90 protein-coding genes, 1 tRNA gene and 1 pseudogene (2 of these 92 running past the window's edge) are annotated in these 115,343 nt (G+C 59.6%); 27 read left to right on the top strand and 65 right to left on the bottom strand.

The features are described from left to right. The 3 genes from DTQ13_RS07240 to DTQ13_RS07230 form a co-directional block, all read right to left on the bottom strand. Positions 1-885 carry the 5' portion of an SPOR domain-containing protein gene (locus tag DTQ13_RS07240; protein WP_052349121.1) on the bottom strand. The gene continues 294 nt to the left of window position 1, outside the view, so 885 of the gene's 1,179 nt are visible here — the first part of the coding sequence; its start codon is at positions 883-885; its stop codon lies off the left edge, out of view. 3 nt (positions 886-888) lie between these two features. Then, a complete protein-coding gene (gene argS, locus DTQ13_RS07235) occupies positions 889-2,700 on the bottom strand; it encodes an arginine--tRNA ligase (RefSeq protein WP_408902115.1) in 1,812 nt (603 codons plus the stop codon). 180 nt (positions 2,701-2,880) lie between these two features. After that, on the bottom strand, positions 2,881-4,056 hold the full coding sequence (locus DTQ13_RS07230) for a deoxyguanosinetriphosphate triphosphohydrolase (RefSeq protein WP_192848015.1): 1,176 nt from the start codon (positions 4,054-4,056) through the stop codon (positions 2,881-2,883). A 145-nt stretch (positions 4,057-4,201) separates the two neighbouring features. Between DTQ13_RS07230 and DTQ13_RS07225 the strand changes: the two genes are divergently transcribed. Together DTQ13_RS07225 and xth are read left to right on the top strand one after the other, a co-directional pair. Next, a complete protein-coding gene (locus DTQ13_RS07225; RefSeq protein WP_086431131.1) occupies positions 4,202-4,537 on the top strand; it encodes an iron-sulfur cluster assembly accessory protein in 336 nt (111 codons plus the stop codon). A gap of 27 nt (positions 4,538-4,564) precedes the next feature. After that, positions 4,565-5,335, top strand: a complete 771-nt coding sequence (gene xth, locus DTQ13_RS07220; RefSeq protein WP_248460438.1) for an exodeoxyribonuclease III — start codon at positions 4,565-4,567, stop codon at positions 5,333-5,335. Here xth and DTQ13_RS07215 read toward each other — a convergent pair. From DTQ13_RS07215 to DTQ13_RS07195, 5 genes are all read right to left on the bottom strand, one after another. Continuing rightward, positions 5,332-6,147 (bottom strand): nucleotidyltransferase domain-containing protein, encoded by an 816-nt coding sequence (locus DTQ13_RS07215; RefSeq protein WP_248460436.1) that lies wholly within the window; start codon positions 6,145-6,147, stop codon positions 5,332-5,334. The two genes, xth and DTQ13_RS07215, sit on opposite strands and share 4 nt — an antisense overlap. Positions 6,148-6,282: 135 nt before the next feature. Then, complete coding sequence (gene aspS / locus DTQ13_RS07210) at positions 6,283-8,103, bottom strand: aspartate--tRNA ligase (RefSeq protein ID WP_043560765.1); 1,821 nt, start codon at positions 8,101-8,103, stop codon at positions 6,283-6,285. Between the two features lie 192 nt (positions 8,104-8,295). Further along, complete coding sequence (locus DTQ13_RS07205) at positions 8,296-9,246, bottom strand: GNAT family N-acetyltransferase (protein WP_248460435.1); 951 nt, start codon at positions 9,244-9,246, stop codon at positions 8,296-8,298. Between the two features lie 332 nt (positions 9,247-9,578). Next, the gene (locus DTQ13_RS07200; RefSeq protein WP_248460434.1) at positions 9,579-11,195 is read right to left on the bottom strand and encodes an FAD-dependent oxidoreductase; all 1,617 of its coding nucleotides are present in this window, start codon (positions 11,193-11,195) and stop codon (positions 9,579-9,581) included. 150 nt (positions 11,196-11,345) lie between these two features. Further along, positions 11,346-12,131 (bottom strand): DUF2076 domain-containing protein, encoded by a 786-nt coding sequence (locus DTQ13_RS07195; RefSeq protein ID WP_192848012.1) that lies wholly within the window; start codon positions 12,129-12,131, stop codon positions 11,346-11,348. A gap of 278 nt (positions 12,132-12,409) precedes the next feature. Here DTQ13_RS07195 and DTQ13_RS07190 point away from each other — a divergent pair, with 278 nt between their 5' ends. Both DTQ13_RS07190 and glyS read left to right on the top strand, forming a co-directional pair. Beyond that, a complete protein-coding gene (locus DTQ13_RS07190) occupies positions 12,410-13,306 on the top strand; it encodes a glycine--tRNA ligase subunit alpha (RefSeq protein ID WP_248460433.1) in 897 nt (298 codons plus the stop codon). Next, entirely contained in the window at positions 13,299-15,404 is a 2,106-nt protein-coding gene (glyS, locus tag DTQ13_RS07185) for a glycine--tRNA ligase subunit beta (protein WP_248460432.1), read from the top strand. The genes DTQ13_RS07190 and glyS overlap by 8 nt, the downstream gene beginning before the upstream one ends. Positions 15,405-15,481: 77 nt before the next feature. Here glyS and DTQ13_RS07180 read toward each other — a convergent pair whose 3' ends face one another. From DTQ13_RS07180 to DTQ13_RS07145, 8 genes and pseudogenes are all read right to left on the bottom strand, one after another. Then, positions 15,482-16,138, bottom strand: a complete 657-nt coding sequence (locus DTQ13_RS07180) for a LysE family translocator (RefSeq protein ID WP_081563446.1) — start codon at positions 16,136-16,138, stop codon at positions 15,482-15,484. Positions 16,139-16,226: 88 nt separating this feature from the next. Continuing rightward, entirely contained in the window at positions 16,227-17,381 is a 1,155-nt protein-coding gene (gene rodA / locus DTQ13_RS07175; RefSeq protein ID WP_052349127.1) for a rod shape-determining protein RodA, read from the bottom strand. A 16-nt stretch (positions 17,382-17,397) separates the two neighbouring features. Then, positions 17,398-19,232, bottom strand: a pseudogene (gene mrdA / locus DTQ13_RS07170) (penicillin-binding protein 2). A 172-nt stretch (positions 19,233-19,404) separates the two neighbouring features. Further along, positions 19,405-19,971 (bottom strand): hypothetical protein, encoded by a 567-nt coding sequence (locus DTQ13_RS07165; protein WP_043560774.1) that lies wholly within the window; start codon positions 19,969-19,971, stop codon positions 19,405-19,407. Between the two features lie 230 nt (positions 19,972-20,201). Then, a complete protein-coding gene (mreC, locus tag DTQ13_RS07160) occupies positions 20,202-21,134 on the bottom strand; it encodes a rod shape-determining protein MreC (protein ID WP_248460431.1) in 933 nt (310 codons plus the stop codon). Between the two features lie 67 nt (positions 21,135-21,201). Beyond that, positions 21,202-22,248, bottom strand: a complete 1,047-nt coding sequence (locus DTQ13_RS07155) for a rod shape-determining protein (protein ID WP_043560776.1) — start codon at positions 22,246-22,248, stop codon at positions 21,202-21,204. Between the two features lie 255 nt (positions 22,249-22,503). After that, positions 22,504-24,075, bottom strand: coding sequence for a 2-isopropylmalate synthase (locus DTQ13_RS07150; RefSeq protein ID WP_103765374.1), 1,572 nt, complete (start codon positions 24,073-24,075; stop codon positions 22,504-22,506). A 193-nt stretch (positions 24,076-24,268) separates the two neighbouring features. Beyond that, positions 24,269-25,093, bottom strand: coding sequence for an N-acetylmuramoyl-L-alanine amidase (locus tag DTQ13_RS07145; RefSeq protein ID WP_043561514.1), 825 nt, complete (start codon positions 25,091-25,093; stop codon positions 24,269-24,271). 597 nt (positions 25,094-25,690) lie between these two features. Here DTQ13_RS07145 and DTQ13_RS07140 point away from each other — a divergent pair. Next, positions 25,691-28,489 (top strand): ribonuclease E/G, encoded by a 2,799-nt coding sequence (locus tag DTQ13_RS07140; RefSeq protein ID WP_248460430.1) that lies wholly within the window; start codon positions 25,691-25,693, stop codon positions 28,487-28,489. 85 nt (positions 28,490-28,574) lie between these two features. Here the strand turns inward: DTQ13_RS07140 and DTQ13_RS07135 are convergent, their stop codons facing one another. Together DTQ13_RS07135 and xseA are read right to left on the bottom strand one after the other, a co-directional pair. Beyond that, complete coding sequence (locus tag DTQ13_RS07135; RefSeq protein ID WP_052349135.1) at positions 28,575-28,976, bottom strand: hypothetical protein; 402 nt, start codon at positions 28,974-28,976, stop codon at positions 28,575-28,577. Positions 28,977-29,061: 85 nt separating this feature from the next. Continuing rightward, positions 29,062-30,513 (bottom strand): exodeoxyribonuclease VII large subunit, encoded by a 1,452-nt coding sequence (gene xseA, locus DTQ13_RS07130; protein WP_043560782.1) that lies wholly within the window; start codon positions 30,511-30,513, stop codon positions 29,062-29,064. Between the two features lie 75 nt (positions 30,514-30,588). Here xseA and purD point away from each other — a divergent pair, with 75 nt between their 5' ends. Continuing rightward, positions 30,589-31,827, top strand: a complete 1,239-nt coding sequence (gene purD, locus DTQ13_RS07125; RefSeq protein ID WP_086431138.1) for a phosphoribosylamine--glycine ligase — start codon at positions 30,589-30,591, stop codon at positions 31,825-31,827. 81 nt (positions 31,828-31,908) lie between these two features. Here purD and DTQ13_RS07120 read toward each other — a convergent pair whose 3' ends face one another. Genes DTQ13_RS07120 through polA form a run of 3 tightly spaced genes read right to left on the bottom strand, consistent with a single transcriptional unit; the run spans position 31,909 to position 36,083 of the window. Further along, complete coding sequence (locus DTQ13_RS07120) at positions 31,909-32,586, bottom strand: HAD family hydrolase (protein ID WP_103765371.1); 678 nt, start codon at positions 32,584-32,586, stop codon at positions 31,909-31,911. An 18-nt stretch (positions 32,587-32,604) separates the two neighbouring features. Then, positions 32,605-33,267 (bottom strand): SCO family protein, encoded by a 663-nt coding sequence (locus tag DTQ13_RS07115; RefSeq protein ID WP_043561521.1) that lies wholly within the window; start codon positions 33,265-33,267, stop codon positions 32,605-32,607. A gap of 35 nt (positions 33,268-33,302) precedes the next feature. Next, entirely contained in the window at positions 33,303-36,083 is a 2,781-nt protein-coding gene (polA, locus tag DTQ13_RS07110; protein ID WP_248460428.1) for a DNA polymerase I, read from the bottom strand. A 97-nt stretch (positions 36,084-36,180) separates the two neighbouring features. On the opposite strand from polA, the gene DTQ13_RS07105 reads away from it, so the two are divergent. After that, positions 36,181-37,161 (top strand): alpha/beta fold hydrolase, encoded by a 981-nt coding sequence (locus DTQ13_RS07105; protein WP_248460427.1) that lies wholly within the window; start codon positions 36,181-36,183, stop codon positions 37,159-37,161. A gap of 70 nt (positions 37,162-37,231) precedes the next feature. Then, positions 37,232-37,308 (top strand) — tRNA-Arg (locus DTQ13_RS07100). A 367-nt stretch (positions 37,309-37,675) separates the two neighbouring features. Here the strand turns inward: DTQ13_RS07100 and DTQ13_RS07095 are convergent. The 4 genes from DTQ13_RS07095 to DTQ13_RS07080 all read right to left on the bottom strand — a co-directional run bounded on the left by DTQ13_RS07095 (position 37,676) and on the right by DTQ13_RS07080 (position 45,723). Beyond that, on the bottom strand, positions 37,676-41,413 hold the full coding sequence (locus DTQ13_RS07095) for a hypothetical protein (RefSeq protein ID WP_248460425.1): 3,738 nt from the start codon (positions 41,411-41,413) through the stop codon (positions 37,676-37,678). A 525-nt stretch (positions 41,414-41,938) separates the two neighbouring features. Further along, complete coding sequence (locus DTQ13_RS07090; protein ID WP_248460424.1) at positions 41,939-43,135, bottom strand: Dyp-type peroxidase; 1,197 nt, start codon at positions 43,133-43,135, stop codon at positions 41,939-41,941. A gap of 10 nt (positions 43,136-43,145) precedes the next feature. Beyond that, entirely contained in the window at positions 43,146-44,312 is a 1,167-nt protein-coding gene (locus tag DTQ13_RS07085; RefSeq protein WP_043560787.1) for a hypothetical protein, read from the bottom strand. Positions 44,313-44,322: 10 nt separating this feature from the next. Next, on the bottom strand, positions 44,323-45,723 hold the full coding sequence (locus tag DTQ13_RS07080) for a carbohydrate porin (RefSeq protein ID WP_248460423.1): 1,401 nt from the start codon (positions 45,721-45,723) through the stop codon (positions 44,323-44,325). Positions 45,724-46,062: 339 nt separating this feature from the next. Between DTQ13_RS07080 and DTQ13_RS07075 the strand changes: the two genes are divergently transcribed. Then, positions 46,063-46,491 carry an EamA family transporter gene (locus DTQ13_RS07075; RefSeq protein WP_043561539.1) on the top strand — a complete coding sequence of 143 codons (429 nt, stop codon included), beginning with the start codon at positions 46,063-46,065 and terminating at the stop codon, positions 46,489-46,491. A 120-nt stretch (positions 46,492-46,611) separates the two neighbouring features. On the opposite strand, the gene DTQ13_RS07070 is transcribed toward DTQ13_RS07075, so the two are convergent. The 6 genes from DTQ13_RS07070 to DTQ13_RS07045 all read right to left on the bottom strand — a co-directional run bounded on the left by DTQ13_RS07070 (position 46,612) and on the right by DTQ13_RS07045 (position 53,981). Then, positions 46,612-48,027, bottom strand: a complete 1,416-nt coding sequence (locus DTQ13_RS07070; RefSeq protein WP_052349139.1) for an amino acid permease — start codon at positions 48,025-48,027, stop codon at positions 46,612-46,614. Between the two features lie 134 nt (positions 48,028-48,161). Then, complete coding sequence (locus DTQ13_RS07065) at positions 48,162-49,691, bottom strand: hypothetical protein (protein WP_192848005.1); 1,530 nt, start codon at positions 49,689-49,691, stop codon at positions 48,162-48,164. Between the two features lie 248 nt (positions 49,692-49,939). Next, the gene (locus tag DTQ13_RS07060; RefSeq protein ID WP_227449654.1) at positions 49,940-51,388 is read right to left on the bottom strand and encodes an alginate export family protein; all 1,449 of its coding nucleotides are present in this window, start codon (positions 51,386-51,388) and stop codon (positions 49,940-49,942) included. A gap of 247 nt (positions 51,389-51,635) precedes the next feature. Continuing rightward, the gene (locus DTQ13_RS07055) at positions 51,636-51,983 is read right to left on the bottom strand and encodes a hypothetical protein (RefSeq protein ID WP_197981594.1); all 348 of its coding nucleotides are present in this window, start codon (positions 51,981-51,983) and stop codon (positions 51,636-51,638) included. 90 nt (positions 51,984-52,073) lie between these two features. Continuing rightward, a complete protein-coding gene (locus DTQ13_RS07050) occupies positions 52,074-52,475 on the bottom strand; it encodes a hypothetical protein (RefSeq protein WP_248460422.1) in 402 nt (133 codons plus the stop codon). 237 nt (positions 52,476-52,712) lie between these two features. Continuing rightward, positions 52,713-53,981 carry a glutamate-5-semialdehyde dehydrogenase gene (locus tag DTQ13_RS07045; protein ID WP_248461240.1) on the bottom strand — a complete coding sequence of 423 codons (1,269 nt, stop codon included), beginning with the start codon at positions 53,979-53,981 and terminating at the stop codon, positions 52,713-52,715. Between the two features lie 181 nt (positions 53,982-54,162). Here DTQ13_RS07045 and DTQ13_RS07040 point away from each other — a divergent pair, with 181 nt between their 5' ends. Continuing rightward, on the top strand, positions 54,163-55,368 hold the full coding sequence (locus DTQ13_RS07040; protein ID WP_086431146.1) for a multidrug effflux MFS transporter: 1,206 nt from the start codon (positions 54,163-54,165) through the stop codon (positions 55,366-55,368). Positions 55,369-55,383: 15 nt separating this feature from the next. On the opposite strand, the gene DTQ13_RS07035 is transcribed toward DTQ13_RS07040, so the two are convergent. From DTQ13_RS07035 to DTQ13_RS09215, 4 genes are all read right to left on the bottom strand, one after another. Beyond that, positions 55,384-56,040, bottom strand: a complete 657-nt coding sequence (locus DTQ13_RS07035) for an invasion associated locus B family protein (protein WP_192848003.1) — start codon at positions 56,038-56,040, stop codon at positions 55,384-55,386. A gap of 81 nt (positions 56,041-56,121) precedes the next feature. Continuing rightward, entirely contained in the window at positions 56,122-58,809 is a 2,688-nt protein-coding gene (gene acnA, locus DTQ13_RS07030; RefSeq protein ID WP_248461239.1) for an aconitate hydratase AcnA, read from the bottom strand. A gap of 52 nt (positions 58,810-58,861) precedes the next feature. Next, positions 58,862-60,172 (bottom strand): citrate synthase, encoded by a 1,311-nt coding sequence (locus DTQ13_RS07025; RefSeq protein ID WP_052349211.1) that lies wholly within the window; start codon positions 60,170-60,172, stop codon positions 58,862-58,864. A 151-nt stretch (positions 60,173-60,323) separates the two neighbouring features. After that, positions 60,324-60,452: a hypothetical protein gene (locus DTQ13_RS09215; protein WP_256462227.1), complete on the bottom strand. Its 129-nt coding sequence runs from the start codon at positions 60,450-60,452 to the stop codon at positions 60,324-60,326. On the opposite strand from DTQ13_RS09215, the gene DTQ13_RS07020 reads away from it, so the two are divergent. After that, positions 60,451-61,509, top strand: coding sequence for an isocitrate/isopropylmalate dehydrogenase family protein (locus tag DTQ13_RS07020; RefSeq protein ID WP_248460421.1), 1,059 nt, complete (start codon positions 60,451-60,453; stop codon positions 61,507-61,509). The two genes, DTQ13_RS09215 and DTQ13_RS07020, sit on opposite strands and share 2 nt — an antisense overlap. Positions 61,510-61,577: 68 nt before the next feature. Here DTQ13_RS07020 and DTQ13_RS07015 read toward each other — a convergent pair whose 3' ends face one another. Next, on the bottom strand, positions 61,578-62,117 hold the full coding sequence (locus DTQ13_RS07015) for an HdeD family acid-resistance protein (RefSeq protein WP_043560797.1): 540 nt from the start codon (positions 62,115-62,117) through the stop codon (positions 61,578-61,580). A gap of 182 nt (positions 62,118-62,299) precedes the next feature. Here DTQ13_RS07015 and gpmA point away from each other — a divergent pair, with 182 nt between their 5' ends. Next, the gene (gene gpmA, locus DTQ13_RS07010) at positions 62,300-63,007 is read left to right on the top strand and encodes a 2,3-diphosphoglycerate-dependent phosphoglycerate mutase (protein ID WP_248460420.1); all 708 of its coding nucleotides are present in this window, start codon (positions 62,300-62,302) and stop codon (positions 63,005-63,007) included. Positions 63,008-63,110: 103 nt separating this feature from the next. Here gpmA and DTQ13_RS07005 read toward each other — a convergent pair whose 3' ends face one another. From DTQ13_RS07005 to DTQ13_RS06985, 5 genes are all read right to left on the bottom strand, one after another. Then, positions 63,111-64,340, bottom strand: coding sequence for an SMP-30/gluconolactonase/LRE family protein (locus tag DTQ13_RS07005; protein WP_248460419.1), 1,230 nt, complete (start codon positions 64,338-64,340; stop codon positions 63,111-63,113). A gap of 74 nt (positions 64,341-64,414) precedes the next feature. Continuing rightward, complete coding sequence (locus DTQ13_RS07000) at positions 64,415-65,551, bottom strand: asparaginase (protein WP_081562954.1); 1,137 nt, start codon at positions 65,549-65,551, stop codon at positions 64,415-64,417. A gap of 16 nt (positions 65,552-65,567) precedes the next feature. Next, positions 65,568-66,791: a hypothetical protein gene (locus tag DTQ13_RS06995; RefSeq protein ID WP_248460418.1), complete on the bottom strand. Its 1,224-nt coding sequence runs from the start codon at positions 66,789-66,791 to the stop codon at positions 65,568-65,570. 127 nt (positions 66,792-66,918) lie between these two features. Beyond that, a complete protein-coding gene (locus DTQ13_RS06990; protein ID WP_081562953.1) occupies positions 66,919-68,124 on the bottom strand; it encodes a hypothetical protein in 1,206 nt (401 codons plus the stop codon). A gap of 79 nt (positions 68,125-68,203) precedes the next feature. Continuing rightward, positions 68,204-68,719 (bottom strand): hypothetical protein, encoded by a 516-nt coding sequence (locus DTQ13_RS06985; protein ID WP_143539797.1) that lies wholly within the window; start codon positions 68,717-68,719, stop codon positions 68,204-68,206. A gap of 459 nt (positions 68,720-69,178) precedes the next feature. On the opposite strand from DTQ13_RS06985, the gene DTQ13_RS06980 reads away from it, so the two are divergent. After that, positions 69,179-70,690 carry a globin-coupled sensor protein gene (locus DTQ13_RS06980; protein ID WP_086431150.1) on the top strand — a complete coding sequence of 504 codons (1,512 nt, stop codon included), beginning with the start codon at positions 69,179-69,181 and terminating at the stop codon, positions 70,688-70,690. Between the two features lie 257 nt (positions 70,691-70,947). On the opposite strand, the gene DTQ13_RS06975 is transcribed toward DTQ13_RS06980, so the two are convergent. Both DTQ13_RS06975 and panC read right to left on the bottom strand, forming a co-directional pair. Next, positions 70,948-72,066, bottom strand: a complete 1,119-nt coding sequence (locus tag DTQ13_RS06975) for a glycerol dehydrogenase (RefSeq protein WP_081562951.1) — start codon at positions 72,064-72,066, stop codon at positions 70,948-70,950. A 284-nt stretch (positions 72,067-72,350) separates the two neighbouring features. After that, the gene (panC, locus tag DTQ13_RS06970; RefSeq protein WP_043560810.1) at positions 72,351-73,181 is read right to left on the bottom strand and encodes a pantoate--beta-alanine ligase; all 831 of its coding nucleotides are present in this window, start codon (positions 73,179-73,181) and stop codon (positions 72,351-72,353) included. Between the two features lie 138 nt (positions 73,182-73,319). On the opposite strand from panC, the gene DTQ13_RS06965 reads away from it, so the two are divergent. After that, entirely contained in the window at positions 73,320-74,561 is a 1,242-nt protein-coding gene (locus DTQ13_RS06965) for a TIGR03862 family flavoprotein (RefSeq protein ID WP_081562950.1), read from the top strand. Then, positions 74,558-76,036 carry an ATP-binding protein gene (locus tag DTQ13_RS06960; protein ID WP_248460416.1) on the top strand — a complete coding sequence of 493 codons (1,479 nt, stop codon included), beginning with the start codon at positions 74,558-74,560 and terminating at the stop codon, positions 76,034-76,036. The genes DTQ13_RS06965 and DTQ13_RS06960 overlap by 4 nt, the downstream gene beginning before the upstream one ends. A 133-nt stretch (positions 76,037-76,169) precedes the next feature. Here the strand turns inward: DTQ13_RS06960 and DTQ13_RS06955 are convergent, their stop codons facing one another. The 7 genes from DTQ13_RS06955 to tkt all read right to left on the bottom strand — a co-directional run bounded on the left by DTQ13_RS06955 (position 76,170) and on the right by tkt (position 85,011). Next, positions 76,170-76,730 carry a gluconokinase gene (locus tag DTQ13_RS06955; protein ID WP_043561569.1) on the bottom strand — a complete coding sequence of 187 codons (561 nt, stop codon included), beginning with the start codon at positions 76,728-76,730 and terminating at the stop codon, positions 76,170-76,172. After that, entirely contained in the window at positions 76,727-77,416 is a 690-nt protein-coding gene (rpiA, locus tag DTQ13_RS06950) for a ribose-5-phosphate isomerase RpiA (protein ID WP_248460415.1), read from the bottom strand. Before rpiA ends, DTQ13_RS06955 begins: the two co-directional genes overlap by 4 nt. Then, entirely contained in the window at positions 77,413-78,153 is a 741-nt protein-coding gene (gene pgl, locus DTQ13_RS06945; protein ID WP_043560822.1) for a 6-phosphogluconolactonase, read from the bottom strand. The genes rpiA and pgl overlap by 4 nt, the downstream gene beginning before the upstream one ends. A 21-nt stretch (positions 78,154-78,174) precedes the next feature. Continuing rightward, positions 78,175-79,011 (bottom strand): HAD family hydrolase, encoded by an 837-nt coding sequence (locus DTQ13_RS06940; protein WP_248460414.1) that lies wholly within the window; start codon positions 79,009-79,011, stop codon positions 78,175-78,177. A 71-nt stretch (positions 79,012-79,082) separates the two neighbouring features. Next, on the bottom strand, positions 79,083-80,087 hold the full coding sequence (gene gnd / locus DTQ13_RS06935; RefSeq protein WP_043560825.1) for a phosphogluconate dehydrogenase (NAD(+)-dependent, decarboxylating): 1,005 nt from the start codon (positions 80,085-80,087) through the stop codon (positions 79,083-79,085). A 2-nt stretch (positions 80,088-80,089) separates the two neighbouring features. Further along, positions 80,090-82,939 (bottom strand): bifunctional transaldolase/phosoglucose isomerase, encoded by a 2,850-nt coding sequence (locus tag DTQ13_RS06930; protein ID WP_248461238.1) that lies wholly within the window; start codon positions 82,937-82,939, stop codon positions 80,090-80,092. A gap of 20 nt (positions 82,940-82,959) precedes the next feature. Continuing rightward, positions 82,960-85,011: a transketolase gene (gene tkt / locus DTQ13_RS06925; protein WP_248460413.1), complete on the bottom strand. Its 2,052-nt coding sequence runs from the start codon at positions 85,009-85,011 to the stop codon at positions 82,960-82,962. A 371-nt stretch (positions 85,012-85,382) separates the two neighbouring features. On the opposite strand from tkt, the gene DTQ13_RS06920 reads away from it, so the two are divergent. The 5 genes from DTQ13_RS06920 to DTQ13_RS06900 all read left to right on the top strand — a co-directional run bounded on the left by DTQ13_RS06920 (position 85,383) and on the right by DTQ13_RS06900 (position 89,932). After that, positions 85,383-85,886, top strand: a complete 504-nt coding sequence (locus DTQ13_RS06920; protein ID WP_043560832.1) for an ankyrin repeat domain-containing protein — start codon at positions 85,383-85,385, stop codon at positions 85,884-85,886. Beyond that, positions 85,883-86,947: a histidinol-phosphate transaminase gene (gene hisC, locus DTQ13_RS06915; RefSeq protein WP_086431155.1), complete on the top strand. Its 1,065-nt coding sequence runs from the start codon at positions 85,883-85,885 to the stop codon at positions 86,945-86,947. Before DTQ13_RS06920 ends, hisC begins: the two co-directional genes overlap by 4 nt. 44 nt (positions 86,948-86,991) lie before the next feature. Beyond that, positions 86,992-88,230 (top strand): aminopeptidase, encoded by a 1,239-nt coding sequence (locus tag DTQ13_RS06910; protein ID WP_043561572.1) that lies wholly within the window; start codon positions 86,992-86,994, stop codon positions 88,228-88,230. Between the two features lie 22 nt (positions 88,231-88,252). Beyond that, positions 88,253-88,705, top strand: a complete 453-nt coding sequence (locus DTQ13_RS06905) for a hypothetical protein (RefSeq protein WP_081563440.1) — start codon at positions 88,253-88,255, stop codon at positions 88,703-88,705. Between the two features lie 483 nt (positions 88,706-89,188). Next, the gene (locus tag DTQ13_RS06900) at positions 89,189-89,932 is read left to right on the top strand and encodes a response regulator transcription factor (protein ID WP_043560843.1); all 744 of its coding nucleotides are present in this window, start codon (positions 89,189-89,191) and stop codon (positions 89,930-89,932) included. A gap of 101 nt (positions 89,933-90,033) precedes the next feature. Here DTQ13_RS06900 and glmM read toward each other — a convergent pair whose 3' ends face one another. The 15 genes from glmM to secA form a co-directional block, all read right to left on the bottom strand. Then, on the bottom strand, positions 90,034-91,398 hold the full coding sequence (glmM, locus tag DTQ13_RS06895) for a phosphoglucosamine mutase (protein ID WP_043561575.1): 1,365 nt from the start codon (positions 91,396-91,398) through the stop codon (positions 90,034-90,036). Positions 91,399-91,595: 197 nt separating this feature from the next. Further along, entirely contained in the window at positions 91,596-93,482 is a 1,887-nt protein-coding gene (gene ftsH / locus DTQ13_RS06890) for an ATP-dependent zinc metalloprotease FtsH (protein ID WP_043560846.1), read from the bottom strand. Between the two features lie 149 nt (positions 93,483-93,631). Then, entirely contained in the window at positions 93,632-94,921 is a 1,290-nt protein-coding gene (gene tilS / locus DTQ13_RS06885) for a tRNA lysidine(34) synthetase TilS (protein ID WP_248460411.1), read from the bottom strand. Positions 94,922-94,926: 5 nt separating this feature from the next. Next, entirely contained in the window at positions 94,927-95,964 is a 1,038-nt protein-coding gene (locus DTQ13_RS06880) for a tol-pal system YbgF family protein (RefSeq protein ID WP_248460410.1), read from the bottom strand. 38 nt (positions 95,965-96,002) lie between these two features. After that, positions 96,003-96,485: a peptidoglycan-associated lipoprotein Pal gene (pal, locus tag DTQ13_RS06875; RefSeq protein WP_043560851.1), complete on the bottom strand. Its 483-nt coding sequence runs from the start codon at positions 96,483-96,485 to the stop codon at positions 96,003-96,005. A 151-nt stretch (positions 96,486-96,636) separates the two neighbouring features. Continuing rightward, positions 96,637-98,004 carry a Tol-Pal system beta propeller repeat protein TolB gene (tolB, locus tag DTQ13_RS06870; RefSeq protein ID WP_043560854.1) on the bottom strand — a complete coding sequence of 456 codons (1,368 nt, stop codon included), beginning with the start codon at positions 98,002-98,004 and terminating at the stop codon, positions 96,637-96,639. Between the two features lie 25 nt (positions 98,005-98,029). Then, positions 98,030-99,055, bottom strand: coding sequence for a hypothetical protein (locus DTQ13_RS06865; RefSeq protein ID WP_052349152.1), 1,026 nt, complete (start codon positions 99,053-99,055; stop codon positions 98,030-98,032). 11 nt (positions 99,056-99,066) lie between these two features. Further along, entirely contained in the window at positions 99,067-99,501 is a 435-nt protein-coding gene (gene tolR / locus DTQ13_RS06860; protein ID WP_248460409.1) for a protein TolR, read from the bottom strand. A 5-nt stretch (positions 99,502-99,506) separates the two neighbouring features. Beyond that, positions 99,507-100,238: a protein TolQ gene (tolQ, locus tag DTQ13_RS06855; protein WP_043560857.1), complete on the bottom strand. Its 732-nt coding sequence runs from the start codon at positions 100,236-100,238 to the stop codon at positions 99,507-99,509. Positions 100,239-100,365: 127 nt separating this feature from the next. After that, positions 100,366-100,800, bottom strand: coding sequence for a YbgC/FadM family acyl-CoA thioesterase (locus DTQ13_RS06850; protein WP_248460408.1), 435 nt, complete (start codon positions 100,798-100,800; stop codon positions 100,366-100,368). A gap of 24 nt (positions 100,801-100,824) precedes the next feature. Continuing rightward, positions 100,825-101,874, bottom strand: coding sequence for a Holliday junction branch migration DNA helicase RuvB (ruvB, locus tag DTQ13_RS06845; protein WP_373364562.1), 1,050 nt, complete (start codon positions 101,872-101,874; stop codon positions 100,825-100,827). Positions 101,875-101,903: 29 nt separating this feature from the next. Next, a complete protein-coding gene (gene ruvA, locus DTQ13_RS06840; RefSeq protein WP_043560863.1) occupies positions 101,904-102,542 on the bottom strand; it encodes a Holliday junction branch migration protein RuvA in 639 nt (212 codons plus the stop codon). Continuing rightward, positions 102,539-103,045 (bottom strand): crossover junction endodeoxyribonuclease RuvC, encoded by a 507-nt coding sequence (ruvC, locus tag DTQ13_RS06835; RefSeq protein WP_043560866.1) that lies wholly within the window; start codon positions 103,043-103,045, stop codon positions 102,539-102,541. The genes ruvA and ruvC overlap by 4 nt, the downstream gene beginning before the upstream one ends. Further along, complete coding sequence (locus DTQ13_RS06830) at positions 103,042-103,791, bottom strand: YebC/PmpR family DNA-binding transcriptional regulator (protein ID WP_043560868.1); 750 nt, start codon at positions 103,789-103,791, stop codon at positions 103,042-103,044. The genes ruvC and DTQ13_RS06830 overlap by 4 nt, the downstream gene beginning before the upstream one ends. 101 nt (positions 103,792-103,892) lie before the next feature. Then, entirely contained in the window at positions 103,893-106,550 is a 2,658-nt protein-coding gene (gene secA, locus DTQ13_RS06825; RefSeq protein WP_043560873.1) for a preprotein translocase subunit SecA, read from the bottom strand. A 343-nt stretch (positions 106,551-106,893) separates the two neighbouring features. On the opposite strand from secA, the gene DTQ13_RS06820 reads away from it, so the two are divergent. The 7 genes from DTQ13_RS06820 to DTQ13_RS06790 form a co-directional block, all read left to right on the top strand. Further along, positions 106,894-107,832 carry a peptidylprolyl isomerase gene (locus tag DTQ13_RS06820; RefSeq protein WP_043560875.1) on the top strand — a complete coding sequence of 313 codons (939 nt, stop codon included), beginning with the start codon at positions 106,894-106,896 and terminating at the stop codon, positions 107,830-107,832. A gap of 3 nt (positions 107,833-107,835) precedes the next feature. Next, positions 107,836-109,071 (top strand): bifunctional glutamate N-acetyltransferase/amino-acid acetyltransferase ArgJ, encoded by a 1,236-nt coding sequence (gene argJ, locus DTQ13_RS06815; RefSeq protein WP_043560878.1) that lies wholly within the window; start codon positions 107,836-107,838, stop codon positions 109,069-109,071. A gap of 234 nt (positions 109,072-109,305) precedes the next feature. Continuing rightward, on the top strand, positions 109,306-110,568 hold the full coding sequence (locus tag DTQ13_RS06810; RefSeq protein WP_081562941.1) for an NAD(P)/FAD-dependent oxidoreductase: 1,263 nt from the start codon (positions 109,306-109,308) through the stop codon (positions 110,566-110,568). 236 nt (positions 110,569-110,804) lie between these two features. Then, positions 110,805-111,542, top strand: a complete 738-nt coding sequence (locus tag DTQ13_RS06805; RefSeq protein ID WP_248460407.1) for a 2OG-Fe dioxygenase family protein — start codon at positions 110,805-110,807, stop codon at positions 111,540-111,542. 78 nt (positions 111,543-111,620) lie between these two features. Continuing rightward, complete coding sequence (locus tag DTQ13_RS06800) at positions 111,621-112,169, top strand: hypothetical protein (RefSeq protein WP_248460406.1); 549 nt, start codon at positions 111,621-111,623, stop codon at positions 112,167-112,169. A gap of 335 nt (positions 112,170-112,504) precedes the next feature. Next, on the top strand, positions 112,505-113,485 hold the full coding sequence (locus tag DTQ13_RS06795; protein WP_248460405.1) for a homocysteine S-methyltransferase family protein: 981 nt from the start codon (positions 112,505-112,507) through the stop codon (positions 113,483-113,485). A 42-nt stretch (positions 113,486-113,527) separates the two neighbouring features. Beyond that, positions 113,528-115,343 carry the 5' portion of a TonB-dependent siderophore receptor gene (locus DTQ13_RS06790; protein WP_248460404.1) on the top strand. It continues 695 nt past the right edge of the window, so the window shows 1,816 of its 2,511 coding nt (coding positions 1-1,816); the start codon lies at positions 113,528-113,530; its stop codon lies off the right edge, out of view.

Here is a 115,343-nt window from a genome sequence, read left to right as displayed (position 1 = left end):
CATCGGGGTGGCAGGCTTTGCCCGGGCGGGTACAGGCGGCGGCAACGCCTCATCAGACACATCATCCCCAGCAGCCTTGCGGGCCGGCGGTGTCTTCCGCTTTGGCGTCTCCACCCTGCTGCTGGCCTCATCCGGGCTGTTGTCCGCCTCATCGGCCTCATCCCCAGCATCGGATGATGGCTCACGCTTCTTCGGTGCGGACACTGTGGCTGAGGACGCCCCCTTATCCGCCACATCTCCCTTTGCCGTCTGATCCGCCGTATCATCTGGCGGCAGGGACGTGCTCTGGATGTCCCCGCCCTGGGTCACGCCACCTTTTCCAGCATCCGCGTCCCCTCCGGGGGCAGCCACCTGTTTCCCGGGCGACACTGCATCCCCTGCCGGCCCGCTATTGGCAGACGCTACCTTCTGGGCCGCTTCTCCTGCCCCGGGCCCGGAGGCGGACGGTGCCAGACGACCGGCCAGCAGGCTGGCATCCGGCTGTTCAGGCGGGGGAGCCAGATGCACGGCTCCACGACCGGTCACATCGCTCTTCGTGGTGTCATCACCCATGACCATCATGCCACCCGGATCAGCCGGACGATCCTTCACAGGGTAAGGTGGCGGACCGATGACCGGAACACCAGACGGATGATGGCTGGCCATCCAGCTCCAGACCCCACCAATCCCCAGCAGCAGCGCAGCCCCGATCACGCCAAGCAGCATCAATCCCCGTGTGCCGGACTGCCCCCCCATGAGCGACGCCAGCAGGCCTGACCGTACCTCGGCCCGTTCTCCCCGAGATTCATCAGGGCGGCTGCGGGGCGGCCTGCGGCTTCCTCCCCCCAGGCGGTCATCAGCCTGAGGGGGCGCTATGTCGTTATGGTGATCGTCCGGCATGGACATGGTTCAGCGCAGCTCCTCTACGGCTTCGACACCAAGGATGCCAAGGCCGATCCGCAATGTTGAGGCAATGGCGGCCACAAGGGCCAGCCGGGCCTTGCTGGCCTCCGGTGCATCATCCTGGATAAAACGCAGGCTGGTTTCCTCACGTCCCCGGTTCCAGAGCGCATGGAAGTCCGATGCCAGATCGATGCAGTATGTGGCGATGCGGTGCGGCTCCCGGGCAAGAGCGGCAGCCTCGACCTGCCGTGGCAGGCTGGCAATGCGGCGCAGGACGGCCAGCTCTTCATCCGCCGTCAGGATGGACAGGTCCTGCCCGGCGAGCGCCTCGTCCGTCACGGCGGCGGCACCATAGGTTTCTTCTCCCAACCGCAGGACGGACCGGCAGCGTGCATGGGCATAGTTGACGTAGAAGACCGGGTTGTCCCGGGTCTGCGCCACGACGGCGTTCAGGTCGAACTCCATCTGCGCATCGGCCTTGCGGGTCAGCATGGTGAAGCGCACGGCATCCCGGCCCACCTCATCAATCAGATCCCGCAGCGTGACGAAGGTCCCGGCCCGCTTGGACATGCGCACCGGCTCACCGTCCTTCACCACACGGACGATCTGGCACATGACGACCTCAAAATCCGTCTTCCCTTCCGTCAGGGCGGCGACGGCAGCCCTCATGCGGGAGACATACCCGCCATGGTCAGCTCCCAGAACATCGATCAGCAGATCGGAGCGGGACGCCTTGCGGGCGTGATAGCCGACATCATTGGCGAAGTAGGTGTTGGAGCCGTCAGACTTCCGCAGGGCACGGTCCTGATCGTCACCGAATTCGGTGGAACGGAACAGCGTCTGCGGGCGGGCTTCCCAGTCTTCCAGCTTCTTGCCCTTGGGGGGCTCCAGCACGCCTTCGTAAAGCAGGCCACGCGCCTCAAGGCTGGCAATGGCGGCATCAACCTCGCCGCTCTTCAGCACTTCGGCCTCGCTGCTGAAAATCTCGTGATGGATACCCAGAGCGGCAAGGTCATCCCGGATCATGCCCATCATGTGCTCAAGGGCTTCCGCACGGACGGTCTCGAACCATGTCTCGACCGGGGCCACGCCACCATCGGCGGATGCGAGGGAGCGGCCATGCTTTTCGGCCAGCGCCTGCCCGACGGCAATGAGATACTCACCCTGATATTGCAGTCCGCTGGGTGCCAGCTCTCCGAATTCCTCGGCAGGAATATCCGTACCGATGGCCTGAAGGTAGCGCCAGTAGGCGGCCCATGTCAGGGCGATGACCTGTGCCCCGGCATCATTGACATAATACTCCCGTGTGACCCTGAAACCTGCCGCCTCCAGCAGGTTGGCCAGCGCATCCCCTACAACAGCACCACGGCAATGACCGACATGCATCGGGCCTGTCGGGTTGGCGGACACATATTCCACATTGGCACGGCGCCCCGCCCCGAGGGTGGACCGCCCATAGGCGGCCCCACGCTTCAGCACGGCCCGGGCGACATCGTGAAACAGCTCCGGCTTCAGCGTCATGTTCACGAAGCCCGGACCGGCCATCTCCACATGGGCGATCTCCGGCAGGGCGGCCAGCTCGGCCACCAGCTCCCTGGCGATTTCGAACGGCTTGCGCCTTGCGGGCTTGGCGGCCAGCAGGGCGGCATTGGTGGCCATGTCCCCATGGGCGGCATCACGGGGAGGCGTGACCTCCACCCGGGCTGCGACATCGTCCGGCAGGTCTGGCAGAACGGCCTTGAGAGCTGTTACGACCTTCTCCCGCATGATGGCGAAAAGACAATCCGGGGATGATGCTGTCGGGGCAATGCCGGCCATATTCTGCAACTTTCTCTATCCAACCTGTCAAAATCCCCTGAAAGGGGGTCATGATCCACTACATGACAGGCCACCAGAACTGCCTGCCATCCTTGCTCCGTGCCACTATAAAAGCCACCGCCTCTTTTTGGAACAGCCCAGCAGGCACTCGCTGCCAGAACAGGCGATTCTTGCAACCTCTTACCCCAGAACGGACAGGTCCATCAGGCGGCGATGTTCCTCCATGGCGAAACGGTCTGTCATCCCGGCAATATAATCAGCCACGACACGACGTGCAGCAGCCTCGTTGCCTGCACGTCGCCGCTCCAGGGCCAGCTCCTGCCAGGGCGTGGGCAGAAGTTCCGGCTCATCCCCCAGAATGGCACATATGTCGGCCAGAGCGATGCGGGCCTTGCGGGTCATCCGCCGGACACGCCAGTGGCGATACATCCGGGCGTGAAGGAATGTGCGGATTTCCTTGTTCCGGTCTGCCATTTCCGGAGAGAATTCGACGATGGCACGACCCGCATGGCGTACGTCATCGGCACTCTGCGGCTTCAGCTCATCCAGAGCTTTCCGGCTCTGTTCAATCAGGTCGCTGACGAGCCGATTGATGACACGCCGGACCGTTTCATGACGGATACGCTGGTCACGGTCGAACGCTCCATGCCCTGACCAGTTCAGAGACCGGGCCTCCTCGAGGCAGGTTTTCAGCAGGGGAACCGCCTCGATGTCCTCAAAACTCAGAAGACCGGCACGGAGACCATCATCAAGGTCATGCCCGTGATAGGCCACGTCGTCACAGATGGCGGCGATCTGCGCTTCCACGGAGGCATGGCTGGAGAGTTCCAGCGGGTAGCGCCCATCAAAACTGGCCAGCCACGGTGCAGGACGGCGGACAGGCCCGTGATGTTTCGCCAGCCCCTCCAGCGTTTCCCATGTCAGGTTGAGGCCGTCGAAACCATGATAGCGGGCCTCGATCTCGGTGACCTGCCGGAGGGACTGGATATTGTGGTCGAACCCGCCCCAGTCCTTCATGGCGGCCTGCAACGCATCCTCACCGGCATGACCGAAAGGCGTATGGCCAAGGTCATGCGCCAGGGCGATCACCTCCGCAAGGTCCTCGTTGACACCGAGTGTCCGGGCAATGGAACGGGAAATCTGGGCAACTTCCAGCGAATGGGTCAGGCGGGTACGGAAGAAATCCCCCTCGTGATTGAGGAAGACCTGCGTCTTGTACTGCAGCTGGCGGAAACCGGATGAATGAAGCACCCTGTCCCTGTCACGCTGCCACGGCGTGCGGGTCTGGCTCTCCTCCTCCGTGAACTGACGCCCACGGGCACCCTGCCGCTGCACTGCGTATCTGGCCATTTCCATCTGCCATCCCCATATCCGAGCGGGCCGCACGAAGCATACAGCCTTTCCGGTTTCGATTCTTGGCGGCCGGCCTTATAGTGTCAACATCTCTCCGCCATGTATGCTGCAATGGCGTGAAATTTTGTGATGATTATGGAGATTGTCCGTGGCCGATTTTAGCATTTCAGGGGCGGCAGCTGCCCGCATTGCAGAGATCATCAGCCAGCAGTCCGAACCGGACGGCATGGCCCTGCGTGTGTCCGTTCTCGCCGGAGGATGCAATGGCTTCCAGTACCAGTTCAAACTGGTGCGGGAGAAAGAGGCTGGTGACCATCTGATCGAAAAGGACGGGGCCCGCGTGTTCATCGACCCCGTCAGCTTCGACCTTCTGGAAGGGGCCGAGCTGGACTTCATCGACAAGCTGATGGGTGCCCATTTCACCGTCAACAACCCCAACGCCGCCTCATCCTGCGGGTGTGGCAGCAGCTTCTCCCTCGCCTGACTTTTCACTCTGGAGGCCCTCCACCCCATGTCCCTGACCTTTGCCAGCTGGAACATCAACTCCATCCGCACCCGTGCCCATCTGGTGAAGGACTGGCTGGACCGTAACCCGGACTGCACCCTGCTGTGCCTTCAGGAGATCAAGTGCGAGGCGCACCAGTTTCCGAAACTCTTTGAGGAAGCCGGATTTCACGTCGCCGTGGCGGGGCAAAAGGCCTATAATGGAGTGGCCCTCATCAGCCGTGTCCCCCTGACCGTCACGACCGATCATCTGCCCGGCTTCGAGAGTGACGAGGCCCGCTACATCGAGACGGAGATTGAAGGGGTCACCATCGGCAATCTCTACCTGCCCAATGGCAATTCAGGCGGGGATGCCGGTTTCACCAAGAAACTGAACTTTCTTGATGCCCTGCACCAGCGGTCCCTGACCCTGCAGAAAGAGGAACGATCCTTTGCCTTCATCGGGGATTACAATGTCTGCCCGACAGAAGAGGATTACGCCCCCAAGGCCCTGTCCCCGGACGATGCCCTGCTCCGCCCGGAAAGCCGTGCGGGCTTCCGCCGCCTTCTCTGGTCCGGCCTGACGGACGCCTTGCGCTGCCTGCACCCTGCTGGGCGGCATTACACGTTCTGGGACTATCAGGCGGGAGCCTACCAGCGCAATTCCGGCCTGCGGATCGACCATGCCCTGCTCTCCCCCCGCCTTGCCGACCGCCTGACCGGCTTCACCATCGACAAGGACGAACGGGGACGGGAAAAGCCATCCGACCATGTGCCGGTAGTGGTCAGCCTTTCCTAGAACTCGGCTTTCACCAGCTTCCGAAACAAGGCTTCGGCCTGCTCGTGAACGTCCATGCCCGGCCTTGGCAGGGTCATGGCCTCGGCGTAAGCGAATTCGGCTTCGATCAGCTCATTCACGGCAGGGATGGAAGGGCCGCTCTGCTGCTCCCGGCTTCTGGACTTGAGGTGCAGCAGCTCCCGGATGGGCCTGAGCACGGCGGCCGGAAGGTCGCAGCCCTGACAGAGAGCCTGAAAGTTCATCGGAGGCTGGCCATGCTCATGCAGGCGCATCCAGCGTAAGGCCATGGCTGGACGAAGCGCATAGAAAAGCCGCTTGTAATGCGTGCTGCCATCCTCCCGGATCGCCCGTCTCCAGCTGTTGCGGCCCAGATTCAGGTAGTGAAGCTGGCAGCTCAGTCCAGCTTCGACCTGTCTGGCAAAAGCAGCCAGCTCATCCGCTTCCTCCCGCCACAGATAACGCACCGGGCTGACCAGCCATTCCATCAGGGTTGGATTGGGTTTCGTCAGCAGGTTCAGGGCCTTGCGCAGGTCCCAGCCATTCACGTCCAGATCATCGGAAATGGGCAGCTCGATCACGTCCCGGCCCGGCTTCAGGGACAGGTACCAGTCCAGCCTGTGACGGTAGATGAAGCGGACATCGTAGTCACTGTCCGGTGAGGGAAAGCCCCAGGCCCGGCTACCACTTTCCACAGCGAACAGGATGTCAACATCATGGTCCCGCTCGATCTGACGCAGGATGGTCATGACCTCCTCCCGTATGTCCGGTGCAATTTCCGGCACATAATCCGGCATGATCTCATCAAAATTCATGACAGGTCTCCTTCCCTTTCTTTCCCAGAATGGGACAGAGCGGCGCAGGAAGAAACACCTGACACGAAAAAGGCCGGAGCGGATCGCGCCGCCCCGGCCTTGCCCGGATCAGATCAACAGATCAGAGAACCAGAATCAGCCCTGCTTTTCCTGAGCTTTGCTGCCACCAGCAGAGGGCTTCGGCTTGGGCAGGTCCAGCTTGAGGGAAAGTTCCTTCAGGCGGGCAGGCTCGACCGGAGCCGGAGCTTCCATCATCAGGTCCTCACCGCTCTGGTTCAGCGGGAAGAGAATGACCTCACGGATGTTCGGCTCATCGGCCAGCAGCATGACGATACGGTCCACACCCGGCGCAGCGCCACCATGCGGCGGGGCACCATAACGGAACGCATTGAGCATCCCGCCAAAGCGGGCCTCCACCACATCCGGGCCATAACCGGCGATCTCGAAGGCCCGCAGCATCACGTCCGGCAGGTGGTTACGCACGGCACCGGAGGACAGCTCCACACCGTTACAGACGATATCGTACTGATAGGCCTTGATGGTCAGCGGGTCCTGCGTGTTCAGGGCTTCCAGACCGCCCTGCGGCATGGAGAACGGATTGTGGGAGAAGTCGATCTCGCCCGTTTCCTCGTTGCGCTCATACATCGGGAAGTCCACGACCCAGCAGAAGCGGAAGGCATTCTTCTCGATGAGATCCAGATCGGTCGCCACCTTCGTCCGCACCACGCCGGAGAACTTGACGACCTCATCCCCCTTGCCCGCTGCAAAGAAGACCGCATCACCGGCCTTCAGGCCGCAGATTTCACGGATTTTCTCGACACGGTCAGCTTCCAGGTTCTTGGCGATCGGCCCCTTGCCACCTTCCTCATCAAAAATGATGTAACCGAGGCCCCCGGCCCCCTGATCCCGTGCCCAGTTATTGAGCTTGTCGAAGAACGCCCGGGGGCGGCTGCCCGCACCCGGTGCGGGGATGGCACGCACACGGCCACCAGAGGCTGCAATGCGGGCGAACAGACCGAAACCGGAGTCAGCGAACTGTTCCGTCACGTCCCTGATGATGAGCGGGTTGCGGAGGTCCGGCTTGTCGGACCCGTAATCCCGCATCGCATCGGCATACGGGATGCGGGGGAAGGCCCCGTCCGTGATCTTCCAGCCTTCCGGTGTGAATTCGTTGAACACGCCAGCCAGAACCGGCTCCAGCACGCTGAAGATGTCTTCCTGCGTGACGAAGGACATCTCGAAATCGAGCTGATAGAACTCGCCAGGGCTGCGGTCCGCACGGGAGGCCTCATCACGGAAGCAGGGGGCGATCTGGAAATAACGGTCGAACCCGGCCACCATCGCCAGCTGCTTGAACTGCTGCGGAGCCTGCGGCAGGGCGTAGAACTTGCCGGGATGCAGACGGGCCGGAACGAGGAAGTCCCGTGCGCCTTCCGGGGAGGAGGCCGTCAGGATGGGAGTCTGGAATTCCGTGAAGCCCTGCTCGACCATGCGGCGGCGCAGGCTGGTGATGACCTGGCTGCGCAGCATGATGTTGCGGTGCATCTTCTCCCGGCGCAGGTCGATGTAACGGTATTTCAGGCGCAGGTCCTCGGGATAGTTCTCCTGCCCGGCCACCTGGAAGGGCAGAACCTCCGCCCGGGACTGCACGTCAATCCCGCTGGCCCGGACCTCCACATCACCCGTTGGCAGGGAAGGGTTGCGCTGCCCCTCCTCACGCACCACGACCTCACCCGTCACGGTGATGACGCTCTCCACCCGCAGACGCTCGGCCTGTTCCAGCAGCGCCCCTTCGGACGGAACGACGATCTGCGTCACGCCATAATTGTCCCGCAGGTCGATGAAGAGCAGCCCGCCATGGTCACGCTTGCTGTGAATCCAGCCCGACAGCCGTACGGTCCTGCCTGCATCATCAGCACGCAGGGCGTTGCAGAAATGGGTACGGTACTGATGCATGAATTCAAACCTCGTCAATCTGTCTGTGACCCGGCTCCGCACAGGCTGTGCCCAATGCTCCGGCTCGCTACATGGAATGGCGGCCACGCCCTGAACGCAGCTCTCCCCGTAAGGGATTTCCTACCCCAATCGTGGTGGAAAAGCCAATCCTAATCAGCGCCACCACCCCGGAACCAGGGCCAGATGATGGCCTCAGAAAAGATCGTAACCCCGGTACTTCCTGAGCACATGCCGCCGGACAACATTGATGAGACGGCACTTCATGGCGTAAAGGGGCGTCTCGAAGCGGATTTCCGGCCTTATGACCGGCTTCTGCCCGAAACTGGCCAGCATCTTGGCCGTTCTGACAGACCCGAAACCATCGAAATCAAAAATCAGGTTGCGCCTCTTGGCTTCCTCGATCGCCTTCCAGATCAGCAGCATGTTCATGCCCGGCACTCTGGAGCGGCGGACACGGACGGCCTGCCAGTAATACAGCACCCTGTCATCCCAGACGAGCAGGGCTGCCGAGACGGGCACGCCCCCATCATGAGCATAGAGCGCCATGGCCTGGTCCCGATTACGGGCCTCCGTAAACAGGTCTTCCAGCAGGGCATAGTCATGATGGTTCTGTGGCAGTTCCTGCCTGACCAGGTCGATGAACGGAGCCACATCCCCAGACTGCTGGACAGTAAGTTTTTTATCCGCCGTGCGGATGAGATTGCGGGTCTTCTGGTCACAATCCTGCCAGGCCATGTCCAGAGTTTTTTCAGGCATGATGCGGAAGGTGAAATCCTGGTACACCCTGAACCCAGCCAGCCTGAACGCAAAGGAGGACGCATTGTCGGGGTCCAGATAGAAATGGACACCATGATATTTGGGCAGGCTGGCAACGGTCCTGTCCACGACATGCCTGATATTTTGCTCCTGGCGAAATGTTTTTGATGGTGGCAGAGCAAAATCCGGCCCCAGCGTGCGGGTATATTTGGGCATCCTGATGACAGGAGAGCCAAGCCTCTTTTTCATTACGAAAGGAAAACGGGAAACAACCCTGCCCCCCATTTCCACATCAATGAAGGACACTGCCTGCCGACTGGCCGTAGCAAGCCACCATTCCTGATGAAAAATGGAAGTATTCGGACGAGACGGTGCAGTATCTGGCATAATATCTCAATACATGTTGTAACAAAATAATGGATGGCGCCTCATAGCACTTGCATAATCATATAAAAATTAATTATTTTTTTAATTTGCAAATCCAGACCACATGAAACATTCATAATTTATCATTAATATTTCTTTTTGGTAAAAAAAGAACTTACAATTATTGCAGAACAGATACGAAGACTCTCACTTGTACCCACGGCATGAGCATGAGCTGACAGTCATGCCATCCCATGTCCCCCTCTCCCGACAAAACAGCTGCGGAAACAGAAAACGGCTGCCCTGCAGAAGGCAGCCGTTAACCATGTGGAACAAACAGGATGCAAGCCCTATCACACGATGCTTGTCCGCACCTCTTTTGCAACGAACCCATCAAAATCGACCGCAGCACGAGCCATGGCGGAAGACCGGCCAGCCGAAACCAGCGCCACCACCTTCTGCCCCCTCATGTAAGCCGCCATGAAGTCGAACCCGCTCAAGTCCCCTTCTATCAGGACCCGGTCGAACGGCTCTCCCCACCCCATATATTCCAGCTTTTTGCCGAACTGCTGGGTCCAGTACCAGGGAATGGGCATGGGCTGCCGGGACAGACCAAGAATGGTCCGGGCAGCGGCCCGCCCCTCTATCTGCGCCTGACGCCAGTGTTCAATGCGACAAAGCGTTCCTTCATGCTGGAAGGCGGCCACATCCCCCGCCGCATAAATGCCGGGCAGAACCCGCATGTCCTCATCCACAACAATGCCAGACACCCCACCATCAGCGTCCGTCCCAACATCATCAGGCAGGAAACTGCGGCATGGCTCATTGCCGACAGCCACCAGAACATGGGTGCAGGGCAGCTTCATGCCATCATCAAGCTCGATGCCCTCCACATGGTCCTTTCCGTATATGTTCACCACTTCACTATCCGTGATGAAAGCTACACCATTGTCAGCATGCAGGCGCAGCAGGATGCGCCCGACCTCCCGCCCCCACTGGGCCTCCATGGGAATGACCTGCTCCGGGGCAATCACCGTCACACCAGCCCCTTTCTGCCGCAGGGCAGAAGCCAGCTCCAACGTGGTCAGCCCGCCACCTATCAGCACGACAGCCTGCTCCCCCGTGATCTCCTCTGCAATCTGACGGGCATCTTGCACGCCATGCATGGTCATCACCCCGGTCAGCTCGATGCCGGGAAGATCCGGCTTCGCAGGCCGCCCCCCTGTCGTGATCAGCACATGGTCCGCACTGTAATCCCGCCCATCAGCCAGTTCGACACGCTTTGCCGTGCAGTCCAGACTGGTGATTGTCCCCTGCACACGGGTGATCTCATGATGGGCAAAAAAAGCATCATTCAGCAGCAGCGGAGGCTGAACCTTGTCCGGCCCCCCAAGAAAAATGCCCTTGCTGAGCGATGGACGGTCATAAGGAGGCAGGCTCTCATCTCCGATGAGGATGATGCTACCGGCAAAACCCTCCTCACGCAGGGTATAGATGGCACTGGCTGCCGCCGCACCACCACCCAGCACCAGCACGGAACTGTCCTCCATGCAGGGCTCAGGAACTCTGGCAGGCAAAGGACTGACCCCGACCAGCACCCGCCCCTCCACGAGGCGGACAGGATAGACGGGCAGGCCAGAAAAGGCGACCGGCTCCTTCACCCGGCCATCCCGTACGCCAAACACCGCCTTGTGCCACGGGCAGACAATCACATCACCGTGAGCCTTGCTGTAACAGTGCAGACGCCCCCGCAGCGGCGCCCCCTTGTGCGGGCAACGCCCCCCCAGCGCATGAACCTCCCCCCCGACACGCACGAGAGCAATGGACTGCTCCTTGATGATGACAGAAAAAACCTCTCCTTCCCTGACATCCTCAACAGCAGCCACATCATACAGGGTCCGGTCCGGCTGCTGGTCCGATGTCTCAGCGCTGGCATCAGGCCCGAGAACGGGCTGGGGGGCTTTTTCCATAACTCTCTGTCCTGTCCCTTTCTGTCAGCCCCCGGCGGTCACATAGCCTGTTCCGAACATGGGGCCATCACGGCCGGAATATGTACTCCATGATGACAAGACGGGGCCCCTGAAGGCCCCGCCTGCATCATGCTCCGTTCGGAGCCGATCTCAGAAAAAATCGTCCCTGTCGATGTCATCACCACCGAAGCCACCGCCATTATCAACCGGCGCATCCTGCGGGCCAAAATCCTGCGGAGAGAACCCTGCGGCATCTGTCCCGCTTCCGGCAAACGGATCAGAATAATTGTCCCCATAATTGTTGATGATGGTCGTTTCACTGCCAAAACCATCGCCAGCACCACCGACACCTTCATGGCCATGCTCCCCGGAGAACAGACCCTCCAGCGCATGGGCCGCCATCATCCCGCCTGCGACACCGGCCGCCGTGGACAGGGCAGACCCCAGAAAGCCGGAACCGGACCGCCCGAACATACCCGGCTGATAACCCGGTGGCGGGGCATAACTCCGCCCCATCTCCGGCGCAGCAGCACCAGAGGCAGGCCCCCAGCCCGGTGGCAGGGCGGCCCCGCGGGGCGGTGGAGCGGACGCAGAAGCCCCCCGACCGAACAGCCCGGAGAAGAACCCACCTGACTGCTGCCCCGGCTGACTGGCCTGCTGCTGGAGCTGGGCGATCTGCCCCCTCGCCTGCTGGAGCTGGAACTCCAGATCACGGATGCGGGCCTGCGCCTGGGAGAGAGCCGCCTCCTGCACGACAGCCAGCTGCGTGATACGGTAGCGGGCCTCCGGGAAACGCTGGAAATTCTCGGCGATGAAACGGTCTGCCTCCGGGTCGATCGGCGGCAGGGACGCCGGGCTCTGGCCATTCGGCAGCCCCACGCCTCCCCCAACACGGGCAACAAAGCGACTTATGAGATCACGTTCTTCCGAGTTCATGGGCGTGCTGTCCTTCACAACTGCTCCGCAGCCCCTGCCCGCCCGGGCGGGGCGCAACATGGGCGCTGTCTCTTCATGCCACATGATATGATACAGCTCTCCATCCCCCGCAAGGGTCTTGGCTCCCTCTCCTCCCGGCAGAGGCCCACAGAATGCACCTGCCGTAAAGACCATCTTAAGAAACCGCCCTGCACGGCGGCAACTTCTTTACCCTCTCCCCCCCCTACCCGCTGGTGATCCGGCCTCTCATCCTGTAATATGCAGACATCTTTACGTTAATGGAGCCTAGTGAATTGTCCACATCCCGGCCCCCCTGCTTTCAGGATCTGATCCTGCGCCTTCATCAGTTCTGGTCACAGAAGGGCTGTGCCATTCTCCAGCCTTACGATACTGAACTGGGTGCGGGTACACTGTCCCCTCACACGACCCTGCGGGCACTGGGCCGCAAGCCGTGGGCTGCCGCCTATGTGCAGCCCTGCCGCCGCCCGTCCGACGGCCGTTATGGCGAGAACCCGAACCGCCTCCAGCATTATTACCAGTATCAGGTGCTGCTCAAACCCACCCCGCAGGAAAGCCAGGACCTGCTGCTGGAAAGCTACCGGGCCATCGGGATCGACCCCGAGAAGCACGACATCCGCTTCGTGGAAGATGACTGGGAGAACCCCACCATCGGGGCCTGGGGGCTGGGCTGGGAAGTCTGGTGCGACGGCATGGAGGTCACGCAGTTCACCTACTTCCAGCAGGTTGGTGGCATCCCGACCGTCGTTCCCTCCACCGAGCTGACCTACGGGCTGGAACGTCTGGCCATGTATGTGCAGGGTGTCGAGAATGTCTATGACCTCGACTTCAATGGCCGGGGCCTGACCTATGGGGATGTCTTCCTCCGGGCGGAGCGGGACTATTCACGACACAATTTCGAGCTGGCCGATACGGACATGCTCCTTGCCCAGTTCCGGGCGGCCGAGGCTGAATCCATCCGCCTCTCCGAGGCTGGCGTGGCCCAGCCCGCCTATGACCAGTGCCTGAAAGCCTCCCATCTGTTCAACCTGCTGGATGCCCGGGGGGTCATTTCCGTTTCGGAACGTGCCTCCTATATCGGGCGCGTGCGTACACTGGCCAGGGCAGCCTGCGAAGCATGGCTTGCTGGAGACGAGGAGGAAACCACTCATGGCTGAACTGCTTCTTGACCTCTTCTGCGAGGAAATCCCCTCCGGGATGCAGGCCCGTGCTGCCGAGGACCTCGCCCGCCTGCTGGAACAGGCCCTCGCCGATCTGAACCCCCGCAACATCCGCAGCTTTCATGGTGCCCGCCACATTGCGGCCAGCCTCGAGGTGGATGAGAGCATCCCCACCCGCACCATTTCCGAGCGTGGCCCCCGGGAAAATGCCCCGGAAAAGGCCCTTGCCGGGTTCTCCCGCAAGCATGGCGTCAGCCCCGATGAGCTGACGAAGGAAAACGGTTTCTGGGTTCTCAACCGTACCCTGCCGCCAGTCAGGGCGGCGGAGCTGGTTGCCGAACAGCTGCCGGACCTCCTCTGGAAGTTCCCGTGGCCCAAGGCCATGCGCTGGGGCAATGGCTCCCTCTTCACCTGGGTACGCCCGCTCCATCACATTGTCTGCCTGCTGGATGGCCAGACAGTTCCCTTCACCCTGGCCCGTCAGGATGACGACGCCCACGGGCTGAAGAGCAGCAACGTGACCGAAGGCCACCGCATCCTCTCCCCCGGCACGTTCACCGTCATTGGCACGGAACAGTGGCTGAAGGAACTGGAAGCCCGCCACGTCGTCATCAACGAGGAGAAACGGGCCGATCTCATCCGTCAGGGTGTCCATGCGCTCGCTGATGAGAAGGGGCTGGCGCTTGTCGAGGATGAAGGGCTGGTCCGTGAGGTCAGCGGGCTGGTGGAATATCCCGTGCCCCTGCTGGGCCGCATCGATAATGCCTTCATGGACCTTCCACCGGAAGTCATGCAGGTCTCCATGCGGGTCAACCAGCGGTACTTTGCCCTGCGCACGAAAGACGGCAAGGCCGCTCCCTATTTCGCCTTCGTGGCCAACCAGACCTTCAGCGACGGCGGTACGCTCTGCATCGCCGGGAATGAACGTGTCCTGCGGGCCCGCTTCGCCGATGCCCGCCATTTCTGGGACCTCGACCGCAAGACGAAACTGGCCGGCCGTGTCGAGGCCCTGAAGCCCGTCACCTTCCATGCGAAACTGGGCACTCAGGAAGAGCGGGCACGGCGCATCAGCACTCTGGCAGGCATCATCGCCACGGCCATGCAGCTGAGTGACGTACAGATGAAACACGCCGAACGGGCCGGTCTGCTCGCCAAGGCCGACCTGACGACCGGCATGGTCGGTGAGTTCCCCGAGCTTCAAGGCGTGATGGGCGGCTATTACGCCGCCCATGATGGTGAAGCCCCGGAAGTGGCCCAGGCCGTTGCCGAGCATTACATGCCCCGTGGGTTGCAGGATGGCACGGCCAGTGCTCCCGTCTCCGTGGCCGTCGCTCTGGCGGACCGGCTGGACATGCTGGCGGGGTTCTTCGCCATCGGGGAAACCCCCACCGGCTCTGGTGATCCTTATGGTCTGCGCCGTGCCGCCCTTGGGGTGATCCGCACCATCCGGGACAATGGCCTGCGCATCGACCTCGGCAGCCTGCTTTCCAGAGCAGCTGAGGCCTATGCCGGGAAAGAGGGCAAGGATTCCGCTCTGGGTGAGCTGGAACCCTTCTTCACCGACAGGCTCCGGGTCCAGCTCCGCAATGAAGGACGCCGTCACGACGTGCTGGATGCCACGCTGGCCGTCACACAGGTGCAGGAAGACAAGAGCCTCTTCACCGATCATCTGGATGGCGACCTGGTCCGCCTGCTCAGCCGTGTGGAGGCCCTGTCCGACATGATGGGCACGGAAGACGGGCAGAACCTTCTGGCAGCCTACCGCCGGGCCACGAACATCCTGCGCATCGAGGAGAAAAAGGACGGCCCGCACCATCAGGCCCCTGAAGCGGCACTCTATGTACAGGATGAGGAACGTGACCTGGATGCGGCCCTGAATGAGGCCGGGCCGAAGATCACGGCCAGTCTGGCCGATGATGACTTCACCAGTGCCATGCAGCATCTCGCCGCCCTGCGTCCGATCATGGACCGCTTCTTCGAGGCCGTGACCGTCAATGCGGAAGATGCTGGCCAGCGTCTCAACCGTCTGCGCCTGCTGTCGGCCTTCAGCCGCAGTGGCCAGCTGATTGCTGATTTTGGCCGGATCGAAGGCTGAGCTTCAGTCTCACAAACAGGCTACGATAAAAAGGCCGGTGGGAGCGTTCTCTCACCGGCCTTTTTTATGTGTCCCTCTCAGTGCGAGGGACTGTCTGTCAGGAATATCTTGGCTCCGAAACCGATGAAGACCAGCCCGGTCAGCCGGTCCAGACGGCGCACCACGACGGGCCGGTTGAAGAACTGTGCCAGCGGGACCGTCAGGGCCACCAGCAGCCCCAGCCATATGAAGGTCAGCACGACCTGGATCACCACCTGCACGAGCGTAAACGCCACCACATCCGTGGCGGGCGGGATGAACTGAGGGAAAAAGGTGATCACGAAAATACCCGCCTTGGGGTTGAGCAGGTCCGTCAGCATCCCACGGCGGAATCCCGGCCAGAAGGCGTTGCGATGTTCCACCCGCCGGGCCTGCTCCGGCCCGGCCTCCGTCGTCAGTGCCATACGGGGGCGCAGAAGCTGGCTGACGCCCATCCAGACCAGATAAACCGCACCAACACATTTGACGACGAAGAACGCCGTGGAAGACGCCGCCAGAAGGGCCGTCAGCCCGAAGGCCGCTGCCAGCCCCCAGAGGCTCAGCCCCACGGCAATGCCAAAAATGGCCCCGACCCCAGCACGGCGCCCATCGGAGGCAGCCGTCCGCAGGACCATGACGGAGTCCAGCCCCGGCGTGATGGTGAAAATTGCCGCTGCGGTCGTAAAAGCCAGCAGGGGAAGAAGCCACTGATGCATAAAAAACAGACACCTGAAAAAAACCGGCCACGATACTCCGCAACCCGACCTCCTCCAGATGGGGTCTCGGCCCTACGGTTCCAATAGATCAGTCAGGGTCATCCCGATGCACCCAGCTGGAAAGCAGCAGACCGAAACCGAACATCATGGTCAGCATGGCTGACCCTCCATAGGAGATCAGCGGTAGCGGCACGCCTCCCACCGGGATGACCCCCATGACCATGGAGAGATTGACCACGCAGTACAAGAAGAAATCCATGGCGATGCCCAACCCGACCAGCCGGCCAAAGCGGTTCCGACAACGCAGGGCAATCAGCATGCTGCTCAGCAGGATCAGGAACAGTAGCCCGATGACGGCCACACCCCCGACATACCCCCATTCCTCCCCGATCATGGTGAAGATGAAGTCTGTCTGTTTCTCCGGCAGGAAGCTCAGCTGCCCCTGCGTGCCATGCAGGTAGCCTTGCCCCCAGCGCCCACCCGCCCCCAGAGCAATACGGGACTGGAGAATGTTGTACCCTGCCCCCAGCGGATCATGCTCAGGATGCAGAAAGGTATCAATCCGAGCCTTCTGATAATCATGGAGATGATTATAGATGAAGGGCCCCAGAAACGGCAGGGGCGCAACAAGGATGATGATCTGCCACCACCGCATCCCCGCCGCAAAGAACAGTGAAGCCCCGATCACACCAACAATGGTTGCTGTCCCCAGATTGGGCTCCTTCAACACCAGCACGACCGGCAGAAGTGTCAGAAGCGCCGGGATGATGAGCCGCAGCGGATTGCCCATACGGTCCCGCCCGATCCGGTAAAACCATGTTGAAAGCATGAGGACCAGGGCAATCTTGGCAAATTCGGAGGGCTGGAACTGGAAGCCGCCCAGATTGATCCAGCGTTCCGCCCCCTTGCCCACATGCCCCATCTTCAGCACCAGTACCAGGAGCAGGATGGACAGCCCATAAATGGGCACGGAGAGCATCCTCAAGACCCGTGGGCTGGCCAGCGCCACGCCCAGCATCATCAGAAGCCCGAAACAGAAACGGATGAGCTGGGGCTGGGCAAAAGCCTCCGCACGCCCGCCACCGGCTGAATACAGGGCAACATACCCCACACCGGCCAGACAGCAGACCAGCAGAACAAAGAACCAGTTGATCTGCCAGAGCCGGGAGAACATGCGCAGGTTCGGCTCTGCCCGCAGCAGGCGGCGGGCCGTACGGGGAACGGTGAAGTCCTTCAGCGGCATGACGTCCTTCTATTCCTCAGTCATCCAGGCCGTCAGCCCTCGCCACGACCCCCCGGGACAGGGAGGTCCGGCTGGCCGGGTCCCTGATGAGAGTATCCGTCATGATCTGTGCAGCCAGAGGGGCCGCCTCGGTCGCACCCGCATTGCCATGCTCCACCACGACAGACACCGCATAACGGGGATTGTCATAAGGTGCAAAGCAGATGAACAACGCATGAGGACGATACTGCCACGGCAGGTTCATGGAGTTGAAGTGCCCGCTCTCACGCAGGGCTCTCGGCACGTTCCGCACCTGTGCAGAGCCGGTCTTGCCAGCCATCTGTACACCAGGCAGGCTCAACCGGGCGGCCGGAGCCGTGCCCTGTGGCTCATTCACCACAGCAAACATCCCCCCCGGGCAGCAGCGAGGGCCTCCTTTGCGAAAGGCAGGGGATCCAGAACCGGTGCAATGCCCTGCCCGCTCACCGAGCGCAGAAGATGTGGCTGCACAAACCGCCCCGTTGCCAGACGGGATACATAAGTGGCCAGTGCCAGAGGTGTTGTCTGCACCAGCCCCTGCCCAATACCGGCATTGACGGTATCACCACCATTCCAGTGGTGACCATGGCGACGGCGCATCTCCGGGGTCGGAACGGACCCTGCCCGCATGTGGGGCAGCTCTATCGGCAGCTTCCCATCCAGCCCCAGGAAGGCGGCGGCTTCATGAATCGCCTCCATGCCACAGCGCCGGGCCACCTGATAGAAATAGACATCGCAGGAATATTTCAGTGCCTGATGCAGGTTGATCGACCCATGACCGTAACGGCTCCAGCAGTGGAAACGCACGCCCCCCATGTCGTAATAACCCGGACAGGAAAAACGGTCCGACGGGGTGATGGCATGGGCCTTCAGGGCGGCCAGTGCCACGGCAGGCTTGAAGGTGGAGCCCGGCGGATAAAGGCCGGAAACGGCCTTGTCCACCAGCGGCGTGCGCTGGTCGGTGATCAGACTGTTCCACTGTGTCCGGCTGATGCCACCATCAAAAAGGGTCGGGTCGAAAGAAGGTGTGCTGACCAGCCCCATCACCTCGCCATTGCGGCAGTCCATCACCACGGCACTGGCCACACGCTCACCAATCCGCTCCCGGATGCGGGTCTGCAAGGCGCTATCCAGCGTCAGCTCCAGCCGGGCCCCGGGCTGGCCTTCCACACGCTCAAGCTCGCCCATGACACGGCCATGGGCGTTGACCTCCATCTCCACCGTGCCGGGCTGTCCACGCAGATGGCTTTCCTGCGTCTGCTCGACCCCGGCACGCCCCACCTTCATCCCCGGCAGGGCCATGATGCCATCCCGCTGGACATCCGTCTCATTGGGAGGGGCCACATACCCGATGATATGGGACAACAGGTCCTTGAACGGATATTCCCGTGTTGTTCCCACATCGATCAGAACACCGGGCAGGGTCGGAGCATTCAGCCCCAGCCGGGCGACATCATCCCAGGAGAGGAATTCCTTGAGGGTCAGCGGGACGTAACGATGGATATGTTTGCGATCATGCTCGATACGGGCCCGGTCACGGTCATCCAGCGGCACAATCGTAGCAAAGCGGTCCACCACGGCCTGGAGGTCCGTCGTTTCCTCCGTCATGATCAGCGCACGCCAGTTGGGACGGTTGCCGGCAAGCAGCACACCGCAGCGGTCGTAGATCTCACCACGGGCTGGTGCAATCTGGCGGCGGCTGGTCCGGTTGCGGCGTGCCTGCTCCTTCAGCTCATCGCCATGAACGACCTGCATCTGATAGAGATGATGGGCAAGCGTCCCCATGACCCCTGTCTGCGCTGCCAGAAGCAGCAGGGCACGGCGTGTGAACATACCCTCACCGACAGCCTGTTCTTCTGAAAAAGACAGGTCAGCCGCTGGCCCACTTCGTTTCCGAAATGGCGGACGAGTTTCATCACGCCGGAAGAACATCTGCAATATACGCTTAAAAAAAGATTAAGGAAGGAAAACTCAAGGCTTCCACACTTCAGATGGTCATAGTCTATTACAGTCTGTCATGCTTTTCCATAACAGAAAGCCCCCATAAATACAGAACATGCAGAAAGGGATAACTCCCTACAGCGAGAGCCTCCTGAAAAACAATGGGATAGACCGACAGCGCCCCCCGGACCCGGATGACCATCAACACCCAGTCTGTCAGGGCCTCTCCCAGCACAATCAACCCATACAGGCTCCAGGAAAGCAGGAATCCACGACGGGACAGACCAACACGGCAGCCATGAGCCACGCCATAGGCTACCAGCATCCAGAACAGGAGCACGCCGGGCGGATTGGCACTGAAGAACTCGATCACCACCCCACTACAGAACAGCCCGAACAGGGGCATGAAAGCAGGACGGTAAAGCGCCCAGAACCAGACCGTCCCCAGTGTCAGGGCTGTCTGGAGTTCGGTCTGCCCGAGTATGCCAAACGGGGCGGACAACACAAAAGCCAGAACCACCATGATGACACAGGGGGACAGCTTGCGCCGCACACGAACCATCAGCTTGCGCTGCCGTGTTCCCTCCAGCGCCTCATGATCCAGACGCCCCTGCTCCAACCGTAATGCCATAGCCCCGTACCCGTTGCTGCTCCACCGCCCCCGTGCCTTCCCGGAAATAGTGCTCTCTTCTACAGAAAGCAAACCTCCCTGGAGGCCAGATCACGCCTTCGGGGCAGGTTTCATGCCATTACCCGAATCGTGCCACAAATGCCACCCGACCGCCTTATAAGGCCTTGATGATAACAAACGGCTTAATTTGAGACCGTATATCAGGAACGCCGACCGTCCAGAAAGTACCCTCAGCCGTTCCTGAGAGACGAAAATGGCAGAAAACGGCGCAGATTCTGCCAATTCGAAGGGGCTTCCCCATCCCGATGATCCGGCAGGAGCGGAGGCTTCTCCCGGACCCTTCCCGCACTGGGTGGGGCCTCCAGGATAAAGCCACCATCAAAAATACGAACCAGCTCCAGTTTTCCCAGAGCAGCATCAGGGATGACAACCGGCTGCCCTGGCGCCAGATAATGCACACGACCAACGGCAACACCGCCTGTCAGGCCTGTCTGCCCCCGCGTGACGATATGCTCGCCTTCCTCCGGCATGAGGCTCTGATTGTAATACATGAGACGGGGATAAGGCGTGTTGTCGCCAATCATCATGGCATCCCCCCCGCTGCTCTGTAACGTGACGGGAATCCGGCTGGCAGCATCCTCAATCAGCAGCACTCGCACCACATGCGGTCCCACCTCACTGACACGCCCGACAAGCCCGAAAGAATCAACGGCCAGACTTCCCTGCTGCACCCGGTGTTCCCCCACCTGCAACAGAACCGCCCGCAGGTAAGGGCCACTCTCATCCCGAACGACCCATCCGCTGACATAATCCCGGGTATCTTCCGCTCCCCAGTGCAGCACAGCCTTCAGACGGGCATTTTCCTGCCGAAGAGTCTGGGCCTCACCATGCCAGTAAGCAAGTTTCTGGTTTTCCTGCCGAAGCTGCGCATTGGCGGCCAGCAGGTCCCCCACCCCCTGCAGGGTGATCTGCCATTCATGAAACTGCCGCTGAGGGAACAACAGAACCTGATAGATGGCCCCGGCCTTCTGCGCCGCCGCCATGCGAATCTGTATGGCCCTGCCCGACCATATCTGCCCGGCCAGAACAGTCCCCACAGCCAGAAAAACCATGACCGGCAGAACCAGCCCGGACAGAAGCTGACGTGTGTGAATGGAGACCATGGCCCGCCTTTTCCCTCCGCTCAGCCCCCGGTCACGGAGGATACCATCCCCCGCCGGAGACCAGGGATCAATACATGCTGCTCAGGACACTGCGGAGCTGCTGCATGTGCTCCAGCGTGCGGCCAGTCCCCACAGCCACGCATGAAAGCGCATTCTCTGCCACGAAAACCGGCAGGCCGGTAGCCTGACGCAGGACATCATCCAGACGCCGCAGCAGCGCTCCCCCGCCGGACAGGACAATGCCCTTCTCCACGATATCAGCGGCCAGCTCCGGCGGTGTATGCTCCAGCACGGTGGCTACGGCATCAATGATATGCCCGACAGGCTCCTGGAGGGCTTCGGCAATCTGGGCCTCACTGACGGTGATCTCCCGGGGGACGCCATTCAGCAGGTCACGCCCCTTGAGCGGCATGGTCCGCTCTTCCGTCTGTATGTTGGCGTCAAAAGACGCAGCGCCGAGATCAATCTTGATCCGCTCGGCGGAGCTTTCCCCGATCATGAGGTTATAGTTGCGACGGATATAAGCCATGATGGCCTCATCCATCTGGTCGCCACCAACCCGGACAGACCGGGCATAGACAATCCCGCCAAGGGAGATCACGGCAACCTCGGTCGTTCCCCCACCGATATCCACGATCATGCTGCCAGAAGGCTCCGTCACGGCCAGACCGGCCCCAATGGCTGCGGCCATCGGCTCCTCAATCAGATAGACCTTGCGGGCACCAGCACTCTCTGCACTCTCCTGGATGGCACGGCGCTCCACGGCAGTGGAACCGGACGGCACACAGATGACGATCTGGGAACTGAAGAAGGAACGGCGGTTGTGAACCTTGCGGATGAAATGCTTGATCATCTCCTCCGCACTCTCGAAGTCGGCGATGACACCGTCACGGAGAGGGCGGATGGCCTGAATGTTCCCCGGCGTACGGCCAACCATCAGTTTGGCTTCATTTCCCACGGCCAGGACCTGTCTGCGCCCGCGCACTTCCGTTACAGCGACGACGGAAGGCTCACTCAGCACCACGCCACGCCCCTTGACATAAACGAGGGTATTGGCAGTGCCGAGATCGATCGCCATATCAGCGGAAATGAGCCCCAACAGACGAGAGAACATTCAAAACTCCTGGCCGGATAACCCCGCACGCACGGGGAATGAAAATAAGCAGAACACCACCCACAGCATTCGCCACAAATTATAGAGCCCCACAACAGTTCAGCAAGGCCATATTCCTGCCAGAGACAATATTTTTCGCAGAAAACTCCGCTTCAATTAACATGCGGTAACGTTTCATCCCCACCATGACAGAAGGAAAACAGCAGCCGACATGCAGGCATGGCAGTATCGGCTACCGGTCCCCTTCTCTCATCTTCAGGCAGACATTTCTTCCGGTTCACCCCGCAGACGTTTCACCAGCAGCTTGTTCAGGGCATGGATATAGGCCCGGGCTGCCGAAACGACCGTATCCGGGTCACTCCCCTGCCCGTCCACCAGGCGCCCCCCTTCCTGGAGACGCACGGTCGTACGGGCCTGCGCATCCGTACCTTCTGTCACATTGGCCACGGAGAACAGCGCCAGCGTCGCCTGATGCGGGAAGGCCTCACCGATGGCCCGGAACACGGCATCCACAGGCCCATTGCCCGTGGCAGAGACATGACGGGCCTCACCATCCACCTCGATATCCAGAACGACCTGGGCAGCATGCTGCGTACCGCCCTTCAGCTCCAGCGAGGTCAGACGGACACGCTCATGGTCACGGCTCTCATCATCCACCAGTGCCCGCACATCCTCATCAAAAACGATCTTCTTGTGATCTGCCAGGGTCTTGAAACGCTGGAAGGCCGCATTGACCGTCTCTTCAGTCAGGTCATCATAACCCAGAGCCTTCAGCTTGTCCCGGAAGGCCGCACGGCCGGAATGTTTGCCCAGCACCAGCGAGGTGCTCGTCCAGCCCACGCTTTCCGGCGTCATGATCTCATAAGTCCCGGCATGCTTCAGGATGCCATCCTGATGGATGCCACTCTCATGGGCGAAGGCATTCCGCCCCACGATGGCCTTGTTCGGCTGGACATCGAAGCCCGTGATGGTCGCCAGCAGACGGGACATGCCCAGCAGGCGGGGCGTTTCAATGCCGGTTTCCATGCCATAACGGTCATGACGGGTCCGCAGGGCCATCACGACTTCTTCCAGAGCGGCATTACCAGCACGCTCGCCAATGCCGTTGATCGTACATTCAATCTGTCGGGCACCACCTTCAACCGCTGCCAGCGTGTTGCCAACAGCCAGCCCCAGATCATTGTGGTTGTGCGTGGAGAAAATGACCTGATCCGCCCCCGGCACACGCTCCCTCAGCATATTGAAGATACGCTCCATCTCATCGGGGGTTGCAAACCCGACCGTATCGGGAATGTTGATGGTCGTTGCCCCGTTGGCAATGGCCGTTTCCACACAGCGGCACAGAAAATCCGGGTCCGTACGGGATCCATCCTCAGCAGACCACTCCACGTCATCCGTGTAACGGCGGGATTCCTTGTTGCCGAAAGCGATCAGCTCCAACACCCGCTCCGGCTCCATCCGCAGCTTGTACTTCATGTGCAGTGGAGACGTGGAGATGAAGTTGTGGATACGCCCACGCCGTGCGCCCTTGATGGCCCTTCCGGCAGCCTCGATGTCTTTGGCGGCGCTGCGGGCCAGACCACAGATGACGGGGCCATCCACATTATCGGCAATCTGCTTCACGCTCTCGAAGTCTCCTTCCGATGCAGCCGGGAAGCCTGCCTCTATGACGTCAACGCCCAGAGCTGCCAGCGCATGGGCCATCCGCAGCTTCTCGCCCAGGTTCATGGAGAAACCAGGGGACTGCTCACCATCACGCAGGGTCGTGTCAAAAATGATGACACGGTTATCGGCAACATGACCAAAGGAAGGATGCTGAAAAGACATAACTACGCTCTAACTCCAGATATCTACGAAAACCCGAAATGGGAAAAAATACCCCTGAACGCAGCAAAGCAACCTGCTCGCCTGTATGGCGTTCAGGGGTTCATAAGTCGTAGAAGGAGGGCGTGAAAAAATGTCATTACCCCTCCACGCTAGCGAGCAATGACAGGGAATGCAAGCGGAACTCTCTGTTTTTTTACAGCATCCCTTTCCGCTGCCGCAGGAAATAGCCATCAATGGCCTGTTTCATGGCCTGGGTGATCTGCGTACGGTGGGCAGCACGCCGCAGCGCCTGTTCATCCAGATGGTTGGACATGAACCCCATTTCCACCAGAACAGACGGAATGTCTCCGGACTTCAGAACCCGGAAGGCCGCATGGCGGGATGGATGATGCAGGAGCTGGATGCGGTTCTGGAATGACCTGATCACACTGGCCGCCATATGCGCAGACCCCCGGCGCGTCTCTTCACGAACAAGACTGTTGAGTATTTCCTCCACATCCGGCGGCACGTCGGCCATGCCCGGTCCGGCAAAACGGTCGGCACTGTTTTCCGTCTCTGCCAGCAGGGCGGTCTGCCTGTCCGAAGCGTTGCCGGACAGCGTATAGACACTGGCCCCACGCACATCAGACTGATGCAGCGCATCGGCATGCATGGAGATGAAAAGATCCGCCTTGTGCCGATGGGCCAGCTCCACCCGCCCGGCAAGGGGGATGAAACGGTCATCCGTCCGGCTCAGCACCACATCATACCGGCCAGACGCCATGAGAAGCGCGCGCAGCTCCGTTGCTGCAGCCACAGCAATATGCTTCTCATACGTTCCTGAGACACCGATGGCCCCGGGGTCTTTTCCGCCATGGCCGGGGTCCAGCATGATGACGGGTCTGGGCGGTGATGCTCCACGCAATACGGCGGGGGCCTTCCGCAATCCATGCCGTGCTGCCGCAGCCTTTCCCGCTCCGCCCGCCAGCAGCCCGCTGGCAGCCGCACCAAGAAGATGACGACGTGTCAGCTTTGCCATGGTGATCCTCCTCCCTCTCCGGTCCAGGTCCTGCCTGTCACACCCCATTAGGCGATCATTCCTGCCACGGGAACAATCTTCCTGCTTTCTTTGGTTAACAGCCTGATACAGACAGGAAAAAATGGCTTTATTCTGCCCCTTTCACCACCCCCCAACTACCCACTTGCCATGAAGGCCGATTTAGGCCATTGTCGCTTTGCAGAGGCCCGGATCTCCCATGCATCCCCGCCCCTGACAACGGGCAGGCAGGACAGCATCAGACAGGGCCCGCACATGCAGTACCTTTCGCGCCGTTTGGTGCAGATAGCCCGGGACGGTTGTTCCCGGTGTGCTCACACCCTGGCGGAGACACTGCATCCGAACCACAGGCAGCCTACCCGGATGGCCACACCATCCCCCGGCGGGCTGCGTCAATTCCCGATGGCAGGACCTGCCATCAGCGTGTTTACCAGAGGCTGCAATGCTGTTCTGTGTTATCCAATCTGGCGACCCCCTCAGGGTATCTGCCCGCAAGAGACCGGACCACCTGCCCTCTGCTGACCAAGACAATCGGCGCAGACAGGGCCATGCCCCGTGCGCCACGGAGTCCAGTCCTTCATGACAAAGCAGATGCTCATAGACGCCACACACGCCGAAGAAACCCGCGTTGTGGTCATGAACGGCAAGCGCATTGAAGATTATGATGTCGAGACATCAGCGCGCCGTCAGCTCAAAGGCAACATCTACCTCGCCAAGGTCATCCGTGTAGAGCCCAGCCTCCAGGCGGCCTTCGTGGATTACGGCGGCAACCGCCACGGCTTTCTGGCCTTCAGCGAGATCCACCCCGACTATTTCCAGATCCCCGTTGCGGACAGGGAAAAGCTCCTTGCCCTGCAGGAAGAAGAATACGCTGCCGAGCAGCGGAGCCGGGACAGCGATCCAGAGGCTGATGATGACGAAGACAGCCTTCCCGAGGATGACGAGCCCGGCCCGGAGATCGTCAGCGGGGAACATGATACCGGTGAGGAACAGAGCGCCAGCCGCCGCATGGCCCGGTTCCTCCGCAATTACCGCATTCAGGAAGTCATCCGCCGTCGGCAGGTGATCCTTGTCCAGGTTGTCAAGGAAGAACGTGGCAACAAGGGCGCCGCCCTGACGACCTACCTCTCCCTTGCCGGACGATATGGCGTGCTGATGCCCAACGCCCTGCGTGGCGGTGGGGTCTCCCGCAAGATCACCTCCGAAACGGACCGTCGTCGCCTGCGGGACATTGTCGGCAAGCTGGACCTGCCCCGGACGATGGCCATGATCATCCGCACGGCCGGTGCAGGCCGCCCGGAAGCGGAAATCACCAAAGACTGCGACTACCTTCTCCAGCTATGGGACAACATCCGCAACCACGCCCTCTCCTCCATCGCCCCGGCGCTGATCTATGAGGAAGCAAGCCTGATCAAGCGGGCCATCCGGGACCTGTTCACCCGTGATATCGAGACCGTACTGGTGGATGGGGAAGAGGCATGGAAAAACACGAAGGAATTTGCCCGCCTGCTGATGCCCCACAATGCCAGCCGCATCCGTATGTGGCAGAACAGGGGGCAGAATCTCTTCGCCCATTATCAGGTGGAGAGCCACCTGGAGGCCATGTTCTCACCGACGGTAAAGCTGGAATCCGGCGGATATCTCGTCATCAACCAGACTGAAGCTCTGGTGGCCATTGACGTCAACTCCGGCAAGTCCACCTCCCAGCGCAATATTGAGGAAACCGCCCTCCGCACCAATCTGGAAGCGGCCGAGGAGGTCGCCCGCCAGCTGCGCCTGCGTGATCTGGCCGGGCTGATCGTGATCGACTTCATCGACATGGAAAGCCGCCGCCACAACAGCCAGGTGGAAAAGCGCCTCAAGGATGCCCTCCGGGTGGACCGTGCCCGCATCCAGCTGGGCCGCATCTCCCATTTCGGCCTGCTGGAAATGTCCCGGCAGCGTCTGCGCCCCTCCATTGCCGAGAGCATGCTCAGCCCCTGCCCGCACTGTCAGGGTACCGGCTTCATCCGGGGTGTGGAAAGCATGGCCCTCCAGGTCCTCCGCAGCGTGGAGGATGAAGCCAGCCGCCGTCGCTCTTCGGACATTATCGTCCATGTCAGCCCCAGCATCGTTCTTTACATGCTCAACAGCAAACGGGCTGCCATCAGCCAGCTTGAACAACGGCATGACATGACCATCCGTTTCGAAAATGACGACAGCCTGCCGGAAGGCGAGCTCCGCATCGAACGGCTGGCCGCACGCCAGAAACCCTCCCGTGAGGACAGCCCTGTCAACACGGTTCGTACGATCGACATCACGGAAGGGGCTGCCCCTGCAATGGAAGCCAGCCTGCCAGCCGAGGCCGAAGATATCCGGGACGAACAGGAAACAGGCAGTGAAAGCAGCTTCCGTCGTCGCCGCCGCCGCCGTGGTGGACGTCGCCGCAACGAGCAGGAGACCCGGGACGAAACGACAGAGACCAGCCTGCAGGAGGCGAGCCCCGCAGCGCCAGAGGCTGACAGCACGGCAGATACCAATGATGACCAGGCTCTCATGCCCGGTCGTCGCCGGACAAGGACACGGCGTGTCACGACCGCCGCTCCGTCTGCTCCAAGCCACCGTGAGGAAGAGACCGAGCAGCCCAGCCGCCGCCGTGAACGCCCGGCATCCCGTCGCCGCCCGGCACGCCATCAGGATGAACCGGCCCCCAGTCAGGCATCTTCTGGCTATCAGGGACCAACACCGGCCAATCCCTTCCAGGGGGCTGGCATCGACATCTTCGACATGATGGAACAGCAGGAGGCCCGCCTGAGCGGACGTGCTGAAGCCCCTCCTGCCACAGAAGAAGAACCTGCCGTTTCTTCCCGCCCCCACAGGCAGCCCGTGGAAACGGGAAGCCCTGCAGAAGGGGATGATGAAAAACCGACCCGTCGCACCCGTCCCCGTCGCCGCCCGGCTACACGCAGCCGCATCGTGGTGGACGAAGACCAGGAAGAAGACAACAATCGTGTCGTGAAGATACCGGCCCGTCCAGTCGATCCTGCCGAGGCTGAAGAGGAAGCCGCTCGTCGTCAGGCGCGCCGCCCCCGTCCCCGCCGCCGCCCGGCACGGAACGAAACGACAGAAGCGGACGCTGCCCCGGCTGCGGAAGAGGCGCCTGTTTCTGTCGCTGAAACCGGTGTGGACAATGAGACACCAACCGAGACAGAGGCAAAACCGGCCCGTCGGCGGCGTCCAGCTCGCCGCAAAAAGGCGGACACGGCAGAAGAAGCCCCTGTAGCAGCCGCCCCCAAGGCTGAGGACGCAGCCCCGGTCGAGAATGTGGCAGCACCGCAGCCTGTCAATATCGATGAGGCAAAGCCCAAAAAGCGGCGTGTCGGCTGGTGGAAGCGCTAAAGGCGCCTCCTCCCATCGGAACCCATGAAAAAGGGCGGCCAGATCACTCTCTGGCCGCCCTTTTCACATCCACACAAATATGATGTTAGCGACAGACGCTATTGTTGCCATCCTCCGCAATGAACGTCCCCGTCAATGGCTGGAAGCAGGCATTACGGGTACAGCTGTTGCCTGTGGCCAGACTGCGACCATAGATTTCGCTCCCCGTACTGGCCTGCTCACGCAGGGCCGTACCACAAAGCGGTGTATTGACGGGAGCAGATGGCAGGTTCGTCTTCATCTGTGGTGAGGACGAACTGTCCCCGCTCCCCCCACCAGACGGCGCCCCGGCAAAGCTCTGGATGGCCGGATGTTGCGCTGCCTCGACCTGCCGGGCTGTTGGCTGGCTGCTACAGCCTGCCAGGACACTCCCTGCCACAAGAAGCAGGCCACAGCCCAGTCTCTGCAAGCCACATCTGTGGCGGCCCCTCGCAATGTTACGCACCATATCCCTCCTCCACATCCTCATGGATGTCCTGTCCTTCCTCGGGACGCCATGATGGCTCCCGGGGCTCCGAAATCTCCTGTGCAGACTATCTGCGGCCTTCATCCGGGTCCAGCCGGGCCTGCCGGACACCATCCGCAAAGGAAAGCTGCACATGGCTCCCCACTGGCAGGGCAGCGGATGATGTCACGGCATGACCTGCCTCATCCTGCACCAGAACATAGCCCCGTTCCAGAATGGCGAGGGGTGAGACGGCCTTCAGATGCCGGGCCACCCCTTCCAGCCTCGTCCGCTGGAGGGCAAGCCGGGACTGCACCGTCTCCAGCCGCAACGGCGCCCGCAGCAGACGCATCTGGCAGCCATCCAGATACCGCTCCCAACCAGACTGCAACCGCCCGGCCTGTGCCTCCACGAGGCCACGCCGCTGCCCCATGACGGTCTCCACGGCGGGCAAATGATAGGCAGCCTGCCCCAGCCGGGCACGGGCACGCATCACAAATCCCGGCAGGGCCAGCTCCAGCCTCTGGGCACGATCATCCAGCCGCATCCGGGCTGTGTCCAGAAGCCCCGGAAGGTCCGGCATCCGGGCCGCCACGGCCTGGAGCCGCAGCCCCTGCCGCTGCAATATCCCCGCCAGACCACCAGAAAGCCGTGCCGCCCGATGGGCGAGATCCGCCATCAGCTCGGACCGCAGGGGCACCGCCATTTCAGCGGCGGCAGTCGGTGTGGGGGCCCGACGGTCGGCAGCGTAATCAACGAGGGTCGTATCCGTCTCATGCCCCACGGCAGAAATCACCGGCAGGGGGCAGGCCGCCACGGCCCGTACCACGGCTTCATCATTGAAGGCCATCAGGTCCTCCAATGAGCCACCACCACGGGCCACGATCAGCACATCAGGCGGATTGGGAAGGTTCCCCATGGCCTGCACGGCATGGGTGATCTGACGGGCTGCCCCTTCCCCCTGCACTGCCACGGGCCAGAGCAGGACATCCCGCGGGAAACGGCGGGATATGGTCGTGCAGATGTCGTGCAGCACCGCCCCGGACCGGGACGTCACCACCCCCACGCAACGGGGCAGGAACGGAATGGGCTTCTTGCGCCCCTGATCGAACAGCCCCTCATCCCGCAGGCGGACACGCAGGGCTTCGATCCGGGCCAGAAGGGCACCTTCCCCTGCAAACTCCATGCTGTCGATGATGAGCTGATAGTTTGAGCGTTCGCCATAGGACGAAATCTTCCCGGTGGCGATGACCTCCGTTCCATTCTCCGGGACCATCCCCAGCCGGGAAACGTTCCCCCGCCAGATGACACCCGATATTTTCCCGCCCTCATCCTTGAGGGAGAGATAGACATGACCGGAAGCATATCTCTTCATCTCCGTGATCTCGCCACGGACACGTACCCGCCCGAAGGTGCCTTCCAGCACACGTTTGATCGCCGAGGAAATAGCTCCTACGGAATATTCCGGTATGTTGCTGCTCCCCGGCCCCGTACCGCCCTGCGGCCCGGCGGGAGAAAGAAGGCTCTCTCGTTCCATCATGCGGCCATTCTATGCTAAATGGCAGATGACGTGAAAGCGGCTATCTGCATCACACGAGATATAAAAGGAAACAGGATGCGCGTACTTCTGGTGGGTTCAGGTGGGCGGGAACATGCCCTTGCCACAGCCATTGCCCGGTCCCCTCTGCTGGACACACTCTTTGCCGCCCCCGGCAACCCCGGCATGGCAGCCTGCGCACGCTGTGTTCCCATTGCGGCTGATGACATTGCCGGTCTTGTCGAGTTCGCCCGGAAGGAAAAGATCGACCTCGTCGTACCGGGGCCAGAAGTCTCCCTCGTGGCAGGGCTGACCGATGCCTGCCAGAAAGCGGGTATCGCCTGCGCTGGCCCCTCCCAGGCTGCCGCCGCTCTGGAAGGCAGCAAGGCCTTCACCAAGGAAGTGGCCGATGCTGCCGGTATCCCCACCGCCCGCTGGCAGCGTTTCGACGCCAGCAGCAGCAAGGAGGCCGCCAAGGCCTACGTCCGTGAACAGGGTGCTCCCATCGTCATCAAGGCGGATGGTCTGGCCGCCGGCAAAGGCGTGGTCGTGGCACAGAGCGTGGATGAGGCTCTGGAAGCCATCGACCGCCTCGGCCTGCCGCTAGTGATTGAGGAATGTCTTGTCGGACGGGAAGTGTCCCTCTTCGCCTTCTGTGCGGATGACAAAGCCAGCCTGATCGGGGCTGCACGGGACCACAAGCGGGTCGGTGATGGCGATACCGGGCCAAACACCGGCGGCATGGGAGCCATCTGCCCGCCACCGGATTTCGACCGGGCGGCGCAGGAAGCCGCACTGGACCTCACGGTCCGCCCGATGCTGGCCGAGATGGTCCGCCGGGGCACGCCGTTCCGTGGCGTCATCTTTGCTGGCCTGATGCTGACGGAAGAAGGGCCGAAGCTGATCGAATACAACGTGCGCTTTGGTGACCCGGAAGCACAGGCCCTGCTCATCCGTCTGGAAAGCGACCTTCTCCCTGCCCTCAAGGCTCTGGCGGAAGGCACGCTGTCCGAGGACAGCATCCGCTTCTCGGACAAGCCGTCCATTTCTCTGGTGCTGGCCGCCAAGGGATACCCGGATGCGCCCGTCAAGGGCGGTGTCATTTCCGGGCTGGACCGGACGGAACAGCTGCCCGGTGTATCCGTCTTCCATGCCGGAACCAAGATGGATGGCGACCGGCTTCTGGCCAATGGCGGGCGTGTCCTGACCATCTGCGCCACAGGCCCCACGGCAGCCAAGGCCCGCTCCCGGGCTTATGAGGCCGCAGCAACCATCCAGTGGGATGACAAGATGCTCCGCAGCGACATTGGGCTGTAAGATTTTCCGCACCTGCAAAACAGGCCCGGCCCATGAAAATGAGCCGGGCCTGTTCCGTATGAACCTGTCCGCCGGGTTCTGTCAGCTTTCCGTTTCTGACAGCAGATTCGGCAGTTCCCACAAGCTGTCAAACTGATAGGTAGGTTTCATCTCCCTGCAAACCTCTGCCACACCGTGACCGTAACTGGCCCAGCAGACATCCATGCCAAGGGTCTGGGCAAACCCGATATCCGCTGTCGTATCACCCACCATGAGGCACTGCTCCGCCCCCCAGCCCGGCAGCATATGGGCCAGACGCTGCGTGAAAACCTCCTTCTCCGGCTTGCGGGGCAGCCCCTCTTCAGCACCGATGGACGCCTCAAAAAACGGCTCCAGCTGAAACCGGGCAAGGCTGTGACGCAGGGTCGGGCCGTGCTTGTTGCTTACGGCAATCATCCTGTAGCCCCGCCCCTGGAGAATCTGGAGCACCTCATGGGCTCCGTCATACAGATAGGTTTCTTCCTCATCCGCCTGGGCATAACGCTGGCGGTAGGCAGCCACATAACGCTGGGCCTCATCCATGGAGGCCCCTTCATCCACAATGCTCTGATAGAACCCCTGTAGCGCATCCCCCTTGCCCAGCCGCTCCTTCAGGTAGGAACGGGGCGGTGGCGTCCGGCCAATATCCGTGAAGGCCTCCTCCAGACTCCGCAGGATGGCAGGGCGGGTCTCGGCCAAAGTGCCGTCATAATCCAGCAGAAGAATGGGGTAACGTAGCATGTGGGCTCTTCCTTGCTCTCAATTCTGTCCTGAACGGGCCATGATCTGTTCCAGGCCCGCCGTCAGACCAGCTGCATCATCCGTCACGGGCAGCGTGTCAGCGTAATGTCCTTCCGGTGTCATGACCACAAAAGATGGAGCCGACTGATAGTAACTCTGCCCCGGCTCCAGCGCATAGGGCGCATGGTAGAGGCGTGTCATGGCCTGTGTCATGTTCGGGGTCGCAAAAACCGGGAAGATGTGCGGGGCTACGCCCATCACATAGTCCTTCAGCGTGTCCGGGTCTTCCGCCCGGGCATCCAGCGAGACGACCAGAGGCAGGACAGGCTGGCCTTTCTGCTTCATCGTCACGAGGGTCTGGTCCAGAGCCTTGAGCGGAGGCTGGCAGCGTTCCGGCGGGCAGCGTGGGTCCACAAACCAGACGACCGTCCATGAGCCCCGGAAATCACCTTCCGTCACCATGCCACCACCAAGGGAAAAGACCCGGAAAGAGCCGCCCACCACATTGCCCTGTGCGTGAACCCGTGCCCCTTCATCCGCCCCTGTGGAGAGCCAGTAACCACCATAGCCCAGCAGCCCTGCCAGCAGGATCAGCCCCAGAACGACCAGCCCGGCCCGACGGACGACTGTTTTCTTCGGGTCAGTTTCCGGGCCTGCCCCGGTCTTCGAACGGTCCGTCATGTCTGTTCCTGTCTCCTCATTCCTGTCCGGCTGCATCAGTGCGCCTCAGCCCAGTTCTGGCCAAGCCCCGTTTCCACGGAAAGAGCGACATCCAGCCTGGCCACGGATTCCATGACCTCCCTCACGAGGGCCACCGTCTCCTCAGCCTCGGCTTCCGGGACTTCAAAAAGCAGCTCATCATGTACCTGAAGCAGCATCCGGGCCTTCAGCCCGGCCTCGGCCAGACGGTCCGGCAGGGTGACCATGGCCTTCTTGATGATGTCCGCCGCTCCACCCTGCAGGGGAGCATTGATGGCCTGACGCTCGGCATAGGACCGCTGCGCTGCCTGCTTTGCCGTGATTCCCGGCACATAGCAGCGGCGACCGAAGGGGGTCAGCACATAACCCTTCTCCCGGGCCTCTTCCTTCATCTTTTCCATATAATCCCGGATACCGGGATAGCGGTCAAAATAGGCCTCGATATAGCGTTTGGCCTCACCCTGCGGCACCTGAAGCTGCCGGGCCAGCCCGAAGGCCGAAATGCCGTAAATGATGCCGAAATTGATGGCCTTGGCCCGTCGCCTTGTCAGCGGGTCCATCTCTTCCAACGGGATGCCGAACACTTCGGACGCCGTGCGGGCATGGATGTCCTGCCCGTGACGGAAGGCATCCAACAGTGGCTCAATCTGTGCCACATGGGCCAGAAGGCGCAGCTCGATCTGGCTGTAATCGGCAGACAGAAGCCTGTGCCCCGGAGCCGCCACGAAAGCCTGACGGATGCGTGCCCCCTCCTCCGTGCGGATGGGAATGTTCTGGAGGTTCGGCTCGTTGGAGGAGAGACGCCCCGTGGTCGTGGTCGTCATCTGGAAGGTGGTATGCACACGCTGGGTCTTCGGGTCCATCAGCTTGAGCAGCGCATCCGCATAGGTGGATTTCAGCTTGGCCAGACGCCGCCAGTTCAGGATTGCCGTCGGCAGATCATGGCCCTGCTCGGCCAGCTCTTCCAGCACACGGGAATCCGTGCCCCAGGCACCTGTCTTGGTGCGCTTGCCACCGGGAAGGCCCATCTCATCAAACAGGATTTCCCCCAGCTGCTTGGGCGACCCGATGTTGAAGGGCCGCCCCGCACGGTCATGAATCCCCTGTTCCATCTCCGCCATGCGGGTGGCGAAATCCTCCGACAGGCGGCGCAGCTCATCGGCGTCCACCCGCACGCCAGCTTCCTCCATGCGCTCCAGAACGGTGATGAGCGGGCGTTCCATTTCCTCATACAGGGCCGCCGCCTTCTGGCGGGGCAGCGTCACACGCAGCACCTCCCAGAGGCGCAGCGTCACGTCGGCGTCTTCCGCTGCATAGGCAGTCGCTTTATCCAGCGGCACCTGCGTGAAAGGCACCCGGTTGCGCCCCTTGCCCGTCACGTCATCATAGGGAATGGGGGTATGATCCAGATGCAGGCGGGAGAGTTCATCCATGCCCTGCCCGTGCGCCCCGGCGGACTGGGCGTAGGACAGCAGCATTGTATCATCCAGCGGGGCAATGACCTCCAGACCGGCCTGCCGCAGGATGGTGAGGTCATATTTTGCATTCTGGAAAATCTTCAGGACGGCCTCATCGGCCATCAGCGGGGCCAGCTGATCCAGCGTGGCCTTCACGTCCAGCTGGTCGCCCACGGGAGCTTCCAGCGTGCCTTCATGACGGAACGGCACATAACAGGCCCTGCCCGGAGCCACGGCCAGAGACAGGCCAACAATTTCGGCCGTGCGGGCGTTCAGGCCGGTTGTTTCCGTATCCACGGCCACACGTCCTGCGGCACGGGCGGCGTCGATCCACCGGGCCAGCGTGTCCCTGTCCGTGACGGTCTCATAGGGACCGAAAGGAGCCTCACTGCGGAGTATCTCCCCGGCATCCTGCCCCTCTGCCGCAGCTGAGGCCGGGCTGGCCTCGGGCCTGCGCTGTGCCGGATGACGGGCCTTGCCGCCAAAGCCCATGCGCTGGAGAATGGAAGAGAACCCCATGCTCTCCAGCCAGCTCCGCAACATTTCGGCGTCCGGCTCACGGGGCCGCAGCTCATCGACAGGTGTCGGCACGGCCACATCATCCGCCAGCAGGACAAGCTGCCGGGAGATGCGGGCACCTTCGGCGTGATCGATCAGATTCTGCCGCCGCTTGGAAGGCTTCATCCCGGGGGCTGCTGCCAGAACGGCCTCCAGCGATCCATATTCATTGATCAGCTGCGCCGCTCCCTTGGGGCCGATGCCCGGCACGCCCGGCACGTTGTCGGTGGAATCCCCCATGAGGGCCTGCACATCCACCACCTTGTCCGGCGTGACGCCAAACTTGGCTTCAACCTCGGCCAGACCGATGGGCTTCTGCTTCATCGGGTCTTTCAGGGAAACACCGGGGCGGACAAGCTGCATCAGGTCCTTGTCTGACGAGATGATGGTGCAGCTGCCGCCCTGCTCCACGACCAGGCGGGCATAGGTCGCCAGCAGGTCATCCGCCTCCCAGCCCGGCAGCTCGATGGCCGGAATCCCGAACTGGTCGGTCGCCTGACGAATGAGGTCGAACTGGGGGCGCAGGTCTTCCGGCGGTTCGGGGCGATGGGCTTTATAATCAGGGTAAATGTCGTTACGGAAGGTCTTGCGGCCTGCATCGAAGATCACGGCCATCGGCTGGCCTTCATGCTCCTTGATGAGCCGGGAGAGCATGTTGGTGAAGCCATAGACGGCATTGACGGGCACACCCTCCGGGCTGCTCATGGGGGGAATGGCAAAGAAGGCACGGAAAATGAACCCCGAACCATCCACCAGAACCAGATGTGTGTTTTCTGACGTCACGCCGTCTTTCTCCCCTGCCCGTGCTGGCAGATCAGTCTTGCAGATGCTTTCTTCTCTAGCCGATTTCCGCCGTTTTAAAAACGGCTCCCTGTCCGTCATGTCCGCATTTCTGCTCATGGGCCTGATTGGAGGATGCCAGACACCCCCAGCCCCCCGAAGCCTGCCCCATCGCCCGGCCGAGGCGGCTTACGTCCCTGCCAGCGTGACGGTTGCCCTCTCCGATGGCCGCAGGGCACCGGTACGGCTCTACCCGGCAACTGCTCCCCAGCGTGGTGTCATTCTGGCCTTTCATGGCTTTGGAGACAGCCGGGACGCCTGGGAGGTCATGGCCCCGGCCCTCAACAGGGCGGGCTTTCTCATCGTCGCACCGGACGTGCGGGGCTTTGGCGAATTCCCCGCCAAGGGGGGATGGAGCACGACCGACAGGATGGTTGCCGATGCCGTGGAGGAAGCCCGCTGGTGCCAGCAGCACTGGCCCGGCCAGCCCCTCCATCTGATGGGGGAAAGCATGGGGGGTGCCCTTGCCCTCCTGACCAGCACGGCCCTGACGGCTCCCCGCCCTGACGGGCTGATCCTTCTGGCCCCGGCCATCATGACGATTGGTGAGCCGTGGCAGACCCTTCTGGAAGGCTGGAACCTCATCACGCCACAGGCACGGCTGACGGGTGCGCATATGCCGGGGCATCATGTCGCCACGGCCAATCTCAGGGCCATGCGCCGCATGTTCTTCGACCCGCTGACACGCCACGGCACGAACGTGCACGCCCTGCGAGGGCTGACGCATCTGATGGCCCGTGCGCTGGAGCAGGCACCCTTCGTACAGATACCGACCCTGCTCATCTGGGGAGACAGGGACCAGTTTGTCCCCGCCTCTGCCACACGTCGGCTGATACGGCAGGCTCCGCCATCCCTCTTCCGGCTGGATGAGCTGCCCCGTGGGTATCATCTCATCACCCGTGAACCGCAGGACCGTCCGGCCAGGGACATCATCTCATGGATCGAGCGGCCTGACCGTTTTCTCCCCTCTGGCGGGGACAGTGCCGCCACCATGTGGCTCTGGCTGGAACAGACACGCTGACATGGATGAAAAAAGAGTGCCGCAAGGGCTAGGCAAGCACGCCACTTGCCGTTAAAAGTACCGCCAACAGGGACCCGTAGCTCAGCTGGATAGAGCGTTGCCCTCCGAAGGCAAAGGTCGCGCGTTCGAATCGCGCCGGGTCCACCAAGGATTTTCCCAATTTTCTGGCATTTTACCGTCGAGTCCGGCATCACTCCACAAGGAACTGATCCGATTTGAACTAAGCCATGGTATTTTTTGATCAGATCGAAAATGATTCTGAAGAAAAATAGCCTCGATCATTCATTCCTACAAAGGAATCCTCTAACGAGAACAAGCAAAACAGCACTGAAGAATAAACTTATTATTTAAGTCAATCCAAACGACATTCCTTACAGCGGCTGATCAGCAAGTCCCATATAAAGTAAAATTTATGCTCCTTTTAAAGGAACAATCCCACCATCTGATAAGAGTTAGAGGGTATAATCATATGTTATGGATATAAACCCCATCTCTTGATCTTGATATTTACCTATCATGAATTTCTCATTCGTTTCTTATACACCTTTATGCTGTCTTTCTCCGCTTTTTTCCAAGAACTTACAATATTTTCATTCCGAAGACGCTCTAATATTTTAATGTTCTCCTTACTGTCCTCAATACGAAGCCTACTGGTACTTTCATCAGAAAGCTGAAGATAAACACCCCCTAAACCACACAGAATACGCAAGAAAACATCTTTTCCAACCTGATCAATCACTCTTACCAAGAGTCCTACAAAAATTTTACTATCAATCCTCTCAAGGCTATGTACAGCCCTTTCCAATACTGCTCCAACAATAGGAATATTTTTTTCATGAGCATATTTTATTACTTCCTCCCAGGAAGATCCATCAAAAACTTCCATGAAGTTTTCTGTGTTCTGGACAATATACTTTTTAATATCCGATGGAATTTTCTTATCTTTAAAGAGTTGAGTTAGATCTCCTGCAACGAGATCAGGAGTCATATACGACCAAAAATTCTTGGACTTACTTATGAAATCAGAACGTGCTGACCATTCCATTTGAGAGAGTCGTTCATAAGATTTTTCATCATCAGCAATAATATCCCTCTCAATCAGCCATCCAAAGAGCTTGTTGTCTCGTGAGACAATTTTATCAACTTGTAGATACTTTCCTAACTTCAAATCAGAGACCAATTTCGTCCGCAAGTCGGATGAAAAGAAATTATCAGGACAATTAAGAATACGATATGCTATATTTTCACGCCTCGTTTCCCCTTCGTCAGAATTATTCTCATCTATCACTTCAACTTCCGATATACCCTCTTTGGCCTTAAGTAAAGAAGCAAGATTTTCATCCACTTCTCCATTTTCTCCAACATATAAACAGATATTATGAAGTTTCGGTTGAAATCTTCCAGTTTCCGCCAAAAGGGGCCAGACATCATCAGGAAGAGACTCTATTTTTTCCACCACACAACTATCATGAACATTAATTAATACATCTTTAAGGCAAGAAACATTATAAGAAAAAAGCTCTCTAATTACTTCAACAAAAGACTCATTATTGTCTATAGAAAAAACTTTCCCCTTGATAACTTCAATATACTCGGAAATTTTGGACAATACATAATCATATACTTCCTTATTATTTCTTCTAATTCTATTAAGTGAAATACTATCCTTTGAAAGGTCTGCGGCTAAAGAAATATTTTCACATGTAAGCTTATAAATATTTTTCCTTACGAAAGCCTTCTGAAGTTCCTCACCAAGATACCGCAATGCAGGCACACATACCTTAGCTCTCCTATAGAGTTGAGAAATACTCTCAGCATTCTCATGAGACATTCTACCAGACAGAACAGAAAATTTATCATAATTTTCCAAAAAATAATCTGCCACAGATTCATCTATGCTTTGCTCTTTGAGACAAGATATGTCGGACAATATCCCATTTATTAAAATTATCCGAATGTTATTGTTAAAGTCCTCTCCACCTATGAAGTGAAAAATAATCTCAGATGAGAATTTAGCCAGTTTTTGAGCAAGTTTTATCTTGTCCTCATTCGTCACCGAATCTGACTTATAATAAGAATTAAGAAACTTTTTTTCATGTTTTCCTAGAATACTCAATTTTCTAGAAATAATATCTAAAGCATTCTCTTCCTTATCTAGAAGATATTTTAGAATATCAATATTATAAAAAGAATATTTTGAGGAAATTTCATCCCTATAATCATTAATGATATTCTCAACATCACAATGATCCAGGTGAAAATATTCATCCATAACGTCACACTCTATATGATGGATGATAAAATTCATTGCATTGGAACTAAAATAGGAATCATGGTAACGGGTCGTATATAAAGAAAAATTGCGTCCAACATAGCCGTGCTCGACAAGTTGATAAGCCAGCTTGCTCTGCAATAGTGTACGAACTTCTGTTATAAAATCTTTGTCACCTTCCTCCGCATTGGAGACCTCCATAGAACTTGAATAAGTTATCAATTCATGAAAGTCACATACATTCAAATATCTATTTTCTTTATCTAATTTCTCTATCTCCTTTTCCAGATCCTCTCTATCCAACTCCATCAACTTTAGAAAATCCACCTCACGCCCTACCAAATCACAGATACGATCTCTCGATAGATTTATTTTTAATTCTTCAAAATGACTTAGATAAGCTGACCTACTTATACGTTCATTACATTCCCAGACAAGATTATAAGCCCCCTGTTCAATATCCATCCAGAATTTAGAAGATTTCATCTCATCCATAGAATGATGAACACTACCAACAGTAAAATTCTTAACATTCACAGAAACACCCATATCCTGCCCCACATTTTCTATGTATTTTTTTATTATATCATGTAGCCGCACACTATTCCCTTCTAAATTTTCAATTTTATCCAAATTATCTCTCATCTCTTTTATCTTAGTAGCATTCAAATTTATGCGTCTATTAATAAATTCACGGCTCATCCTATACAAATCATCTATCCTGCTTTTTCTAAAGCGTATGTTTTCAAAATCTTCTAAATGAGTATTTTTATACACAACCATCGCAAAAAGCTCATTATCCTTCAATTTAAGAGCTTCACCACCTCCTGAGAAAATCATTTTTCTGAATACAATAAATTCATTCAATATATTCTTTAGTAACCTCATATCCGGGATGGCTGACATGGCTATATTGATCAACTTATTATCAATCTTATGATCTTTAATTTTCTCATCAATTATATCTTTTGCAAGACTCTTGGATGTCAAATATGTCACGAAAGGGACAATAGGAATGATTATATTAAAAAATTTTGTTCTATTAGAGTTGACCGCTTCCTTATGAACAAATCCGTCCAAATCCATCTCACCTTCTCTCCTTTCAAAGATACTATCCTTTACAGCATAAATAAATCTAATATTCTTTTTTATTTGAGGAGAATTATTTAACAATGTATTCAATGAACGTAACGTATCAAAAATATGACAGTCATCAAAACGATCGATATCCTCAAAAATTACTATATCCTTGTTAGAAGGATCAAAAAAATAGACAATCTCATCAAGATATTGATCAAAATACGACGCAGAATTTTCATCCAATGAAACAGTAGCTGATCCTGCTGATAACTGCTTTACTCTAATTCGTCCATCAAAAATCTTAAACAGACAAAATATAGAAACAAAAAAGATAAATGGAAATACCGCATATGACAAAGGTTTATATGCATATAATAAAGGAAACTCCTTTAGAATTTTCTCCAGCCACCCCGCAAGAAAAAAAATAACGGTTAATATCACGCTTGCCCAAAAAGATATGAATATACATCTCATCCATTGAAAACGCTCAATTCGCCTGAAACGTGATGCAGAAGCCTTTTTAGGACTTTCTCTATATAAAAGCTGCTTGACAATCTCTTTCTGAATCTGGTTTGTTAGCGTCATTGCTTGTGGAGGCAAAGTAGCTTGCTCCTCATTATCTGGAATATTACCTTCTTTTATTTTCTCATATGTACTTTTCCCAGATAAAGATAGAGTGGATAAAGACAACTCAATTACACCATTCTTACCTGCTGTAAATTTCTTTAGAATACTGCTTTTCCCCGTTCCATAAGGACCGGATAAAGCTATATTAAGATTTTCCTTATTCTTGAGAGCTTCCTCAAGTGCTTTTACATATGTGCCATGTTCCTCTTCTATGTAGGCAGGTTTCAGCGAAACCAAAGAAACATCAAAATCACAACAATTTTCATCAATCATATTTTTTACTCTCCAGCCATAGACTCACAGTCGTCACTGTGGTCTCAAAGCTCCATTTTCAGCAACATGACCTAACACATTTCTCATGTCCGGCTCCACACGCATCACCCTCCAAAAGAACAAGAAAAAACAGACATTGGGAGCATTTATAGTGCCGATACGTTTATTGATTCCGAAATGAAGATGCCCATGCATAAATAAAATATAATTCATCATCGAATAAATTAAAAATCGAAACTTTAATGAAAGTACAAAAATAGTATAAGTTAAGCTGGGGATACACTTGTAAAATCCATTAAAAATTTTGACAAAATCACTTTCTTGACACTAGAAATCTACCTCCACGCCAGAATAATTCTCACTTTAAGAGACGTATACATCGTCAGCCAATACAAAATAACCCCTCCCATCTCACATCCCAGAGAACACTCTACAACCCCCCACACTCAACCCGCCATGGAAACTTTACCCTCCAGATTGTGCCTCAGTCTTGGAGCCTCCCCACACAAAGGGGGAACCAGCCCCTCACCCCAGCAGCTCCTGACCTATGTAATGGCCATCAAGACGCCCCGGGCAGGCGAACAGGCCGCTGCCTATGTGGGTCGTATACTGGTTCATCATGTCGAATTTCGACATGCGCTCGAATATCTTGGTGAAGGCCGTGCGGGGGTCCTGCTGATAGGCAAGGAACATCAGCCCGGCGTCAAACTCGTTGCCCTGCCGCCACGGGGGCCAGCGTTCGGCAATGTAGCTCAAACCGTTATCATAGGAATAAGACCGCCTCAGCAGCTCCGCACCACCATTCTCCTGCGGGGCGGCAAGGCGGGCGTGTGCATTTTCAGGCGTAATGGGGTTACCGTCTTTATCCGTCTGCTTCAGCGTTAGTGGTTCATATTCATGATGGCCACCAATGGGGGCACCGCTCTGCTTCTGACGCCCCATCGTCTCCTCCTGAAAGCCCGTCCTCGTACGGTCCCAATGCTCCAGGGCAATGCGGATGATGCGGGCCACAAGATAGGTTCCCCCCTGCATCCACGGTTCGTCCGTCGGAGCTGCCCAGAGGACCCGCTTCGCCACGGCGGGATTGGCTATATCGGGCTGTATGGTGCCATCCTTGAAGCCCATCAGATTGCGGGGTGTCTGATGCCGGCCAAACTCCGGTGAAAAACCGGTCTGTGCCCAGCGTGGGGTCGCCCTGCCATCCGCCAGACGGGCCAGGATGCGGATGGCATGAAAGGCCGTCTGCGGATCCGTCGCGCAGCTCTGGATGCAGACATCACCTCCCGTATGGGCCGGAACGAGCTGATCCCCCGTAAAGCGGGGCAGGTCGGCCAGCGGAGCCGGACGCCGGTCCGCAAGACCATACCGGTCTTTCCCCTCCTTCGTGAACAACCCCGGCCCGAAGCCGAAGGTCAGGGTCAGGCTCGCCTGCTCCAGACCATCCACATCACCGGAATCAACAAGATGCGGGGCGGGCCGGTGCGCCATCAGGGCCTCGGCGGCCTCCGTCCATGCCCTCATCATGTCGGCCACATCGGCCTTCTTCTCCGCCGTGAGATCAAACGTGATGAAATACAGGAACGGCAGCTGCGGCAGCATGATGCCGGGCTGATGACGCAGGGAAGAGGCCATCGCAAGGCTGGTGGCGGGGCGCATCAGCTCCAGCCCTGCCAGCCCCAGCGCCCCCCCCAGAAGAGTGCGGCGGGAAAGAGAAAATGTCATGGTTCTACTTTCACGGAAGGGCAACATTGAGCGTGTTCATGTCATCTTCGACATAATAGAATCCCCTGTTGTCAGGGGTCATCGCCAGACCGAACAGATCGCCATTGCCCGGGGGCTGCTGGGCCTGGTCATTGTCCACCCACTGGGCATAGAGCTGTTTCTTCGCCACGGGGTCTATCTCGACAACCTGCCCGTTGCGCCCGTTGGCCACCAGCAGGTGATGCCCCGGCACCCAGATCATCGCCAGTGGCCAGTTGAGCAGCTGCCCTCTGGTGATGATGCGCCCTACGGCATCATTCTGACGTGTCACGGGGGTCGTGCGGTTCACGGCATCATCAATGGCCGTGACCTCCTCATCATAGCCATCCGTGACATACAGCGTGCCGTCACTGTCCAGAGCCAGTCCGGTTGGCCCAAAAAGAAAATTGTCACGATCGGCACGACCGGCAAACCCGGTCGCTATGATTGACTGTCTGTCCAGCACAGGGGGCTTACCCGGCGGAACATGCAGATTGAAACGCATGACCGTCGCATTGTGCAGGATGGGTGGATAATGCGTTGCCGGGTCCAGAACATAGGGACTTGGCAGACCCGCCGCCGCCATGGAGATGAAAAGCGTGGCCGTGTCTCCGTTATCAATGCTGGCAATATTCCCCCACGGCCCCGTAATGTCCGGTCCTTTCCACGCCGTGGCGAATTTTCCGTTGGCATCAAAAACCAGAAGGCAGCCATCCCCCTTCGTGCCTGTTGTCCCGTCCTTGCTTGGCGTGCTACCGACAATGACCCAGCCCGCCTTGAGCACCGTCAGGGCCGTCGTGAAGCCGATCCCCCCCGGGCAGGCCGCCAGATTGGCCGGAGCACTGGCAAACAGGCGTATGTTTTTTGTCACGGGCGAATAGGCCACGATGGTCGTGCCGGTTCCCTGAAGATTGTTCACATTGTTGAAGTTGGTGATGAGCACCTCATCCTTCTTCAGGCTGCCCATGTCCTGCGGCACCAGATAGATCGCATAGGGATTGAGATCGCCATTGCCCGGACTTGTGGAAGCCAGCATGGCATGGCGGCGAATGGTCTCCAGAAACCCCTTCGGAGCAGCCTCCCCTCCCTGTGGAGCAAACACGGCAGCGAAAGCGAAGCAGGCCAGGCCGGGCAGAACTCTGCGTAGAAACTGTTTCATGAAGCACCTCCTACAGGGCAATGATCGCACGCAGACCAAGGACGGCAATGTCCTTCACGCGCCTGTCAGGGTGAAGAGTATTCGGCACCCCACCTGACGGATTGAAAATGTACTGGAAGTCCGGCTGGAGCTGGAGCCAGCCTGTCATCTGGCACTGATACATCAGCTCCATGTAGGTTTCCCCGCTCTGGGACGGCATGTAGCTCCCGTTGTAGAACCGGGTCGCCCTGTCAAATTTGGCCAGCGCCTTGCTGAAATGCGTGTAGCCCATGGCAAGCCCCAGCGTGTCATCCTGCCGGTATGGCAGCGGGTCCTTGAACGTGAAGCCGAAATTCAGGCTGAAATCGTTGGGCGCACGGTCGGACTGCGGCGTCCCCATCGCCCGGCCAAAGACATTGAATGTCCGGTTGGGATCGTAATGGCTGTGCCACAGCATCTGGTCCACCACCGCATACAGGCTGAAAAGGCCACGGTGACGGCGGGCCACGCCACTGCTGGCCGGAGACGCAAGCGGCACGTGCATGTTGTCCCAGTACTGGTCCGCAAAAGGCTCGGAATCATACCAGGCCCCGATGCGATAGACCCGTGAGAGCGCATCGGCCTGATCTGGCGAGACCATGGCCCCCAGGGCGGGATAGACATACTGGAACTCCACCAGAGCCAGCACACCCCGGTTCAACACGAAACTCGTCCCGGATGGATTGCTCTTCTGAGCATCCACACTGACATTATGAGCAGGACTGCCACTGAACACGCCAGCCTGCACATACAATGGTGTGGCCATCCAGTATTTCGCCCTCACCCCCAGTGAGGAGAGCGGATAGGCCGGTCCGCCACCGGGCATGTCCGCCGAAGGCACCATGGGCCAGCCGAACATGGTGTTGGCAAACACGAGCGCATTGCTGCTCACCATCCATTCCTGGTCCAGGCTCTGCTGGCCAATCTTTATGTCCAGAGCCTGCTGGTCCAGAAATTTCTGGTCAAACCACATTTCCCACAGGCGGGTGGAACGGTCTGCCTCGATCCCGCTGATGGTCTGGGCCACCTGAAGATTGTCATCACTGAGACTGCGCCCATGTATCTGTTCCATGCTGACCTGAAAGGTACCGCCGTACCAGCCAAAGGCCCGCTGCGTATTCAGTTGCAGCACCGCAACAGTCAGGCCGTCATAGGCGGCTCCCCGCCGTGTTCCGCCCGTGACATTGCCGAAAATCTCCGACGTCTCCTGAAGGGCAAAAACCAGCCCCGCCTTCCCCATGGCTGTCCGCAGGCCCCACATGCTGCCGAGCAGGTTGGAATCCCGTTTCCAGTTTGACAGAAACCCGAAGAGGCCGTCTGCACTCTCATCCCCTGCCGCTGCGGCATTGCCCAGATTGACCACGGGGGCACGGGCCTGAGCTGTAGTTCCCATAAAAAACGAGAGCAGGCCAATCACTGCAACCTGCACAGCACAATAACGGGACCGGGTGAACAGCCTTCTGAAAGTAAGGGTGGGCATGGCGGCTCCGATAACTGTTAATGATTCTTATTATTGATATCGGAAAAATTTTTCGATTCAATTAAAAATTGATTCTCATTCGCAATTGAAAGACGTTACCAGCACTCTGAACAGCCCATTCCCCTCCCGTCAAAGAAGCAGAATTGCCATGATGTCTACTCCCCACCATGATTGAAACACGAAGACAGCCCGCAGGCCCATCCGATCATCTTTCAGAACGTCTCTGCCACAATATCAGGAGGACACATCATCATGCTTTCCACCTCATGGGTCTTCTGGGCTCTGCTTTCAGCAGTTTTTGCTGCACTGACAGCTCTGTGCGCCAAGATTGGCGTCAACAACATTGATTCCGACCTGGCCACCTTCATCCGCACGCTGGTCATACTCGGCGTACTGGGGATGATCTTGCTGATTACAGGCAAATTTCACGAGACCAGAGGCTTCAACATGCGGGGCTGCCTGTTCCTGCTATTATCCGGTCTGGCGACGGGGGCCTCATGGCTCTGCTATTTCCGTGCCCTAAAGCTGGGCGATGCTGCCCGTGTTGCCCCCCTTGACAAACTGAGCGTTGTTTTCGTGGCCATACTCAGTGTCACCGTCCTCGGGGAGCAACTCTCCCTCAAGGGCTGGCTGGGAGTCCTGTTCATCGGGCTGGGAGCCATTCTGGTCTCCCTGGGGTAGACCTTTCTCCCCGTTATCAGTCGCCACAAAAAAACGGACCCACCCAGAGGGCAGGTCCGTTTTCTTCAGAAAAGACTCTTCTGTCAGAAGAGGGAGGCAGGCCTTCCCTCTTCCTCCAGCTTACTCGCCTTCTTTACCGGTTTCTTCTTCAACCGCAGCCGGCTCTTCCGTCGTTACGGGAGCCAGACGGCTGGCAAAGTTGCAGGCCATCAGGTAGCAGACGACCGCCGTACCGAGAGAAGCAAAAGCCGTGTTGCGCTCACCCGGATTGATCAGCATGGCCACGAATACCAGAATGATGGCACCCAGGCACAGGAGGCTGAGATACGGGAAAAGCGGCAGGGTGAAGTGCTTGCTCGTCCCAGAGCGTTTGCTCCGGCGGCGCAGCACGATGTACGTCGTGGAAATCAGCGCATAAGTCAGCAGGATCAGACCACCACTACAGTTCAGCAGGAAGCCGAAAATCTCGCTCGGTGCAAAGATCGAGGAGAAGGCGACCAGAAGACCAGCCACGGAGCTGATGGTAATGGCCATGCGGGGCGCCTTGTCCGGCGACGTACGCACCAGAAACGCCGGGGCATCACCCTGGATGGCCAGCTCTGTCAGAATGCGGGACGTGATGTACATGCTGGAGTTCAGGCAGGACAGCACGGCGCTGAGGATGGCGATCTGCATGATCAGCGCAGCACCCGGCACACCCATGGTCTGAAGCACGGCCACGAACGGGGACTTGCCCGGATACAGGCTCCACCACGGCACGATCATCGTGATCAGGCAGATGGAGGAAACGTAGAACATCATGATGCGCAGGCCGAGTGTCCGCGTCACACGGGAGACATTCTGCCCCGGATCAGACGTCTCGGACGCCGCCACGGTGGAGATCTCGGAGCCCATCATGGTGAACAGCACGGTCGGCACCAGCGCCAGCAGCGGCACGATCCCGTTGGGGAAGAGCCCACGACGACCAAACAGGTTGTGATGGACCGGCACACCCGGACCAAAAACATGCAGGACATACAGCAGCGCCAGCAGGATGAAGGCCACGATGGTGAAAACCTTGATGCTGGAAAGCCAGAACTCGCACTCACCAAAAATCTTCGGGGCAAAGAAATTCACAAACTTCATGCTGAGGATGAGGATGATCGACAGCAGCCAGACAGGCAGGTCGATCCAGTCCCGCAGCATCATGGCACCAGCGATGGCTTCCGAGCCGATCACGACCACCCAGAAGAACCAGTAGAGCCAGCCGGAGGCAAAGCCGATCCGGTCACCATGCGCAAGGCGGATATACTCCACGAAGGAGCCACGCCCCGGGTCGCTGACAACAATCTCGCCAAGCATCCGCATGATCCCCATGATCAGGAATCCGACGACAACGAACACAAGCGCAATGCCTGGTCCCGCTTTGGCAATGGCGGCACTGCTACCAACAAAAAGCCCGGCGCCGATCACGCCGCCGAGGGCAATCATCGCAATATGACGACTCGAGAGCCCCTTATCTTCGGCCTGAGCCTGGTCAGTGGTGGGTTCCTTCATGAAAAGGTCCTTATGAATAGTTGGCCGTGCAAATCGCCCATCCAGTAGATGACGGGTTCTCCGCTAAGTCATTCCCATTTTGTAACATCTACTGTCAAAATGGAAGCCGGAACAGATTAAAACTCCGTTCCTTCTCAGAAGTGACGGTAAAAATAAAGCTCCAGCACACCTGATGTCCCATGTATGGGCGGCATAGGCATGCCTCCCGGAACACCGGCCTTTGCCAGTGCCTTTCCCGCTGGCCCCGCAAAAGCAACACCGCCAGCAATCGCTCCTGATGTGTTGCCATCAAACGTGTATTCTGCGGAGAAATCAAGCTCATCCGACATGTGGCTCCCCACATTGCGGGACAAACCCGACCCTGTGGGGTAGAGAAAAGACAGGTCGTAGAAATGCAGGCCGAGCTTCAGCTCGTCCGCCTTGCGCAACAGATGGACAGGTGGGACACCTGTCAGATCCACCTGATGGATCTCCATATTGGACAGGGGAGACAGATACATGCCCGTGATTTCCCCCGGCCAGTAGCCACCATAGGTATACCGGCGCCCATCGTACAGAAAGTACGTATCATAATTGTGCTTTGTCCGGCTATGTGGGTTTTTCCCCCCGCTGAAACGGGTATAACGGTAAAAGACGTGCGGCTTCCATGGCAGGCTGGTGAACGTATAGCCTGGCTCGATATATGTCGAATAGGCACTGACCCCCTTGTAACCATTGCCCGCATGGCTGTTCTGCTCGGAAACGAATGTGCCATAGAGCGTGAAGTGCTTTGAGATGCCCAGCGCCCGGATGGGCACGAACGTACCACCCCAGCTCAGCTGACTGACATTCATCCCCTGCCTGTCCCCACGATTGGCGTAGTCGTAGGCTGAACCGATATTCGCCTTCCGCACATGAAAATAGGTCAGGGTCAGATAAGCCGCCCTGTCCTCGTAGACGGCCCCGCCATCCCCTCCTGGCCTGCTGCGAAACCATGTGATGTCAAACCCCTCAAACTTGGTCTCCGGCCTGTCATTATTGCGGGTCTGCTTGTTGTTGGTGTTGTTCTCCAGCATGAAGACATCCGCCCGCAGCGCCTTCCCCTGATATTTGATGACACCAGGGCCGGAAAAGGCAAACCGGGGCGCATACCACCAGGCGCCACGATCCCCGGAGCTGTAAGCACCCTTCCCCATCAGAAAGCCATCATCAATCTGGAACTTCTGCCGTCCTCCCTCAATGATCAGCTTCCGCTCCTTGTTGAAGGGCAGGTCTATGCCCAGATTGGCCTCCTCCAGCGTGACCGCACGAGGGGTCCGTGTCGTCTGGGAAATGCTCTCGGCATCGCCATCCCCCAATGTCGTGGAGCCAATGGCCGATGCCTGCCCGAATACGCTGAACCCCCAGGGCGTTTTCCACTGCCCTGCAAGAATGGGTTTGCCGTACAGCTCGGCATACGTCGTATCCTTGATGAGGGCATAGCCGCCCGTCCGCTTTTCACGGTACGACCCTGTCCCGAAGTTGGTATTGGGCAGAAAGAACGCATCACCCCCAATATCCAGAGAGGCCTTGAGAGAAATGTTTCTGGTCGCAACAAGTGTCTGGTCAGCATAAGCGTCAGAAATCACATAAACGTTGCCCAAAGCGGCCAACGAAACGAAGAGTTTCCGCAGTTTTGATGACATATGAGGAACCTTTTGGAAATTTTCCTCACAATTTTATTACAGAAGAACCGTTCCTTGTCTATCGACCGTCTGACTTGTTTATCAGTACAGTCTATGAAATGGAGACAATATAAAATTTATTCTTTTTCTTCATCATGACGATACTGCCTCACGAAAACACGCTCTAAATGGCAGTTTAGTAACCCTTCCACGCCCTGTTCCGTATCAAACCGGACAGAAGAACAGAAACGGAATGATGGGCGCTAATATTAAAAATGTTTATAAAAATAAATTTCCATTACACCGGAAGCTCCATGGATCTTCGGCATGGTCTGTCCATCCGGCACGCCAGCCTTGGCCAGTGCCCGCCCTGCTGGACCAGAAAAGGCAGCACCCGCTGCAATCGCACCGGATGTATTCGCATCAAAAGCATATTCTGCTGAAACGTTGACTTCATCCGACATATGTCGCTTCGTACCCGCAGGCAGGCCTGCGCCCGTGGGATACAGATAGGCAAGATCGTAAAAATGCAGGCCAAGCTTCAGCTCATCATCCTTCTTCAGCAGATGGACGGGCGGCACACCGGTAATGTCAAACTGATGGACCTCCATGTTGGAGAGTGGGGACATGTTGTTCCCCACAATCTCCCCCGGCCAGTAACCACCGTACGTGTAACGGGCACCATCATAAAGAAAAAACGTATCGTAATTGTGCTTCGTCCGGCTGTGGGGATCCCGCCCCCCGCTGAAGCGGGTGTAACGGTAGAAAACATGAGGCCGCCACGGAACCCGGGAAAACGTATAGCCCGGTTCCACATAGACGGCATAGGCACTGACCCCCTTGTACCCATTGCCTGCGTGGCTGTTCTGCTCGGAAACAAAATTGCCATAGAAGGTGATGTTCTTCGTGAAGGGGCGGCTCTTCATCGCAAAGGGCGTTCCCCCCCAGCTCAGGGCCGTCACGCTCATACCCTGCCGGTCCGCCCTGTTGGAGTAATCGTAGGCCGCTCCCTTGTCGGCATGGCGGACATAGAAATAGGTCAGCGTGACATAGGCCGCCCGGTCTCCGTAGGACGAGCCGCCATCTCCATCCGGACGGCTGCGGAAGAGCGTCACGTCAAAACCGACAAACTTCGTTTCCGGCTTGTCATTGCCGTAGGTCTGCCGGTTGTTGCTGTTGTTCTCCAGCATGAACACATCGGACCGGATGGATGTCCCCTCATACTTGATGACCCCCGGCCCGGAGAAAGCAAACCGGGGCGCATACCACCAGGCCCCACGCTCACCAGAGCTGTAGGCTCCCTTCCCCATGAGAAAACCGTCATCAATCTGGAATTTCTGCCGTCCCCCCTCGATGATCAGACGTCTTTTCCCATTCAGCGGAATCTTCACACCCAGATTGGCATCCTCAAGATTCACCTGCCGGGGCGTGCCGGAGGTCTGGCTCACGCTCTCTGCATCGCCGTCACCCAACGTCGTGGACCCGATGGCCGAAACCAACCCGAACACTGAAAAACCCCACGGGGTCTGCCATGTGCCTGAAAGCATGGGCTGGCCATACAGCTCACCAAGACCAACATTTTTCGTGCGTGTGTAATAACCCGCCTTGTGCGGTGCATAAGAGCCCGTGCCAAAATTGGCATTGGGGAAATAAAAGGCATCACCCCCAATATCGAGAGCGGCATTCAGGGTGATATCCTTGCGGGAAAACAGGGTCACGTCCGCAGATGCTTCAGAAGCGGTAAAAACACCAGCCGACATTGCAGCTGTACAAAGCAGTTTCCGCACCCTTGCCGCCATGACCATCCTTATTCTCAGGCTGTTCTGGCGGCTTATTACCTCATGTCTGCCATATAATCCAGAGAATGCAGCCCAGAGAATGTTACGATCTCGGAAAAATATTTCGAAAGAGCCTGCGCCTCATGTTCTCCACAGGCAGCCCGCCTTCCCTCAGCCCGGTACGCCGTCACCGCCGGTGATGCCCCAGACCTGCCCGGTCACGTAGCTGCTCTCCTGAGAGGCCAGGGTGACATAGACCGGCGCAATCTCCACCGGCTGTCCGGGACGGTACTAGGGTGTCTCCTCCCCGAAATGCTGCACGACGGACTGCGGCTGAGCGCCACAGACCTGCAACGGCGTCCAGAACGGCCCTGTGAACGATCTTCTGGCAGGTCGTCTCCTTCCGTATGTCACCCGGCAGAAACACCGCTTTCCGTCCGGCCTTCTGGATCAGTACGGCGACTTCACGGGCATCGCTGTCTTCCTGCGGCAGATAGCTGACGGCAACAGCAGACTGGGAACGAGATGATGCCATTCGCACAGGCATAGACTGTGATGCCGATATTGAATCCAATGGGAAGGATGTTCATCGCAAACAGACGAGGCCAGTGTTCACACAAGAACGTCATGACTTCCTCCGTGACCACAGCTTCCGAAGAAAGAAGGCAATGCCCTCAATCAGAAGAACAAGAAGGACGATGCCAACCACTTCGAAAATCCCTGCCATTATCAGGAACTTCTTGACGACCTTCTCAGTAGGACGACAAGCAACCTGTACGTCCGAAAGATTCAGCTTGGACGTACAGACCATGACTGTCTCGCTACCCTTGGGCATGGTCATGGTAATGGTGGCAGGAATGGAGAGGGGAGCAGCTTCGGCAACTACAGGAGCGGCGAGAAGCAGACCAATGACAAGAGCCGCCACACCGGAGAAAAACGCCCACCTGCCCACGGATGACACGCCCTCGCCTTCATGGCTGGCAGCAGCCTCACCTGGCCGGGTCGTATCCATCTCATCTCGGAACATGGGGCATCTCCTGTTCAACAGCTCTTCCTGATGAAGACCACCTTCTGCGAATATCGGCCATCACGTCAAGCTGTTTCAGTTCAACAGCTCTTCCTGATGAAGACCACCTTCTGCCCCGCCCCGCACGTCAACCGCCCTCCCGGAGCGCATCAAACGGTTTCACGTCACGATCCGTTTACATGACCATGCACGGCCCGTTCCGGTTCAGGAATGGTCTGGAAGGATCATCCCGGTCCGTCACGGGCGCAGCTGCCCTGTTCCGTGCACCTCATAACGCCATGTCATGAGCTGGGCCGGACCAACCGGGCCACGGGGCGGCAGGCGGCCTGACATGATGCCGATTTCCCCACCCAGTCCGAATTCACCACCATCACTGAACTGCGTCGAGGTGTTCCACATCACGATGGCACTGGGGACACGTTGCATGAAATACTGCGCCACGGCCTCATCTTCCGTCAGGATCGCCTCCGTATGACGGGACGAGAAGCGGACAATATGCGCCAGTGCCGCATCCACCCCTGCCACAACGGAAATGTTCAGAACCTTGTCCAGCCATTCCGTGGCAAAATCTTCCTCCGTGGCAGCGGGCAGTTCCGGCAGGATGCTGCGGGCGGCCTCGTCAGCCCGGAAGGTGCAGCCCTCTGCTGCCAGATCGGCCACAAGCTGCGGCAGGAGACCCGGAGCAATGGCAGCGTCGATCAGGAGCGTTTCCGTGGCCCCACAGATGCCGGGACGGCGCAGCCTGGCATTGCGCACGACCCTCCGGGCCAGCTCATGATCCGCCGCCGCATGGACGTAGCTGTGGCACAGCCCCGCCGCATGGGCCAGAACCGGCATCCGTGCCTCAGCCTGCACACGCTCCACCAGCGCGCGCCCGCCACGGACCACGGTCACGTCAATCAGCCCTGCTGCACGGAGCATGTCCCCCACATGCTCCGGCCCGGCATCCGGCACCATGAGCACGGCATCCTCCGGCAGGCCAGCACGGGCCAGCCCCTGCTGGATCACATGATGCAGGGCCTGTGTGCTGTGAAAACTCTCCGGCCCGCCCCGCAGCAGCAGGGCATTGCCGGACCGGATGGCCAGAATGGCCGCATCCACCCCGATGGTGGGCCGCCCCTCATGGATCATCCCCAGCACGCCAAGTGGCGTGGCCACACGACGCAGCTTCAGGCCATTCGGCTGCTGCCATGCGGCCAGAACCTGTCCGACCGGGTCTTCCAGGCCCGCAAGGGCGTCCACGCTGCGGGCCACGCCCTCAAGCCGTTCCGCCGTCAGGGTCAGCCTCTCCTGAAAGAACGGGCTGAGACTGGCCTGCTCAAGGTCCCGGCGATTGGCAGCCAGCAAGGTTTCCGTTCCGTCCCGCAAGCCTGCGGCCACATGGCGCAGTGCCGCCGTCCGCTGCCCTGCCGGACATACGGCCAGAATCCCGGCTGCCTCACGGGCACGCCGTGCCAGCACATGCATGGGCGGGACGTGAGCGTCCGTCTGCGTTCCTGTCGGCATGGGTCTTTCTCCTCCATCTCCACCGGCCCGGCCTCCCGCTGCCGGATGATCCGCACCATCCATCACCAGCCCCATCGTGCCGATCTGGACCGGCATGGCAAGGTCACTCCGGCAGAAACCCGCCATGCCCATGTACCGCCCCTGCTTGACAGGCCGACAACGGCCCCGCATCTCTTGAGGCATGTCCTCCACCGCCACACAGCCACCAACCGTCCACTCCCTCCGCCTGCTGGGGATTCTCAGCGTCCTGATGGGGTTTGCGGCCATCTCCACCGATTTCTACCTGCCAGCCATGCCCACCATGGCGCAGGCCCTGCAGGCGCCGGGAGGTGAAATGGCCTGGACGATCTCCGGCTATCTGGTGGGGTTCAGTTTCAGCCAGCTCATCTGGGGGCCGGTCAGTGACCATTATGGCCGACGGCTGCCCATTGCCATCGGGCTGGTCCTGTTCACTCTCGGGTCGGCAGGCTGTGCCGCTGCTGGTTCCATCACGACGCTCATCGCCTTCCGCCTCCTTCAGGCCATCGGGGCCTGCGCCAATGTCGTGATCGCCCGGGCCATGGTGCGGGACCTCTATCACGGCCACCGTGCCGCCCAGATGCTCTCCACACTGATGACCGTCACGGCCATCACGCCTCTGCTGGCCCCGCTGGTTGGCGGACAGATTCTGGCCTTCTGGGGCTGGCGGGCCATCTTCGTCAGTCTGGTCTGTGTGGGCCTCATCATGCTCGGCAGCCTGTTCTTCCTGCCGGAGACTTTGCCGAAGCGGGATGAACGCCCCCACTCCGTTCTCCATGCCTTCTCACACTATGCCCACCTCATCCGCCGCCCCCGCCTGCTGGGCTATGCCTGTGCCGGCGGCTGCTACTATGCGGGGACGTTCGCCTACATTTCCGGCTCCCCCTTTGCCTATATCAGCTACCACCACGCCTCCTCCCTGCTCTATGCGCTGCTCTTCGGAATGGGCATCGTGGGCATCATGACGGCCAACATGATCAATGCCCGGCTGGTCCACGCATGGGGCAGCGACAGGCTGCTTGTCATGGGGGTCATCATCAGCGTTCTGGTCTCGCTCTGGCTGGTCGCTGATGTCTGGACTGATTATGGCGGACTGTGGGGGCTGTTCCTGCCGCTCTTCCTCTATGTCGCCATGGCCGGATTCATCGTGGCCAATTCCCTCTCCGGTGCCCTGCATGATGACCCCGCCCATGCGGGCACCGTCTCCGCCATGACGGGAGCCGTCCATTATGGCAGCGGCATCATCGGGTCCGGGCTGGTAGGGCTGCTGGCAGATGCCACACCCCGCCCCATGGCCACGATCATCTGCGTGGCCTCGCTGTTCAGCCTCGTCTTCCTGCTGCTCATCCGTGATGGCAGGAAGGGCTGAAGGCCGGCCCGCTTCTTACGGGTTCAGCTCGCCCCGCTCCAGCCAGCCTGCGATCTGCTGCATCCCCGTCTGGATGTCGGAGAGCGGGAACTCATAGGCCCATGTCTCGCCCGTTTTCGTCTTCGCCGTCAGCTGTGCCGTCTTCCCCGATGACAGAGCCTGCACGGCACTGACCGGAAGCTCCTGCTGGGCCATGCAGCCTGTCTCGTCACAGGATTGCAGGGGCAAAGGCACGGCCTGCCCGTTATCCACGCTCAGCTGAAGAGTGGCCTTCATGTCGAACGGCAAGCGTGTCGGCAGGTTCAGGCTGATCTGCCAGGGCTGTTGGGCCAGCGGCTTCCTGATGAGGTCTGGCGTGGCATGAGCCAGCAGGAAAAATCCGCTATCCATCGTCGTCCCCGTCATGCGTTCCAGCTGGATGGTGCAGAACTGCGTCCCCTGTCGGCTGCCCTTGGCCGGATAGGCACAACCATAACGCCATGGCCCGGCAAAAGCGGACCGGGCCGTTACTCCCGGATGTTCAGCCGCCATGATTTCCGGCAGACCTCCCCCTTTTTCCGTCACGGCTTCCACAGCTGCGGCCCGACCATCCTTCGGCCCAGCCGCAGAAGCTGGCACGGCAGACAGCAGACCAAGTGTCATCACCATGACGGCATGAGGGCATCTGAACATCTTTCTTTCTCCTTCTACGGTCATGCCGCCACCGTAACACCAACCGGCACACACATCATCAGGAAAACATGGACCATGCCGTCACCGCACGCTCCCGCCATCCGCAATGCGCTGCAACACATAAGGCAGGATACCCCCCTGGGCGACATAGGCCAGCTCAGCCTCCGTCTCCAGCTGGAGGGTGGCCTGCACGACCTGCTCCATGCCATCCGGTGCCGTAAAACACACACGGACAGGCTGCCGGGGCTCAAGCCGGGCCGGAAGGTCGATGCTCACTTCTTCCTGCCCCGTCAGGCCGAGCGTCTGACGGGTCACCCCCTTGGGAAAGGTAAGGGGCAGAACCCCCATCCCTGCCAGATTGGCCCGGTGAATCCGTTCGAAATCCTCGGCAATGACAGCCTTTACCCCCAGGAGACGGGGGCCTTTCGCTGCCCAGTCCCGTGATGACCCCATGCCGTAATTCCGCCCCGCTACCACCACCAGCGGTACCTGCTCCTGCTGATACCGGGCAGCAGCATCGAAAATGGCTCCTTCCTCCCCATCTGGCCAGTGCCGGGTCACGCCACCCTCACTACCGGGGATCATCTCATTACGGATACGGATATTGGCAAATGTCCCCCGTGCCATGACACGATCATTCCCACGGCGGCTGCCATAAGAGTTGAACTGCGCCGGTGAGACGCCATGCTCCTCAAGATACCGGGCAGCAGGCGAACCGATGGCAATCGTTCCGGCCGGAGAAATATGATCCGTCGTGATGTTGTCCCCGAACAGGGCCAGAATCCTGGCCTTGCGGATTGGCCCCGTCACGCCGGCAGCCTCCTCCAGCCACGGCGGTGACTGGATGTAGGTTGAAGACCCATCCCACGCAAACGTTGCACCGGCCTTGCCGTCTCCCAGTGCCTGCCACTGGGCAGGCCCCTGCTCCACAGTCGCATAGCCACGGGCAAAGGCCTCCGCCACGACGGACTGCGCCATGAGATTCGCCACCTCATCCCCGCCGGGCCAGATATCGGCCAGCATGACAGGCTGACCGGCCTCATCATGGCCAAGAGGTTCCACCGCAAGATTCCGTGTCACGGTCCCGGCCAATGCATAGGCCATCACGAGCGGTGGGCTGGTGATGTAATTCAGCTTCGTATGAGGGGAAACACGCCCCTCGAAATTACGGTTCCCGGACAGCACTGCGGCAACTGTCAGATCATGCTCCGTGATCGTCCGGGCAATGTCAGCCTGCAAGGGGCCGCTATTGCCGATGCAGGTCGTGCAGCCATAACCAACGATCTCAAACCCTAACGCACTGAAATCCTCCAGCAGACCGGCCCGTTCCAGATACCGGGTTACGGCCTGGCTGCCCGGGGCCAGAGAGGTCTTGATGCGCCGTGCCACCTTCAGGCCCCGCTGAAGGGCCTTCCGGGCCAGAAGCCCTGCTGTCAGCATGGCCGCAGGGTTGGATGTATTGGTGCAGGATGTAATGGCTGCCAGCACGACATCCCCGGCACCAAGGCTTTCCCCCGCAAGGGCGGCATCCTTCGTGCGGATGGGGAAACGGACATCCCCCTGTCCTTCGGCCGCCAAGGCGGCCCGGCTGGTCTCTGCCACGGCAGGAAGGTCATGACGCTGAGAGGGTGTTTTCGGCCCTGCAACAGAAGGCTTCACAGTCCCCAGGTCCAGACGCAGCACAGTGGTGAAAAGCGGTGTTTCATTACCCTCCCGGAACAGTCTCTGCTGCCGCAGGTACGCTTCCACGAGCCGGACATGATCCGGCGAACGGCCTGTCAGGGTCAGATAGTCCATGGCCAGTGCATCGGGTGGAAAATAGCCGCAGGTCGCTCCATATTCAGGTGCCATGTTGGCAATGGTGGCCCGATCCGCCACCGGCAGGTGATCCAGCGCCGGACCGAAAAACTCCACAAACTTGCCGACAACCCCTTCCGCCCGGAGTTGTTCTGTCAGGGTCAGCACGATGTCCGTCGCTGTCACGCCGGGAGCGGACCGTCCCTCCAGATACACCCCCACCACATCGGGCAGACGCATGGCAATGGCCTCTCCCAAGGCGGCGGCTTCGGCCTCGATGCCACCAACACCCCAGCCCAGAACACCAAGGCCGTTGATCATGGTCGTATGGCTGTCTGTTCCGAAGACCGTATCCGGGAAAAGGGTTGTCACGCCCTCTTCCTCCTTCCGCATGACCAGCGGAGCCAGATATTCCAGATTCACCTGATGGCAGATGCCGGCCTCTGGCGGAATGACCCGGAAATTGTCGAATGCCTGCTGCCCCCAGCGCAGAAAGCTGTACCTCTCCCGGTTGCGGCTGAACTCGTGGGCCACATTCTGCTCCAGAGCATCTTTCTGCCCCGCCACATCCACTGTCACGGAATGATCGATCACAAGATCTACAGGGATGAACGGATTGACCTCCTCCGGATCACCACCCAGCCGTTTCATGCCGTCACGCATGGCGGCAAGATCGACCACAGCGGGAACACCTGTAAAATCCTGCATCAGGATACGGGCCGAACGGAACGGAATCTCACCTTCGGCATGGCAGGTCTCAGCCCAACCCGTCACCAGCGCCGCCGCATCATGCTGCCCCTGCCTCAACACGTTCTCCAGAACGATCTTCAACACATAAGGCAGGCGTTGCGCCTTCTCCCCCGCTCCGGCCAGAGCCTGGGGGAGCGATACATATCGATAACTCTGCCCCTCATGCTCCAGCCTCTGCCATGGAATGCCCCCCTGCCCGGCTGTCCTGTCTGTTCCAGTCATCATGCCCTCCCGCTTGCCAGTCTCGTGCCCTGTTTCTTCAGCCAGCTGCTCCTCAGGACGCCGGCACATCCCGCCTGTCCGGCCCGACATAAAGGGCACGGGGACGGCTGATGCCTGCGCGGCTCTCCAGCATTTCCTTCCACTGGGCAACCCATCCCGCTGTACGGGCCACGGCAAAAAACACCGTGAACATGGAGGACGGAATCCCCATCGCCCGGAGGATGATTCCGGAATAGAAATCCACATTGGGATAAAGCCGCCGGGAGATGAAATACTCATCATTCAGGGCTGTCTCTTCCAGCTTCATGGCCAGCTCGAGACGGGGATCATGATCCATCCCGAGCTCTGCCAGCACTTCATGGCAGATGTTCCGCATCAGCCCGGCCCGTGGGTCCAGATTCCTGTAAACACGGTGGCCAAAGCCCATCAGCCGCGTACCATCCTCCTGATTCCTGACACGGTTCATAAAATCCGGAATGCCGTCCACCGTACCGATCTCATCCAGCATATCCAGCACGGCCTCGTTCGCACCGCCATGTGCTGGCCCCCAGAGCGCCGCCACACCAGCAGCGACACACGCAAAAGGATTGACCCCCGTGGCCCCCACCGTCCGCACGGTGGATGTAGAAACATTCTGCCCATGGTCGGCATGAAGGATCAGAATCCTCTCGAAGGCCCGTGCCAGAACCGGATTCACCTCCCAGGCTGCTTCCGGCATGGAGAAGAGCATGTGCAGACAGTTCTCCGCATAGCTCAGTCCCGGACGGGGGTAGATCAGCGGCAACCCCCGGCTGTAGCGGTAGACCCAGGCTGCCAGAGTCGGCATCTTGGCCACAAGCCGCAGGGTAGACATCTCCCGCTCCTCTGATGTGATACGGTGCCGCTGGTCCGCTCCCTGATTGCCATAGAAGCTGGAGAGGCCAGCCAACGTCCCGCAGAGCATGGCCATGGGGTGGGAGTCCCGCCGGAACCCGTTGAAGAAGTTGCGTATCTGCTCATGCAGATGTGCCTCAGCCATCAACCCATGTTCGAAACGGGCCTTCTGCCGTGCATCAGGCAGCTCTCCGTGTGACAGCAGCCAGGCGACTTCCGGGAAACTCGCTTTCTGGCAAAGCTGCTCAATCGGGTAGCCACGATGCAGCAATATCCCGGCCTCACCATCAATATAGGTGATGGCACTCATGCAGGATGCCGTATTGGCAAAACCGGGGTCATAGGAAAACACACCCGCCCGCCGGTAGAGGGTCCGCATGTCCACCACATCCGGCCCCAGCTGCCCCTTCATGCTGCCCAGCGGCACCTCCTGCGCGGTTCCCTCCACCCTGCGAAGCACCCACTGCCCGGCATCCTGCTGTGCTGCCATTACTTCACGGATCCCCATGATGTGACCTCCCTGCGAAACAACACCGGAACAGTCCATTTAATTTCGGTATCGTTATATTTGAGTAACGCACATGGTTCCTGCCCCCGCAAGCATCATGCTCTACAAAAAAATCTTTATCTTCCAGCTCTTGTCACATTCCCATGAAGCATGATGAGCTGGTGCTCTCTGGCTGGATCATGCCACCGGCCAGACAGAAAGGTTCACCCACCACGGGCATGAAGAGGGCACACAGCCCCATTTTCAGGGAGAATTCCCCCATGTCAGCCCACACATCCTCCACAGCAGGACAACCCATACCCGTAACACTGATTCCCGGTGATGGAATCGGCCCGGAAATCACACGGGCCACAAAAGAGGTTCTGGCGGCCCTTGGCGCCCCCTTCCTCTGGGACGAGCAGAAAGCCGGAGTCCATGCTCTGGAAGACGAAGGAACCCCTTTGCCGGACGCCACCCTCCGCAGCCTGGAACGCACCCGCCTTGCCCTCAAGGCACCGCTGGCCACGCCCAGCGGCACGGGATTCCGCTCCGTCAATGTCACACTGCGCCAGAAATTCGACCTTTACGCCAACATACGCCCTGCCCGTACTCTTCTCCCACGGGATGACCTGCGCCGCTATGACAGGCTGGACATCGTGCTCATCCGGGAAAATATCGAGGGTTATTACGCCGCCCGTGACTATTATCTTCCCCAGGGCGATGACCCGCAGGGCATGGCTCTTTCAGCTGGTTATACAACACGGGCCGAATGCGAACGCATCGTGACCCATGCCTTTGACCATGCACTGGCCCATGGTCGCAGAAAGGTAACGCTGGTCCACAAGGCCAACATCCTCAAGCTGATGAGCGGCCTGTTCCTGGAAACAGGACGCAAGGTTGCCGCCCGTTATGAAGGGCGCATCGCCTGTGATGAACGGATCGTGGATGCCTGCGCCATGCAGCTCTGCCTTGACCCCTCCCAGTTTGATGTGATTGTCACCACCAATCTGTTCGGTGACATCCTTTCCGACCAGATATCCGGTCTGACAGGTGGGCTGGGACTGGCTCCGGGGGCCAATATTGGAAAAGACATGGCCATCTTCGAGGCCGTGCATGGCTCCGCTCCCGACATTGCCGGACAGAACAGGGCGAACCCCACGGCTCTCCTGCTCGCAGGCGCCCTCATGCTGGACCACACAAACCATGCAGCCCTGGCCACCCGCCTGAGAACCGCCATCATCCAGACACTCCAGAACGGCACACGCACGGGCGACCTCGGTGGCACTGCCACAACAGACCAGTTCACCAGGGCCGTCATAAACGCCCTGGAGAGACCCTGAACCGGAACATGAAAAAACCCGGCCTTTTCTGGCCGGGTTCTGACCTCATCCAGGCCTGAAAGCAGGGCTCAGACCAGATGCTTGAGCAGGATGCTGCGATGGATGACCGAAAAGCCCCAGAACATCAGGCTGATGGCCACATAATAGCCCAGCGCCGCCTGTGCCGTGATCGGGTTGATGCAGAACAGTGTCACGCCCAGAACAATATTGACGATGGCATCCAGCGCCATGAAGCTGCGGCCATAAGGCGAAGCCCCCATTCCGGCCAGCTCCATCACGCCACGCACGATGAACCATGCAGCAACCCAGATCGTCAGCCCGATGGCCGACCCTACGGGATTGAAGAAGATCAGGATGGCCAGGATGATGAAGAAAATACCCAGGAGACCATCCAGCATCCGGCGTTCCATGCCTGTCCGGCGGAACACATCCACCAGCGTGAAAACCCCGACGAACAGAAGCCCGACTGCAATGAGGGCCGTAAGAGAGATGATGCTCAGCACGGGTGTCATGGCCACAAGCACACCCGTGAGGACGATCAGGACCCCCATGACGATTCCACAATTACCTTCCTGCTTTACCAGATTTTTCTGCTGATTATCAGTCATGAGCCTTATCCCTCCATAATCTTCCCTGAAAAGGATGACGTATATTCACATTTCTGACAAGTATCAGAAGCCATGCGTAATAATGATGCCTGCCATCTTTTCCAGCCTGACATATCCTGCCATCTTGGCCTGCCATGCGCACATGCATGACAGTACGGCATGGAGCAGAAAGGAGGACCCTCATGATGACGGGGGCAAAGCTGGTGCTGATGCGCCACGGGCAGAGCTTGGGCAATGAGGCCAACCTGTTCACGGGCTGGAATGATCTGGACCTCTCCGCCAACGGCCATGAGGAAGCCCGCAGGGCAGGCCGCCTGATGCGGCACCACGGCTTCCGCTTCGATGCAGCCCACAGCTCCATGCTGAAAAGAACCATCCACACACTGCATCACTGTCTGGACGAGCTGGACCAGTCATGGCTGCCGGAATACAGGAGCTGGCGGCTGAATGAACGCCATTATGGTGCCCTGCAGGGGCTGAACAAGGACGACACCATCGCACGCTACGGCCGGGAACAGGTGCAGCAATGGCGCCGGAGTTTTGACGTCACACCGCCAGCTGTAAAGCCGGACAGCCCGCGCCATCCGGGGAACGACCCCCGCTATGCCTCCATCCCTAGATGCGATCTTCCCTGCGCCGAAAGTCTGGCCATGACCATGAAGCGGGTGCTGCCCTACTGGCAGGACACGCTGCTGCCAGCCCTGCGGCAGGGCCAGTCCCTGCTTGTCATCACGCATGGGACTGTCATGCGGGCCCTCATCGGCCATCTGGACGGCCTGTCCCCCGAGGAAACGCAGACGCTGGAAATCCCGACAGGCACGCCACTTACCTATGAAATTGACAAGGCTGGAGCAGTACACCGCATCGGCTATCTTCTTCCCCCGACATGACAGACAGCCCTGCCCGCCTTTCCATACCCGCTATTCACACGCTCATCCCCAGATCATCCACCATTCCATCCGCGGAAACTGTGGGTAAACTCTACAAAGGACTTCAGCTGTGCCCCGCACCCTGCGTGGCCGTGATGAGGCTGAACAGGGCCGTCCCGCAGCACATATAGAGGATATTGCGCTTCGGCCCCCCAAAAGTGAGGTTCGAACAGCCGACAGGCAGGCGGATACGGCCAATCATCTGGCCATGTGGATTATAGATGAACACACCGCAAAGCCCCAGCGGCCCCCAAGCACCGCACCAGAGGTTGCCCTCCACATCAGTGCGCAGGCCATCAGGGCGCATGGCCCGGCCAGCCAGCGTAAAATCCGTGAAGAGACGCCCGTTGGTCGGCCGCCCCTGTTTCAGGTCGAACACATGGATGGCATGGTCCGGCAAAGGCGGCTGCGCACCAGGGCCCACACCAGAGGACGCCACATAGAGCCGGCTACCATCAGGGGAAAAACAGAGACCATTGGGCCCTGCCACATCCTTCTGCCCCAGCACGGCCTCCACCTTCCCGGTTTTTGCATCCACCCGGAAGATATGATCCTCCTGCCGACGCAACCCGCCATACTGGCTTGTCAGCTCAGCATCCAGATAAGGATTGAGATGACGCTGGGGATTGGCAGGACCATCCACATCGGCGTGGCCTTCCACCACTCCGTCCCCGTAGGCCGGGTCTGTGAACCAGATGCTGCCATCGGGTGCTGCCACGACATCATTGGGAGAGTTGAGCGTCCTGCCCCTGTACCGGTCCGCCAGCACGGTGACACTGCCATCATGCTCCCAGCGTATGACCCGGCGCATCCCATGCTCACAGGTCACCAGCCGCCCTTCAGTATCAAACGTGTTGCCATTGGCATTAAAACTTTCCCGCCGGTACAGGCTCACATGGCCCTGCGGCCCATCCTCCGGGTCGTAGCGATACTGGCACCCCGTGATCGTATCGCTCAGCAGCAGAAAACGCCCGACCGTACACCAGGCCGGGCCTTCCAGCCAGCCAGCCCCCTGCCAGAGCTTCCGCAAGGGAGCATTGCCGTAATTCACAAGCCCGAAGGATGGATCAAGCGCCAGCACGTCAGGGTCGGGCAGATTGACCGGTGTCTCCTCCGCACCCCATGTCCGGGGCGGGGAGGAAATCACACTCGGACCCGACACGATGGACCCAAGAGCATGTCCCGCCACGGGAGACGCCGCTACCCCTGCAAGACCCGCCAGCAGACCGCGGCGTGTCAGACGGCCGGCAGAACCACCAGCCCCTGCTTTTCCATCCCGCATCGGTCCATCCATATTCACATCCTCCCCCGGCCCGTTTCATGCCGACATCCAGCACTCACACCAAGGTAGAACTCAGCACGACGCAATCAATACCCGAAGGCAAAAGCACGCTGCACGGCCTGGACATCCTGCACCCCACCGGCCAGGAGCAGCTGCAGCAACAGACGGGCCTTCTGCGGGTTGAGGTCATATGACGCCACGAAGTGATGGGCCTCATCATCCACTTCCACATCACGGTTGACAAACCCGTCACCGACACGGCTGGAACGTACGACTACAATCCCCGCCCGGACGGCCCTGTCCAACGCCTGCATGGCCTGGGCCGACACATTGCCATCCCCCATTCCAGCAATGACGATCCCCTTCACACCGGCACGGATGGCATCATCAATCTGGCGACCATCCATGTCCGCATGCGCATACACCACATCCACAGCAGGCAGCGTTGCTCCATCCGGCAGGGACAGGAACAGACGGGGCCGCGGCGGCCCGTAAAAGCGTACAGCGGCAGGGTCCACAATACCCACAGGCCCTGTCTGTCGGGACACGAAGGTCTGCAGGACCGTGCTGTCCGCCTTGCTGACCCAATGGGCCGCATGGATGGTATCATTCAGCACGACCAGCACCCCCCGCCCCTTCGCCTGCGGATGGGCTGCCACCTTGACTGCCTCATAAATGTTGGCCGGACCATCCGCACTGATGGCCGAGCCCGGACGCATGGCCCCTGTCATCACCACAGGCTGGTCATGATGCAGGACGGTATCCAGAAAGAAGGCTGTCTCCTCCATCGTATCCGTCCCGTGGGTGATGACTACGGCATCGGCCTCATGCCGGGCAAAAGCCTGATTGATGCGCTCCATCAACCGGAACCAGACCTTGTGATTCATGTCCTGCGAAGGAATGTTGGCGATCTGCTCCACCTGAAGCTGGGCCAGCCTGTCCACACCCGGCACAGCGGCCACAAGCTGCTGCCCCGTTGTCGAGCCTGCATCATAACCGATTGCAGAACGTGGGTCCGCCTTTCCCGCTATGGTCCCCCCCGTGGCCAGAACGAGCACACGGGGCAACCGCCCCATGCCCTGCCCTGCCTGCGCCGAAGCCGGGGTGGCGGCCACCAGCCCGGTACCAAGCGGAAGAACCCTGAGAGCGGAAAAAGCCAGCTTCAGGCAGCGCCGGGCCCCCTTATGGGGTTTCAGACTGTTCAGCGTGTGTCGGATGGTCATGATGGACGGCCCTTTCTTATGCGAAAGCCACGATGAGCGGACCAAGCAGGGTCAGCAGCACATTGGCCACGGCATAGGTGATGGCAAAGGGAACAGTAGGGCTGCCATGGCCAGCCTTGGCCAGAACCTCACCAAAAGCCGGATTGGAGCTGCGTGTCCCCGCAAGAGCCCCTGCAAAGAGGGCAACATTCCGATACCCTAGCAGAAAACGCCCGACAAGAGCCGTGATCACCAATGGCACGATGGTGACGATCATGCCCAGCAGCAGAATCGTTCCCCCCTGGCGGGTAATGATCGCCACGACCTGCCCACCTGTCTGAAGGCCTGTCACTGCGACGAAACCTGCCAGACCGAAACTGCCCCAGAGCAGGCAGACAGAAGACGGCATGGCGCCGTAGCCCGGATGTCGCCCATGCCACCAGCCAAAAAGCAGGCCGGACAGCAGGGCCCCACCACCACTGCCCAGCGTGATGGGCACCCCGCCCAGATGAACGACCACAAGCCCGAACAGCAGCCCCAGCGCCATGCCCAGCATATTGTAGACAAGGTCCGTCGTAACCGGCACGGCAGTCCGCTGGACCGTCCCATTCTGGACAGCAGGCAGCGTATCCTCCGTCGCATCTTCTGGCAGGGATTCTGCCTGCAGCGCATCATCCCGCAAATTGCGACGCATGCAGAGTGGCAGAATGGTGGCGCAGAAAATGATGGTGCCGATGGACCCGAAGATATAGGTCACGGCATAGCCGACAGCAACATCCGCCTGCATCTGCTGCACCTGAGCCAGAGGGAGGCCAAGCTTCTCCAGAGCGGAACTGGCAGTGCCAATGATGGCAGACTGCGTCAGCCCCCCTGCCGCCAGACCGGCGGCTATGCCTTTGTCCAGATGGAACAGCCGCGCAACCCCGATAACGGTCCCGAACGCACTGATGGCCATGATGACCGCCAGTGCCACCTCCCGCAGGGACTGCCGCCCCAGAGAGCGGAAAAAGTTTGGGCCACTGCGATATCCCACAGCGTAGATGAACAGGATGAACAGTACTGTCCTGAGGCTGGACCCCACATGCACACCAAACTGGCTGATCAGCACGGCCACCAACAATGACCCTGCCACGCCCCCAAGCTGAAACACGCCTATCCTTATGCGCCCGATCAGAAAGCCAAAACCGACGGACAGGAAAAAAGCCAGCTCTGGATTCTCTCCAAAGAGATGAGACAACCCGTGAAACAGACGCTGGAACATGCCGTGACCTTTTCTCCAAACAGTCATGGAGAAAGCCTGGCGGTTTCCCAACCAGGCTTTCTCTACAGAACATTACTTACCGATTATGGGACGTTCCATCCAGACGGGATGGATGCCAGCGAACAGCCTACCCGAAAGCCACAATGAACGGCCCCAGAAGAGTCAGCAGCACATTGGCCACGGCATAGGTAATGACAAAAGGGATGGCCGGTGTGTTGTTGCCTGCCTTGGCCAGGACCTCACTGAAGGCCGGGTTGGCACTACGTGCCCCCGACAGGGCCCCGGCAAACAGGGCGACATTCCGGTACCCCATGAAGAAACGGCCAATAAGCGCCGTAATGACCAGCGGCAGGATCGTCACCACCATACCGAGCAGCAGGAGGAGCACCCCCTGATGGACAATGACTTCCACAGCCTCCCGGCCTGTCTGCAACCCCGTCACCACCACGAAGCCAGCCAGACCGAAATTGCCCCAGAAGGAACAGACAGACGACGGCATCTCCCCATAACCGGCGTGCCGCCTGTGCCACCAGCCGAACAGCAGGCCGGACATCAGTGCCCCACCCCCACAACCGAGCGTCAGGGACATACCCCACACACGGATGACCACAAGGCCAATGACCAGCCCGACAGCCACGCCGAGCATGTTGTAGACGAGATCGGTCGCCGCTGGAACAACGCCACGCTGCTCGGTCTCACCCCCCACATCCTCCGGCAGTCCCCCTGCCTCTGCCGCCAGGGCATCGGCCTTCATGTCACGCCGCATGAAGAAAGGCAGGATATCCACACAGAAAATGATGGTACCGATGGAACCGAAAATATAGGTCACGGCATAACCTGCAGCCACATGGGCCTGCATCTGCTGCAACTGTGCAGCGGACAATCCCAGCTCTGCAAGGGCCGAACTGGCCGTACCGATGATGGCAGACTGCGTCAGCCCTCCTGCCGCCAGACCGGCCGCCATGCCCTTGTCCAGGTGGAACAGACGCCCTACCCCGACAACCGTTGCAAACCCGCTGACAGCCAGAATGACGGACAGCATGATCTCTCGCAGGGACTGCCGCCCCAGAGAGCGGAAAAAATCGGGCCCGCTGCTATACCCCACCGCATAGATGAAAAGAACGAAAAGAACGATCTTGAGGTCAGAATCCATCTTGACGCCAAACTGGCTGATCAGGACCGCCATCACCAGCGACCCTGCAATACCGCCGAGCTGGAACGTACCGATCTTTATCTGACCTATCCAAAAACCAAGACCGATGGAAAGAAAAAAAGCCAGCTCCGGACTCTGCGCAAAAAGCGACGACAGACCGTGAGACAGAAACTGGAACATTTCGGGACCTTTCTCCCAAACACTCAACGAAAAGCCACACACGTATCACGGTCCATGGTGGCTTTTCTGCGACCCGTTTTTACTCAGCTGCTGTAAAAATTTCCTCGAGATATTCCAAGGAGACAGCCTCCCGGGTATCGGGAATGGGCTTGCCCTCGTGGTCCAGTTTTTCAATCTCGTACACGATGAAACCCTCATCATCATAATGTACATCAATGACGAGGAAGCGGTCGGACGCATCGCCTTCACCACGATGCTCTTCCGTCTTCACCAGCTTCTGGTTCTTGGCGAACGGAAGGTCAGCCAGCTTTTCTTCGTCGATCTGACGGACGGCATGGTTCCATTCTTCGTAGGTTTTCCGGATGGCCGCATAGATTGCTGCCGTATCGGGAAATTCTTCAACATCCTCTGTCGTGGTGACATCCACCGTAGCAATGTCGGACCCGAAATTGGCCTGCACCTGATAAGGCTCGGGCGCAATGGCCTTCACAGCCTCCAGAATACGCTCAAGGAACTCAGGCCCATACATGGATGAATTGAAATTCAGCATCTTGGAACGATCAAGAGTAACACTGATTTTGGCGGTTGTGGCCATGGCCCCCTCCTGGATGAAAAAATTGCCGGGGCCCATTCTACCAGAACAGGGAGCCTCGCACACCCCCTCAGGGGTCAGTCACGCCCCACGCACAACCTCATCCTCATGCTGGAATCTGGCTTTTTCCCTGATGAATACTGGCAATTCATGACATGAATGCCATAAAACACACCTGCGTTACAAAAACGTAACATGGTTGCTGATGGGCCAGCCTCATGCCCCTCGCCCTCGCCAACAGCCACACAGCCACACAGCCAATGGGATTGGCCCTCAGAGAGGGAACGGCATGAGATGGTTAACGCAACATGCTGAAGAAGGTAACATCAGGCTACACGAACACCAAATATATTAAAATAAGATTTCTTTTAATACTTCAGAAGGCTTCCATCCGCCACAAGGCTTTAAAAAGGCTTTTTTAAGTCTTATTCATGGTAATATCTGTTACTTCACGAGGGAATCATGTCAAAATTTTCAGCTATCATGCACAACCCGAATGAAAGCCTTGAGGATACTGACAACCTGAGAGAGCGGCTGCATTTCCTCCAGCTGGATGAACAGGACTGCCTGGCCATCCGCCGTATTGAAAAATACGTCATCAGATGCCTGCCCAAGGCATTGGATGCCTTCTATGACACGGTCCGCCGGACCCCCCAGACCAGAAGCTTTTTTTCCTCAGAAGCACAGATACAGAAAGCCAAACAGGCGCAGCTGACTTACTGGAAGAACATCGCAGGTGCCAATTTCGGCCTGCAATATGCCAATACGGTGCGCCGCATCGGCCGGACCCACGCCGAAATCGGGCTGGAACCACGCTGGTACATCGGCGGCTACGCCCTGCTGCTTGCCAACATCATCGCAGATGTCTCAAACCAGCTGGCCCCTCCGGCACCACTGCTGCCCCCAAAGATGTCCTTCTCCAAGCTGACGGACTCCCTCGCCAGCCTCAGCAAGGCCGTCTTCCTGGACATGGACCTCACCATTTCCATCTACATTGATGAAGCCAAGAAGCTCAACAAGGAAGAAATGAGCAAACTGGATGAGGCCATTGAAGAAGAACGCCGGTTTGTGACTGAGCGCTTTGGCCACATCATCGACGCCCTTGCCAACAAGAACCTCTCCCACACGGTGGATGGGAACTTCCCCAATACCTACCTCCCCATGCGGGACAACCTCAATCACGCCATCTCGTCTCTCTGCCAGACGCTTCATACCATCAGCGAGGCAACGGAGAGCATCGACAATACCGCTGATGAGATCAACAGCGCGGCACAGGACCTCGCCCAGCGCACGGAACGGCAGGCTGCTTCTGTCGAAAAAACGGCCGCTGCCGTGGAGCAGATCACCGCTACGGTATCTTCCACCGAATCCCGTGTCAGCGAGGCGACCCAGTTCGTTGAGGAGTGCCAGGCCATCACGGAACGTTTCGGCACCATGATCCGCCGTGCCAGCACGGCCATGGAAGAGATTGAACGTTCTGCCGAAGCCGTGAACAAGATCACCAACGTCATCTCCAACATTGCCACGCAGACCAATCTTCTGGCACTGAACACCGGTGTTGAAGCCGCCCATGCGGGCGAAGCCGGCAGCGGGTTCCGTGTCCTGGCGCAGGAGATCCGCAAACTGGCCAACCGGGTGGGCGATGCTTCCGAAGAGGTGAAGGACCTCATCAATACCTCCCAGACCCATGTTGATTCCGGTTCAGCCATCATGAAGGATGCCAGCAGCGCCATCGACACCATCATCTCCAGCGTGGCCAATATCGGTACACATCTCAGAGAGATATCAAAGGCCACATCTGAGCAGGCATCGGCCCTGCGGGACGTGAATGGTGCCGTCGTCACCATCGACCAGGGCACCCGGGAAAACGCCGCCATGGTGGAAGAAACCTCTGCGGCCACCTCCAACATGGCCCAGCGGACACGCCAGCTACGGCAGCTGCTGGATGGGTTCGTTCTCCGGGGACAGAAATGATACGGGGGGCCTCCGTGCCCCTCCAGCCGGTCGGCATACTGCACCATGGAGCAGTACAGGACAGACAGGACAACAAACGCCCTTCTCTGACCATCCACCCAACCTGAAGCCGCACTGGCCAGACAGCGGAAGACGGCCCCACTGAACAACAGATCACTGATGGTGTCCATCCCCCATGAAAAAAGGTCCGGAGTCTAGCACCCCGGACCTTTTCCCTAATGGGTCATGTTGCCATGACCTCACCCTGTCGGACCTTTTCAGGCCTGATGGGCGGCACGATAGCGCTCACCAAGGGCGTTCGCAGCCACCATGGCATGATAGACATCATCCGGCGTGACCTTGAAGGGCAGATTGCCCATCGTATCGTCCTTGTCACAGGCGATCTCGGCCACCTTGCGCCAGTCAGCCTCTACAAACTCCTTGACACCCAGCTCCTTGAGGGTCATCGGCAGGCCAGCTGCCCGCACGACACGCAGCACCTCTTCAATCTCTTCCTTCGGTGCATTCTCCAGCACCAGCTGGGTCATCAGACCAAAGACCACCTTCTCACCATGCTGGGCATGATGGAGATCCTCGATAGCGGTCATGCCATTATGCACGGCATGAGCAGCGGCAAGACCACCCGTCTCGGCACCGGTCCCACTGAGATAAATGGTTGCCTCGACCATTTCTTCCAGAGCCCGGGTCGGCACCTTGTTGCGCACGGCATCCATGGCGAGATCAACATTCTTGCAGACCAGGTCATAGCACATGCGGGCCAGACCGAGTCCCGTACGGGACGGACGCTTGCAGGAAAGGTTCACCCCATCAGACCGGTAGCAGGCACGGGCCTCAAAGTATGTGGAAAGGGCATCACCGATACCAGCAGCAAAGAAGCGCACCGGTGCACCGGCAATCACACCCGTATCAGCCACAACGACATCGGGATTCTGCGGCAGGAAGAGGTACCGGTCGAACTCGCCCTTCTCCGTATAGATCACGGCCAGCGCAATGCAGGGTGCATCGGTGGAGGCAATGGTCGGATAGAGGATGAGCGGCAGCTTGTAATAATGGGCAACGGCCTTGCTGGTATCCAGCGTCTTGCCACCACCAATACCGACAATGACATTGGCACCACGTGTCTTGGCCAGCTCGCCCAGACGCTTGATCTCGGCATCCGTACATTCACAGCCGAACCTCTCGGCTGTGCCTTTCAGCCCGGCTTTCTCCAGCCCAGCCACGGATTCCTTCTGGACACGCTCCACAAAGAATTCATCGCTGATGATGAAAGCGTTGTCGCCAAAATCTTTTACATAGTCATGCAGCTGGGCCAGCAGACCCGTACCGATGATGAATTTCTTGGGGGCTGAAACGGTGCGCGGGGTTTTCTCAACCATGCTCGATATCTCCTTCAAGCATATGTAAAGGCCTTGTTACCCCGCCACGCTACCCCTTCGCCCGCCACTTGACCAGAAGACATTACTGGCTTTCACAACATGCCAGCATGTATTGCCATGCATAGGTGACAGGCGTGTCCCGCCTCCTCTCTGATCTCACCTCATGGCTGGCAAATAACAGGACAAATACAACCCTCTTTATTGAGGGATGAATATCCGGCAAACGCAATTACCAATATGAAAATTATTGCATCCTGTTCTCAACAAAGGGTCAGGACCACTTTTCAGAACAGCGGCATATTGTCGATCAGCCGCACGGCCCCCAGCTGCACGGCCAGCAAGGCCAGAGCCCCCTCCCGGACCTCCTCTTCAGCCTGGAACGTATCCGGATTCACGATGGTGACATAGTCAATATCCACAAGCCCGGCCTGCACCAGCACATCCCGCATGGCCCCCTCCAGCACGGCACGGCGGCGTTCACCAGCCTGCACCAGGGTCCGGCCCCGGCAGAGAGCCTGATGCAGCACCGGGGCCCTGTGGCGTTCCGCCTCCGTCAGACGACTGTTGCGGCTCGACCCGGCAAGACCGTCCGCCTCCCGCCATGTTGGCAGGGTCACAATATCTACCGGAATATTCAGGTCCCGCACGAACCGCTGGACAACAGCACATTGCTGGGCATCTTTCTGCCCAAAATAGGCCCGCTGCGGCTGGATGATGTTGAAGAATTTCGCCAGCACCGTCGCCACACCTGCAAAATGGCCGGGACGGGACGGCCCCTCAAGCTCCAGCGCCACACCACCAACATCCACCTGCGTGGCGAACCCTTCAGGGTAGAATTCTGCCGCTTCCGGCGTAAAAACACAGGCCACGCCCTCCCTGCGCAGCAGGGCAATATCCCGTTCCAGCGCCCGGGGATAATTGGCAAGATCATCCGCCGACCCGAACTGTATGGGATTGACAAAGAGACTGACGACAACAGCATCAGTCTCCTCCCGGGCACGGCGAACAAGCGAAAGATGCCCCTCATGCAGGAAGCCCATCGTCGGTACAAAGCCGACCCTGCCAAGCTGCGCCCGCTCCTGCCGCATCTCCTGAACCGTCGTGCAGAGTTTCATGTCGTCCCTTTCCCGGATGATTGCCCTCGCAGGCTACGCCTTTCCATACCCTGTCTGCCTCCTGTCTGTCTTCCCCGACAGGCCGGAACAGGCTAACAACACCTCACCGCCGCCACACCCAGCCAGAACGGACTGCCCATGCCCGACACCAGTACGGCCCGTACACTCCCCATTGCCATCATCGGGGCTGGCCCGGCAGGGCTGTTTGCCGCTGAATGTCTGAGCCGGAAGGGCCATGAGGTCCATCTGTTCGACCACATGGCCAGGCCGGGACGGAAATTCCTCATGGCAGGCCGCAGCGGCCTGAACCTCACCCACAGTGAACCGCTGGAACCATTCCTGCAACGCTACGGGACAGCACGGGACTGGCTGGAACCTGCCATCCGCCACTTCCCGCCCGAGGCTCTCCGCCTCTGGGCTGAAGGATTGGGCGAACCCTGCTTCACCGGCAGTTCTGGCCGGGTCTTTCTGAAATCCCTCAAGGCCTCTCCCCTGCTGCGCCGCTGGCTGGTCCGCCTTCAGGAACAGGGCGTGCAATTCTTTCCCCGCCACAGGCTGACAGATATGCAGGGCCTGTCTCTCACCTTCCAGACACCGGAAGGCCCGGTCCAGCAGACAGGACGTGCCGTCATCCTCGCCCTGGGGGGCAGCAGCTGGGCACGACTGGGCAGTAACGGGCAATGGGCATCGCTGCTGGAACAGCACTGCACGCCTTTTGCCCCCTCCAACTGCGGCTTCATGCCGGACTGGCCTGCCGAATTCCTGCTCCGCCACGAAGGCGAGACCCTGCGGGGAGTCACGCTCAACTTCGCCGGCCAGACACATCGTGGCGATCTCATCATCACGAAACGGGGGCTGGAGGGAGCACCACTTTACGCCCTTTCAGCTCCACTGCGACAGGCTCTGGCAAAATCAGGCGGAGACACCGTAACCGTCCACCTGAATCTCCGCCCGACTCTGACGCAGGAACGCATACTGGAACGCCTCGCCCGCCAGCGTCTCCGTGAAAGCCGGAGCAACAGGCTGCGCAAGGCTCTGGGGCTGGACCGTACCATGCGGGAGCTGCTCACCCAGCTCTGCCCGGACGCCCGCACACCCGGTGAGCTGACAGACGCCATCACGCAGGCCCCCCTGCACCTTGTGGCTCCTGCTGCGCTGGACAGGGCCATTTCCACCGCCGGAGGGCTGAAACAGGCAGCGCTGGATGAAGGCTTCATGCTGCGCCACCAGCCCGGCCTGTTCGCCTGTGGTGAAATGCTGGACTGGGATGCTCCTACAGGGGGCTATCTGCTCCAGGGCTGTTTTTCCACCGCCTGCTTCTGTGCAGAGGCTGTTCATCACTGGCTCTCCCGTCCATTGCCCGGTAAAGTGGCGCCATGAGTTCATCACATTTTGGCCCCCTTCTTCTTGGCACCACAGCCCGTGGTGAGGATGCCCACATCGACCTGCCTGAACTGCTGGCTACCCGCCTGCTCGTGCAGGGCAATTCCGGCTCTGGGAAATCCCACCTCCTCCGGCGTCTGCTGGAGCAGAGCGCAACTCTCGTCCAACAGGTCATCATCGACCCGGAAGGGGATTTCGTCACGCTGGCAGAAAAATACGACCATCTCGTCATCGAGACGGACACACAGTCCGAAGCCAGCCTGCGAAGTGCGGGGGAACGGGTCCGGATGCACCGGGCCTCTGTCGTGCTGAATCTTGAGCAGAGCGAGCCGGAAGGGCAGCTCCGTTCTGTCGGTGCCTTCCTGACCGGCATGTTCGAAGCGCCAAGGGCCTACTGGTATCCTGTCCTCATCGTGGTGGACGAAGCCCAGCTCTTCGCCCCCATTGCCGGGGGTGATACCTCTGACGAGGCACGCCGCCTCTCCCTCAATGCGATGACCAACCTCATGTGCCGGGGACGCAAAAGGGGCATGGCAGGCATCATTGCCACCCAGCGTCTGGCCAAGCTGGCCAAGAATGTCGCCGCCGAGGCTTCCAACTTCCTGATGGGACGGACCTTTCTGGATATCGACATGGCTCGTGCCGCCGACCTTCTGGGCATGGAGCGCCGTGCTGCCGAAGGCTTCAGGGACCTTGCCCGTGGGCAGTTCATGGCGCTGGGACCCGCCCTCGCCCGTCGCCCCCAACGTGTCACCATCGGTCCGGTCGAGACAGCCAGCCATGCAGGTGGCCCTGCCCTCATGCCACTTGAACAGCCCAACATTCCTGTGGATGAGCTGCGGGATCTCATCCTCGAGGCCCCGCCGGAACCCGCTTCCCGCCCCCGCAAGGAACCGGCTGCCCCCAAACCGGACCTGCTGGCGCAGCTTGATGCCTACAGCTCCTCCCGTGACGCCAGAGAGCAGCAGCAGAGCCAGCAGATGGCCGCACCGGACCCGGAAACTCTCTGGACTCTCGTCGCCGAAGCCGGACAGGATGAGGATGCCGCCTACCGGCCACTCGCCACCCTGTATCAGGACTTCCAGATGAGGGCACGGCTGGCCGGGTTCTCCCGCAACATCCTGCCCATGCCGCAGTTCCAGACCATGCTGAGCACCATCCGCTGCGGTATCACCCGTGAACAGGCCGAGACCGAGGCCTGGCAGGACATCCAGCAGCGGGCCAGCCGCCTGCCGGACGACATGCAGCCTGTCTATTTCCTGCTCGCCCATGCAGCCATGGAAGGCAAACCCTGCCCGGATGATGCCGCTCTGGCCCGGGCCTATGGCACCCATTCTCTAGGGCGGGCACGGCGGCAGCTTACTTATCTTGAGAAATGCGAAGCCATCATCCTTCAGGGCACGGGCCGCCACCGTCGGATCGCCATTATTGGCCCGGGCTGGCAGACAGCCTCCCCGGCCTGCCCCCCCTAAACAGCCCCCATGGGAAGGAGCCGCCCGGGCAAGGGTCTCCTTTCCCCACGAAAAATGGCGGAGCCAGAGGCCCCGCCATTTCCTGATGCCCAAAGAAAGGGCCATCACTGAACCGGTAATAACCGACCCTGTATCAGTCCACCACCTTCGGCGGGGGGACAACACGCAGACGCTCAATCACACGGTCCCGCAGCTCTTCCGGCGTTGCATCACCAGGAACACGGATCACCGGCTCGTCATCTGTCGGCTCCTCCAGAGTGGCCAGCTGGCTCGGCAGAAGGGTCGGCGGCATATAATGCCCGACACGGTGCTTCAGCCGGTCCTCTATGATCTTCGGGTCCACCTTCAGGTAGACGAACTGGACCGGAATATGCTTGGCCAACGCATCACGATATTTCTTCTTCAGGGCGGAACAGGTCAGCACGGCACCGGTCCCCTTCTCGGCGCACTTGGCCAGCCAGTCGTGGCACAGCTCCAGCCAGGGGGCACGATCTTCATCCGTCAACGGGTGGCCACTGCGCATCTTTTCCACATTGGCTTTGGGATGCAGGTCATCACCTTCCTGAAACGGCCAGCCAAGGCTCTTGGAAAGCAGCTCAGCCACAGTGGTCTTGCCGTTGCCGGAAACCCCCATCACCACAATGTAATGCGGAGCAATACCCGATGCAGCCTTGGCGGCTTCTTTTTCTGTCATGGCGTCCATTGTTCAACCTCCCGTTCGGTGGCAACCAGCACATCGGTTGCCATATTGGGGAACAAACCATGCTCCACCACGCCTACCGTACCATCCAGCCGCGTGGCGAGAGCCTGCACGTCACTGATCGGACCGAAAGCGCAATCAAGTATCCTGTTCCCGTTATCGGTAATAAGCAGCTCGCCTGTCAGATGCCGACGGGGACGGATGACCCTTGCCCCCAGAGCCTCCAGACGGGCTGCCGTTGCCTCGTAGCCAAATGGAACAACCTCCACTGGTACAGGCACCCGCTGGCCAAGCTGGTCAACCGGTTTGGTTACATCCACGATCACGACAAAACGCCGTGACGCCTGGGCAACGATCTTCTCACGCAGCAGAGCAGCCCCCAGCCCCTTGATGAGATTCAGCGTCTTGCGCTCCACCTCATCTGCGCCATCAATGGTGATGTCGACTACGGAATGTTCTGCAAACGTCGTGATCGGAATCCCCGCTGCACGGGCAAGTCTTGTCGATTCCTCGGAGGTCGGGATGGCATGAATATCCAGCCCTTCCCCGGCAACACGCTCACCGAGCCTTTCAATCATGAATGCTGCGGTACTGCCTGTCCCCAGCCCGACGACCATCCCCGGTTTGACGAGGCTTGCAGCAAGATGGGCAGCAGCACGTTTACAGTCATCTACATTCATGAAAGCTCTCCAGCAGCGGCTTCATCGGCCAGTATGAGGATTTTCCCCTCGGAAACAATACGCCCTGATGGGATGCTGCCATCCCCCTGACGCAAACGGGCCAGCATTGGTACTTTATTTTCCCCGGTGACAAGGAAAACGACCAGTGCACTGGAGGCAATGGCCGGGTAGGTCAGTGTAAGGCGCTCATGCGGGGCCGTACGGGGCGCTGCGACGCCAACCCAGGCCTTCTTTTCCTCAAGGACAGGCTCCCCCGGGAACAGGGATGCCGTATGCCCATCCGTACCCAGGCCAAGCATGACGATATCAAACAGCGGGCGGCCTGCTTCCAGCTTCGTGGCACCATAGGCCTGTTCCAGAACGCTCTGGTAGCTGGCAGCATCTTCCGCAACCGTAGCGGCTGTCGGCATCGGATGGACCTGAGCCGCCGGGATGGAGACCCTGGAGAGCAGCAGCTCCCGGGCGCTGGCATGGTTGCTGTCCGCATGGCCCTCGGGCACGTGACGTTCATCCCCATAGAAAATTTCGACACGGGACCAGTCCACCTGCCGGGCCATGTCGGGCTGGGCAAGAATCGCAAAAAGCTGCTTGGGCGTGGATCCACCAGAGAGAGCAATGCGCACCCTGCCCTGTTGCTTTTCTTTCACCGTCCTGATCAGCAGTCTGGCCATTTCCATAGCCACGGCTTCTGAGTCCTTCAGAACCTCTACGACCGCATGGCGCATGTCTGTCGTCATACCCGTACCCTCCGAATCACGTCATCTCCCCTGCTGGCAGGGGGCTAGCGGCATAATGAACGTCTCGGCAGCATATGCCCAGCCACCTTCATCAGGTTTTCCGGTCACATGGGTGGCTTCTTTCTTCACGGAATCCGGCGCCTGCCCCATGGCGATGCCCATGCAAGCCGCCTGCAGCATCGGGATGTCATTGGGGGCATCGCCAAGAGCAGCCACTTCCTGCGGTGTTACGCCATACAGTCTGGCCAGCTCTGCCACCGCCTCGCCCTTCGTGGCCAGGGCAGGTGTGATGTTCAACTTGTGTGGGGCCGAACGCAGCAGGCTCGCCCGCCCGGCAAAAGGAGCCGCCAGCTCGGCTTCCAGCCGAGCAATCAGGGCTGTATCGTCAGAACAGACCATAAGGCGGTTCACGGTCTTCGGCGTGACGGGCCATGAAGATACTGCCCGGGGCGTAATGCCCGTCAACTCCTGCTCCCGCTTTGCCAGCAGCGTCCGACTGTCACGCACCAGCCATTCCTGTTCTGTCTGAAACCAGACCTCCACAGGGAAAGGAGACAGAGCTTCGAGAATGGCCGCAAGATCCCCGACAGAAAAATGGTGGCTCTTCAGAATGGTGCCATCCGGCATGAAAAAGACGCCCCCATTAAATCCGGCACAGGGCCCTTTCAGCCCGAGCTGCCGGACATAAGGCAGCACAGCCGCCGGGATGCGGGCACTGACGAGCGCCAGAGCCACACCCCGCTCTGCCAGATGCTGGACGGCCGTGCCTGTTGTGGGAGAAATGGTTCTGTCAGAACCAAGAATGGTGCCATCCATATCGGACAGCACCAGCCTGATCCTGGGGGATGTTTCTGTCATGAGTATCTTCCTCCCTCACGGGGGAAGAAGGGGTGCGGCCCCCTACCGCATCCCCCATTCTCCAGAACAGTTTATTTCTTGCGCTCGGTATGGCCACCAAATCCATACCGCATGGCCGAAAGAGCCTTCTCGGCGAAATTGTTGCCGGTACGGGACCGGAAACGGGTATAAAGGGCTGCGGTCATTACCGGGGCAGGCACGGCCTCCTCAATGGCGGCTTCGATCGTCCAGCGGCCTTCACCGGAATCCTGCACCTCGCCACTGAACTCGCTCAGATCACCGGAACGGGCCAGCGCCTCGGCTGTCAGGTCCAGCAGCCAGGAGGACACGACACTACCACGGCGCCACACCTCGGCAATATCAGCCAGATGCAGGTCATAACGCTCATCTTCCGGCAGCTTTTCGGAGTTCTTGCTGGCCAGCACATCAAAACCCTCAGCGATGGCCTGCATCATGCCGTATTCGATGCCGTTATGGATCATCTTCACGAAATGACCAGCCCCGGCCGGACCACAATAAAGATATCCCCTCTCGGCCCGCGGGTCGTGGCGGCCATCATCCTCACGGTCCGGCGTGCGGGGCACATCACCCATGCCCGGAGCCAGCGCATCCAGAATGGGGTCCACATAATCCGCAGCGTGCTTCTCGCCGCCATACATCATGCAGTAGCCACGCTCCAGCCCCCAGACACCACCAGAGGTCCCGACATCGATATAATCGATGCCACGCTCGCCCAGCTCTTTCGCCCGGCGGATATCTTCCTTGTAATAGGTGTTGCCACCATCGATGATGATGTCACCTTTGCCCAACAGCGGGGCGAGCTTCTGTATGCAGTCTTCCGTCACCTTGCCAGCTGGCAGCATGACCCAGATGACACGACGCTCCTCACTGGAAAGGAGTTCGGCCATTTTCTCGAAGGTCTCGGCCCCCTGGGCACGCCCCTTCTCTGACCGCTCGACAATCTTCTCGGTGACAGCGGGAGTCCGGTCGAACACGACAACATCATGCCCCTTGCGGGTCAGGCGGACGGCAATATTGCCACCCATGCGGCCAAGTCCGATAATTCCGATACGCATCCTCAAGCTCCTTTTAGAATATCTGTCACCAGCTGAGCGAGACGGTCCAGTCCTTCATGCAGGGGACCGACAACATGCACACGCAGCGCACGACGGCCACGAGCGGCCAGAACGTCGAAATCCCCCCGGGCCTGAGCGGCCTTGACGACACCAAAGCTGTAAGCGTGTCCCGGTATGGGCAGGTCCGCAGCATCATCCGCCGTCACCTGCAGGAAGACACCGCTGTTGGGGCCCCCCTTGTAAGCCTGACCTGTCGAGTGGAGGAACCGTGGACCAAACTGCGCCGCCGTGGCGACATGAAGCCGATCCCTCAACTCTGTTCTCACCGTCTGCTCCCAGGCGATATGGGCTTTGTTCCGCTCAATGTAAGCGAGGAGGCCAATATAGTCGTTCTTGCCCACACGGTCAAAATGAGCTTTCAGAATGGTTTCTGCACTACCGCTGCCCAGCGCCTCACGGTTGCGCTCATCAGCGTAAAAAGCGAGGTTTCCATCCTGGGCGAACGGCGTCTCTTCCGGCAGATGGCCCGTCTCGGCATAGGCTTTGGTCAGCTTGCGGGTCTCAACCTTGCTGAATTCCACATCAGGCTGGTCAAAAGGATTGATTCCCAGCACGGAGCCAGCCACCGCCGTGGCAAATTCAAACACGAAGAACGCCTGCACGATCTGCCCGACATCCTCGAGATGCAGGGTCACGACAGGATGTCCCGCCTCCCGCAGGGCCTTGATCCCCGGGCTGACGGGCTCATGCCCCAGCCGCAGTTCCACGAACATGCGGTCATCACCATAAACCTCCGGCGCCCCCAGCGGCTCGCCATCAATAGGGATGAGCCCCGTGCCGTTCTTGCCGGTGCTTTCAGCCAGAAGCTGCTCCAGCCAGGCACCGAGGGAGGCGATCTTCTCCGAAGCCATGAACGTGACCTTGTCCCGCCGGAAACTGGTGGCCGCCACCCCAAGGGCCAGCCCCAGACTGACACCAGGGTTTGTCACAGGCGGAACGGAAGCATCGCACGCCTCGATCATCAGCTGCGTGCTGTCCAGCAGGGCCCGGACATCGTACCCTGCTGCCGCCGCCGGAGCGAGACCAAAGGCGGACAGAACGGAATACCGCCCGCCGATCTCCGGGTTGCCGTGGAAGATATGGGCAAAGCCACGGTCTCTGGCCAGTGTTTCCAGCGATGAGCCGGGGTCCGTCACGGCGACGAAACGCTCACCGGGCTGACGGCCAAGGGCCTTCTCCGCCTGATCCCAGAAATAGGCGAACAGGATGTTCGGCTCCAGCGTACTGCCGGACTTGCTGGACACGATGAACAGCGTGTTGGCCGGGTCGATGGCCCGGCCGAAGCTGGCAACCTGCTGAGGGTCCGTACTGTCCAGAACATGCAGCTTTGGGCCACCGGGGGCTCGGCCAAAGGTTTCCTCCAGCACTTCCGGTCCGAGGCTGGAACCGCCCATGGCCAGCAGCAGCACGTCGCTGTAGCCACGTTCCTTCACCTCACGGCCCAAGGTCTCATAAGACTCAAGAGCCGCACGGCCATTCTTGACCACATCCAGCCAGCCGAGCCATCGGCTTTCCGGCCCACCGGTCCAGACGGACGCATCACGCTCCCAGATGCGCCGCACCTTGCCATCCTGGCTCCAGCTCTTGCCCGCCGCAACCACGGCATTTTCCAACTCACCCGACAATGCCAAGGATACTCGCATAAGACGTTCCCCCAAAACAGCTTCCCGGCGGGCTGCCACCGCACCGAGCAATCCATCAAAAGCGACCTCGAAAGCCGTCACACCTTCTTCCAACAAGGTGGTGGTCACACTGTCCAGATCAAGCCCCAATCGCCCTGCTTCTGCCAGAATCAGGCTGGCGCTCTCTCCACCCTGCGCAAGGCGCTCCTCCGGGATGCCATGATCCCGGAAGGCTTCCAGCGTACGGGGTGGCAATGTATTGACCGTATCAGCGCCAATCAGCTCCTCCACGTACAGCACGTCACGATAGGCCTTGTCCTTCGTGCTCGTACTGGCCCAGAGAAGACGCTGCGTCTGCGCTCCTTTCCCTGCCAGAACTTTCCAGCGCGGGCTTTCCGTTACCCTGAGATAATGCTGATACGCCATGCGGGCATTGGCAATGGCCACCTGCCCCCGCAGGGCCTTCAACGCCTCGGCTTCCGGGTCACCGGCGGCCAGACGGCGGTCGATGCGGGCATCAATGCGCCCATCAATCCGGCTGACAAAGAAAGACGCCACACTGCCAACGTGATTCACCGGCAGACCGGCCTTCACCCTGGCCTCCAGCCCCCGCAGATAGGCGTCCAGCACCTTCTCGTACATGCCCAGCGCAAAAAGGAGCGTGACATTGACGTTGATGCCCTCGGCAGTAGCCTGCTCAATGGCTGGAATGGCCTCTTCCGTCGCCGGAATCTTGATCATCACATTGGTGTGACCAACACGCTGCCAGAGCCTGCGGGCTTCTGCCAGCGTGCCTTCAGCATCATATGCCAGGTAAGGAGAAACCTCGAGACTGACATAGCCATCCCGTCCGCCGGTTTCGTCAAACACGGGCCGCAGAACCTCGCAGGCCTGACGGATATCTTCCACGGCCAGCGCCTCATAAAGCGCACCGGCTGTCAGGCTGCCGCTGGCCAGGAGGGCCTGCACGGCTTCCTCATATTCCGCACCGTGGCCAATGGCCTGCTCGAAAATGGCCGGGTTGGAGGTCACCCCTTTCAGGGCGTCCTCCTTCACCATGGCTGCCAGACGGCCATCCTCGATGAAATCCCTCCGGATGAAATCCAGCCAGATGGACTGCCCATGGCTGACCAGACGGGTCAAAGGTGTCTCTGGCGGGGTGTTTTCCATCACTCTCACTCCTTATCCAGTCAGTCTGCCTTCTGTAACAACTGGCGGGCCTGTTCATAAACAGAGTCTACCGTAAAGCCGAACTTCGCCATCAGCTCTGCTGCTGCGCCGGATTCCCCAAAGCTGTTCATGGCAATGACGACACCATCCAGCCCCACATAGCGGTCCCACCCAAAGCCGGAAGCCATCTCTACACCGACACGCCTACGGACAGAAGGTGGCAGGACGGTGTCACGATAGGCCCTGTCCTGGCTCTCGAACAGATCGAAGCTTGGCATGGAGACCACACGGGCCCGCACGCCTTCAGCCTTCAGCCGCTCATAGACACCGACCACGAGCGAAACCTCGGAGCCGGACGCCATCAACAGAATCTCCGGCTCACCCTCACAGTCCGCCAGAACGTAGCCACCACGGGCCACACCCTCGGCCGAGGCATACCGGGTACGGTCCAGCGTTGGCAGGTTCTGCCGTGTCAGGGCAAGGGCCACGGGGCCAGCACGATGCTGCATGGCCACACGCCAGCTTTCCACCACCTCATTGGCATCTGCCGGACGCAGCATGGTCAGCCCCGGCATGGACCGGAACTGGGCGAGCTGCTCGATGGGCTGATGGGTCGGGCCATCCTCCCCCACGCCGATGGAATCATGCGTGAACACATAGATCACCGGCAGGTGCATCAGCGCTGCCAGACGGATGGCGGGCTTCATGTAATCAGAAAAGATCAGGAAGCCCGCACAGAAAGGCCGCAGGCCACTCAGGGCCAAGCCGTTGCAGATGGCGGCCATCGCATGTTCACGCACACCGAAGTGCATGTTGCGGCCATCATAGCCAGCCCCTTCCTGCACCATGTTTGAAGGGGCCTGCACCGACCGGGCGCCCTTGATGAGTGTCTTGGTAGAAGGCGCAAGGTCCGCCGCCCCGCCAACCAGCCAAGGGAACTGGGATGCCACGGCATTGAGCACCTCCCCGGAACTCTGGCGGGAGGCCAGCCCTTTCTCATCCGCCGGATAGACAGGCAGCTCCGTTTCCCAGCCTTCTGGCAGGGTTCCGGCAAAAATGTGCCGCAGCTCGTCCCCTTCCTTCGGATACCGGGCGCAGTACTCGGCAAACCGTGCCTCCCATTTCGCCTGTGCTCTGGCACCACGCTGCCCGGCCAGTGCCTCGAAATGCTCCTGCACGCCATCCGGCACAGTAAAATGCGGCGCATCTTCGGGCCAGCCATAGGCCTTCTTGGCCCCTGCCAGCTCCTCCATGCCAAGCGGCTCACCATGGGCAGAGGCCGTTCCCGCCTTGCCCGGTGCCCCATAACCGATGATCGTCCTGAGAATGATCAGGGTCGGGCGGGAGGTTTCCTCCCGTCCCTGTTTCAGGGCTTCACAGATGGCAGGCACGTCGTTGCCATCAGCAACTTCCAGCACCTGCCAGCCATAGGATTCAAACCGCATGGCCACATTCTCCGTGAAGGTCACATCCGTGGAGCCCTCAATGGAAATGCGGTTGCTGTCATACACCCATGTCAGGTTGCCCAGCTTCAGATGTCCGGCCAAGGATGCGGCCTCGGCCGCAACCCCCTCCATGATATCCCCATCACCACAGAAAGAGGTAATGTGATAGCCAAAGAGGTCGAACCCCGGGCGGCCGTAATGTGTGGCAAGCCATCGCTCGGCCATGGCCATGCCCACCGCACTGCTGCATCCCTGCCCCAGCGGGCCGGTCGTGATCTCCACCCCGGCTGTCAGCCCGTATTCGGGATGGCCCGGTGTGCGGGATTCAAAACGGCGGAAATTTTTCAGGTCTTCCAGCGTCAGGGCGGGGCGATCGACCACCTGCCCGTTCTCAATATCCTTCACCCCGGCCAGAAACACCGTGGCATAGAGGAGGATGGACGCATGCCCACCCGAGAGGATAAATCGGTCACGCCCCGGCCAAAAGGGATCAGCCGGGTTATAATACATCGTAAACTGCCAGTAAGCATACATGGCCGGGGCCAGAGCCATTGCGGTACCCGGATGGCCGGATTTTGCACGCTCCACACTATCCATCACCAATGTGCGGATCGTGTCTATGCTCATTTTCGACAGCATACTGTTCACTGATCTAACGTCCTCAATTCAAACAATCATCCGATCACCCACAGCAGGCTCATGCCCCTTAACACGGCCCGATGCAGTCCGGATATTTCACAAGTGGCCTTATCCTGCGAAAGAACGCAATGCCCTACCGGCAAATAAGATCAATTTTCCTACCCATCCCTTACAGACAGGCTGGACCTGTCAGACCCGGCGGCAGATTCCGGTCAGCCTGCCCTCTTCCATCAGGCCTGCCGCAACCACATATCCTGCACGCCAGAAAGGCCTTTTCCCCCTTGACCTGACCACCGGCAGGCAGGACATTCAGAGGCCTCTGACACGACCCATTCTTTTACCGCAAAGGCAGCCCATCCATGACGCAGCCCGAAATGTCCTTCACCCCGGAGCAGATCACCGCTCTCTTCATCGATGCGGCCCGCAATGGTGAGAATGATCTGGTCAGGCAGTTTCTTGAGGCCGGCATGCCGGCAGACTGTGCCGACAGCCGGGGCTATACACCCCTCATCGTCGCCACCTACAACGACCAGCTCGACACGGCCAGCCTGCTGCTGGACAACGGGGCCGACCCGAACGGCGTGGACGCCAAGGGGGCCACGGCGCTCTCCGGTGTGGCCTTCAAGGGGTATGAGGCCATTGCCCGCCTGCTGCTGGAGCGTGGCGCCAATATCGACCAGGCCAACCATGCCGGGCGCACGCCGCTCATGTTTGCCATCATGTTCGGACGGCAGGGCATGGCCCGCCTGCTGCTGGAACGTGGCGCCAACCCGGACATCCGGGATACGGAAGGCCTTTCCGCCAGAGACCTTGCCCACCGCCAGGGCCTTGGCAGCCTCTTTGCGGAGGCCACCGCCCCATGAGCCGTTTCTGGAACCGGCAGGTCCACGACCTCCAGCCCTACATCCCCGGTGAACAGCCCCGCATGACCAATCTGGTCAAGCTGAACACCAATGAGTCCCCCTACGGTCCGTCCCCCCGTGCGCTGGAAGCGATGAAGGCCAGCGTAACTGATGACCTGCGCCTCTATCCAGACCCGACAGCCCTGGCCCTGCGCACGGCCATTGCTGAACAGGAAGGAGTTCCGGTCGAGTGCGTCTTCACCGGCAACGGTTCTGACGAGGTCCTGGCCCACGCCTTCCGGGCCCTCTTCCGTGACGATGCGCCGGTCCTGTTCAGCGATGTGACCTATGGCTTCTACCCGATCTACTGCCAGATGTTCGGGCTGGATTACCGCACCATTCCCCTGCGGGATGATTTCACCATCGCACCAGACGATTATGACGGTCCGGCTGGTGGTGTCATAATCGCCAATCCCAATGCCAACACCGGCATCAGCCTGCCCCTGCCAGCCATTGAAGGACTTCTGAAGCGCTTCAATGCCCAGACGGTCATCATCGATGAAGCCTATGTCGATTTCGGCGGGACCAGCGCCGTGGCCCTGACACAGCGTTATCCCAACCTTCTCATCGTCCGTACCTTCTCCAAATCCTCCGGTCTGGCGGGGCTGCGCGTGGGCTATGCCATCGGCTCGGCGGAGCTGGTGGAAGGGCTGACACGGGTAAAAGACAGCTTCAACTCCTATCCGCTGTCCCGCCCGGCACAGGCCGGGGCTGAAGCCTCCATCCGGGACACGGAGTGGCTGGAACAGACCACCACCCGCATCATCGCCACACGGGAGCGCACCGTGGCAGCCCTGCGGGAGCGTGGCATGACGGTCCTGCCCTCCACGGCCAATTTCATTCTGGCCCATCACCCCTCATGCCCAGCTGACACGCTTTTCACCGGCCTGCGGGAGCGGGCCATCATCGTCCGCCATCAGGGCGGCAGCCCCCGCATCAGCGACTGGCTCCGCATCACCATCGGCACGGATGAGGAGATGGACGCCCTGCTGGCCGCACTGGATGACCTGCTGCCCCGCTGACGCATCAGCCCCCTCATCATTTTACAGATTAACAGGACAGACCCATGCCCACATCCTCTTTCACACATGACCAGCTTCTGGACCGTCTGGCCGAAGTTTCCGTCCGTACGGGGCTGAACATCACACCTGGCCAGCAGCTCATCATCACGGCAGGGCTGGAAGCCGTACCCCTCATCCGGCGCATCACGGCCCATGCATACAAGGCTGGAGCGTCACTGGTCACAACCCTGTATCAGGATGATGAGACTACGCTGGCCCGCTTCCAGCACGGTCATGAAGACAGCTTTGACACGGCAGCGGGCTGGCTGGCCAACGGCATGGCGGAAGCCTTTGGCAAAGGAGCCGCCCGCATGGCCATCACGGGGGGGAACCCGACCCTGCTGAAGGACCAGAACCCGGACCACATCTCCCGTGTCAGCCGGGCCAGCTCCACGGCCTATCGTCCGGCCATGGAACGCATCACCAATTTTGACATCAACTGGAACATCATTGCCTGCGCCACACCGGCCTGGGCCGAGCAGGTTTTTCCACATCTGCCAGCAGAGGAAGCCCTCACCGCCCTGTGGAATGGCATCTTCCAGGCCTCCCGCGTGGATGTGGCCGACCCGGTAGCGGCCTGGGCGGACCATAACCGGACCCTCCATGCCCGTGCTGCCATGCTGAATGACCGCCGCTTCGACGCCCTGCACTTCACCGGACCGGGCACAGACCTGACGGTCGGGCTGGCGGATGGCCACCTCTGGGCCGGTGGTGCCGAAGAAGCCAAGAATGGCATTGTCTGCAACCCGAACATCCCGACAGAGGAAGTCTTCACCACCCCACACTGTGCCCGTGTGGAAGGGACCGTCTCCAGCACCAAGCCACTCTTCCATCAGGGATCGCTGATTGACGGAATCCGGGTCCGCTTCGAAAAGGGGCGCATCGTGGAGGCTCATGCCAGCAAAGGCGAAGATGTGCTGAAACGCATTCTGGACAGTGATGAAGGCGCACGCCGCATTGGCGAGGTTGCCCTCGTACCCCACTCCTCCCCCATCTCCCGGAGTGGCATCCTGTACCAGAACACCCTGTTCGATGAGAATGCCGCCTGCCACATCGCTCTTGGGCAGGCTTACACGAAATGCATGACCAACCCTGAAGGGCAGAGCGAAGAAGAGCTGATCGCCCGTGGAGCCAATCATTCCATCATCCATATCGACTGGATGATCGGTTCCGACAGGATCAACATTGACGGCCTGAAGGATGGCCAGCGCACACCCCTCATGCGCTCTGGCGAATGGGTCTGACCCCTCCAAGGAAACAGTAACCGTGACCATTGCTCTTGACCCCGCCCGCCTGCCAAAGCTGGACATCCTCTCCCTCGCCCGGACCGGCCTCATCCTCCGTGCCGAGCGGGAGACACCCGATACGGGTATTCCCAGTTTCCTGACCCGGTCAGGCTGGGTCGAGCTGGTCACCCATCACCGTCGCTCCACAACCGACGGAATTGAAACGGAGGAGCAGACAGCCAACCGCCTGCTCCCCGCACTGGAGCGCATCTGCGCCCGCCTCCTCAGCGAGGCGGCCCGTGGGGCAAAGGCACAGGACAGGCAGGATGCCTCCGTCTTTACCGTGGAAACAGACCTTTTCCCCAGCTCTACGCAGACACGCATTGTCCTGGTTGCAGACAGGACCCATCCCGTTGCCTGCGCCCTGATCGGCACGCCAGAACAGATCACCCAGCTTCTGGCCTCCACCGATACGAAGAGCGGTGAAGCCTGAAACGATTCGGACCTCCTACATCCTATTTCCAAATGTTTTACCCTCGAAATAGGATTAAAACAGTTTTATTTTATCATTAAAAGAATTGATGACCTGCCCCGTTCCCATAAAAAAAATTAGGAACGTTCTATAACCCTTGTTCGACAGGCCTATTTAGCAAAACTATATTGTTGCTTAATTTTTCACTTATATTTAAATACAATTTTTTACTATGGTAATTGCTGAAAATAATTTCAGTATGCGAAAAAAAATTATAAATTAAATGTAAGTATAACTTCATATTACCTTATCAGAAGCCTATCATATTCTTCTTTTCTGTAAAGAAAAACATCAAAAAACCCCTTATTTGACACAAAAAAGTCCTATGATTCCGACATATACGACGAAAGTTCTGGTTGTATGGATTGCTAAAAAAACAATCAAAGGTTGCATTTCATAAAAAATCTCTTCCATAATACAACCGTTCCAAGGGGAGTTGAAATTATGCGTATTCTCATCGCTGATAGCGACAGCGGCGCTGTAAGCCATCTGGTAAAGGTACTGGGGAAGTCCTCTTACGCGGTCGACCACGTCAAAACCGCCGATGAAGCCCTCAACATGTTCAAGCACTATGAATATGATCTCTTCATAACCGAGCTGGTACTGAGCGACCTGCCGGGAGAAGAGCTCATCCGTCAGGTCCGACGCTCCCGGATCTCCACGCCCATCATGGTTCTGTCCGTCCGGACAGACTCCCCGACCAAGGTGGCCGCCTTCTCAGCTGGGGCTGATGACTACGTTACCAAACCCTTCGACATGAGCGAGACCCAGGCGCGCATCCAGGCTCTGACCCGCCGTTCTTACGGCATCGCTGAATCACGCCTGTGCGTTGGCCCGCTGGAACTGGACCTTGAAAGCCGGATGGTCAGCGTCAATGGTCACTTCCTGCACCTCACCAGCAAGGAATATTCCATTCTGGAGCTGCTGCTCCTGCGCAAGGGGGCAGTCCTCACCAAGGACATGTTCCTGAACCATCTCTATGGTGGCATTGACGAACCCGAAATGAAGATCATTGATGTCTTCATCTGCAAGCTGCGGCGCAAGCTTCAGCGCTTCGGTGCCGAACACATGATCACCACTGTCTGGGGTCGGGGTTACATCCTTCAGGATCCGGCCGTGGCGGCTGGTACCTCTGCTTCTTCGCAAGGCTTTACCGAAGGGTCGGCTCCCCTGCGTCAGGCAGGCTGAAATCCAGGCACGGAGCAGCCCTCCCATCTCCCGTGAAGTAAAGAAAAAGGCCCTTGCCCCATGGTGCAGGGGCTTTTTCTTTACTGAAAGGGAAAGGCTTTTCAGGCTCCGGCCAACGTCTGGATATGGGCACTGACCCGGTCCACGACCTCGGCTACCAGAGCCCTGTCCCGGGCCTCCACCATCACGCGGATCAACGGTTCTGTCCCGCTGGCCCGCAGTACAAGACGCCCCTTCCCCTTCAGCCGTTCTTCCGCCCAGCTGACAATCTCCCCAAGGGCCGGATGCTTCATAGGATTATCACCCTTGTAGGCCACATTTTTCAGGGTCTGGGGATAAGGCTCAAAAAGATGACACAGCTCACTGGCTGGCTGGCCGGATTCCACCAGAGCTGCCAGAACCTGAAGCGCTGCCAGCAGGCCATCCCCTGTTGTGGCGTGATCGGACAGCACCATATGGCCGGACTGCTCCCCGCCAAGATTGCCTCCCGTCTGGCGCATGCGCTCCACAACATAACGGTCCCCGACAGCCGTTCGATACAGGCTTAGCCCCTGCGTTGCCAGATAATCCTCCAGCCCGATATTGGACATGACAGTCGCCACGATCTCGGAACCATTCAGCCGCCCCATGCGCTTCCAGAGTGTAGCGATGAGAGCCAGTATCTGGTCCCCGTCCACCAGCTCGCCCCGCTCATTGGTGAACAGGACACGGTCCGCATCCCCATCCAGCGCAATACCGCAATCTGCCCCATGAGCCCGCACAGCTTCACAGAGTGCCTGCGGATGGGTAGAGCCGACACCATCATTGATGTTCAACCCATCCGGTGAGGCCCCTATGGTTATGACCTCTGCCCCCAGCTCCCAAAGGGCTGCAGGTGCCACACGGTAGGCAGAACCATGCGCACAATCGAGCACGATTTTCAGACCATCCAGCCGCAATCCCCGCGGAAAGGACGATTTGACACTCTCAATATACCGGCCTGCCGCATCATTCAGGCGGGAGGCCCGCCCTATGGCCGCAGGCGATGCCAGCTGTCCGCTCAGATCGTCCCCCATCAGGGCTTCGATCTCTGCCTCAACAGCATCGGAAAGCTTGAACCCGTCCGGGCCGAACAGCTTGATCCCGTTATCCGTGAAAGGATTGTGGGATGCCGAAATCATGACACCCAGATCAGCCCGCAGGGAGCGGGTCAGAAAAGCAACAGCAGGCGTAGGCAGCGGCCCCAGCAGGACGACATCCACACCTGCCGAGAGAAAACCGGACACCAGGGCACACTCGATCATGTAACCGGAAAGACGCGTATCTTTGCCCAGCACAACCGTGTGGCGATGCTGGCGCCCTGTCTGCCGGCAGAAATACAGACCCGCCGCCTGCCCCAGCTTCTGGGCTATCTCCACCGTCATGGGTGCCGTATTGGCCTCGCCACGGATCCCGTCAGTCCCGAAAAACTTCCGCCCGTCTGCCATGACTTCCCCCTCCGTCTTCCATACCATATGCGGCTTCTGCCAACAGCTGACAGGGCTTGCCTTCCTGCACCAGATGCTCCCTGCAATGCCAGCCATTCCCCCGATACGCAAGCCTTTCATAAACAGAACGGGCGCATGGCCAGTGCTGCCATGCGCCCGTCATCCCTGTCAGTCAGACCAGAATAGCCTCAGCCCGATCAGGCCGGCTGGGAGGCCACTTCTCCCCCACTGGCAGCGCCCGACATGGCACCGGAAGATGGCACCGACGGACGACGCCCATTGAAGGAATATTCCTCCTCTTCTTCCTTGCCCAGCGGTTCCCCCCGGATGACCTTTTTCACTTCCTCGCCCGTCAGCGTCTCATATTCCACCAGCGCCGCAGCAAGGGCATGAAGGGCATCAATATGGGTCAGAAGAGTATGCTTGCACTGGCCATATGCCTGATCGATCAGCTTGCGGACTTCCTGGTCGATCTCACGACCTGTCTGGCCGGAAATCTGACTCCTGTCCGTGCAGTCCACCATGCCGATAAGCTCGCTCATGCCGATCTGTGCCACCATGGACCGGGCTGTGCTGGTCGCCTGGCTGATGTCGGAGGCCGCACCGCTGGTCACGGCATCATGACCATAAATGATCTCCTCCGCCACACGCCCGGCCACGGCCACGACGATACGGGCATAGGCCTCCCGACGGGATATGACATCAGGGTCCTTGTCCGGCAGGCTCATCACCATGCCAAGAGTCCGCCCACGAGGCACGATCGTAGCCTTGTGGATGGGGGTTGTCCCCGGGGTCAGCACGGAAGCAATGGCATGGCCAGCCTCGTGATAGGCTGTCATGCGCTTTTCTTCCTCCTCAATGACGGCAGACCGGCGCTCGGCACCCATCCATATCTTGTCCCGGGCCTCCTCAAACTGGGCCATGGAGACGACCTTCCTGTTCTGCCGTGCCGCAAACAGGGCGGCCTCATTGACAAGATTGGCCAGTTCCGCACCCGAAAAACCGGGCGTGCCCCGTGCAATCACCCTTGGGTTGACATCCGCAGACAGGGGCAGCTTCTTCAGATGAACCTGAAGAATCTTCTCACGCCCCAGCATGTCCGGGTTGGGCACGACGACCTGCCGGTCGAACCGACCCGGACGCAGCAGAGCCTGATCCAGCACATCGGGACGGTTGGTCGCTGCAATGAGGATGACCCCCTCGTTGCTGTCGAAACCATCCATCTCCACAAGCATCTGGTTCAGTGTCTGCTCACGTTCATCATTGCCACCTCCCAGACCAGCACCACGCTGGCGGCCTACGGCATCGATCTCATCGATGAAGATGATGCAGGGCGCATTCTTCTTCCCCTGTTCGAACATGTCACGGACACGGGATGCACCAACACCGACGAACATCTCGACAAAATCGGATCCGGAAACGCTGAAGAACGGCACATTGGCCTCGCCAGCCACGGCACGGGCCAGCAGGGTCTTCCCTGTACCGGGAGGACCAACCAGCAGAACACCCTTGGGCAGGCGTCCCCCCAGACGGGTGAATTTATGCGGGTCCTTGAGGAAGTCGACAATCTCGACAAGGTCTTCCTTGGCTTCATCCACCCCGGCCACGTCGGCAAAGGTGACACGCCCCTTCTTCTCCACCATCATCTTGGCACGGGACTTGCCAAAGCTCATCGCCCCCCGCCCGGCCCCGCCATTCTGCATCTGGCGAAAGACCATGAAGCCCAGGCCCAGCATCAGGATGATCGGCAGATAAGCCGCAATGTAACGAAGAACGGGATTGTCATCACTCTGGGGCGGGTGGGCAGTCACCTCAACTCCAGCCGCCGTCAGCCGGGACACCATCGAGGGGTCGGACGGAGCATAGGTCTCGAACGACGTACCATTGGTCAGCACGCCGGAAATGTTCTGCTCCCGGATGGTAACGGACCGGACCTCATGACGCTCCACATCATGCACGAAGTCAGAATAGGCGATCTTCTGAACGGCCTGTCGGCTGCCCCCAGGCTGGAATGCCGCCAACATGCCGATGACCGCCAGGACGATGACCACCCAGATCGCAACATTACGGCCAATGTTTTTCATCTCTTCAAAAACCTCACAAATCGGGACGCACAGGCCGGGCCGGCGTCACACTCAGTGCCTTCAAGATAGGTATTTCTGGCAGCGTTCCCACCCCCATCAGGCCAAAATGGATGAAAAACCCTGATTCCGCCTCATTCGCACGGCCTGTTTCATCCCGTCCAGTCCCGTTCCCCTGTCAGGGGCGTTCCCCCATCCCAGACAAAAGTCACACGGGGCAGGTCGGGCCGCAGCCCTCTCATGCCCTCTGGAACTGCAACAGGTTCACCCCCAACCCACAGGGCAGGCAGAGCGGGCAGAACACAGGCCGGAACGGCCCGGCCCGCCCGCTGCCACGGCCCCAGAGCCGCCACGACCGCATCCGTATGATCAGGCCCCAGATACCGCCAGCGCCCGTCCCAGCACTGCCCATGCCGGGCCGGACGCTTTTCCGTCAGATTCCTGGCCTCGCGGTACAGCATCCAGCCTGTTTCCCGCCCCCGGAGAGGATGCAGGCAGACCCGCCCCAGAGAGCCTTTTCCAGCCCGCCGCAGGGCCACAACAGCCTGACGGGAAGGCACATAATCCTGCCCCCCCACAAGGCGGATCAGCCGCCCCAGCAATTCATCCTCCAGCAACGGCTCCGTGTCATGATCCTCACCGCCCCCCAGCTGAAGAATTTCCGGTGCAAGTTTCAGCCATCCTTCCGGCTGCCAGGCCACCCCACAGGCCATGAGAGCCGCCAGCCGATCCTCAACCCTCTTCTGTCTGGCACAGGCACCCTGCCTTAGAACATGCATCGCCCGCCGCCCGGCATCTGTCAGATCCTGCCGGACTTCCACACGGCGGAAACGGCGGTTCTGATTTGATGGGTCCTCACACCAGGACACCCCAGCGGTGCGCAGCGTCATTTTCAGCCGTTCCGGCCGAATCCCCAATAACGGCCTCAGCAGAGTGATCCGCCCCCGCACAGTCCGGGCCGCCATGCCACACAATCCCCGGGGTCCACTGCCCCGCTCCTGACGCATCCAGAGTGTTTCCTCCTGGTCCGCCTCATGATGCGCCACCAGCAGAACGGAGCCTCCAGCGTCGATACAGGCACTTTCCAGAACACCGAAACGGGCTTCTCTGGCCCGGTTCTGTATCCCGCCGGGTCTGAGAGGGGCCAACGTGAGCTGCCGTGCCGGAATATCCAGTTCCGCAAGACGCTGGCAGGTCAGAGCAGCTTCCCCGGCCGATTCAGGCCGCAGGGCATGATCCACGACCAGCGCCAGAACATGGCGCCTCCACCCCCGGGCCAGCAGGGCCAATGCCATGGAATCGCCCCCACCAGACACGGCGATGCAGAGTGGATGCGCCGCCTCATCCGGCCCCACAGGACCGATCCGGGACATGATGTCAGCAAACTCACCGGGCGTGACGGGCCTCACCCCATCTTTATCCAGCTCCGTCGTCCCCACCATGCTCCTTAATGACAACCTGCCCGCTCGCTGAAAATTTTCTCGGACGACTTCACCCGGGCCGAAGCATTGGGGAATTCCTTGTGCAGCCGTTGCAGGGCCTCGCAGGATGCCGTCCTGTTGCCCAGTGCCAGCATGGACGCCGAAACACCCAGCAGGGCCTCTGGTGCCCGTGGGGAATCAGGCGAATGGCTGTACACATCGTAGTAGGTCAGGGCGGCATTCTTGTAGGATTTCTGCCCGGCCAGCGACTGCGCCAGCAGATACTGGGCCTCCGTGCGGCTCCAGCCCGTCTTGCTCTGCTTGAGGGCCTGCCGGGCCTGTGTCTCCGCAGCCTCATACTGATGGGCCTTCAGGGCCGCACGACCTGCCTTGAGGGTATCGGCCACAGAGGTTGCCTGTGGCGTTGCCGGCGGTGCCGCTACGACCGCCGCCGGGGCTGATGCCGCCGCTTCCCCGGCCTCGGGAGCCGGACGGGGCGCAGCATGATGACCATTCTCGAGGGCAAACTGCATGTCCCCCATCTGCTTCGCCACCGCAGCCTCATCCTGATGAAGCTGATTGCTCATCTGCTCCATCTGGCCATGCATCTCCCGCACCTGGCTCTCCAGAGAATTCACACGCTCCAGCAGATTGGCCACAAGATCGCCTCCGCTACGCCCTGATGAAACACCCGAAGACCGGTTGCTGTCATCACCGCTGGATGTCGGAAGGGGAGCGGAAAGATCCTCACCCTGCTCATCAACACTGCCCACACCATCACCCAGGCCACCACCATCATGCTGACGGGCCAGTGCCTGATGCTGCCGCATGATGGCCTCGCGGGAGAGACCATCCTCCGCCCATGCCGGAGCAAATGCTGCGCTTGCCGTGCAGGAGAGCAGCACGGCCCCCAGCGCACTTTTCAGAATGGCTGAAACAGGCCCCAGAACAGGCCGAGCAGAATGACCCATGATCTCATCTCCCAACGGACAGGCAATCATCACACATAAAAAAATCGGGCCGGTTTCCTCAACCGGCCCGACCTTTCCCAGAAAGGGCATCATCTGCCCCTTCCTACAGGTTTCCCGGAACCGGGCCTGCTTTAACGGACAGACGTAATGGCGTTACGGTTCTGTGCCCATGCTTCCGGCGTATCACCATCAGCTGTCGGCCGGTCCTTACCATAAGAGATCGTCATGATACGGGACGGCGCCACACCCTTGGCCTCCAGATACTCACGGGCAGCATTGGCACGACGCTGACCCAGAGCAATGTTATACTCCTCGGTGCCACGGTCGTCACAGTTGCCAGCCACCAGGATGTTGACCTGCGGGTAACGGGCAAGCCAAGCAGCCTGCTTGTCCAGCGTGGCGCGGCCCTCGCTGTTGAGCTGGTTCTTGTTCAGCTCGAAATAGACGCGGTCCCCGGCAGTGGCGACCAGATCAGCCTGGCTGCCCGGAACGGGACCCTGGCTCATCTGCTGCATGTTCTGCCCATCGCCATTGTTGTCGTGGTCCTTGTGGTTACCACTACAGGCGGTCAGAGCGCAGGCCATGCCCAGCACGGCGAACATCTTCAACTTCATGACAATCTCCTGCAAAAAGATGCACCCCAGTAGATGGGGAGTTTTTCACCCACCTGCAAGACGCAGATGGGGAAAGGCGGCTGGCAGCCCGAAGGCCACCGATGCCATGGAAGCACAAGGTCTCCCATGGCCAGAAAAACATTCCCTGCGCTCAGCGCCGCAGCGGCGACCACGCCGGGTCAGAAGCCCCGGTCGTAGTAGGAATGATATGCTCATTGAAGCCTGCCACGTCAATCACGGCGATGGAAGAGCTGAAGCCCGCTCCCCCAGCCCCTGCCGCATTCTGGCGACAGAATGCCAGCGCACGGCCATTGGGAGCAAAGCTTGGGCTTTCCACCGTGAAGCCCTGTGTCAGAGACCGCTCACCAACGCCATCCGGCCCCATCACGCCAAGGGTGAACCCCCCTGAACCAATGCGGACAAAAGCGATCTGGTCCCCTCTTGGTGACCACACGGGCGAGCCATAGTGACCATGGCCGTAGGAAATGCGCCGGGCATCCCCACCATTGACGCTCATCACGTAAAGTTGTGGCGAACCGCCACGGTCGGAGTTGAAGACGATGTTCTGGCCATCCGGGCTGAAGCACGGGCTGGTATCAATCACACCCGGGGCCGATGTCAGACGACGCCGATGCTGGGTCGCCAGATCAATCAGATACAGATCCGCCCCGCCATCCCTTGTCGTGGCGGACAGGATGATGCTCCGCCCATCAGGAGAAAAGCGGGGAGCGAAAGAGATACCCTCGAACGTGCCCAGAATGGTCTGCTGTCCCGTATTGAGGTCATAGACATACACACGGGGCCGATTGTTGGCATAGGACAGAAATGCCAGCTGCTCGCTGATCGGGCTGAAGCGGGGTTCCAGCGTCAGCCAGCTGCCATTGGTCAGCATGTGGGCATTGGCCCCATCCTGATCCATGATGGCCAGACGGGTGGACTGATGCCGCCGGGGACCTGTACGGGAAATATAGGCGATGCGGGTATCGAAATAACCATCCTCGCCCAGCAGGCGCTTGTAGATGGCATCCGCAATGATGTGTGCAATACGGCGCCAGTTGCTCTGGGAGGCCGTATAGGCCCGACCTTCCATCTGCTGGCCCGCCACAACGTCCCAAAGGCGCATCTCGACCCGCACGCTGTCAGACCCGGCGGCACTGCCAGCCACGGCCACACGGGCCCCACGGCCCTTCAGTGCCGAGAAATCCGGCTGAACGGAAGCCGGTACCGTTCCCCCCATGACCTGGAAAAGCCCTGTGCTGGACAGGTCGGCCGAAATGACGCCAGAAATCTGGTTCCCCAGCCCCGGCCCGAAATCAGGAATCACGATGGGAATGGGGGCCTGATGGGCGCCAGCGACCGTGATCTCTGCCGGAGCGCTGTCACCTGCTGCCCGGGCCGTCCCGCCCAGAAGAGCCAGCGGCGTGACAAGCACACCACTGGCGGCAGCACCGCCCAGAAGGGAGCGGCGGGACAGATGCCGCTGGAGGATGCCGGCTTCGGTATCAGAAAAAAACGACATGAAACAACCTCAGATAAATCCAGCCTCAGGGCTTGAACAGAAAACGGAACTGCCGCACCTGCCCCAGCAGGCGCTTCGGCACGGGCAGGCGGGAACAGGTTGGACTCAACACGGCATCCCTCGCCCGCTCGGCCTGGACCCGATAGGTCGGATCCGCTGCCATACGGGCACGGGTCTCCGGCAGAAATGTGACCATGCGGGCCTCGCCGGAGGCATCCACCGTCACCATCATGCGGGCAGAGAAATTCTGGTAATTCCGGGCCAGCGTATCCTCCTGGTAGCAGCGCTGCACGGACGACCCGATGGCATTCTGCTCACCACTTGTCAGCGCCCCGGTATCGCCATCAGGACGGCCACCACCACGGGGTGACCCACCCTGCGCCTGATTGGGCATCGCCTTGGGCGGGCGCTCCTGCTTCTCCTGGCTCCGGTACTCATCCAGCGTGGCCAGCAGGGAGCGGCTGTCCTCCTGCGTTTTTTTGGCCTCATGCTCCTGCTGGGTATGGGAGAGCTGCGGCTTGGCAGGGGGCTTCTCCACCTTGTGATCCGGCGCCTTGACCTGTGCCTGCTTATGCACGGGCTCCGGCTTCGGCTTTGCCTGTTCACTTACCTCACCCTTTTCCTGCACGGGAGCACGCTGCTGGACCGGCGTTTTCACCGCCACATGGGAAGGTTCCGGCGCAGCCTGTACAGGCCGGGGTGGTGGCGGAGCGGGCGGAGGTGGCTCAACCGGCTTCGGCTTGGGCGGCTGTGGCGCCGGTGGGGCCTTTGTCTCCGTAGGTGCCTGCGGCGCCGGAACCTCGGCCTTGTGAGAAGACCGGGCCGCTGGCCGGGCCCCGCCGGTCGTCTCATACACCATGGTGACCGTCTGCTCGTCCGGCTGAGGTTCCGGCAGCGGTGGCTGTGGATGCCAGAGCAGAAAGCCCAGCACTCCCCCATGCAGCAGCAGGGAAGCCAGCACCCCGCCCGTCACCAGGCTGGACTGCTTCCTTTCCCGCCGCTGATAGGGCGGTGGTGTTTCGTCAAACGGTGATGACGCAGAGAGGCTCACACAGTCTCTCCTTACTGGCCGCCCTGCGGCTGCTGTGCCAGCAGGGCAACATGCGTGAAGCCGCCAGATGTGATCTGCCCCATCGTGCTCATCACCTTGCCATAGTCGATATGGGCATCGGCCCGCACAAAGATGCGACGGCTAGGATCATCGCTTGCCATCTGCTTCAGCCGTGTCACGAGGTCATCCCCACTGACAGGGTCATCCCCCAGATACAGGCTGCCGTCGCTCTTGATGGATACCGTAATGGGTTTGTCGTCCGAGTTGACCGGCTTGGCGCTTGTCTGCGGCAGATCGACATTCACACCGCTGGTCAGCATCGGTGCCGTCACCATGAAGATGATGAGCAGCACGAGCATGACATCCACCAGCGGGGTGACATTGATGCCAGCTTCAGGCTGGCTCCGCCGCCTGCCCCTGCGTCCACTGCGTGATGAAGCCTCCATGATGCTCAGCCCCTCCCGCTGCCGCGCTCTTCGGACTGGCGGGAGAGGATAGCTGCAAACTCGGTCCCGAAGCCTTCCATCCGCTCAGCAAAATTGTCCACGCTACGGCTGATGAGGTTGTAGGCCACATAGGCCGGGATGGCCGTGAGCAGACCGATGGCCGTCGCAAACAGGGCCTCGGAAATGCCCGGTGCCACGACGGAGAGGTTCGTATTGTGCATGGAAGCGATGGAGCTGAATGCGTGCATGATACCCCAGACCGTCCCGAACAGCCCGACAAACGGAGCTACCGGGCCGATGGTGGCCAGCATGACGAGGTAGCGGCTCAGACGTTCGGTCTCACGAGCGACCGTAATGCTGATGGCCCGGTCGATGCGCTCGGACGTACCCCCATGAATCACGTCAATGCCCGCAATACGGGAGGACCGACGCCACTCCCCCATCGCCGCCCCGAAAACGGCAGCCATCGGATGGACAGGCCGGGCACCCTCGCTGTCATAAAGATCATCCAGAGACCCGCCGGACCAGAATCTGTCCTCAAACCCCGTGGCCTCGCGATTGACCCGACGGAGGAGAAGCACCTTCTCCACAATCACCGCCCACACAAAAATGCTGCACAGCACCAGCCCGATCATGACCAGCTGCACAGCCAGCGAAGCATTCAGGAACAGATGAAAGGGCGAAAGCCCCGCTGCCCCGGCAGCACCCAGAGCACTCGAATTCACAGCCTGATCCACTCCGCTTTCTCCTGTTTTCTATGGTTCTGTTGGATAAAGGACTACTGCCCCATGTTGCGGCAGGATGCTCCTTTTTCAATGGCACAGGACGCAGAAAGAGCAAACATCTTTATCTTTAAATCTTTTGTCAGGCGGAACGTTCTTCCGGCACCGTCAGTCCTGAGAGTTTTTCCCTGTAGGATGCCGGAAGACGCAAGGGGCTCATGCCAGCCAGCTTCAGGCAGGCCAGTTCCACCTCAATCACCACTGACTTCTGCCCCGCACGGGAAAGATTGGTGATGACCTGCCGCAGATTCAGCCGGGCTCCCGACATCTGAAGCAGCACCGTCTCCACATCCATCAGTTCATCCAGCCGCAGGGGCGCATGATACCGGATACCCAACTGCCTGACGACAAAACCGATTCCATCCTGTTCTGCCATCTCTCCGACGCCAAGCCCAAGGCTGCGCAAGGCCTCAGCCCGGGCCCGTTCGGCAAAACCCAGATACCGGGCATGATAAACGATGCCCCCTGCATCTGTATCCTCATAATAGATACGGAACTGACAGTGATGTGCCGCCATGCTGTTCTCCCCCGATGACGGCCCCTACAGGAACCGTGGTGCCAGATTGTCTGATGGCGGTGTGAGACCGAGATAACGCCAGCCCGGTTCACCCAGCATCCGCCCCCGTGAGGTCCGCAGGACGAGCCCTTCCTGTATCAGATAGGGTTCCACGACGTCCTCCAGCGTATCACGGGCTTCTGCCAAAGCTGCCGCCAGAGTTTCCACCCCTACTGGGCCACCCCTGTGATGCTCGGCAATGCGGCGCAGATAGCGCCTGTCCATCGCATCAAGACCATGACTGTCCACCTCCAGCCGGGAGAGGGCTGCATCTGCCAGCGCACGGTCAACAATCTCTTTCTTCGCCACAAGCGCAAAGTCCCGCACGCGGCGCAGCAGCCTTCCGGCAATGCGCGGCGTCCCTCGGGAACGGCGGGCAATTTCCTCGGCTCCTTCATCTGTCAGGGCCATGCCCAGCTTCCCCGCCCCCCGGCTGACGATCTGCCGCAATTCATCAGGCGTATAGAACACCAGACGCAACGGAATGCCGAACCGGTCCCGCAATGGTGTGGCCAGCAGGCCGGACCGTGTCGTGGCTGCCACGAGCGTGAAAGGCGCCAGATCAATCCGCACGGAACGGGCCGCGGGGCCTTCCCCGATGACGAGGTCCAGCTGGAAGTCCTCCATCGCCGGATAGAGGATTTCCTCAATCGCTGGCTGGAGACGATGAATCTCATCAATGAACAGCACATCACGAGGCTGAAGATTTGTCAGGATGGCCGCAAGGTCTCCAGCCCGCTGGATTACCGGCCCGGACGTGGCACGAAAGCCCACGCCAAGCTCACGGGAGACGATCTGCGCAAGAGTCGTCTTTCCCAGCCCCGGCGGGCCATGCAGCAGGACGTGGTCCAGCGCATCACCCCGTTTGCGGGCTGCCTCGATGAAGATGGAGAGATTTTCCCGACTGGCTTTCTGGCCCGTAAAGTCGGCCAGGGTCTGCGGCCGCAGGGTAGCATCGGCCACATCCTCCGGCTGGCGTGTGGCATCCGTCTCCGGCGCACGGCCGGGCGGCATATCTGGCACAAACTGGTTCATCGGCCCCGTTCTTTCCCTCTACCCTCTGCCTACCGGGCCAGTTCCTTGAGAGCAAGACGGATGATGACATCCAGCCCTTCCCCAACGTGGTCTCCAATGAGACGGCTGATGATGGGCCAGCTTTCAGCCCGACGGAAGCCCAGCCCTTCCAGCGCCATGAGGGCATCCTGCTCCAGCCCGGCACTGCCATGCAGGCTGGTACTGATGGCTGCTCCGCCCCCCCCAGCACTCATGGACGTCCCACTCATGCTGGCAGGAGCCGGCATTTTGGCCACTTTGCTCCTGAGCTCCGTCAGGAGGCGGACTGCCAGCTTGGGGCCAACCCCGGCAGCCTGCGTAAAGGCTGTCCTGTCCTCAGCATGGACAGCCTGCCAGAGCAGACTGGGGCGGCTGACTGACAGAATGGCCAGAGCCACACGGGCCCCTACACCCTGAACGGTCGTGAGAAGACGGAACCATGCCTGCTCATCCGCCTCCGCAAAACCAAAGAGCTGGATGGCATCTTCCCGCACAACCGTTTCCACCAGTACACGGGCGACTTCCGGCGGGCGGGGCAGCAGCCCCAGCGTATGGCTGGAGGCTGAGACAACATACCCCACCCCATTCACATCAATGAGGCAGTGATCACCATCGATATGAGAGACAAGGCCTGTCAGCTGTCCGATCATGCCATGCGTACTCCTGCGGCTACATGCCGGGCACTGGCCCGATGATGGGCATGGCAGATGGCGATAGCCAGTGCATCGGACGCATCAGCCCGCCGGACCTCCGCCCCCGGCAACAGACGGCGGACCATCATGCTGACCTGCTCCTTCGTGGCCGCCCCCGTACCAACCACAGCCCGCTTCACAGCCATGGCCCCATATTCATGCACGCTCAGCCCGGCAAGGGCGGGCACAAGCAGGGCCACGCCACGGGCATAGCCCAGCTTGAGCGTGGAGGAGCCGTTGCGGTTCACATAGGTTTCCTCAACGGCAGCTTCTGCAGGACCATACTGCTGGATGAGCCTCATCAGCCCCTCATGCAGGTCGCACAGACGGCGGGGAACGTCATCACCGCTCTGGGTCGCCAGCACACCGTCAGCCACATGGCGCAGGCGGTTCCCCTCCACATCCACGATACCCCAGCCCATGAAACGCAGGCCGGGATCGATCCCCATGAGACGGATCAAGCTGCCAGAGCCTCGGCCACCTCATCAGGGAGGTCGAAATTGGCATAGACGGCCTGCACATCGTCATTCTCCTCAAGCACGTCAATCAGCTTGAGAACGGAGCGTGCCTGATCCTCATCCAGCGTGACGGTCGTCTGCGGACGCCAGTCCAGCTTGGCGGAACGGGGTTCGCCAAAACGGCCTTCCAGCGCATCACGCACGCTCATCAGGGCCTCCATGGCCGTGGTGATTTCGTGGCCGTCTTCCGTGGTCTCCACGTTATCAGCCCCGGCTTCAATGGCGGCTTCCAGCATGTCATCCTCAGAAGCAGCATCCTGCGGATAGGTGATCACGCCGATATGGTCAAAGCCAAAGGACACGGAATTGGTTTCTCCCATGGAACCACCATGCTTGGAGAAAGCCGCCCGGACTTCGGAGGCCGTACGGTTGCGGTTATCGGTCAGCCCCTCGATGATGATGGCCACACCAGCCGGACCGTAGCCCTCATAACGGACGGCCACATAATCCTCACCACCACCGGCACCGCTGGCCTTCTTGATGGCACGCTCGACCGTATCCTTGGGCATGTTGACCTCACGGGCTGCCGTGATGGCAGCACGCAGGCGGGGGTTCATGGCCGGGTCTGGCATGCCGGACCGTGTGGCCACCGTGATCTCACGGATGACCTTGGCAAACTGCTTGGCGCGCTTGGCATCCTGCGCACCTTTGCGGTGCATGATGTTCTTGAACTGTGAATGTCCTGCCATGGACCCTACTTCTCCCAAAACAATGTTGAAACACCCATTACCATGCACCAGCACACCGTGCATCAGAAGGGGCTGCTCCCAGCAGGAAGCAGCCCGCCTTCTCAGATCATCCTGCCGTGGCAGTGCTTGAATTTCTGCCCGGACCCGCAGGGACAGGGAGCATTGCGGGGGACCTCATTGAGCCAGCGGGCCAGCGTGGCCGTATCCAGCGCCTCCTCATCAGCGGGACCATCCTCCTCCATGAAGGCAGTCGGCCCCGGCGGCATGGACGGTGCCTCGCTGACGGGCTGGACATGCCCGACAGACTGCACGACACGCAGCCGCAGGTCCTCCAGCATGTATGTGAACATCTGGAAGGCTTCCTGCTTGTACTCGTTCAGCGGGTCACGCTGGGCATAAGCCCGCAGGCCGATCCCCTGACGCATCTGGTCCAGCCCGTGCAGATGTTCTTTCCATGCCGCATCGAATGACGTCAGAAGAATATGCTTCTCGATCAACCGCATCATTTCCGGGCCAACAGTCGCTGAACGGGCTGCATGGGCCTTCGTGGCTGTTTCTTCGATGCGGTCGATCAGATGCTCCTCATCCATGCCATCTTCTTTTGCCCAGTCGGCAATCGGCATGTCCAGATTCAGGATGCGATGCAGCTCACCAGCAAGGCCATCCACATCCCAGGCCTCCACAAAGGAATTCTCCGGAATATGGGCATGGACGAGCTCTTCAATCACCTTCCCCCGCATCTCGGCAATCACGCCAGACACATCGGCGGATGCCATATATTCACGGCGCTGGGCATAGACCTCCTTGCGCTGTGCATTCATGACATCATCGTATTTCAGCGTGTTCTTGCGCATGTCGAAGTTGCGGGCCTCGACCTTCTTCTGCGCCTTTTCCAGCGCACGGTTCAGCCACGGATGCACGATGGCCTCACCCCGCTTGAGACCCATCTTCTGCATCATCGCCCCCATGCGGTCGGAGCCGAAAATGCGGATGAGGTCATCCTGAAGGGAAAGGAAAAAGCGGGAATTGCCCGGGTCACCCTGACGGCCAGACCGCCCACGCAGCTGGTTGTCCACCCGGCGGCTCTCATGCCGCTCCGTCCCGATGACATACAGCCCACCAAGCTCGTGTACCCGCTTGTGGTCAACGGCCACCTGCGCCCGGACCTGTTCCGCAATGGCAGCCCGCTCAGCTTCATCCTCAATACCGGCAGTCTTTTCAGCCACCAGCATCTCGACATTGCCACCGAGCTTGATGTCCGTACCACGCCCTGCCATGTTCGTGGCGATGGTGATGGCACCCGGCGCACCGGCCTGTGCGATAATGCTGGCCTCACGCTCATGATGCCGGGCATTCAGCACATTATGCGGAATACGCTTCTGCCGCAGCAGGTGTGACAGAACCTCGCTCTGCTCGATGGAGGCCGTACCGACAAGAATGGGCTGGCCTGTCTCATGCACCTTGCGGACGAGTTCAGCCACGGCCTCATATTTCTCTTCCGCCGTGAGATAGACCTCGTCATCCGCATCCTTGCGGCGCACGGGCAGATTGGTCGGAATCTCTACGACCTGAAGATTGTAGATCTCGGCGAATTCGTCAGCTTCCGTCATGGCCGTACCGGTCATGCCAGCCAGCTTGGGATAGAGACGGAAATAATTCTGGAAAGTGATGGAGGCCAGCGTCTGATTTTCCTGCTGGATTTCCACACCTTCCTTGGCTTCCAGCGCCTGATGCAGGCCATCAGAGTACCGGCGGCCATCCATCATGCGGCCCGTGAACTCGTCAATCAGCATCACCTTGTCGTCACGGACGATATAATCGACATCCCTCGTAAAAAGCGTCCGGGCCCGCAGGGACTGCTGGACATGATGGACAACCGAGACGTTGTGGAGGTCATACAGACCGCCTTCACGCAGCAGGCCCGCCTCCTGAAGCAGCTCCTCGACACGGTCGGAGCCTTTTTCCGTCAGCGTGACAGTACGCAGCTTCTCATCCTTGTCATAAACATCCGGCTCTTTCACCAGCCGGGCAATCACGGCATCCACATGGCGATAAAGGTCGGAGCTGTCATCCGCCGGACCGGAAATGATGAGCGGCGTACGGGCCTCATCAATGAGGATGCTGTCCACCTCATCGACAATGGCAAAGCTGAAGGCACGCTGGACCATTTCATCCAGCGAATACTTCATGTTGTCCCGCAGATAGTCGAAGCCGAACTCGTTGTTCGTGCCGTATGTGATGTCCGCTCCATAGGCCGCACGGCGCTGGTCGTCCGTCAGGTTCGGGATGATCACGCCGGTGGTCAGGCCAAGGAAGCCGTAGAGGCGGGACATTTCCTCAGCGTCACGCTTCGCCAGATAATCATTGACGGTAACAACATGCACGCCCTTGCCAGACAATGCATTCAGATAGACAGCCAGGGTCCCGACAAGGGTCTTGCCCTCACCCGTCCGCATCTCGGCAATCCGCCCATCATGCAGGACCATGCCCCCGATGAGCTGCACATCAAAATGACGCATCCCCAGCACACGGCGGGAGGCCTCACGACAGACAGCAAAGGCCTCGTCCAGAAGATCATCAAGGGAGGCACCCTCAGCCAGACGCTGGCGGAATTCCGCAGTTTTACCCTTCAGTTCATCATCCGTGAGAGCCTGCATCTGCGGCTCCAGAGCATTGATCTCCGGCACGCGCCGCTGATACTTCTTGAGTGAGCGGTCGTTGGAGTGGCCGAAGAGGGCGCGAGCAAGGCGTGAAAGCATGAGTTACCCTGAAAATTTTGCCACCAGCAACCATGTGCGCCCCTCTCCCCTGTGGGAAACAAAGAAACGCCCGCTGCGGATGGTCACAACGCTTTTCATATCATGTCCGACATAAGGGCCCTCGTCATCATGGTCAATGGGAAAGCCCCCGTCCGGCTTCCGGACGCAGCGCAATTCTCCGCTTTTTCCCCTGCCAGGCCCCAGCAGCCCAACCTGACGTCCGTACCAACATAAAATATAGGCAATACTTCGCCTTTCCGACACCAAAGCCCTTGCTAGGGCAGGCAGGCTTTGTCATGGTGAAAGGGCTGAGTTTTAACAGATCGAAATGATGAGGTCTTACATGCGGCTTTCCCGCTCTCTTCTCCTGTGCACGGCCCTTATCGGGGGTGTCTCCTCTTCTGCCTCGCTGACAGCGCAGGCCGTGGCCGCCGACGCCCAGCCGGCCCCCGCCGCACAGCCGCAGGCCAAGCCCGCAGCAGACCCGAACATGCTGCTCGCCACCGTGAATGACCAGAAGATCACCCTGGGCGATGTCCAGCGCGCTGCTGCCACCCTGCCGCCGGAAGCGCGCCAGCTCCAGCCGGCCGTCATCATTCCGCTCCTGATCAACCAGCTCATCGACCAGAAGGCCATCCAGCTCCAGGCGGACAAGGCCGGGCTGGCCAGCAAGCCGGCTGTCAAGGCTGCCATGGAAGCAGCAGCAAACAATGTGCTCCAGAATGCCTATCTGGAAGAGCAGGTTGCACCGAAGCTGACGGACGATGCCCTGAAGGCCTACTATCAGGAGCATTTCGCCTCCAAGAAGCCTGAGGAGGAAGTCCATGCCCGCCACATCCTCGTGGATAGCGAGGCCAAGGCTGAAGGGATCATCCGGCAGCTGAACAAGGGGGCCGACTTTGCCAAGCTGGCTGGCCGTCTCTCCACGGACAAGGCATCCGGCGGCACGAATGGTGGCGATCTTGGCTGGTTCAAGCGTGGGGACATGATCCCGGATTTCTCCAACGCCGCTTTTGCCATGAAGTCCGGCACCATCACCCAGAAGCCGGTCCATACCCAGTATGGCTGGCACGTGATCCAGGTTCTGGGGACCCGCACGGCCCCCGTGCCGAGCTTTGAGCAGGTGCGTGACCAGATCCGCCGCGACCTGATACGCCAGGAAGTCCGCAAGGTGGTGGAAGCTGCCGAGAAGCAGGCCCGAATCGTGCATTATGATGCCAAGGGCCAGCCCATCACCAGTGCACCGGCACCTGCCGCTGCCCCGGCACAGGCAACACACTGAGCCATGGCCAAACCATACCCCCGCTCCCCACTGGCACTCTCACTGCCCAAGCTGACCTCGATTGCCGGGGTGCGGCTCAGTGGTGTGGAGGCCAACATCCGCTACAGCGGGCGGACCGACCTCATGCTGGTCGAGTTCGCCCCTGGCACGACGGCCGCAGGTGTCTATACCCGCAATCTCTGCCCGGGGGCTCCCATCCCCTGGTGTCGCCGTGCGCTCGCCAGCACGCCCCATGCCCGGGCGCTGCTGGTGAACTCCGGCAATGCAAATGTCTTCACTGGTCGTGCCGGGGAAGAGGCCGTGGTAGCCTGTGCCGGAGAGGTCGCCCATCAGCTGGGCTGCCCTGTCGAGGATGTCTTCCTGGCCTCTACCGGGGTGATTGGCGAGACGCTTCCCTACAAGAAGATCCTCTCTGCCCTGCCCGCAGCCATTGAAGCCCTGCATGTTGATGGATGGGAAGAAGCGGCCCGGGCCATCATGACCACGGACACCTTCCCCAAGGCGGCCCGTCGTGAAGTGAAGATCGGCAGCACAACGGTCTGCCTCCAGGGCATAGCCAAGGGGTCGGGCATGGTTGCGCCGGACATGGCCACCATGCTGGCCTACGTCGCCACAGATGCCTCCCTGCCCCAGCCGGTCCTTCAGGCCCTGCTGGAAGAAGGCGTAGGGCCGAGCTTCAACTCCATCACGGTGGACTCTGATACCTCTACATCCGACATGCTGATGCTTTTTGCCACCGGGCAGGCCGAGCATGAAGAGATCGGCAGTCATGAGGATGCCGCCCTGGCGGAATTCCGCACGGCCCTGAAGGACCTGCTCCATGAGCTGGCTCTGCTGGTCGTCCGTGATGGCGAGGGTGCCACCAAGCTGATCCGTGTCGATGTGCAGGAAGCTCAGGATGACGGGTCCGCCCGCAGGATCGCCATGGCCATTGCCAATTCTCCGCTGGTGAAAACCGCCATTGCCGGAGAGGATGCCAACTGGGGGCGTATTGTCATGGCCGTTGGCAAGAGTGGTGAGCCTGCCGACAGGGACCGCCTTTCCATTGCCATCGGGGACCACTGGGTGGCCAGCCAGGGCAGTGTGAAGGACCATGATGTCGAGGCGCTGAATGCCTACATGCGCCAGCAGGAGATCACGATCACGGCAGATCTGGGGCTTGGATCCGGCCGTGCGAGCGTCTGGACCTGTGATCTGACACACGGTTACATCGACATAAACGGCTCATACAGAAGCTGATACCGGGGGCATTTCCGCCCATATCCGGCAGGGTCACCCCCCAGTTGCGGACGGGGGCAGGCCCTGCCCCGGCAGGCACCGGTACCCCCCGGGGTGACAGGGGACCGGGACAATCAGAAAACAACATCGATGACCATGACAGGGCTTGTATATGGCAGGGCGGACCGCTAGAGCTCAGATATTGCTGCGCGTTCTGTTTGCGCCTGTCACGTCGGAAAAACGAGGAACGGTTCCATGTCCGCAAAGAAACATGTCGTCATTCTGGGAGGTGGTGTTGGCGGGCTGGAAGCCGCAACCCAGCTCAGCCACAACTCCCATGTCCGCATTACCCTGATTGATCAGAACGCCGTCCATATCTGGAAGCCTGTCCTGCATGAGCTGGCATCCGGCACGATCGGTCAGAAAGGCAACCTGTTCGCCTTCAATGAGCTTTCCAAACGTTTCGGCTTCTCCTTCATCCAGAGCACGCTGGACACCATCGACAGCACGACAAAGACGCTGAACCTGGAAAACGGGCAGGTCCTGAATTACGATCTGCTCATCGTGGCTCTGGGCTCCTGCGCAAACGACTTCGGCACGCCCGGGGCGAAAGAAAACTGCCTCTTCCTCAATACCCTGGCTGATGCCAACGCCATCCACGACCGTTTCCGTACGCTCATCGAGCGGGCGCAGCTGACAAACAAGCCTGTCCACCTGAACATTGTTGGGGGTGGTGCCACTGGGGTGCAGCTGGCTGCCGAGCTCTGCCAGGCCATCGACAGCACTCCCGGCCTTGGCCCCTCTGCCCGCAAAAGGCTGCTCAGGCCCACGCTGATCGAGGCGCAGGACAGACTGCTGCCGCCTTTCCCCGAGCAGGTTTCGGCCGAGGCCAAGGCCGAGCTGGAGAAGCTGGGATTCGATGTCATCACCGGCGGCATGGTCAGTGAGGTCGGCTGCGGATACATCGCCCTCAAGGATGGCCGGCGCATCGAGTCCGACTTCCCCATCTGGGCTGCTGGGGTGAAAGCCTGCGTGGCGACCTCTCTCCTGAAGAATCTTGAGCTCAGCCGCAGCGGGCAGATCATGGTCACCAACACGCTCCAGACCACGAAAGACCCGTCCATCTATGCCATCGGTGACTGCGCCCGCATGGAGGTCAACCCCACAGCCCCCACGGCGCAGGCCGCCCGGCAGGAAGGCCGTTATGTCGGCCGGGTTGCCATTCCCCGCCAGCTGGCTGGCAAGGCAGCGGTCCCATTCGTCTATAACGACCGTGGCGCCGTCGTGGCCCTGGGGCGGTACAATGCCTGGGGCATGTGGCCCTCCAAGAAGGGGTTCGGCGGCCATGGCTTTGGGGCCCAGCTGGCCCGCTTCATCCATGAAGGTCTGTTCCGCCAGCACCAGATGGGCATCAGCGGTCTTTTCCGTACCGTCTGCGCAGCCCTCGGCGAACGCTTCAAGCCCAACAATCCTGATCTGAACGGCAAGAAACCGTCAGCACAGCCGGAACAGGACTGAAGCGGCCCTTCCCCCCAACCCGGCAGCCCCCTTCACGGCAGGTGAAGGGGATTTGCCCTGCGGGGGCTCAAAAGGCCTGTACACTCCACCATCAAGGTTTCTCACCAGGACGGCACAAGGCGCAAGACAGTTGCCGGGAGACCTTTTATACTCGGGCTCTGTGCCATCATGATCCGTACCGCCAGAAAAGGGCAGCCCCAGTCTGCTCCCCTTGCGGCGACAGGGGAACGCCTGCCATGACCCTATCCTGTACAGCTTCCACCGGTTCTATCGAACAGCAGATCATCAAAAACGGTTTTGCCTTTCTCCCCGCTCGACAGGCCAGAGCGTGGCTGGAGCCCTGCGGCCTGAAAGACTGGCAGGGTTTTGCTGAAAGCTGGAATGATCTGGGCATGGACCTCTACATGGCTGATGGCGGGCGCTACCGCCGTCGTCGCTATGGAACTTTTTCCATCACCGGGAACAGCCTGACCCGCAAGGACCATCAGCCCCATTATCAGAGCCGGGATTACAATCTGCTCAATGGCGGGGTAGAACGCTGGTTCAGTCCCATCACTGACGAGGTGGGGCGACATCCGGCCCTTGCGGCCATTCTCCAGGCCACCTCCACCATGGCGGACCACCTCTCCCCGGAACGACCCCAGCCAGCCCCGTGGCATGTGGAGGTCCATCAGTTCCGCATCGAGGCCGCCAACGATGCAGAGGCTCTTCCCACGCCGGAAGGGATGCATCGTGATGGCGTGGACTGGGTTTTCGTCTTCATGGTCAACCGCTGCAACATACGGGAAGGCGTCACGAGCATCCATGCGCTGGACCAGCAGACCGTATTGGGGTCCTTCACCCTGACAGAGCCGCTGGATACTGCCATTGTGGACGATCACCGCGTCTATCACGGTGTGACGGCGGTAGAACCGGAAGACCCCACCCTGCCCGCCTACCGTGACGTGCTCGTCGTCACCTTGCGGTATGAATGAGCACAACCCCGTTACCCTGCCATTCATGGCGGGCTTCCCTGTCTTTTCCTGACCCGTCCCCCAGAGGATAACGACGCCATGACACGTTCATCACCTGTTCCTGTCCGCCTCCGTGGCCTTGCCGGAAACCTGTGCCGTTCCGCCATCGTCATGGGTCTCTTCGGTTTCATCCAGACCAGCCCGGCCGAGGCGGCCAGCCAGAAGCATCCGTCACGTCATCATCATTCAGCACAGCACTCCAGCACGACACCCGTGGAGCTGAAAGCCCAGCCCGGCACGGAGCTGGACAGGCAGGCCCGCAGCCTGAATGCAGACCTTCTGGACGATGCGGCCCGCCACAACGAGACACCCATCGTCCTGACAGGGACAGCCAAACTCGCCCCAAAGCAGAAAAACATGATCCTGTTCGTGCAGCTGCAATCATACCGCCTCTGCGGGTCTGCAGGCTGTACCACCTCCATCTATCGCAGGAATGGCAACAAATGGGACACACTGCTGGACAGCGTGAACGGTTCCATCCGTATTGCCCGCCAGCGTCACAACGGTCTGGCTGACATCATTATTGATGACAACGACCGCTGGGTATTTGACGGGCAGAAATACGAGGACACTCTCAACAGCCCCTGATTCTTCGGGCCCCACCGTCATGTTGGCAGGCGCTGGGGCCCTTTTTCATCTTTCTGCAAAGGAATGACAAAATCCGGCTGATACCGGAGAAAATATTTTTTACAGTTTTTTATATAGATATAATCATATCATTATATGATAAATACAATACATTAACTTGCCGTCACCTTTAGCTCTCAATAATACCCTTCTCCGCCCACTTCTATACTTTACATATAACATCATGCTTATATGTGTATGGGATTGATATTTTCGTCAAGTTTTTTTACCCATGGCGCTCCTTCAACAGACAGAAAACGGGGACCAGACCACAGCCCCCCCAATGAGCCAGCGCCATGCCTTCTTCCACCACGCCCTTCTCTTCCGTAGCTGACCGGACACCTCTCATCCTTGATGGTGGCATGGGGCGGGAGCTGCACCGCATGGGAGCTCCGTTCCGCCAGCCGGAATGGTCAGCCCTCAGCCTGATAGAGCGGCCCGATCTGGTGCAGCAGGCCCATGAGAACTTCCTCAAGGCCGGGGCGCATGTCATCACGACCAACAGCTATGCCGTCGTGCCATTCCATATCGGTGAGGAACGTTTTGCCGCACGGGGCGAGGAACTGGCCCGCCTCTCCGGCCATCTGGGACGGCAGGCCATTGCAGCACAGGCCCAGGGTGGAAAGCCGTCTCTTCTGGCCGGTTCCCTGCCACCGGCAGGCGGCTCTTACCGTCCCGACCTGTTCACCCCCCAGAAGGCAGAGGCTATCCTGACGCCGCTCATCCGTGGGCTGGCACCCTCGGCCGATCTCTGGCTGGCAGAAACACAGAGCAGCATCGCCGAACTGCAGACAGCCCACAGGCTCGTCCAGCAGAGCACGGACGATGCACGCCCCTTCTGGGGAAGTTTCACGCTGGATGATTCCGATCCCGCCGCTCTCATCCACCAGCACGCCCCGGTCCGCCTGCGGTCGGGTGAACTGCTGGAAGAAGCCGTGGAAGCCGCCCTTCAGCTGAAGCTGGAGGCCCTGCTCTTCAACTGCAGCGACCCCCGCATCATGGAAACGGCCCTGCACACAGCCCGAAAGGTGCTGAAGACCCACGGAGATTCCACCACCCTGAAACTGGGCGTGTATGCCAACGGTTTCGCCCACAACCATCATGACGGCGAAGGCGAAGGAGCCAATGAAAGCATCACTCCACTGGATGGCACGCTGACATCCCAGCGTTACGCCGACTTCGCCCAGCACTGGCTTGCTGCCGAGGCCGACATCATCGGGGGCTGCTGTGGCATCGGGCCGGAGCATGTCGCCGCCCTCGCCGCCCGTTTTTCCTGACCTGCTGACCCACCGCCCATTTCGCACTCTGGAGACACCACAATGCCCCGCCTGCATGGCTCTCACCGTCTGCCTGCCTCCCTGCTGTCCCTCTCCTGGCTTATGGGGTCATGCGGCATGGGCCTTGGCCTCGCCACGGCCCTGTCAGGCTCACTATCCACCGCCAGAGCCGCCACAGTGACAGGCACGGCCACGACCTCCCCAGCGGCCAGCAGAAAGACACAGGCCCGCAAGAGCACATCCACAACCCGCCACAGGCCCCATGCCATCAATGCCAGATCAGCCGAACATCTGACCGTCCACCGGACAAACACACCGCTGAAACGGGCACGGGCCAGCACCTCACCGGTGGATATCGTCACGGCACAGCAGCTCCAGCGCACGGGGCAGCTGAACGTGGCGGAAGCTCTGGCCCGCATCAATCCGTCCATCACCATCAGTGCAGCAGGGTATGACGCCTCGGCCCTGACCTCCTCCATCCGCCTGCGGGGGCTGAACCCCAACCACACGCTCGTGCTCGTCAACGGCATACGCCGCCACACCACGGCGAACATCAGTGCCGACAGCGGGCCAGAGGAAGGCTCCAGCCCGGTGGACCTGAACATGATCCCCCCGGAAGCCATCGACCATATCGAAATCCTGCGGGACGGTGCCGCCTCCCGCTACGGGGCGGACGGGCTGGCCGGTGTCATCAACATCGTGCTGAAAAAGGACGTCAGAAGCTCCGACATTGATGCCCAGACAGGCGCAAATGCCTATAACGGCGATGGCTGGCAGTACCAGTTCGGCTTCGACAAGGGCCTAGCCCTGGGCGAGGACGGGTACGTCAATCTGGCCGGGCAGATGTACCATACCGACCATTTCATCCAGAAAGGTCTGGACGTCCGCACGAACCGTTATGACGACCCGGCCCTCAGCCTTGCCGAGGAAACCCGCCAGACCCTCAGCCTCAATTTCGGCAAGCATTTCACCCAATCCCTGGAAGGCTACGGCTTTGTCACCTATGCCCACCGTCACGGTGAAGGCTTCCAGGATTACCGGACGCCGGACACGTTCCCGCAATATTATCCCGACGGGTTTTCTCCCATCGAGGCCATGGAGGAACAGGACTACGCCGTCACACTGGGGCTGAAGGGCCGCCTGCCTGCCGGGTTCCACTGGGATGCCAACACGACATACGGGGCCGATGATGACCACATGACCCTGAAGAACAGTGGCAGCCCGGCCTATTATGCCGATTATGGCACATCCCCCACGAAGGTCCGGACGGAACGCTTCAAGAACGAACAGTGGAACAACACGCTGAACATCAGCCGCAGGTTCGCCTTTGCTCCCGGCCGCTCGCTGGACCTCTCCTTCGGCGCCCAGCACAGGCTGGAGAAATACACCATCGGGGCCGGTGAGCCTGCCTCCTACTACAAGGGTGGTCTCCAGGGCTTTGCGGGCCTGATGCCGCAGAATGCGGGATCATGGACCCGCAACGTCTGGGCGGGCTACATTGATGCGGACTTCCACCCGCTCCGGCATCTTGATGTCGATTTCGGCGGGCGGTATGAGCATTATACCGATTCCGGCAATGCCGAGACGGGCAAGATCGCCGCCCGGTATGACGTGACGAAACGCTTTGCCCTGCGGGCCACCATCAGCAACGGCTACCGTGCTCCCACCCTGCTGGAGCAGCATTACAGCGTGCTCAGCGTCATCCCCAACGGGGCCTCGGCCAGTCTGCCTGTCAGTTCCGCAGCGGCCAGCTCCCTCGGTGCCCAGCGGCTGAAGGCGGAACGCTCCACCAACGCCAGCGGCGGCATCGTGCTGGAACCCGTCACGAACCTTCATGTCTCGGCTGACGTGTACCAGA

The organism is Parasaccharibacter sp. TMW 2.1888 (assembly GCF_023167265.1).
GTDB lineage: Bacteria > Pseudomonadota > Alphaproteobacteria > Acetobacterales > Acetobacteraceae > Bombella > Bombella apis.
Note: the sequence above shows the minus strand (reverse complement) of the source record. Positions and strands in the feature narration are given on the sequence as shown.

Coding starts and splice junctions, on each gene's coding strand:
- argS (WP_408902115.1), bottom strand. CDS start 2,700: ATGGCCGGCATTGCCCCGACAGCATCATCCCCGGATTGTCTTTTCGCC.
- DTQ13_RS07230 (WP_192848015.1), bottom strand. CDS start 4,056: ATGGAAATGGCCAGATACGCAGTGCAGCGGCAGGGTGCCCGTGGGCGT.
- xth (WP_248460438.1), top strand. CDS start 4,565: ATGTCCCTGACCTTTGCCAGCTGGAACATCAACTCCATCCGCACCCGT.
- DTQ13_RS07215 (WP_248460436.1), bottom strand. CDS start 6,147: ATGAATTTTGATGAGATCATGCCGGATTATGTGCCGGAAATTGCACCG.
- aspS (WP_043560765.1), bottom strand. CDS start 8,103: ATGCATCAGTACCGTACCCATTTCTGCAACGCCCTGCGTGCTGATGAT.
- DTQ13_RS07205 (WP_248460435.1), bottom strand. CDS start 9,246: ATGCCAGATACTGCACCGTCTCGTCCGAATACTTCCATTTTTCATCAG.
- DTQ13_RS07200 (WP_248460434.1), bottom strand. CDS start 11,195: ATGGAAAAAGCCCCCCAGCCCGTTCTCGGGCCTGATGCCAGCGCTGAG.
- DTQ13_RS07195 (WP_192848012.1), bottom strand. CDS start 12,131: ATGAACTCGGAAGAACGTGATCTCATAAGTCGCTTTGTTGCCCGTGTT.
- DTQ13_RS07190 (WP_248460433.1), top strand. CDS start 12,410: ATGGAGCCTAGTGAATTGTCCACATCCCGGCCCCCCTGCTTTCAGGAT.
- glyS (WP_248460432.1), top strand. CDS start 13,299: ATGGCTGAACTGCTTCTTGACCTCTTCTGCGAGGAAATCCCCTCCGGG.
- DTQ13_RS07180 (WP_081563446.1), bottom strand. CDS start 16,138: ATGCATCAGTGGCTTCTTCCCCTGCTGGCTTTTACGACCGCAGCGGCA.
- rodA (WP_052349127.1), bottom strand. CDS start 17,381: ATGCCGCTGAAGGACTTCACCGTTCCCCGTACGGCCCGCCGCCTGCTG.
- DTQ13_RS07165 (WP_043560774.1), bottom strand. CDS start 19,971: ATGGCATTACGGTTGGAGCAGGGGCGTCTGGATCATGAGGCGCTGGAG.
- mreC (WP_248460431.1), bottom strand. CDS start 21,134: ATGGTCTCCATTCACACACGTCAGCTTCTGTCCGGGCTGGTTCTGCCG.
- DTQ13_RS07155 (WP_043560776.1), bottom strand. CDS start 22,248: ATGTTCTCTCGTCTGTTGGGGCTCATTTCCGCTGATATGGCGATCGAT.
- DTQ13_RS07150 (WP_103765374.1), bottom strand. CDS start 24,075: ATGTCTTTTCAGCATCCTTCCTTTGGTCATGTTGCCGATAACCGTGTC.
- DTQ13_RS07145 (WP_043561514.1), bottom strand. CDS start 25,093: ATGGCAAAGCTGACACGTCGTCATCTTCTTGGTGCGGCTGCCAGCGGG.
- DTQ13_RS07140 (WP_248460430.1), top strand. CDS start 25,691: ATGACAAAGCAGATGCTCATAGACGCCACACACGCCGAAGAAACCCGC.
- DTQ13_RS07135 (WP_052349135.1), bottom strand. CDS start 28,976: ATGGTGCGTAACATTGCGAGGGGCCGCCACAGATGTGGCTTGCAGAGA.
- xseA (WP_043560782.1), bottom strand. CDS start 30,513: ATGATGGAACGAGAGAGCCTTCTTTCTCCCGCCGGGCCGCAGGGCGGT.
- purD (WP_086431138.1), top strand. CDS start 30,589: ATGCGCGTACTTCTGGTGGGTTCAGGTGGGCGGGAACATGCCCTTGCC.
- DTQ13_RS07120 (WP_103765371.1), bottom strand. CDS start 32,586: ATGCTACGTTACCCCATTCTTCTGCTGGATTATGACGGCACTTTGGCC.
- DTQ13_RS07115 (WP_043561521.1), bottom strand. CDS start 33,267: ATGACGGACCGTTCGAAGACCGGGGCAGGCCCGGAAACTGACCCGAAG.
- DTQ13_RS07105 (WP_248460427.1), top strand. CDS start 36,181: ATGTCCGCATTTCTGCTCATGGGCCTGATTGGAGGATGCCAGACACCC.
- DTQ13_RS07095 (WP_248460425.1), bottom strand. CDS start 41,413: ATGATTGATGAAAATTGTTGTGATTTTGATGTTTCTTTGGTTTCGCTG.
- DTQ13_RS07090 (WP_248460424.1), bottom strand. CDS start 43,135: ATGACATTTTCTCTTTCCCGCCGCACTCTTCTGGGGGGGGCGCTGGGG.
- DTQ13_RS07085 (WP_043560787.1), bottom strand. CDS start 44,312: ATGAAACAGTTTCTACGCAGAGTTCTGCCCGGCCTGGCCTGCTTCGCT.
- DTQ13_RS07080 (WP_248460423.1), bottom strand. CDS start 45,723: ATGGGAACTACAGCTCAGGCCCGTGCCCCCGTGGTCAATCTGGGCAAT.
- DTQ13_RS07075 (WP_043561539.1), top strand. CDS start 46,063: ATGCTTTCCACCTCATGGGTCTTCTGGGCTCTGCTTTCAGCAGTTTTT.
- DTQ13_RS07070 (WP_052349139.1), bottom strand. CDS start 48,027: ATGAAGGAACCCACCACTGACCAGGCTCAGGCCGAAGATAAGGGGCTC.
- DTQ13_RS07065 (WP_192848005.1), bottom strand. CDS start 49,691: ATGTCATCAAAACTGCGGAAACTCTTCGTTTCGTTGGCCGCTTTGGGC.
- DTQ13_RS07055 (WP_197981594.1), bottom strand. CDS start 51,983: ATGGCATCATCTCGTTCCCAGTCTGCTGTTGCCGTCAGCTATCTGCCG.
- DTQ13_RS07050 (WP_248460422.1), bottom strand. CDS start 52,475: ATGTTCCGAGATGAGATGGATACGACCCGGCCAGGTGAGGCTGCTGCC.
- DTQ13_RS07045 (WP_248461240.1), bottom strand. CDS start 53,981: ATGCCGACAGGAACGCAGACGGACGCTCACGTCCCGCCCATGCATGTG.
- DTQ13_RS07040 (WP_086431146.1), top strand. CDS start 54,163: ATGTCCTCCACCGCCACACAGCCACCAACCGTCCACTCCCTCCGCCTG.
- DTQ13_RS07035 (WP_192848003.1), bottom strand. CDS start 56,040: ATGTTCAGATGCCCTCATGCCGTCATGGTGATGACACTTGGTCTGCTG.
- acnA (WP_248461239.1), bottom strand. CDS start 58,809: ATGACTGGAACAGACAGGACAGCCGGGCAGGGGGGCATTCCATGGCAG.
- DTQ13_RS07025 (WP_052349211.1), bottom strand. CDS start 60,172: ATGGCAGCACAGCAGGATGCCGGGCAGTGGGTGCTTCGCAGGGTGGAG.
- DTQ13_RS07020 (WP_248460421.1), top strand. CDS start 60,451: ATGTCAGCCCACACATCCTCCACAGCAGGACAACCCATACCCGTAACA.
- DTQ13_RS09215 (WP_256462227.1), bottom strand. CDS start 60,452: ATGGGGGAATTCTCCCTGAAAATGGGGCTGTGTGCCCTCTTCATGCCC.
- DTQ13_RS07015 (WP_043560797.1), bottom strand. CDS start 62,117: ATGACTGATAATCAGCAGAAAAATCTGGTAAAGCAGGAAGGTAATTGT.
- gpmA (WP_248460420.1), top strand. CDS start 62,300: ATGATGACGGGGGCAAAGCTGGTGCTGATGCGCCACGGGCAGAGCTTG.
- DTQ13_RS07005 (WP_248460419.1), bottom strand. CDS start 64,340: ATGGATGGACCGATGCGGGATGGAAAAGCAGGGGCTGGTGGTTCTGCC.
- DTQ13_RS07000 (WP_081562954.1), bottom strand. CDS start 65,551: ATGACCATCCGACACACGCTGAACAGTCTGAAACCCCATAAGGGGGCC.
- DTQ13_RS06995 (WP_248460418.1), bottom strand. CDS start 66,791: ATGTTCCAGCGTCTGTTTCACGGGTTGTCTCATCTCTTTGGAGAGAAT.
- DTQ13_RS06990 (WP_081562953.1), bottom strand. CDS start 68,124: ATGTTCCAGTTTCTGTCTCACGGTCTGTCGTCGCTTTTTGCGCAGAGT.
- DTQ13_RS06985 (WP_143539797.1), bottom strand. CDS start 68,719: ATGGCCACAACCGCCAAAATCAGTGTTACTCTTGATCGTTCCAAGATG.
- DTQ13_RS06980 (WP_086431150.1), top strand. CDS start 69,179: ATGTCAAAATTTTCAGCTATCATGCACAACCCGAATGAAAGCCTTGAG.
- DTQ13_RS06975 (WP_081562951.1), bottom strand. CDS start 72,066: ATGGTTGAGAAAACCCCGCGCACCGTTTCAGCCCCCAAGAAATTCATC.
- panC (WP_043560810.1), bottom strand. CDS start 73,181: ATGAAACTCTGCACGACGGTTCAGGAGATGCGGCAGGAGCGGGCGCAG.
- DTQ13_RS06965 (WP_081562950.1), top strand. CDS start 73,320: ATGCCCGACACCAGTACGGCCCGTACACTCCCCATTGCCATCATCGGG.
- DTQ13_RS06960 (WP_248460416.1), top strand. CDS start 74,558: ATGAGTTCATCACATTTTGGCCCCCTTCTTCTTGGCACCACAGCCCGT.
- DTQ13_RS06955 (WP_043561569.1), bottom strand. CDS start 76,730: ATGACAGAAAAAGAAGCCGCCAAGGCTGCATCGGGTATTGCTCCGCAT.
- rpiA (WP_248460415.1), bottom strand. CDS start 77,416: ATGAATGTAGATGACTGTAAACGTGCTGCTGCCCATCTTGCTGCAAGC.
- pgl (WP_043560822.1), bottom strand. CDS start 78,153: ATGACGACAGACATGCGCCATGCGGTCGTAGAGGTTCTGAAGGACTCA.
- DTQ13_RS06940 (WP_248460414.1), bottom strand. CDS start 79,011: ATGACAGAAACATCCCCCAGGATCAGGCTGGTGCTGTCCGATATGGAT.
- gnd (WP_043560825.1), bottom strand. CDS start 80,087: ATGCGTATCGGAATTATCGGACTTGGCCGCATGGGTGGCAATATTGCC.
- DTQ13_RS06930 (WP_248461238.1), bottom strand. CDS start 82,939: ATGGAAAACACCCCGCCAGAGACACCTTTGACCCGTCTGGTCAGCCAT.
- tkt (WP_248460413.1), bottom strand. CDS start 85,011: ATGAGCATAGACACGATCCGCACATTGGTGATGGATAGTGTGGAGCGT.
- DTQ13_RS06920 (WP_043560832.1), top strand. CDS start 85,383: ATGACGCAGCCCGAAATGTCCTTCACCCCGGAGCAGATCACCGCTCTC.
- hisC (WP_086431155.1), top strand. CDS start 85,883: ATGAGCCGTTTCTGGAACCGGCAGGTCCACGACCTCCAGCCCTACATC.
- DTQ13_RS06910 (WP_043561572.1), top strand. CDS start 86,992: ATGCCCACATCCTCTTTCACACATGACCAGCTTCTGGACCGTCTGGCC.
- DTQ13_RS06900 (WP_043560843.1), top strand. CDS start 89,189: ATGCGTATTCTCATCGCTGATAGCGACAGCGGCGCTGTAAGCCATCTG.
- glmM (WP_043561575.1), bottom strand. CDS start 91,398: ATGGCAGACGGGCGGAAGTTTTTCGGGACTGACGGGATCCGTGGCGAG.
- ftsH (WP_043560846.1), bottom strand. CDS start 93,482: ATGAAAAACATTGGCCGTAATGTTGCGATCTGGGTGGTCATCGTCCTG.
- tilS (WP_248460411.1), bottom strand. CDS start 94,921: ATGGTGGGGACGACGGAGCTGGATAAAGATGGGGTGAGGCCCGTCACG.
- DTQ13_RS06880 (WP_248460410.1), bottom strand. CDS start 95,964: ATGATGCCCTTTCTGGGAAAGGTCGGGCCGGTTGAGGAAACCGGCCCG.
- pal (WP_043560851.1), bottom strand. CDS start 96,485: ATGAAGTTGAAGATGTTCGCCGTGCTGGGCATGGCCTGCGCTCTGACC.
- tolB (WP_043560854.1), bottom strand. CDS start 98,004: ATGTCGTTTTTTTCTGATACCGAAGCCGGCATCCTCCAGCGGCATCTG.
- tolR (WP_248460409.1), bottom strand. CDS start 99,501: ATGGAGGCTTCATCACGCAGTGGACGCAGGGGCAGGCGGCGGAGCCAG.
- DTQ13_RS06850 (WP_248460408.1), bottom strand. CDS start 100,800: ATGGCGGCACATCACTGTCAGTTCCGTATCTATTATGAGGATACAGAT.
- ruvB (WP_373364562.1), bottom strand. CDS start 101,874: ATGAACCAGTTTGTGCCAGATATGCCGCCCGGCCGTGCGCCGGAGACG.
- ruvA (WP_043560863.1), bottom strand. CDS start 102,542: ATGATCGGACAGCTGACAGGCCTTGTCTCTCATATCGATGGTGATCAC.
- DTQ13_RS06830 (WP_043560868.1), bottom strand. CDS start 103,791: ATGGCAGGACATTCACAGTTCAAGAACATCATGCACCGCAAAGGTGCG.
- secA (WP_043560873.1), bottom strand. CDS start 106,550: ATGCTTTCACGCCTTGCTCGCGCCCTCTTCGGCCACTCCAACGACCGC.
- DTQ13_RS06820 (WP_043560875.1), top strand. CDS start 106,894: ATGCGGCTTTCCCGCTCTCTTCTCCTGTGCACGGCCCTTATCGGGGGT.
- argJ (WP_043560878.1), top strand. CDS start 107,836: ATGGCCAAACCATACCCCCGCTCCCCACTGGCACTCTCACTGCCCAAG.
- DTQ13_RS06810 (WP_081562941.1), top strand. CDS start 109,306: ATGTCCGCAAAGAAACATGTCGTCATTCTGGGAGGTGGTGTTGGCGGG.
- DTQ13_RS06805 (WP_248460407.1), top strand. CDS start 110,805: ATGACCCTATCCTGTACAGCTTCCACCGGTTCTATCGAACAGCAGATC.
- DTQ13_RS06800 (WP_248460406.1), top strand. CDS start 111,621: ATGACACGTTCATCACCTGTTCCTGTCCGCCTCCGTGGCCTTGCCGGA.
- DTQ13_RS06795 (WP_248460405.1), top strand. CDS start 112,505: ATGCCTTCTTCCACCACGCCCTTCTCTTCCGTAGCTGACCGGACACCT.